This window comes from Streptomyces fagopyri (assembly GCF_009498275.1).
Lineage (GTDB): Bacteria > Actinomycetota > Actinomycetes > Streptomycetales > Streptomycetaceae > Streptomyces > Streptomyces fagopyri.
Genome location: NZ_CP045643.1, coordinates 7817438 through 7932780, shown reverse-complemented (window position 1 = coordinate 7932780; position 115343 = coordinate 7817438). Strand labels below are relative to the sequence as shown.

Annotated in this window: 98 protein-coding genes and 1 pseudogene (2 of these 99 running past the window's edge); 53 read left to right on the top strand and 46 right to left on the bottom strand. The window is 72.4% G+C overall.

The features are described 5' to 3' along the window. On the top strand, positions 1-831 hold the 3' portion of the coding sequence (locus GFH48_RS34365; protein ID WP_153291971.1) for a cytochrome P450. The gene continues 375 nt to the left of window position 1, outside the view; the window shows 831 of its 1206 coding nt (coding positions 376-1206); its start codon lies off the left edge, out of view; its stop codon occupies positions 829-831. 54 nt (positions 832-885) lie between these two features. On the opposite strand, the gene GFH48_RS34360 is transcribed toward GFH48_RS34365, so the two are convergent. Further along, complete coding sequence (locus GFH48_RS34360; protein WP_153291970.1) at positions 886-1716, bottom strand: arylamine N-acetyltransferase family protein; 831 nt, start codon at positions 1714-1716, stop codon at positions 886-888. 71 nt (positions 1717-1787) lie between these two features. Then, the gene (locus GFH48_RS34355) at positions 1788-3131 is read right to left on the bottom strand and encodes an amidohydrolase (protein ID WP_228121087.1); all 1344 of its coding nucleotides are present in this window, start codon (positions 3129-3131) and stop codon (positions 1788-1790) included. A gap of 379 nt (positions 3132-3510) precedes the next feature. On the opposite strand from GFH48_RS34355, the gene GFH48_RS34350 reads away from it, so the two are divergent. Beyond that, complete coding sequence (locus GFH48_RS34350) at positions 3511-3684, top strand: thiazolylpeptide-type bacteriocin (RefSeq protein WP_031179489.1); 174 nt, start codon at positions 3511-3513, stop codon at positions 3682-3684. A 148-nt stretch (positions 3685-3832) separates the two neighbouring features. On the opposite strand, the gene GFH48_RS34345 is transcribed toward GFH48_RS34350, so the two are convergent. The 9 genes from GFH48_RS34345 to GFH48_RS34305 all read right to left on the bottom strand — a co-directional run bounded on the left by GFH48_RS34345 (position 3833) and on the right by GFH48_RS34305 (position 20834). Beyond that, a complete protein-coding gene (locus tag GFH48_RS34345) occupies positions 3833-5920 on the bottom strand; it encodes a TOMM precursor leader peptide-binding protein (protein WP_153291969.1) in 2088 nt (695 codons plus the stop codon). Continuing rightward, positions 5917-6669 (bottom strand): ABC transporter permease, encoded by a 753-nt coding sequence (locus GFH48_RS34340; protein WP_153291968.1) that lies wholly within the window; start codon positions 6667-6669, stop codon positions 5917-5919. The genes GFH48_RS34345 and GFH48_RS34340 overlap by 4 nt, the downstream gene beginning before the upstream one ends. Further along, entirely contained in the window at positions 6666-9128 is a 2463-nt protein-coding gene (locus tag GFH48_RS40200; protein ID WP_407698680.1) for an ATP-binding cassette domain-containing protein, read from the bottom strand. Before GFH48_RS40200 ends, GFH48_RS34340 begins: the two co-directional genes overlap by 4 nt. Next, positions 9125-10324: a lantibiotic dehydratase C-terminal domain-containing protein gene (locus tag GFH48_RS34330; RefSeq protein ID WP_153291967.1), complete on the bottom strand. Its 1200-nt coding sequence runs from the start codon at positions 10322-10324 to the stop codon at positions 9125-9127. The genes GFH48_RS40200 and GFH48_RS34330 overlap by 4 nt, the downstream gene beginning before the upstream one ends. After that, positions 10321-13284, bottom strand: a complete 2964-nt coding sequence (locus tag GFH48_RS34325; RefSeq protein WP_153291966.1) for a lantibiotic dehydratase — start codon at positions 13282-13284, stop codon at positions 10321-10323. The genes GFH48_RS34330 and GFH48_RS34325 overlap by 4 nt, the downstream gene beginning before the upstream one ends. A 148-nt stretch (positions 13285-13432) precedes the next feature. Next, positions 13433-15022, bottom strand: coding sequence for a nitroreductase family protein (locus tag GFH48_RS34320; protein ID WP_194280752.1), 1590 nt, complete (start codon positions 15020-15022; stop codon positions 13433-13435). Between the two features lie 202 nt (positions 15023-15224). Next, entirely contained in the window at positions 15225-17180 is a 1956-nt protein-coding gene (locus GFH48_RS34315; RefSeq protein WP_228121086.1) for a TOMM precursor leader peptide-binding protein, read from the bottom strand. Beyond that, positions 17170-19710, bottom strand: a complete 2541-nt coding sequence (locus GFH48_RS34310; protein WP_153291965.1) for a TOMM precursor leader peptide-binding protein — start codon at positions 19708-19710, stop codon at positions 17170-17172. The genes GFH48_RS34315 and GFH48_RS34310 overlap by 11 nt, the downstream gene beginning before the upstream one ends. Positions 19711-19745: 35 nt before the next feature. Further along, the gene (locus GFH48_RS34305; RefSeq protein ID WP_153291964.1) at positions 19746-20834 is read right to left on the bottom strand and encodes an AfsR/SARP family transcriptional regulator; all 1089 of its coding nucleotides are present in this window, start codon (positions 20832-20834) and stop codon (positions 19746-19748) included. 281 nt (positions 20835-21115) lie between these two features. On the opposite strand from GFH48_RS34305, the gene GFH48_RS34300 reads away from it, so the two are divergent. Beyond that, on the top strand, positions 21116-21316 hold the full coding sequence (locus tag GFH48_RS34300; protein WP_153291963.1) for a hypothetical protein: 201 nt from the start codon (positions 21116-21118) through the stop codon (positions 21314-21316). A gap of 430 nt (positions 21317-21746) precedes the next feature. Here the strand turns inward: GFH48_RS34300 and GFH48_RS34295 are convergent, their stop codons facing one another. After that, positions 21747-22574: an SDR family NAD(P)-dependent oxidoreductase gene (locus GFH48_RS34295; RefSeq protein ID WP_153291962.1), complete on the bottom strand. Its 828-nt coding sequence runs from the start codon at positions 22572-22574 to the stop codon at positions 21747-21749. A gap of 100 nt (positions 22575-22674) precedes the next feature. Between GFH48_RS34295 and GFH48_RS34290 the strand changes: the two genes are divergently transcribed. Continuing rightward, positions 22675-23259: a CGNR zinc finger domain-containing protein gene (locus GFH48_RS34290; protein WP_228121084.1), complete on the top strand. Its 585-nt coding sequence runs from the start codon at positions 22675-22677 to the stop codon at positions 23257-23259. Positions 23260-23401: 142 nt separating this feature from the next. Here the strand turns inward: GFH48_RS34290 and GFH48_RS34285 are convergent, their stop codons facing one another. Beyond that, positions 23402-24295, bottom strand: a complete 894-nt coding sequence (locus GFH48_RS34285; RefSeq protein ID WP_153291961.1) for an NADP-dependent oxidoreductase — start codon at positions 24293-24295, stop codon at positions 23402-23404. Positions 24296-24626: 331 nt separating this feature from the next. Here GFH48_RS34285 and GFH48_RS34280 point away from each other — a divergent pair, with 331 nt between their 5' ends. Together GFH48_RS34280 and GFH48_RS34275 are read left to right on the top strand one after the other, a co-directional pair. Beyond that, the gene (locus tag GFH48_RS34280) at positions 24627-25040 is read left to right on the top strand and encodes a winged helix-turn-helix transcriptional regulator (RefSeq protein ID WP_228121083.1); all 414 of its coding nucleotides are present in this window, start codon (positions 24627-24629) and stop codon (positions 25038-25040) included. A 72-nt stretch (positions 25041-25112) separates the two neighbouring features. Further along, positions 25113-25652, top strand: a complete 540-nt coding sequence (locus GFH48_RS34275; protein WP_153291959.1) for a GNAT family N-acetyltransferase — start codon at positions 25113-25115, stop codon at positions 25650-25652. Positions 25653-25882: 230 nt separating this feature from the next. On the opposite strand, the gene GFH48_RS34270 is transcribed toward GFH48_RS34275, so the two are convergent. The 7 genes and pseudogenes from GFH48_RS34270 to GFH48_RS34240 all read right to left on the bottom strand — a co-directional run bounded on the left by GFH48_RS34270 (position 25883) and on the right by GFH48_RS34240 (position 35627). Further along, the gene (locus GFH48_RS34270) at positions 25883-26101 is read right to left on the bottom strand and encodes a helix-turn-helix domain-containing protein (RefSeq protein WP_153291958.1); all 219 of its coding nucleotides are present in this window, start codon (positions 26099-26101) and stop codon (positions 25883-25885) included. 91 nt (positions 26102-26192) lie between these two features. Then, positions 26193-27304: pseudogene (locus tag GFH48_RS34265) on the bottom strand (ABC transporter substrate-binding protein). Between the two features lie 229 nt (positions 27305-27533). Further along, on the bottom strand, positions 27534-29456 hold the full coding sequence (locus GFH48_RS34260) for an FHA domain-containing protein (RefSeq protein ID WP_153291957.1): 1923 nt from the start codon (positions 29454-29456) through the stop codon (positions 27534-27536). A 313-nt stretch (positions 29457-29769) separates the two neighbouring features. Continuing rightward, positions 29770-31647 (bottom strand): serine/threonine-protein kinase, encoded by a 1878-nt coding sequence (locus GFH48_RS39515; RefSeq protein WP_228121082.1) that lies wholly within the window; start codon positions 31645-31647, stop codon positions 29770-29772. Positions 31648-32019: 372 nt separating this feature from the next. Continuing rightward, complete coding sequence (locus tag GFH48_RS34250) at positions 32020-33423, bottom strand: dihydrolipoyl dehydrogenase family protein (protein ID WP_228121081.1); 1404 nt, start codon at positions 33421-33423, stop codon at positions 32020-32022. Between the two features lie 117 nt (positions 33424-33540). Next, positions 33541-34422, bottom strand: coding sequence for an alpha/beta fold hydrolase (locus GFH48_RS34245; RefSeq protein ID WP_153291956.1), 882 nt, complete (start codon positions 34420-34422; stop codon positions 33541-33543). Positions 34423-35048: 626 nt separating this feature from the next. Next, positions 35049-35627, bottom strand: coding sequence for a TetR/AcrR family transcriptional regulator (locus GFH48_RS34240; protein ID WP_194280751.1), 579 nt, complete (start codon positions 35625-35627; stop codon positions 35049-35051). A 120-nt stretch (positions 35628-35747) separates the two neighbouring features. On the opposite strand from GFH48_RS34240, the gene GFH48_RS34235 reads away from it, so the two are divergent. Together GFH48_RS34235 and GFH48_RS34230 are read left to right on the top strand one after the other, a co-directional pair. Then, positions 35748-37196, top strand: a complete 1449-nt coding sequence (locus GFH48_RS34235; protein WP_153291955.1) for an aldehyde dehydrogenase — start codon at positions 35748-35750, stop codon at positions 37194-37196. Between the two features lie 156 nt (positions 37197-37352). Further along, positions 37353-38846 carry an MDR family MFS transporter gene (locus GFH48_RS34230; protein ID WP_194280750.1) on the top strand — a complete coding sequence of 498 codons (1494 nt, stop codon included), beginning with the start codon at positions 37353-37355 and terminating at the stop codon, positions 38844-38846. A gap of 23 nt (positions 38847-38869) precedes the next feature. On the opposite strand, the gene GFH48_RS34225 is transcribed toward GFH48_RS34230, so the two are convergent. After that, positions 38870-39145: a helix-turn-helix domain-containing protein gene (locus GFH48_RS34225; RefSeq protein ID WP_153291954.1), complete on the bottom strand. Its 276-nt coding sequence runs from the start codon at positions 39143-39145 to the stop codon at positions 38870-38872. A gap of 62 nt (positions 39146-39207) precedes the next feature. Between GFH48_RS34225 and map the strand changes: the two genes are divergently transcribed. Continuing rightward, positions 39208-39975, top strand: a complete 768-nt coding sequence (map, locus tag GFH48_RS34220; RefSeq protein ID WP_153291953.1) for a type I methionyl aminopeptidase — start codon at positions 39208-39210, stop codon at positions 39973-39975. Positions 39976-40559: 584 nt separating this feature from the next. Beyond that, positions 40560-41300, top strand: a complete 741-nt coding sequence (locus GFH48_RS34215) for an SDR family NAD(P)-dependent oxidoreductase (protein WP_153291952.1) — start codon at positions 40560-40562, stop codon at positions 41298-41300. 578 nt (positions 41301-41878) lie between these two features. Here the strand turns inward: GFH48_RS34215 and GFH48_RS34210 are convergent. Next, on the bottom strand, positions 41879-43357 hold the full coding sequence (locus GFH48_RS34210; protein ID WP_153291951.1) for a dihydrolipoyl dehydrogenase family protein: 1479 nt from the start codon (positions 43355-43357) through the stop codon (positions 41879-41881). Between the two features lie 628 nt (positions 43358-43985). On the opposite strand from GFH48_RS34210, the gene GFH48_RS34205 reads away from it, so the two are divergent. The 7 genes from GFH48_RS34205 to GFH48_RS34175 all read left to right on the top strand — a co-directional run bounded on the left by GFH48_RS34205 (position 43986) and on the right by GFH48_RS34175 (position 50819). After that, complete coding sequence (locus GFH48_RS34205) at positions 43986-44528, top strand: hypothetical protein (protein ID WP_153291950.1); 543 nt, start codon at positions 43986-43988, stop codon at positions 44526-44528. Positions 44529-44655: 127 nt separating this feature from the next. Next, positions 44656-45201 carry a dihydrofolate reductase family protein gene (locus GFH48_RS34200; RefSeq protein ID WP_153291949.1) on the top strand — a complete coding sequence of 182 codons (546 nt, stop codon included), beginning with the start codon at positions 44656-44658 and terminating at the stop codon, positions 45199-45201. Between the two features lie 475 nt (positions 45202-45676). After that, positions 45677-46672, top strand: a complete 996-nt coding sequence (locus GFH48_RS34195; RefSeq protein WP_153291948.1) for a LysR family transcriptional regulator — start codon at positions 45677-45679, stop codon at positions 46670-46672. A gap of 131 nt (positions 46673-46803) precedes the next feature. Further along, positions 46804-47775 (top strand): DMT family transporter, encoded by a 972-nt coding sequence (locus GFH48_RS34190; RefSeq protein WP_228121080.1) that lies wholly within the window; start codon positions 46804-46806, stop codon positions 47773-47775. 131 nt (positions 47776-47906) lie between these two features. Beyond that, positions 47907-48950, top strand: coding sequence for a threonine aldolase family protein (locus tag GFH48_RS34185; protein WP_153291947.1), 1044 nt, complete (start codon positions 47907-47909; stop codon positions 48948-48950). Positions 48951-49205: 255 nt separating this feature from the next. After that, positions 49206-49511, top strand: coding sequence for a hypothetical protein (locus GFH48_RS34180; RefSeq protein WP_153291946.1), 306 nt, complete (start codon positions 49206-49208; stop codon positions 49509-49511). A gap of 369 nt (positions 49512-49880) precedes the next feature. Beyond that, complete coding sequence (locus tag GFH48_RS34175; RefSeq protein ID WP_153293239.1) at positions 49881-50819, top strand: L,D-transpeptidase; 939 nt, start codon at positions 49881-49883, stop codon at positions 50817-50819. A gap of 321 nt (positions 50820-51140) precedes the next feature. Here the strand turns inward: GFH48_RS34175 and GFH48_RS34170 are convergent, their stop codons facing one another. Next, on the bottom strand, positions 51141-51782 hold the full coding sequence (locus GFH48_RS34170; RefSeq protein WP_153291945.1) for a PadR family transcriptional regulator: 642 nt from the start codon (positions 51780-51782) through the stop codon (positions 51141-51143). A 69-nt stretch (positions 51783-51851) separates the two neighbouring features. On the opposite strand from GFH48_RS34170, the gene GFH48_RS34165 reads away from it, so the two are divergent. The 3 genes from GFH48_RS34165 to GFH48_RS34155 all read left to right on the top strand — a co-directional run bounded on the left by GFH48_RS34165 (position 51852) and on the right by GFH48_RS34155 (position 56219). Continuing rightward, the gene (locus tag GFH48_RS34165) at positions 51852-52556 is read left to right on the top strand and encodes an ABC transporter ATP-binding protein (RefSeq protein ID WP_153291944.1); all 705 of its coding nucleotides are present in this window, start codon (positions 51852-51854) and stop codon (positions 52554-52556) included. A 5-nt stretch (positions 52557-52561) separates the two neighbouring features. Next, positions 52562-55381: an FtsX-like permease family protein gene (locus tag GFH48_RS34160; protein ID WP_153293238.1), complete on the top strand. Its 2820-nt coding sequence runs from the start codon at positions 52562-52564 to the stop codon at positions 55379-55381. Positions 55382-55547: 166 nt separating this feature from the next. Next, positions 55548-56219, top strand: a complete 672-nt coding sequence (locus tag GFH48_RS34155; protein ID WP_153291943.1) for an alpha/beta fold hydrolase — start codon at positions 55548-55550, stop codon at positions 56217-56219. Between the two features lie 162 nt (positions 56220-56381). Here GFH48_RS34155 and GFH48_RS34150 read toward each other — a convergent pair whose 3' ends face one another. Beyond that, entirely contained in the window at positions 56382-57404 is a 1023-nt protein-coding gene (locus GFH48_RS34150; protein ID WP_153291942.1) for a M56 family metallopeptidase, read from the bottom strand. Between the two features lie 4 nt (positions 57405-57408). Then, complete coding sequence (locus tag GFH48_RS34145; RefSeq protein WP_228121079.1) at positions 57409-57834, bottom strand: BlaI/MecI/CopY family transcriptional regulator; 426 nt, start codon at positions 57832-57834, stop codon at positions 57409-57411. Between the two features lie 142 nt (positions 57835-57976). Between GFH48_RS34145 and GFH48_RS34140 the strand changes: the two genes are divergently transcribed. The 4 genes from GFH48_RS34140 to GFH48_RS34125 all read left to right on the top strand — a co-directional run bounded on the left by GFH48_RS34140 (position 57977) and on the right by GFH48_RS34125 (position 62048). Further along, the gene (locus tag GFH48_RS34140; protein WP_322747011.1) at positions 57977-59392 is read left to right on the top strand and encodes a glycosyltransferase; all 1416 of its coding nucleotides are present in this window, start codon (positions 57977-57979) and stop codon (positions 59390-59392) included. Continuing rightward, entirely contained in the window at positions 59389-60201 is an 813-nt protein-coding gene (locus GFH48_RS34135) for a polysaccharide deacetylase family protein (RefSeq protein WP_153291940.1), read from the top strand. Before GFH48_RS34140 ends, GFH48_RS34135 begins: the two co-directional genes overlap by 4 nt. A 130-nt stretch (positions 60202-60331) precedes the next feature. Continuing rightward, a complete protein-coding gene (locus tag GFH48_RS34130) occupies positions 60332-60943 on the top strand; it encodes a hypothetical protein (RefSeq protein WP_153291939.1) in 612 nt (203 codons plus the stop codon). A 286-nt stretch (positions 60944-61229) separates the two neighbouring features. Next, positions 61230-62048, top strand: a complete 819-nt coding sequence (locus tag GFH48_RS34125) for a COG4705 family protein (RefSeq protein ID WP_228121077.1) — start codon at positions 61230-61232, stop codon at positions 62046-62048. A 374-nt stretch (positions 62049-62422) separates the two neighbouring features. Here the strand turns inward: GFH48_RS34125 and GFH48_RS34120 are convergent, their stop codons facing one another. Beyond that, positions 62423-63370 carry a M56 family metallopeptidase gene (locus GFH48_RS34120; protein WP_153291938.1) on the bottom strand — a complete coding sequence of 316 codons (948 nt, stop codon included), beginning with the start codon at positions 63368-63370 and terminating at the stop codon, positions 62423-62425. Further along, positions 63367-63750 carry a BlaI/MecI/CopY family transcriptional regulator gene (locus GFH48_RS34115; RefSeq protein WP_153291937.1) on the bottom strand — a complete coding sequence of 128 codons (384 nt, stop codon included), beginning with the start codon at positions 63748-63750 and terminating at the stop codon, positions 63367-63369. The genes GFH48_RS34120 and GFH48_RS34115 overlap by 4 nt, the downstream gene beginning before the upstream one ends. Positions 63751-64407: 657 nt before the next feature. Between GFH48_RS34115 and GFH48_RS34110 the strand changes: the two genes are divergently transcribed. The 10 genes from GFH48_RS34110 (at position 64408) to GFH48_RS34065 (ending at position 78044) form a co-directional block, all read left to right on the top strand. Continuing rightward, positions 64408-65085 (top strand): FMN-binding negative transcriptional regulator, encoded by a 678-nt coding sequence (locus tag GFH48_RS34110; RefSeq protein ID WP_153291936.1) that lies wholly within the window; start codon positions 64408-64410, stop codon positions 65083-65085. 108 nt (positions 65086-65193) lie between these two features. Beyond that, entirely contained in the window at positions 65194-65739 is a 546-nt protein-coding gene (locus GFH48_RS34105; RefSeq protein ID WP_153291935.1) for a hypothetical protein, read from the top strand. A 419-nt stretch (positions 65740-66158) separates the two neighbouring features. After that, positions 66159-67907: a protein kinase domain-containing protein gene (locus GFH48_RS39510; protein ID WP_153291934.1), complete on the top strand. Its 1749-nt coding sequence runs from the start codon at positions 66159-66161 to the stop codon at positions 67905-67907. A gap of 582 nt (positions 67908-68489) precedes the next feature. Beyond that, positions 68490-68678 (top strand): bleomycin resistance protein, encoded by a 189-nt coding sequence (locus tag GFH48_RS34095; protein WP_153291933.1) that lies wholly within the window; start codon positions 68490-68492, stop codon positions 68676-68678. Between the two features lie 248 nt (positions 68679-68926). Then, on the top strand, positions 68927-71233 hold the full coding sequence (locus tag GFH48_RS34090) for a SpoIIE family protein phosphatase (RefSeq protein ID WP_153291932.1): 2307 nt from the start codon (positions 68927-68929) through the stop codon (positions 71231-71233). A gap of 127 nt (positions 71234-71360) precedes the next feature. Next, on the top strand, positions 71361-72716 hold the full coding sequence (locus GFH48_RS34085; RefSeq protein ID WP_153291931.1) for a mycothione reductase: 1356 nt from the start codon (positions 71361-71363) through the stop codon (positions 72714-72716). A gap of 349 nt (positions 72717-73065) precedes the next feature. Continuing rightward, positions 73066-74070 (top strand): D-cysteine desulfhydrase family protein, encoded by a 1005-nt coding sequence (locus GFH48_RS34080; RefSeq protein ID WP_153291930.1) that lies wholly within the window; start codon positions 73066-73068, stop codon positions 74068-74070. 548 nt (positions 74071-74618) lie between these two features. Further along, the gene (locus GFH48_RS34075) at positions 74619-75638 is read left to right on the top strand and encodes an alcohol dehydrogenase catalytic domain-containing protein (protein WP_153291929.1); all 1020 of its coding nucleotides are present in this window, start codon (positions 74619-74621) and stop codon (positions 75636-75638) included. 406 nt (positions 75639-76044) lie between these two features. Beyond that, on the top strand, positions 76045-76488 hold the full coding sequence (locus GFH48_RS34070; protein WP_153291928.1) for a VOC family protein: 444 nt from the start codon (positions 76045-76047) through the stop codon (positions 76486-76488). Positions 76489-76901: 413 nt separating this feature from the next. Then, positions 76902-78044 (top strand): acyltransferase family protein, encoded by a 1143-nt coding sequence (locus GFH48_RS34065; protein ID WP_228121076.1) that lies wholly within the window; start codon positions 76902-76904, stop codon positions 78042-78044. 60 nt (positions 78045-78104) lie between these two features. Here the strand turns inward: GFH48_RS34065 and GFH48_RS34060 are convergent, their stop codons facing one another. Both GFH48_RS34060 and GFH48_RS34055 read right to left on the bottom strand, forming a co-directional pair. Beyond that, complete coding sequence (locus GFH48_RS34060) at positions 78105-79340, bottom strand: YbfB/YjiJ family MFS transporter (RefSeq protein ID WP_194280749.1); 1236 nt, start codon at positions 79338-79340, stop codon at positions 78105-78107. A 176-nt stretch (positions 79341-79516) separates the two neighbouring features. Then, the gene (locus GFH48_RS34055) at positions 79517-80350 is read right to left on the bottom strand and encodes an MBL fold metallo-hydrolase (protein WP_153291927.1); all 834 of its coding nucleotides are present in this window, start codon (positions 80348-80350) and stop codon (positions 79517-79519) included. A gap of 287 nt (positions 80351-80637) precedes the next feature. Between GFH48_RS34055 and GFH48_RS34050 the strand changes: the two genes are divergently transcribed. Both GFH48_RS34050 and GFH48_RS34045 read left to right on the top strand, forming a co-directional pair. After that, positions 80638-81669 (top strand): nitronate monooxygenase, encoded by a 1032-nt coding sequence (locus GFH48_RS34050; protein ID WP_153291926.1) that lies wholly within the window; start codon positions 80638-80640, stop codon positions 81667-81669. A 167-nt stretch (positions 81670-81836) separates the two neighbouring features. Then, positions 81837-82478 (top strand): mycothiol-dependent nitroreductase Rv2466c family protein, encoded by a 642-nt coding sequence (locus tag GFH48_RS34045; protein ID WP_153291925.1) that lies wholly within the window; start codon positions 81837-81839, stop codon positions 82476-82478. A 167-nt stretch (positions 82479-82645) separates the two neighbouring features. On the opposite strand, the gene GFH48_RS34040 is transcribed toward GFH48_RS34045, so the two are convergent. Continuing rightward, entirely contained in the window at positions 82646-83218 is a 573-nt protein-coding gene (locus tag GFH48_RS34040; RefSeq protein WP_153291924.1) for a TetR/AcrR family transcriptional regulator, read from the bottom strand. A gap of 402 nt (positions 83219-83620) precedes the next feature. On the opposite strand from GFH48_RS34040, the gene GFH48_RS34035 reads away from it, so the two are divergent. Continuing rightward, the gene (locus GFH48_RS34035; RefSeq protein ID WP_153291923.1) at positions 83621-84541 is read left to right on the top strand and encodes a Bax inhibitor-1/YccA family protein; all 921 of its coding nucleotides are present in this window, start codon (positions 83621-83623) and stop codon (positions 84539-84541) included. Between the two features lie 334 nt (positions 84542-84875). Then, on the top strand, positions 84876-85439 hold the full coding sequence (locus tag GFH48_RS34030; protein WP_153291922.1) for a hypothetical protein: 564 nt from the start codon (positions 84876-84878) through the stop codon (positions 85437-85439). Positions 85440-85695: 256 nt separating this feature from the next. Here GFH48_RS34030 and GFH48_RS34025 read toward each other — a convergent pair whose 3' ends face one another. From GFH48_RS34025 to GFH48_RS34010, 4 genes are all read right to left on the bottom strand, one after another. Further along, positions 85696-86136, bottom strand: coding sequence for an OsmC family protein (locus tag GFH48_RS34025; protein WP_153291921.1), 441 nt, complete (start codon positions 86134-86136; stop codon positions 85696-85698). An 82-nt stretch (positions 86137-86218) separates the two neighbouring features. Further along, positions 86219-86659: a DUF7144 family membrane protein gene (locus tag GFH48_RS34020; RefSeq protein WP_153291920.1), complete on the bottom strand. Its 441-nt coding sequence runs from the start codon at positions 86657-86659 to the stop codon at positions 86219-86221. A gap of 64 nt (positions 86660-86723) precedes the next feature. Continuing rightward, positions 86724-87158 (bottom strand): SHOCT domain-containing protein, encoded by a 435-nt coding sequence (locus GFH48_RS34015; protein ID WP_153291919.1) that lies wholly within the window; start codon positions 87156-87158, stop codon positions 86724-86726. Between the two features lie 194 nt (positions 87159-87352). Further along, positions 87353-88015 carry an HdeD family acid-resistance protein gene (locus GFH48_RS34010; protein WP_153291918.1) on the bottom strand — a complete coding sequence of 221 codons (663 nt, stop codon included), beginning with the start codon at positions 88013-88015 and terminating at the stop codon, positions 87353-87355. A gap of 353 nt (positions 88016-88368) precedes the next feature. Here GFH48_RS34010 and GFH48_RS39505 point away from each other — a divergent pair, with 353 nt between their 5' ends. Further along, a complete protein-coding gene (locus tag GFH48_RS39505) occupies positions 88369-89016 on the top strand; it encodes a potassium channel family protein (RefSeq protein ID WP_322747010.1) in 648 nt (215 codons plus the stop codon). A gap of 120 nt (positions 89017-89136) precedes the next feature. Here GFH48_RS39505 and GFH48_RS34000 read toward each other — a convergent pair whose 3' ends face one another. Together GFH48_RS34000 and GFH48_RS33995 are read right to left on the bottom strand one after the other, a co-directional pair. Continuing rightward, entirely contained in the window at positions 89137-89334 is a 198-nt protein-coding gene (locus GFH48_RS34000) for a hypothetical protein (RefSeq protein WP_153291916.1), read from the bottom strand. A gap of 229 nt (positions 89335-89563) precedes the next feature. Continuing rightward, the gene (locus tag GFH48_RS33995) at positions 89564-92290 is read right to left on the bottom strand and encodes a LuxR C-terminal-related transcriptional regulator (protein WP_153291915.1); all 2727 of its coding nucleotides are present in this window, start codon (positions 92288-92290) and stop codon (positions 89564-89566) included. Positions 92291-92580: 290 nt separating this feature from the next. On the opposite strand from GFH48_RS33995, the gene GFH48_RS33990 reads away from it, so the two are divergent. Further along, positions 92581-92934: a DUF779 domain-containing protein gene (locus GFH48_RS33990; RefSeq protein WP_153291914.1), complete on the top strand. Its 354-nt coding sequence runs from the start codon at positions 92581-92583 to the stop codon at positions 92932-92934. Positions 92935-93207: 273 nt separating this feature from the next. On the opposite strand, the gene GFH48_RS33985 is transcribed toward GFH48_RS33990, so the two are convergent. The 6 genes from GFH48_RS33985 to GFH48_RS33960 form a co-directional block, all read right to left on the bottom strand. Then, positions 93208-93402 (bottom strand): hypothetical protein, encoded by a 195-nt coding sequence (locus GFH48_RS33985; RefSeq protein WP_148008049.1) that lies wholly within the window; start codon positions 93400-93402, stop codon positions 93208-93210. Positions 93403-93505: 103 nt separating this feature from the next. Further along, complete coding sequence (locus GFH48_RS33980) at positions 93506-94393, bottom strand: phosphatidylinositol-specific phospholipase C/glycerophosphodiester phosphodiesterase family protein (RefSeq protein ID WP_153291913.1); 888 nt, start codon at positions 94391-94393, stop codon at positions 93506-93508. Between the two features lie 175 nt (positions 94394-94568). Further along, on the bottom strand, positions 94569-95672 hold the full coding sequence (locus GFH48_RS33975; protein WP_153291912.1) for an acyl-CoA dehydrogenase family protein: 1104 nt from the start codon (positions 95670-95672) through the stop codon (positions 94569-94571). After that, positions 95669-96877: an acyl-CoA dehydrogenase family protein gene (locus tag GFH48_RS33970; protein WP_153291911.1), complete on the bottom strand. Its 1209-nt coding sequence runs from the start codon at positions 96875-96877 to the stop codon at positions 95669-95671. Before GFH48_RS33970 ends, GFH48_RS33975 begins: the two co-directional genes overlap by 4 nt. Beyond that, positions 96874-97851 (bottom strand): NADPH:quinone oxidoreductase family protein, encoded by a 978-nt coding sequence (locus tag GFH48_RS33965; protein ID WP_153291910.1) that lies wholly within the window; start codon positions 97849-97851, stop codon positions 96874-96876. Before GFH48_RS33965 ends, GFH48_RS33970 begins: the two co-directional genes overlap by 4 nt. Before the next feature lie 108 nt (positions 97852-97959). Continuing rightward, entirely contained in the window at positions 97960-98532 is a 573-nt protein-coding gene (locus tag GFH48_RS33960; protein WP_153291909.1) for a helix-turn-helix domain-containing protein, read from the bottom strand. A gap of 77 nt (positions 98533-98609) precedes the next feature. Here GFH48_RS33960 and GFH48_RS33955 point away from each other — a divergent pair, with 77 nt between their 5' ends. The 5 genes from GFH48_RS33955 (at position 98610) to GFH48_RS33935 (ending at position 103376) form a co-directional block, all read left to right on the top strand. Continuing rightward, positions 98610-99536, top strand: coding sequence for an NAD(P)/FAD-dependent oxidoreductase (locus GFH48_RS33955; RefSeq protein ID WP_153291908.1), 927 nt, complete (start codon positions 98610-98612; stop codon positions 99534-99536). A 106-nt stretch (positions 99537-99642) separates the two neighbouring features. Further along, entirely contained in the window at positions 99643-101181 is a 1539-nt protein-coding gene (locus GFH48_RS33950) for an ATP-dependent DNA ligase (RefSeq protein WP_153291907.1), read from the top strand. Further along, positions 101178-101642: an NUDIX domain-containing protein gene (locus GFH48_RS33945; protein WP_153291906.1), complete on the top strand. Its 465-nt coding sequence runs from the start codon at positions 101178-101180 to the stop codon at positions 101640-101642. The genes GFH48_RS33950 and GFH48_RS33945 overlap by 4 nt, the downstream gene beginning before the upstream one ends. Positions 101643-101716: 74 nt before the next feature. After that, positions 101717-103111 (top strand): NADP-dependent succinic semialdehyde dehydrogenase, encoded by a 1395-nt coding sequence (locus tag GFH48_RS33940; RefSeq protein WP_153291905.1) that lies wholly within the window; start codon positions 101717-101719, stop codon positions 103109-103111. Between the two features lie 25 nt (positions 103112-103136). After that, positions 103137-103376 (top strand): DUF6213 family protein, encoded by a 240-nt coding sequence (locus GFH48_RS33935; protein ID WP_153291904.1) that lies wholly within the window; start codon positions 103137-103139, stop codon positions 103374-103376. Positions 103377-103631: 255 nt separating this feature from the next. Here GFH48_RS33935 and GFH48_RS33930 read toward each other — a convergent pair whose 3' ends face one another. Beyond that, on the bottom strand, positions 103632-104309 hold the full coding sequence (locus GFH48_RS33930; protein WP_153291903.1) for a heme oxygenase-like domain-containing protein: 678 nt from the start codon (positions 104307-104309) through the stop codon (positions 103632-103634). Between the two features lie 144 nt (positions 104310-104453). Between GFH48_RS33930 and GFH48_RS33925 the strand changes: the two genes are divergently transcribed. From GFH48_RS33925 to GFH48_RS33915, 3 genes are read left to right on the top strand one after another with little or no spacing between them, the layout of a single operon-like run. Beyond that, a complete protein-coding gene (locus tag GFH48_RS33925; RefSeq protein ID WP_265590201.1) occupies positions 104454-105575 on the top strand; it encodes a type III polyketide synthase in 1122 nt (373 codons plus the stop codon). A 5-nt stretch (positions 105576-105580) separates the two neighbouring features. After that, positions 105581-106795, top strand: a complete 1215-nt coding sequence (locus GFH48_RS33920) for a cytochrome P450 (RefSeq protein WP_153293233.1) — start codon at positions 105581-105583, stop codon at positions 106793-106795. A 7-nt stretch (positions 106796-106802) separates the two neighbouring features. Beyond that, positions 106803-107324, top strand: a complete 522-nt coding sequence (locus GFH48_RS33915) for a cupin domain-containing protein (RefSeq protein WP_153291901.1) — start codon at positions 106803-106805, stop codon at positions 107322-107324. A gap of 203 nt (positions 107325-107527) precedes the next feature. Here GFH48_RS33915 and GFH48_RS33910 read toward each other — a convergent pair whose 3' ends face one another. Both GFH48_RS33910 and GFH48_RS33905 read right to left on the bottom strand, forming a co-directional pair. After that, positions 107528-107857, bottom strand: coding sequence for a hypothetical protein (locus tag GFH48_RS33910; protein ID WP_153291900.1), 330 nt, complete (start codon positions 107855-107857; stop codon positions 107528-107530). An 889-nt stretch (positions 107858-108746) separates the two neighbouring features. After that, the gene (locus tag GFH48_RS33905; RefSeq protein ID WP_153291899.1) at positions 108747-109976 is read right to left on the bottom strand and encodes an acyl-CoA dehydrogenase family protein; all 1230 of its coding nucleotides are present in this window, start codon (positions 109974-109976) and stop codon (positions 108747-108749) included. Between the two features lie 169 nt (positions 109977-110145). Between GFH48_RS33905 and GFH48_RS33900 the strand changes: the two genes are divergently transcribed. Next, positions 110146-110790: a TetR family transcriptional regulator gene (locus GFH48_RS33900; protein ID WP_148008033.1), complete on the top strand. Its 645-nt coding sequence runs from the start codon at positions 110146-110148 to the stop codon at positions 110788-110790. A gap of 130 nt (positions 110791-110920) precedes the next feature. On the opposite strand, the gene def is transcribed toward GFH48_RS33900, so the two are convergent. Continuing rightward, on the bottom strand, positions 110921-111460 hold the full coding sequence (def, locus tag GFH48_RS33895) for a peptide deformylase (RefSeq protein ID WP_153291898.1): 540 nt from the start codon (positions 111458-111460) through the stop codon (positions 110921-110923). Between the two features lie 154 nt (positions 111461-111614). Between def and GFH48_RS33890 the strand changes: the two genes are divergently transcribed. From GFH48_RS33890 to GFH48_RS33875, 4 genes are all read left to right on the top strand, one after another. Next, positions 111615-112853, top strand: coding sequence for a MurT ligase domain-containing protein (locus GFH48_RS33890; RefSeq protein ID WP_153291897.1), 1239 nt, complete (start codon positions 111615-111617; stop codon positions 112851-112853). Positions 112854-112872: 19 nt separating this feature from the next. Then, positions 112873-113601 carry a type 1 glutamine amidotransferase gene (locus tag GFH48_RS33885; RefSeq protein WP_153291896.1) on the top strand — a complete coding sequence of 243 codons (729 nt, stop codon included), beginning with the start codon at positions 112873-112875 and terminating at the stop codon, positions 113599-113601. 317 nt (positions 113602-113918) lie between these two features. Next, complete coding sequence (locus GFH48_RS33880) at positions 113919-114944, top strand: 6-phosphofructokinase (protein ID WP_153291895.1); 1026 nt, start codon at positions 113919-113921, stop codon at positions 114942-114944. Positions 114945-115114: 170 nt separating this feature from the next. After that, on the top strand, positions 115115-115343 hold the 5' portion of the coding sequence (locus GFH48_RS33875; protein ID WP_153291894.1) for a cytochrome c oxidase assembly protein. Its footprint extends 725 nt past the window's final position; only the first 229 of its 954 coding nucleotides appear in the window; its start codon is at positions 115115-115117; the stop codon falls past the right edge of the window.

Here is a 115343-nt window from a genome sequence, read left to right as displayed (position 1 = left end):
CTCGACGCCTTCGAGGGCAAGGACCAGGTCGACATCGTCGAGGACTTCTCCTACCCCCTGCCCGTCACGGCCATCTGCAGGGTCCTGGGCATACCCCGGGAGGACGAACCGCGCTTCCACGGCTGGGCCGACGTCCTGGCGTCGTCACTCGATCCCCACTCCGGCGACGACGGCCGGGAGAAGGCGCAGCGGGCACGCGACGAGATGGGCGCCTACCTCACCGATCTGATCGAGAGCAAGCGCCGCCACCCCGGCCCCGGGATGCTCAGCGCGCTCGCTCCCGACATGACACCAAAAGACCTGGAGGCCACCGCGGTGCTGCTCCTGGTCGCCGGCCACGAGACCACCGTCAACGCGATCACCAACACGACCCTCACACTGCTGCGTCACCCCGACACCCTTCAGCGGTTCCAGAGGAATCCGGATCTGGCCGTCCCGCTCATCGAGGAGGTGCTGCGGTACGAACCCCCGGTCCAGTTCGTCCCGTGGATCACCGCGCTGGCCGACATCGACGTCGCCGGCACCACGATCCCCAAGGGTTCGCCGGTCTGGCTCATGCTGGCCGCGGCCAACCGCGACCCCGGACGCTTCAAGGACCCCGACCGGTTCGATCCCGACCGTGAGGACAACCAGCACCTGGGCTTCTACACCGGCATCCACTACTGCTTCGGCGCCCCTCTCGCCCGTATGGAACTCCATGCGGCCGTGCCCGAACTGTTCCGCCGGGTCAAGGACTTCGGCCTGCTCGAGGATCCACCGCCGTACCGGGCCAACGCGGTGCTGCGTGGCCCGCGCCACCTCCCCGTGGCGATCGGAGGTCTGACGGCCTGAGTTCCGTCACCGGGGCGGGCGCAACCGGGATCGGCCGGAGTCCGTCGGCGGCGATCAGCCCAGCAGGGTGAGACCTTCGGGCACGGCGATCCCGAACTCCTCCTCCACCACGCGCCGCGCCCCGGCCTCGTCGGTGAGCCTGTGCTCGCTCACCGTTCCGTCGGCCCGGGTCTCGACGAGGAGGGCGCCGTCGAGAGCGAGGTGCCGTTCGGGTGTGGTCCGCTGCAGGTAGGGGCGTCGGGTGAAGGGTGAGCGGGGGGTGGTGCCGACGTGCCAGTTGAACACCTCGAAGTCCGGCGCGGCGAACGGCTCCAGGGTGAACGCGTACTGGCTCACCCAGTCCCCCGCGTCGCGGTCGTACGCCTGTAGCGCCCACAGTTCCAGGGGGCCGCCGTGCGGCAGATGTATGAACCGGTGCCGCCGCCCCGCGCCCTCGAACTCCTCGCCGACGACCAGCGCCACCGGCGCCAGCAGCGCCCCCTTCGCACCGAACCCGACGTCCGCCAGATACGACCGCGGATCGCCCGGCACCGTCACGCGCAGCATCATGTGCGTACGCGGCCTGCTCTCCACGCTCTGCGCTCCGAGCACGACCCGGCCCGCCAGGCCGGTCACCGTGAGGCCCAGCCCCTCGAGGGCCAGCCGCAGCAGCGTGTTGTGCTCGTAGCAGTAGCCGCCGCGCCGCCCGCGGACCAGCTTGGCCATCAGGTCGGCGGGGGCGAGGGAGGGGGCCGTGCCGGTGAGCGGCTCCAGGTTCTCGAAGGGCAGGGACAGGGCGTGGGCGAGATGCACTCCGCGCAGGGTCGCGAGATCCGCGCGCCTGCCCCCTTCCCATCCGACGCGTTCCAGATAGGCGTCCAGGTCGAACCGCTCGCTGTCGTCCATGCCATGAACCTACGCGAGCCCGGCGCGCCGGCACCTCGACCGTTCGCCGTCGCCCGGCTCGCCCCGACCGGTCACCGGGCCGGGCCGGCCAGCCGGGCCAGGCCGGCCGTCACGAGCGCGGTCGTCCCCGTCTCCAGGGTGAGGCGGACGCTCGGCAGGTAGTGGGGCGAGTGGTTGCCTGGCAGGGCACGGAGCTTCTCGGCGGCCCCGGTGCCGGGGGCGGCCGCCCACTGCGCGGGGCCGACGGTGCCCAGCATCCAGTAGCCGCCCCGGATGCCGGGGCGCCCGTGGAGATGGGCGCCCGCGCCGGTCAGGAGCGGGAAGTCCTCGGTGGCCGAGGTCGCGGGCCAGCCGGTGACGCGGGCGGCGCCGAAGGCGGCCACGTGGGCGGAGCGGACGGCGGCGGTGACGTCCGGGGTGGCGAGCGTGACCCCGGAGCGGGACGTCTGCGTGACGGTGACCCGCGGTGGCAGCGCCGCGGCACCCGCCTCGGCACGGGCCACCCGCTCCACGGCCGAGGCGGCACGGTCCAGGGCCGCCTCGGAGAAGGCACGGACCGTGACGCGCAGCACGGCCTGCGCGGCGATCACGTTGCCGGTGTGCCCCGCGTCCGTCGTCCGCAGCGAGGAGGCGGTGACGACCAGCCGCTCCGCGGGATCGGCCTCACGGGCCGCGACGACGGGGAGCCGCGTCACCACACCGGCCGCGGCGAGCAGCGGGTCGGCGCTGAGATGCGGGGTGGCGGCGTGGCCGCCGTCGCCCTCGAAGCGAAGTTCCAGCGTCAGACTGCCGGCCAGTACCGGGCCGTCGGCGTGGGCCACCATGCCCGCGGGAAAGGCTGCCGTGTGCTGCGCGAGGACCACGTCGGGCGGGGTGATCCGGTCGTACAGACCGTCCTCCAGCATGGCTCTGGCACCACTGAGGGTCTCCTCGGCGGGCTGGCCGACGACGAGAAGCGTGCCGCGCCAGCTGTCGCGCCGTGCGGCGAACCAGCGCGCGGCGGCCGCCGCGCAGGCCAGGTGGGCGTCATGGCCGCAGGCGTGCATCACGGGGACGGGCCGCCCGTCCGGTCCGGCGGCGGTCACGGTGCTCGCGTAGGCGGCACCGGTCCGCTCGGCCACGGGCAGGGCGTCGAGTTCGGCCCGCAGGAGGACGGCCGGGCCCTCGCCGTTGGCGAGTTCGGCCGCGACGCCGTGGCCGCCGAGGCCGCGCAGCACGCGGAAGCCGTCCGCCTCCAGTCGGTCCGCGAACCGGGCGGCGGTACGGCGTTCGGCGCCGGAGAGCTCGGGATGCCGGTGCAGGTCGAGGTACAGCTCGGTGGTGGCGGGCAGCAGGGTGTTCAGGCCGGGCAGGGCATGCCCGGAAGGGGCACCCGTGCCCGTGAGGGTGCCGGGTCGGTCGTGGTCGCTGTTCACGGGCGGGACTCCTCGGATGCGGGCCGGGGCGGAGGGGCTTACGGAGCGGGTGGAGGGCGCGTGGAGTGGGTTTCTGGGGTGGGGAGTTGGCGGTCGACGGCGGGCCGGTGCGGCGAAGTGCCCGCCGACGGGACCGCTTCGGCGAAGTCAGCCGCTTTGGGCCGTAGTTGGTGGCGCGGGTGCTGTCGGAACGCCGGTGGAGCCGCCGGGACGTACGGGGGCGAGGGTGTCAGCGGGGTGACAGCGGTGAGCCAGGGCGCTGACGCCGGCGCCGCGTAGAAAGGTGGAGCCGGAGGTCTTGGCCCCTGGCAGGTTCAGCGCGTCGCCGGCCGGGGCTGTCCCGGTCGGCGGTTGGTCCCCGGACTCACAAGGAGACACCATGGCTGACAACACCCTCGCCTCCCTCGCCCAGGAGATCCTGGACCTGGAGTCGGAGACCTTCGAGATCACCGACTACTCGGACGCCAGTGAGGTCATGCTCGGCTCCTCGACGAGCTGCTCCTCCACCAGCACCTGCTCCAGCACCACCAGCACCACCTCCTGCACCGCCTGACGTCCGCGTCGCGGTCGACGGTCCCCGGCGCGCGCCCGCGCGCCGGGGACCGTCCACGTCCGCGCCCAGTAGGGTGCGGTGCTCTCCTCCTGTCACCCGCCCGCACGGCTCATGCCGAACCCGGCCCGCCCCGGGCGGACTTCGGCGGTCACGGGAACGGGTGCGGCACCCGCCGCAGGTCCTCCTCCCGCAGCGGCGCCGGGACCAGACCGGCGCGGTGGGGCGCGGTCCGCAGGCGCGGCATGTCGAGGGCGCGCTGCCGCAGCCAGCCGAAGTCGATCGGCAGCAGTCCGGGGGCGAGGGTGGCCACCGTGCGCAGTCCCATCCGGCGCTGTTCCGGTGTGGTCTGGTCGACGGCGATGACGTCGCAGCCGGCTCCCGCCAGGAGGTCGCGCAGGAGCAGCAGGTCGTCGCGGAGGTCCCCGGTGCGCGGCCCGCGCTCCTCCCAGCCGGCGAACAGCCCGGTGAGGGAGCCGACACGGGGCGGCGCGAGATAGTTCGCGGCGTGCCGGCGCATCGCGGGCAGTCCGAACAGCGCCGCGTGGTCGGGCAGTCGCCTGACGAGGTCGAAGTCCTCCGTCATCGCGGCGAGTTCGGCGGGCCTTTCGGCGACCTGGCCGGGCAGGTGCGGGATGTAGGTGAGGATCTCGGAGACGGCGGACTCGACGGCCGTCTCCGGGTCGAAGGAGGCTCCGGCCGCGAACGCCAGTGTTCCCGGTCCTTCGTCGCTGCGGACGGCGAGGCCGGTGACGACGGGCACCGGCAGGTCCACGCGGTTGTCGAAGACATGGACGTCGTAGCCCTGGAGCGCGGCCCGCGCCACCATCGCGCGTACCTTCGGACCGCCTACCGAGGCCAGGTCGATCTCCGGCAGGGGCAGGCCGCCGTACCAGCCGAGCAGGAAGGCGTCCCGCTCGACGAGTTCGAGGAGGCCGAAGAACGCGGCCTCTTCCCATGACCCGCCGGTGGCACAGCCGTTGGAGCACTCGAAGACGAAGTTGTCCTCGCGGGTGCCGGCGCTGTAGTAGACGAGCCGGGCCGGCACCAGCACCGGCCGGTCCTCGCGCAGTGACCATCCGGTGACCCACGGCAGGGGCCGGGCCGGGTCGAAGGGTTCGACCATCGGGTCCTGCGCGTAGGTGCGCGGTCCGTAGAGTCCGCACACGCGCGGGTCGAGGGCCCGGTCGCCGAGTTCGTCGAGGGAGGCGGTGACGACCGGGGCACGGTGGCGGCGGTGGGTGCCCGCGTACCGTTCCAGACCCTCCAGGAACGCCAGGTCGCGGCTGCTCGCGTAGGAGTTGGCCTGGCCGCTCCAGGTGACGTCGGTGAGTCCGGCGTAGCCGCGCATGAAGACACTGCCGGCGACCGGCGCGGTCGTGGGCGAGGTGACGTCGATCCAGGTGCCTCCTCCGAGCACCCCGCACACCGGGTTGGCGAGGGCCTTGACCGGCAGGGGATAGTCGGCGGGGCGGCGCAGCCGGTACGCGTCCGGGCCGCCCGGTTTCCGGCGGGAGGCCGGCTTCCCCAACGTGGCCTCGGTGGCGGCCTGTCGGGCGGACTCCTCGGTGAACGGGCGGCAGTGCGGGCACATCGGCTCGGGCACCAGGGGGAAGGTGCGCACCTGAAGTGTCTCCAGGTCGAGTTCGGTGATCCGGGGCAGTGCGGTGTCCGCCCCCTCGGTGGTGTGCCGTGCGGCGCCGCTGGTGATGTGGCGGTGCAGGGACCATACGGCGTCCACCGTGTGGTCGGGCAGGACGGGCCAGGGGCCGGCCGCGGTGGTCTCCGTGCCGGTCTCCAGCGCCTCGCGTTCGGTGCGGGTGCGCAGCCGCTGACGGCGCATGGCGAGGCAGGTTCCACAGGCGGGCCCGGCGTCGGGGGCGCCGCCCCAGGGGCCGAGCAGTACGGCCTGGGCGGTGAGGTGGACGACGGCCGTGTGCGGGGGCACGGGCCGGGGCCCGTCCGAGGTCGTACCCCTGGTCGCGGCCTGCGTGTCCGGCTGGAGCGCGTCCGTTCCCGTGGGCACGGCCCGCGGGTCCGGCGGGGCCGTGTCCGTTGCCGTGGGCACGGGCCGGTCGGCCGGCTGCCCGAGGACGTTGGCGTCGCCGATGCGGGAGACGGCCGGTGCGGGCAGTCCCGCCGTCGTGGCACGGACCGCCAGGCGGGACTGGAGCTCCGCGCGGGCGGCCTCCAGGGGCGAGACGGTGGGCGCGGGGGCGGGGGCGGTGACGGTCGTCATGGCCGGTTGCTCCAACGGAAGATCCGGGTGGCGACCAGTCCGAAGACCAGGGCGAACACGGCGAGGCCCGCGCAGTCGACCGCGATGTCACCGAGGTCTCCGCGTCCGCCGAAGGCATCGGTGACCCCGTCGTTGAGGTAGTGCAGCGGCAGCACCTTGGCGACGGTGCGCAGCCAGCCCGGCATGAGGTCGTCGGGGAAGAACGAGCCGGACAGGAAGGCCATGGGCACCATCACGATGTTGGCGATGGCCGCGACCGCCTCCGGGCTGTCGGCGACGCTGCCGACGACCAGCCCCATGGCGAGGAAGGCGGTGACTCCCAGCACCAGCAGCGGAACGGCCGCCCACCAGGGCCCGTCGAGCCGGAGACCGAAGAACGGCAGCAGGGCGATGGCGGTGAAGAGCACGGTCTGTACGAGAGCGACGCCCAGCGCCACGGTCCAGCGCGAGGCGAGCAGGGTACGCAGCGGGGTCGGCGTCCGCCAGATGAGGCGGAGCAGGTCGTCCCGGCGCCACTGCATCAGGGCGAACCCGACCGAGAAGACCGCCGCGTTGCCCACGCCCCAGGAGAGCACGCCCGGGGCGATGTAGTTGATGGAGGACAGTCCGCCGTCGACGTGCTGGCCCTGGAAGATCAGACCGAACAGGACCAGGAAGGCGAGCGGGAAGGCGAAGGTGAAGAAGAGGGTCGTCCTGTCGCGCACGCTCGCGACGTAGGTGGCCCTGGTCAGTGCGGCGTAGGCGCTCAACGGTGGTGCTCCGATCCGGTGCCGGTCAGCGTCAGGTAGGCGTCTTCGAGGGTCGGGGTGCGGACGGTGACCGTGTCGATGTCCACGAGGTCCCCGAGGGCCGGCAGGACGCGGTTGGGGACGGTCGTCTCCAGGGCGAGGTCGTCACCCTCGACGGTGGCCCGGTCGACGCCCGCCAGCGCGAGCGCCGCGTCGGTGGAGAGCCCGGCGGCGGGGACGAGCAGGCGGGTCGGGGCGGCCAGGGAGCGGATGAGGTTGCGGGGCGTGTCCAGCGCGACAACCCGGCCGCCGGCGATGATCGCCACCCGGTCGCAGAGCGCCTCGGCCTCCTCCAGGTAGTGGGTGGTGTAGATGATCGTGCGCCCCTCCGCGCGCAACGAGCGCAGTACGACCCACAGTTCGCGCCGCGCCTCCGGGTCGAGGGCGGCCGTCGGCTCGTCCAGGAAGATCAGATCGGGTTCGTGGAGCAGCGCGGTGGCGACGGCGAGTCGCTGGCGCTGGCCGCCGGAGAGGTGGTCGACGCGTGCGTCCGCCTTCTCGGTCAGGCTGACCCGTTCCAGCGCGGTAGTCGCGGTGGCCGGGTCCATGCCGTAGAGCGCGGCGACCGTGCGCAGGTGTTCGCGCGCGGTGAGACGGGCGAAGAACGCCGACGCCTGCGTCTGTACGCCGATCCGGGCCAGCAGCGCGGTGTCGCGCGGCCAGGGGCTCTGCCCGAACACGGTCACGGTGCCGGCGTCGGCCTCGCGCATGCCCCCGACGATCTCCACGAGGGTGGTCTTGCCCGCGCCGTTGGGGCCGAGGACGCCGAAGAACTCGCCGCGCCGTACGTCGAGGCTCACGCCGTCGAGAGCCGTCACCTCCCCGTACCGCTTGGTGACGCCGTCCACGGCGACGACCGTCTCGATGGCGGCCCGGCCGGAGACGGTCTCGGTGGCGACCCCTCCGGAGACGGTCTCGGTGGCGGCCCGGCCGGGGACCGTCTCGGTGGCGGACTCGCCGGAGACGGTCTCGGTGGTCTCGGACTTGCTCTCGGGTGCGCTCATCGCCTCTTTCCTAGGGTGGTTCCGTGGGCTCGGGACGTCCGGGAGCGGTCCGGTGCCCGTAGCCGGGGCGGGGTGCCCCGACGTGGCGGTGGGGGGTGTGACGCCGGTGCCCTGGCGCCGGGCGGAGGACATGGGCGCGCGTCCGTCGGGTGTGGTCACCGGCGTGGGGCCGCCGGTCGCGGGAGGCGGGGTGCGCCGGGAACGGCCGAACGAGCCGAGGGCCCACAGGAGCAGTACGGCGGCCAGGAGTGCGACGGGCAGCCACCAGGCCAGGGCGGCGAGGCCGTCCGGCAGGGCGACGCGCAACCCGGCGCCGCACAGGGCGAGGAGCGCGGCGCTCTGTACGGCGGTCAGCAGGGCGAAGCCGCCGTACAGGACACGCAGTCGGGGTGGGTACGCGGCGAGGCCCGGCCCTCTGCGGAACGCGGCGCGGATCACGATGCCCGTGAAGTCACGGCTGCTCGTGGCGAGTTGGGTGACACCGAGGGCGTGGCCGAGGGCCCGGTAGCCGTCGAGGGGCGGCAGCGGCAGCAGATTCGCCAGGGCGGAGACCACCCCGAGGAGAAGCAGCGCGCCGAGCGCGGGGCGAGCCTGGGCCTGCGTGGGCAGCAGCGCCCACACGGCGTAGAAGGGCACCAGGAAGAGCAGGTTGGCGAAGACCCCGGCACAGGCGGTGGCGACCTTGCGGCCACGGCTGCCGAGGAACTGGACGTCCTCCACCGTGCAGTAGAGATAGGTGGCGCCGAGGATCCAGCGCAGCCCGACCTCGGTGACACGTCCGCCCCAGACCCGTGCGAACAGGCCGTGGGCGAGTTCGTGGAGGGCGAGGCTGCACCACAGGACGCAGCCGACGGCGAGCAGCAGCGCGGGCTGCCCTGCCGTCTCCCCGGTCTGCCTCCACAGGGTGCCGGCCTGGACGGCGACGGCGGCGAGCACCGCGCCGGCCAGCGCGATGAGCACGCTCAGTACGGCGGGCCGCCGGGCGGGCGCGGTGACCCGGTGCAGCCGGTCCATGAGCGCGGGCGCGTCGGCGACCAGCCGGGTCCGCCCGGCGAGGATGCCGCTCGGCGGATGCGGGGCCGCCGGCGCGGTGGGCGGCGCGGTGGGTGCGGCGGCCGGTGCGGGACCGCTGTCGAGGAGGTCACGTCCGTGCAGCAGCCGGAGCATCTGCCCCCACTGGGCGTCGCCCAGGCGCGCGCCGAACTCGCCCGCGTACGCGTGCCCGATCTCGTCGAGGCTGCGGCTGCCGTCGAGCCGCGCGATGATGAAGTGCTCCTTGGGGCCGACCTCCAGACGGCGCCCGGTGCGCGGGTCCATCAGCAGGTGGATGCGGTCGGTGCCACGCACCAGACCCGGTCCGAACACGATGTCGCCCCGCACCCGGGGCCGGGCGGCGAGGAACGCGGGGGTGCTCACCCCTCGCTCCCCGGCACCCGGACGGCGCCCGGCGCGCGCTCGGCGCCCGGCCCGTTCCCACCCGTTCCGCCCGCCTCCCCCACGTCCCCAGGGGCCTCCGCGTCCCCAGCGGTCCCCGTGTCCCCCGGCGCCTCGTCGCGCAGGGCGCGGGCCAGGACGTAGGAGAGGAAGGCCTCGTCACGGATGGTCATGCTCAGCCGATTGTTGGTCATGTGCATGTACGGCGAGAGCAGCATCGGCAGCGCGTGGGCGGGATCGGTCGGGTGGATGTCGCGGCTGTCGTCCCAGGCCCGGAAGGTGAGTTCGCCGCCCAGGGTCAGTTCCAGGGCCCGGTCGCGCAGTTCGGCGCAGTGCTCGGCCCAGCCCCGCAGGAACGCGGGGAGCCGCTCGGTCTCGCCCCGCGACACCGCGTCCCGGATGCGGCGGAAACGCTCGGGGAGGCTCGCGCCCATCGCGGTGTAGGCACGGTCGTAGCCCTGGTCCGCGGTGTAGTTGGTCCCGGTGAACGCCCGGTCCCAGAAGGCGTGGTAGCGGTCGAGGAAGGCGAGCAGCCCCTCGTCGTCCTGGAGGAAGGTGCCGGACATGACCATCATCAGCTGGGCGGAGAGACCGAGGAGCACGGTGCGCAGGTGGATGTTCATGCTGCGCGCCGCCTCGACGACCAGATCGCTGGAGTGCTGGAAGTGCCACTCCGCGAGCGAGATGCCGCTGGGGCCACCGTACTTGCCGTACTCGGGCTCGTAAGGCCGGTCCTCGAAGCTGTTGTTGGGGCGCAGCCGCATGCGTCCGTCGGAGCCGAGGAACTCCGCCCGCTGGTCCTCGGTGTACTCCAGGGTGAACAGGGTCTCGTAGAGCTCGGCGAGGAAGCCCGCCTTCACCTCGTACAGCGCGGGCCGTTCCCGCAGGAACGCGTCGAGCGCGGCGTGGGCCCGCTCCCGGACGACGGGGGCGTCGGCGGCCCGCCGGGGGCGCAGCCGCAGCCGCAGATGCGGGCCTTCCAGCCAGTAGTTGATGAAGAAGTACCCGGCGAGCAGCCCCTCCTCGGTGAGGTCGTCCACCAGCGGCTTGACGCATTGCAGAAGCAGCGGCCGGGGGCTGGCGGCGTAGAAGACGTGGACGGCGAGCCAGTCGCCGGGGACGTCGTCGGCCTGCCCGCCGGGGGTGGCGGGGGAAGCGGAAGCGGTGGGTGCGGTCATCGGGTTCGGTCCTCTCCGGGCAGGCCGGCCTGGCCGGGCAGCATCTCTACGGCGAGTTCGGCGACGTGCCGGCCGCGCGGTGAGGTGACGTGGAGTTCGCTCTCGCCGGGCAGCATCTCCTCGAAGACGGCGCGGGCGTGCTTCCCGGCCAGGAGGCCTTCGAGGGCGGTGAGGGAGAGCGGGCTCTCGAAGTCGACGTACTGGGGCTTGGAGCCGCCGAACCAGCCGCCGCCCTCGCCGGAGGTCTCCTCGTGGACGGTCGCGAAGGCCCGGGCGGGCAGCCCGTGCCGGACCCGCCAGCGGTGCCAGGCGAGGTACCACTCGCCGTCGGTGGCGTCCGGGGCGCGGAGCGGGAGGCTGCCGTCGGCCGCCGTCCAGGAGCGCCGCTGGAGCACGAGGGAGTGGTGGCGGACCCGGGGTCGCCGGGTGACTCCCCCGTCCTCGGGCCCGGTCGGCACCCCGCGCCACACGTCCGGCACCGACCGGGCGGTCGGCGAGAACAGCAGCAGGGTGCGGGGGATCTCGGGCAGCACCATGGGCACGAGGTAGCCGAGGTAGAGCGGGACCACCTCGCGGTCCAGGCGGCGTGAGCGCAGGGCGAGCCGGTCGGTGTCCGCGTCGTGCACGGCGTAGAGGTCGTCGAGGTGCAGGCGCGCCTCCTCCGGGGCGGTGCTGTGCTCACCGGGGCAGACGATCTCGTAGTCGGTGAGGCGGCCGTGGAGGTTGAGGTTGGTGGTGGCGGCACCGGCGGTGATCTCGGCGAAGACCGCGCCGGGCGGCAGCAGTCCACGCAGTTCCTCGCGCAGCTCGTCCGTCAGACCGGTGCCGTCCGTCGGGCCGGTGCCGTCCGTCAGACCGGTGCCGTCCGTCGGGCCGGTGCCATCGGCCGGTCCGGTGCCGTACGTCCGGCCGGAGTCACCCCTCCGGCCGGTGTCACCCGTCGGGCCGGAGTCCCCCGTCGGGCCGGGATCACCCGTCTCGCCGGGGTCACCCGTCTCGCCGGGGTCACCCGTCTCGCCGATGCCGTCCGCGCCGTCGAAGCAGTGGGTGAAGCGCGTGAAGGGGAAGCACAGGCCGCCGAAGGAGTCGTTGAGCACGACCAGCGGATCGCCTTCGCGCCGGGCGAGTTGGAGGAAGTGGCTGTGCGGCTGGAAGGCGGGCGCGGCGGCGCCCAGTGCCTCGGCCACCTCGTCCACGATGACATCACCGAGAACGAACTCCTCGCAGTCGTCCGGCAGTTCGTCCCAGGCGGTTCGCATCCGGGTGGTGAGCGCCGCGCGCGCCCGGTCGACGGCGTCGATCTCCGGCATGCCGAGCCAGTTCTCCTCCGGGGCGTGGCTGCCGTCCGGGAGCCGGTCGTCCTTGGCGGCGGTGAACTGGAGGTACTGCCGGAAGATGTCCTCGTGGAAGTCGTGGACCAGACGCAGCAGGTCCTCGCACCTTCCCCCGCGTCCGAAGCGGGCGAGGAAGAAGCCCTTGAGGGTGAGGCGTTGGGGCAGCGCCACGTCGAAGGCGGGCAGCAACCGGTCGATCGAGCGGAGCGGGGCGGCGGCGAGCGCGGTCCACTCGGAGAGGCCGGCGGTGGTGGTGCCGGCGGACACGTCCTCGTAGACCAACGTCTGCGGCAGCACCGGCCGTTCGGCGCCGAGGTCGGCCTGGAGGGCGAGGAGCCCCGCGCGAAGCGCCCTGAGCAGGGCGCGGCGGCCGGGGACATCCGCCTCCGGATACCGGTCGAGGATGCCGGCCGGGCCGTCCAGACGGGCGGCGAGTCCGTCGGCCCACGGCCGGGCCAGCGCGCGCAGCGACCGCTGGAAGGCGCGCAGCGGATCGCGGTCGTGAACTCCCGTCGCGAGGCTGGGAAGTTGAAGCATGCCGAGGTCGAGCAGGGCCGTGAGGTAGTGTCCGGCGGCCTCGTCCCCGGCGCCGGTGGTCGTGGCCAGCCAGCGGGCCAGGTCGCCGTGGCGGAGGGTGCCGTCGTGGTCCCGCAGCAGGGCGAGCATGCCGTCCAGGGTGCCCCGGCGGCGGAGGAAGAGGAGCCGGTCCTGGGCGGCGTCGAAGCTGACCGGGGCGCTGTCGTCGCCCGCGGTGACGGCCCGCTGGACGTAGCGGACCCGGTCGTCGTCCAGCTTCCAGCCCGAGGCGAGGGCCACCGGCAGGTCGGCGCGGCGCCGGGGGTCGGCGGCGACCAGTTCGGCGAGCCGGGTGAGGACGACGACGTTGAGCCGGCAGTGCCCCGTCCAGTCGTCGCCGACGCGGGTGACAACCCGCGTGCCGTCCTCGCCCTCCGTCTCGAACCCGCCGAGGGCGACGCCGGTGAGGGTGCTGAACGGGCTGGTCTTGCAGGCGGTGCGGTAGACGTACGAGAGCAGCGAACGCTCCATCTTGCGGGCCCGCTTGCCGGGTACGGGAGCGGGGTCGGCGGCGAACGCGTCGAGGCGTTCCTCCAGGGTGGGCGAGGCGAGCAGCAGGCCGCGGCGCAGCCGGTCGTCCAGGGCGAGTTCACGCAGGGCGGTGCGGGTGCGGGCGAGCCCGGCGGCGAGGACGGCCTCGCCCTCGGCGCGCAGTCCGGCCCAGCGGACGCGGGCGTCGAGCCAGGTCGCGAGGTCGGCTCCGGTGCCGCCGCCGATGCCGGCGGCCAGGGCGCGGGCCGCTTCGAGGTCGTTCGGGAGGCGGTTGTTGAAGACGCTTCGGCGCAGCGTCAGCAGACGGCGGCGCAGCGCGGCGTCCTCGGTGGCGCCGATCACGGCGGACAACGGGTCGCTGAGCGCGGCGCCGAGGGCGACGAGGCGGTCCTCCTCGGTGGCGGCCCGAACGGCCCAGTCGGCCGCTTCGGGGGTGCGCAGGGCCACGACGGTGTCGACCGGGAGACCCGCGACGCGCAGCATGAATCGACCGTGCAGGGCCGCGGACTCACCGGAGGTGGTGGTGTCCTGGGCCGGGCTGGTGGCGGTGGGGCTCACGCCCTCCCCCTTTCGTGTGGGGTGTGCTGCCGTCTGTCGTGCGGGGTGGGCCGCCGTCCGCGGTGGGCCCGGCGGGTCGACCGGTGGCGCGGGGGCGGGACGGGGCTTCGGGGCGGGACGGGACCGCGAGGCCGGACGCGGCTTCGGGTCACGGCGCGACGATGTCGTAGCGGTAGTCGGCGGAGCGGGGGCGTTCGTGGCCGATCATCATGATCAGCAGCGGGATCTCGTCCCGCTGAGCCAGCCCGAGTTCCTCCTCGAACGAGACGCTGTCGAAGCCGAGGGCGACACCGCAGCCGGTGTCCGCCGCGGAGGCGGTGGTGTAGACGGCCTGGGCGACGGCGCCGACGACCGCGTTGACCAGGCGGTAGCCACGGTCCCCGACGGCGTCCAGCACGGCGTGGGTGCGGGCCACGGGCACCAGGACGGCCGCCGCCTGCTCCACGTTGTAGTTGGCGAGGAAGTAGTTCCGCTGGAGGAACGGGCCGTGGTCGCCCGCCTTCAGCAGCACCAGTTCGCCGGCTTCCGGGTCGTACTCGTAGAGTCCGGCGGGCACGTCACGGACATGGTTGACGAAGACGCAGAGCCGGGTCAGGGGCGCGCCGCCCGGTGTTTCCGCGTCGCTGTCGAGGGTGCTCGCGGCGACCGCGGCCCGCAGCGTGGCGGAGAGCCGGGCGGCGTCGAGCGGCTCGACGGACGTGAACCGCCCGAAGCTGCTGCGGCGTTCACGCAGCGCCCTGCGTACGGGGACCTCCAGCGGCGGAGGTTCCGGCAGCGGGACGCGGTCGCCGCGTGTGGCGGGCAGGGCGAGGGAGCCGTCCAGGACTCCGGGGGCGGGCCGGTCGGCGGCGCCGTCCAGGGTGGCGGCGTGGATGCGGCGCAGGGTCGGGAAGGACAGCACCCGGCGGGACTTCTCGTCGGGCACCTGCCGGACGACGGCGCCGGGAGCCGGCGGTGCCGGTGTCGCCGGAGGGGTGCCGTCCCAGCGCAGGGGTACGACGGCGAACACGCCGTCCTCGTCGGGAGTCAGCCCGAGCAGGCGGCCGAGCCGGGGCTCGTCGAACCAGAGGGCGCTGCCGAGGTGGAGGCCGTGCGCGCGGGCCCACATGCGCCAGGTCTGCACGAGGGCGCCGATGTCCATCGTCACGGCGTGGTAGCAGAAGCTGTTGTACTTGAAGGAGTTCTGCCAGAACGTCACGCCGAGGACGAGGAACTGGTCGGTCCCGGCGGCTTCCTCCAGGTCGCCGAGGGCGGTGCGGACCTCCGCGCTCACGTCACCCGAAAGGAGCCGGGTCACGCGGTGGTGCGGAGTGTCGTAGTAGTAGACGCCCGGTGTCAGGGGCCCGCCCGCCCCGCTGATCCAGTGCACGCCGATGGGGTAGAGGCCGCCGCCGGAGGCGGTGCCGCGCGACCAGTTGGCGTGCGAGTAGAACGGCAGGGAACCCAGGTCGGTGTTGGCCTGGACGGCGAGGCGGCGCCCGGTCAGACCGTAGGAGTCGCGGAGCATCGCGCCGAGCAAGGGCAGCGTGAACGCTCCGGTGCCGGTCTTGCCGAACAGGCCCCGGCCGAGGGTCGCGTCCTCGGCGCAGCCGCCGTCGGGCAGCGGCACGGACGCGGCGCCCGGGAAGAACTTGCCCTTGCGGGGACGGTCGGACCAGTCGGGGACGAAGTCGGCCGGCTCCATGGGGACCCGGCCCCGCCGCATCACCGCGGTCGCGTACTCATGGGCGTATCCCACGGTCACTCCCTCTTCTGTTCGTGCTCGTCTGTGGTCGGTGCCGTCGGCTGAAGTGCCGTGCGCCGGACGGTGGTTGGTGTCCAGGTCGGGGGCTGGTGCGTCGGTCCCGTGGCGGGCGCGGAGGTCGGGGGCCGGCGTACCGGTGGCTCGGCGGGCGCCGATGCCGGGGACCGCTGTGTCGCTCACTCGACGGGGGCCGCGGTCAAGGGAACGGATGCGGGGCCGGGTTGAGGCCGTCCGGCGGCAGGTCGTCGTCCCGCAGTCCGGCCTCGCGCAGCGCGGTGCGGACACGGGGCATCAGAGGGCCGCGCTGCCGGCTCCAGCCGAAGTCGATCGGGACCAGGCCGGGCACCAGGACCTTGACCGTGTGGAAGCCGAGGGCCCGCTGTTCGGCGACGGTCTGGTCGACCACCACCACGTCGAACCCCCGCGCCGTCACCGCGCCGACGCACGCCTCCACGTCGTCCCGGAGATCGGTCGAGACGGGCAGGGCACCCGGCCCGGAGGCGAGCGAGGCGAGCCGCACCCGGTCCGCCGGATCCCGGCCGCGCAGCAGGAAGTCGGTGTACCGGCCCATCTCGGGCAGCCCGTACAGGAGGGGGTGGTCGTGGAGCACGCGCACCTCGTCGAAGTCGTCGGCCATGCGGCGCAGTCGGCGTTCCTCGCGGGCGGTACGGCGGCGGAGGTTGACGGAGTCGGTGGCGATCTCGCAGAGCCCGCCGGCGAGCGCGTCCTCCGGGTCGAGGGAGGCACCCGCGCCGAAGCAGAGCAACCCCGGTCCGCCGTCGACGCGTTCGGCGACCGCGGTCACCACGGGCACCGGGAAGGTGACGCGGGTGTCGAAGAACCTCGCCCGGTAGCCGTACATCGCCAGCCGGTCGACCATGGCGCGGGTCGCCGGCCGGACGCTGCTCGACGGGTCGATCTCGGGCAGCCGGGCCCGGCCGAACCAGGCCAGCAGGAACGCGTCGCGCTCGATGGTCTCCATCAGTCCGTGGTAGACGGCCTCGGCGAGACTGCCGCCGGAGGCACAGCCGTTGGAGCTCTCCTGGACGAAGCGCCGCCGGACGCCACCCGGCGCGTGGTAGTACGCCACGACCTCCGGTACGAGGACCGGCCGGTCCTCGCGCAGCGACCAGCCCCACACCCATCGCACGGGACGGTCCGGGGCGAAGCGCGGCGCGTCCGGCTCGGCGGCGTGGAAGGTGTCGGAGTAGAGACCGGTGACGCGCGGGTCGAGCGCCGTGTCGCCGAGGTCGTCGAAGGTCGCGGTCACCGCGGTGCGCTTGGCCCTCGCCCGCATCCCGGCGTACCGCTCAAGTCCTTCCAGCAGTCCGACCCGTACGCTCGCGCCGTACGTACCGGTGTGACCGCCCCAGTAGCACTCCCGCAGGTAGTCGCCCGAGCGGGTGGTGAACGCGCCGACCGTGGAGGAGGTCGAGGCGGACGTCAGATCGGGTACGACGGACGGGCCGAGCATCCCGGTGACGGGGTTGGCGAACGCCTCCGGCGCCAGGTCGTAGGCGCCGAGGGGGCGCAGCCGGAAGCTGTCCGGGGCGTGCTTGGGGCTGGGCTCCAGGGTGACGCGGGCGGCCTCGGCGCTGTCGTCGGGGCGTGCTCCGCAGGACGGGCACTCCCCGTCCGGCACCAGCGGGAACCGGGCGACGCGCAGCGTCTCCAGGTCCAGCAGCCGGACCCACGGATGGCGGGCGGCGCGGGGCCGCCGGGCCGCCGCCGCGACGAGGGCGGACAGGGCGTCCACCACGAAGTCGGTCCGCCAGGGCGGGGTGCCGGTGGCCCGGGTCTCCCCGCCGCTCTCGATGGCGTCCCGCAGGTATCCGGCCCGCACCGACTGCCAGCGGCGGGCCAGACACCCGGGACAGCCCGGACCGCCCTCCGCGGCCGGCGGGCCGACCACGGCATGGTGCCCGTACAGCCCGACCTGTACGACGTCGGGCGTGAACTCGGCTGCTCCGGCGTTCAGTTCGTCGCGACGGCCGAGCGGGGTCACCACGGCCGACGGCGTGCCGGGGTGGCGCCCCGCGCGCTCCGCGAGGGCGGCGGTCAGCGCGGCGCAGACCTCGTCCCACGACCGGTCGGCCGACGGTCCGAGGGGCGCGGCCCGTTCTCGCGGCGCGGCCTCGGTCTCAGTCGGCACAGGGCGCTCCGCGGGTGAGCAGGACGCGTGCCGTGTGGATGTGGCCGGCGGCGAGGTCGGGGGCGGGCACCGGCACCGCGAGGGCGTCCCGGCCCGCGGCGGCGAGGCCGTCGAGCACGGCGGCCCAGGTGGTGCCGCTGTCCGGCAGCGGTACGGTGCCCTCGGCGACGAGGGTTCCGGCGTCCAGGTCGGCCCACATCGGGTCGCCGGTGTCGGGGCCGTCCGCGGCACGGCGCACCTGCTCGGCGCCGAGCAGGTCGCGCAGGGCCTCCAGTACGGCATCGCGGTGCCGGAGACCGCCGCCGGTCGCCCAGCGGACCGCTCCGGTCGCCGGATCGGTGAGGCGGGCCAGAGTGACGGGCAGCAGACCGCCGCCGGCCGCGGTGAGGTCGAGGATCTCGACGGTGACGCCGAGGTTGTCCGCGGAACGCAGCAGGAAGAGCAGTTCGGGGTCGGCCGTGAGGGAGGCGTGGTCCACGGTCGGCACCGGGGCGGTGCGGCGGACGGCGCCGCGCGACGCGTCGAGGGCGAGCGCGGTCGTGAGGGCTCGGGCCAGCGCGGCGCGCGGGCTGCCGGCGGCGCCGGTGCCGGCCGAGCTGCGCTCGAACAGGCCCAGGTTGTTCCAGCCGCCCAGGGTGCGGACGGCGGCCGTCGGCACCAGCACGGTCCGTCCGTCGGTCAGGGAGACGGCCTCGCTCCAGTGCGCGACCCGGTCCGCCGGTACGTCGAGACCGCTGGAGAGGGCCAGTTCGGGCGGCGCGACGCGCGTCCACCTGCCGACGGCGGCCCGGAGGCCGGGCGCGTCGAACACCCGGGGCGGGACGACGTGTTCGGCGTAGACCTCCGCGGCCCGGAAGAGAGCCGTGAGACGGGCGCCGGCCACGGTGTGGACGTCGGCGGCGCAGACCCGGCGCACCCGCCCCGGGCCGACACCGAGGCGGACGGTGCTGAGCTTGAGGGGTGTCTGCTCCCAGTCGTCGTCGGCGAACGCGGTGAAGACACCGGCCCGCTCGTGGACGAGGACGTCGCGCTCCTCGAGTGCCGTGAGCAGGGTCCGGGCGGCGTCCTCGTCGGCGGCCCCGTCCCCGGGCGGCGCGGCGGGCTCGTCGTCCGGGTGGGGCGCGCGCAGGACGTCGCCGGGCGGGGCGGCGGGTTCGGCGGGGCCGGTGTTCCGCGCGACGGCCCTCCCGGCGGCGGGATTCTCGACGACGGCGTTCCCGACGGCGGTGCCGCCGCTGGCGGTTGTACCGACGGTCGCTTTGTCGCCGGTGGTTCTGTCCCCGGTGGTGATGTCGACCGCGCCGGGATCCTGGACCGCGGCGGTGTTCCCGGCTGCGCAGTACGGGCAGCGGGGGTGCGGCAGCAGCGGTTCGGTCAGTACGTCGAGCGAGTCGAGGTCCTGGACCACTATCTGGTTGCGGGTCTCGGCGGGCAGCGCCCCGGTGGCGAGGCGGAACACCTCGAAGGCGAGGAGGTTGCCGAGCATGCCCGCGAGCGGACCGGTGAGGTCGTGCGCGGGGGCGCCGAGCGGTGTGGCGGGGCCGACGGAGGCCCACAGTTCCGCGCTGTCCGCGGCGTCGGCGCCCGCACCGAGCCGCAGGGCCGCGCAGCACCAGCAGCCGACGGTACCGGTGGTCATCACGGGGCCGACGACGGCACGGTTGCCGAAGGTCCAGGCGCCCAGCAGACGGCGGCCCTCGGGCACGCCCTCGGCGAGCAGCCGGAGCAGCTGGCGGCGCCCGGCGGCACCGGTGACCAGGACGGTGTCCCAGCCGTCGAGGTCCTGCCAGCCGTACGTCCCGTCACCGGACCGGGCACCCGCGGTGCGGGGGTCTTCGGCGTCCGCGCCCGTCGAGACGGCGGGAGCCACCGGCGAGGTCTCCTCGACGAGTGTCGCCGCGCCGGGCGCGGGCAGGCGGACCAGCCGCGGCGCGCAACCCGCTCCGGCGAGGGCGGCGGCCTCCGCGTCGAGGTCGGACACGCCCTCGACGCCGTGGAGTTCGCGGGAGAGCACGTCGGACGGCTCATCGTGTTCGGTGACGGCCACCGCGGCGCAGCCGTTGCGGAGCAGGCCGAGCGCCGCCCAGCGCGCCAGGGCGTCGTCGCCCAGCACGGCGACCGGAGTGGAACGGAAGCGCAGGAAACGGCCGGGCGCGTCGTCCGCGTAGTGGTCGAGGTAGTCGAGCTGATGGGCGAAACGATTCTCCACCTGCGGCGACAGGGTCTCCGCCGGAATGGTGAGCGCGGCGTCCCGGGCGAAACCACGCGCGTAGAGTGCGCGCACGAGTTGGACCACCATGTCGCGCTGCTTGTCCCCCAGGCCGACGCAGAGTTCCTCGACCCGGCGCTCGCCGTCGAAGTGCGGCACGATCAGCGTGGCGAAGCGGTAGGCGGACTGTGTGACGACGTTGAACCCGCCGTGGGCGTTGTGGAAGAGCACCCCGGACGGAGTCCGGGTGAACAGGACGTCCCTGCGGATGCGGGGCCGCGACTGAGCGATCTCCTCGTAGGACGCGGGAGCGTTGGCCATGGGGTGCGGAAACCTCCATAGAGCGGGGGGGACGGTCAGCCGACGGTCGACGGGGGGAGGTCCGTCGGATCGGGTGGAGCGGCGGCCGGCAGACTGGCACCGGCCGCGCGGACGAAGAGCCGGAGCAGGTCGTGGACGCGGTACCGGCCGGACGGATCCTCTTCCAGCAGCCCGGCGTTGACGAGCGCGCGCAGGACCAGGGTGCCGGGGGCCGGCGGAGAGGCCCGTCCGAGACCGGCCGGCGCCTCGGCGGCCACCGACGGCGGTACGCCCGCGGCGGGCAACGCGCTGCGCCCGTCGGTCGGTTCGCCGCGCAGGACGGCGCCGTGCAGATCGCGCAGGGCCGGGCCGGGCTCCACGCCCAGCTCCGACGTGAGGTACGTGTGGATCCTGCGATACTCGGCGAGGGCCTCGGCACGTCGCCCGGAGCGGTACAGGGCCTCGATGAGCAGGGCGGACAGCCCCTCGTGGCCGGGACCGGTCCGGACCGCCTCGCGGGCCTCCGCGATCATCTCCCGGTGCCGTCCCAGGCGCAGTTCGCCGTCGAAGACACGCTCGACGGCGAGGAGCCGCTCCTCGACCAAGCGCGGCACGTGGTCGCGATGGAGCTCGTCGGAGTGGACGTTGCCGAGGAGAGGGCCCTTCCACAGACGCAGCGCGGCCCGCGCCAGGTCCAGCGCCGACTCCGGATCGTCACCGGCATCGGCCCGGGCCAGCAGTTCACGGAACCGCAGCAGGTCGAGGGTGTCGGCGTCGGCGTGCAGCCGGTAGCCGCCGGGAACGGCCTCGATGGCGTGGTCGGCGACGCCGTATTTCGCGAAGAGACGGCGCAGTCGCAGTACACAGGTGTGCAGAGCCGACCGGCCGCCGGCCGGGGGCCGGTTTCCCCAGACCACGCGCTGGAGCAGGTCGGCGGAGACGACAGCACCGGGATGCAGGAGTAACGCGGCGAGCAGCGAACTCGGTTTGGAGGGCTGGAGTACGACGGTCTCTCGGCCGTCGGTGATGGCAAGCAGCCCGAGCACCAGGAACCGGGGCCGGCTGGTGGCGGCCGCTGCGGCCGTCCGTTCGGGAAGTGCGCCGTCGGGCGCGGGGGCACCGGTCTTCACCACAGCCTTTCGCATCGCACGGTGGGTGGGGTGTTCCACCAAAGCACTTGCAGGGCAGCGCAGTTGCCCGCGCCAGGGATGTGTGGCGGGTACAACCGCGCTACCGAGTGGGGAACTTAGATTCGATCAGGCCACCACGTCCAGTGGTTGGCACGAAACAACTGGTTACATGTGTGATTGCCGAAGCCGTTGGTGCCCATGTGCGGGGATGTGGTTTTGGCAGGCGGTCTGCCAGGGCATACGCTCCGGGAGGAGTGCCGCGGGATCCCCCGTACGCCGCGCTCAGGGGAGGATCCATGCCGTGGTGGGCGTTGATCCCGGTGGTCTCGATGATCACCGGGCCCGTCGCTCTGTACCTCATGACCCGGCGCAAGCGCCGGTCCGAGGGGACCGATGAGCGCTACGAACAACTCTCGCGGAAGTACACCGCCCTGCTGGAGGACTCCACCGCGGGCGAACTGCCCAACGGCCGGGCGCGCTACCCGGATCAGCCCTGATCGACCGTCGGATGCGGGATTCCCGGGGCGGCCGTAGGGCTGCCCGGGCGAACGGTCCGCGCCACGGTCCGAGCGGTCAGCGCACCACCGGCCCGCGTCGACGACGTCTGCGGCGGTTCCCCGCTCCGACGACCGGGCCGGACACCACGGACGGCGCCGGCGGGCACGACTGAAGCCGGACATCTCCGCCGGGTTCCTGGTCCAGGAACCCGAGGGCTTCACCGATCGACCCTCGCGGCCGGACACACCGGGGTCGAATTCGGGCCGCCGCTCGGCCAGTTGGGCTTACCCCCGATGACCCGGCCCTCACCTCCACCGCAGGACGACGTCACGACCTCACGCCTGGCTACGACGTTCTCAGGACTCGTTGACACGCGACGCGCGAACAGCGCCGGTCACGCCCGCGCACCCGTCACTCTCAGGCGTCGACTCACTGTCGGGCGTCGACGCCCTCTGTGACGCTGCTCCAGGTGTCGAGGTCGGCGAGGCGCGCGTCGAGCGCGGCGCGCATGGCGGAGCCACTGACGACACCCAGGGCGAGGCGGCGGGGCGGGTCGATGTCGGCGACCGCGATGCGGATACCGGCGGCGACGCGCCCGGCGGCGGATGCGGCAGGGCCGTCGGGCAGCGGGGCGCGGACGGTCCGGTCGTAGTCGGCGTGGGTGGTGGCGGCCTGGTCGAGGTTGCCGCCGAAGGCGGTGTCGGTGGGGCCGGGCTGCACGAGGGTGACCTTGACGCCCAGCGGGGCGACCTCGGCCGCCAGGGCGTCGGACAGGCCCTCGACGGCGTACTTGGTCGCGGCGAGCAGGCCCAGGCCCGGGACCGCGGTCTGCCCGAAGATGGACGAGCCCTGCAGGATGTGCCCGGAGCCCTGGCGGCGCAGCACCGGCAGGACGGCACGCAGGACGTTCAGCACGCCGAAGACGTTCGTGTCGAAGATGGCTCGCGCCTGCGCGTCGTCTACCTCCTCGACAGCGCCGAACACGCCGTAGCCGGCGTTGTTGGCGACGACGTCGACGCGCCCGAACGCCGCGACCGCCCGGTCGACGGCCGCTCGGACCGCACCCTCGTCGGCGACGTCGGCGCTGATGGTCAGCAACCGGTCATGGCTGCCGAGATCCCGGAGAGTGACGCTGTCGCGGGCCACGGCCGCGACCGACTCCCCGGCGTCCAGAGCCTGGCGAACCAGTTCGCGGCCGATCCCGGAGGACGCGCCGGTGATGAACCAAACCTTTGAGGTGTTCTCTGCGATCGTCATGTTGCCACCATAGGATTTTAGATGGCAACAGGTCAAGCGTCGATGCCTCACAAGTTGCCACCTACTGGCTTACGCTTCCCTCTGCTTGTACTCTGAGTGCATGAAGGAGAGCCTGGAGGAGCCGATACGGAGCGGGGCGGACGCGGCCCAGTTGGTGCTGGGGTTCCTGAACACGCGAGCGAACGCGGCCGGGGACCCGGAGGTCTTCGCGTCGCCCGACGGCTTCGCCGACTGGGCGCGCGGGGAGAACCTGCCGACCGCCGGCACCGTGGTGACCGAATCCGACGCCGTCGCCGCCCGCGAACTGCGTGACGCCCTGGTCACGGTCCTGCTCGCCCACGCCGACGACCGGACGCTCAGCGACGAAGAGGTGGCCGACGCGGAAGCCCGACTCGTACAGGCATCGGTCCGGTATCCCCTGATCAGCCTGATCAGCACACGTGGGGCCCGCCTCACCGGGGCCTCGACCGGCACCCCCGGCATCCTGGGAACCGTCGTGGCCGCCGTGACCCAACTCGCCCTGCACGACGACTGGGCTCGCCTCAAAGCCTGCTGCAACCCTCCGTGCCACACCGCGTTCGTCGACCGCACCCGCAACCGCGCCGCCCGCTACTGCAGTCCCGCCTGCAATTCACAGGTCTCGATGCGGGCGCTGCGCGAACGCCGCAGGAACCCCCCCGCCTGAGGACGCGACCCCTCACCCATGCGTGGAGAGACGCGGCCGCCGCGAACGAAGTGGCGCGTCCGAGACCGTCCGGTGGGCGTTCCGGTGTTCCACGCGCACACCGCGTTCCTCTCCGTCCGGGTGCCCGGTCGTCCGCCCCGTTTCAGGGGATGAGCACGATCCGCCCGGGCAGGCCCCCTTCGGCCAGCCGCGCGTGGGCCGCGGCCGCGGAGCGCAGGGGGTAGGTCTCCGCGACCCGCGCCCGCAGCACCCCCTCGTCCGCGAGACACGACAGTTCGGTGAGCAGGGGCCCGTCGGCTCGCACGCTCAGCGCGCCGACCCGGATGCCGCGCTCGGGCCGGGGTTCCCGGCCGGGCCACAGACCGACGTGGATGCCGCCGTCGCGGACGGCGGCGAGCGCGTCGGGTCCCAGCCCCGCGGCATCGAGCACGCCGTCGAAGCCGGCCGCCGTGGGAGTCTGTCCGCGAGCCACGAAGTGGTCGGCGCCCCGGGAGACGACGTACTCCCCGGAGGCGGCCGAATCGAGTCCGGTGACCTTCAGTCCCCGCCGGTGGGCGAGTTCCACCGTGTGGGCGCCGACACCTCCCGCCGCTCCGGTGACCAGCAGGCTCTGCCCGGGAGTCAGGGAGAGCAGGCGCAGCGCCTGGGCGGCGGTGGTCGTGTTCAGGGGGAGTGTCGCGGCGTGGACGTCGTCGAGGGTCGTGGGCGCCGCTGCGAGGGTGTCGCCGTCCAGGACGACGTAGTCGGCGTGGGTGCCGAGCGGCTTGTGATGGCCTGTGACCAGGGCGATGACACGGTCGCCGGTCGACCAGGAGGTGCCGGGGCCGACGATGTCGACGGTTCCGGCGACGTCGAAGCCGAGCCCGATGCCTGCCTCACCTCCGAAGACGCCGGACCGCATGGCCGCGTCCACGGGATTCAAGGCGGCTGCGCTCACCTTGATCCGTACTTGTCCCGGGCCCGGCTCGGGTATCGGGTGTTCGGTGATCTCCACGGCATCGGGGCCACCGAAACGGGCGACGGTCGCGGCACGCATGAGCATGATCTTCCTCCAGAAAGGGGTGACGGCAGAAAGGGGTGACGGCAGAAGAGGGTGGCGGCGCACTGAACGCCGTCGGATCTTGGATCGCGGGCAGGTCCCACTCGACGGGCGACGGCGCCGGAACCCTCGTAGCGGCCCCTGCCTCCTGTCGGCGCGCACCGCGCGACCGGTCCGGGAGACCGCCCCCGACCGTTCTCTCGTACGCCTGTGACCTGGCTTCTTACTTTTGGTGCGCAGCCCCATGATGAGTCAGCATGGGAGGGCTTACAAAAGGCACACGCGTGTGCGGAACCCGCGTGCGCGGAACAGGAAGGGCAGGTGTGTCATGCACGACGGCGCGACGGAGGAGCGGGCTGCCGTCCCGGCGGGGCCCTGCGGTCGCTGGCCCCTGGAGAAGGGCGAGGGCATCCGGCACATCCTGGACCGGGCCGGCGACAAGTGGACCGTGCTGGTGATCGGCACGCTGGAACACGGACCGGTGCGCTACACCGACCTGCAACGCTCCGTCACGGGGATCTCCCAGCGGATGCTCACCCACACCCTCCACCGGCTGCAACGCGACGGTCTCGTCACACGCACCGCCTACCCCGAGGTGCCTCCGAGGGTGGAGTACGCGCTGACCGAGCTGGGCACCACCCTGCTCGGCGCCGTCACCGTGCTGATCGACTGGGCCGGCACCCACCACGACGAGATCTGCGCGCACCGTTCCGCCTTCGACGAGGCGGCGCCCACGGCCTGACGAACGCATCCCGGGCGGGCGTGCCGCGAAACCGGAGTGCGGTCGGAACCCGCTCCCGGGCAGGATGGCCGTATGGATCAGCCTCTTGACGTGCCCGAGCTCGCCGCCGATGGCGGGATCACGCTGCGGCCGTGGACCCTCTCGGACCTCGACCTCGTCCGTGAGGCGTCGGAAGACGACTACATCCCGTTGATCACGACGGTGCCTTCCCCTTTCTCCGACTCCGCGGGCGTCCCGTTCGTCGAGCGGCAATGGGGCCGAGCGACGGGCAGGACCGGCTACCCGTTCGTCATCGTGGACTCCGAGGGCCGGCCGGTCGGCACCGTGGGGCTGTGGCTGCGGGACGTGGGGCAGGGGCGTGCGTCACTGGGCTACTGGGTCGTCAAGTCGGCCCGTGGCCGGGGGACCGCCGCCACCGCGCTGAGCACGGTCGCCCATTGGGCCTTGCACACACTGCGGATTCCCCGGCTCGAACTGTGCGTGGAGCCGTGGAACGCGGCATCCGCGCGCACCGCGGAGCGCGTCGGGTTCCAGCGTGAGGGACTGCTGCGGGGGTGGCAGCAGATCGGGAGCGAGCGCCGGCACATGGTCATGTATGCGCTGCTGAGCTGATCACCGGCTTCGGCCGGACCCCGGAAGGGCGGCCCGCCCCGGCCCGTGACCCGCGCGACCCGAGACCGGCCATCACCGGTGCCATCGGCCCTCGGCAACCGCGGTGAACGTCCGCCGGAAATCCTTGCGGCCGTACAACGGCCGGCCCCGCCGCAGGCGTCGGGGCGCACCACGTCGATTCCTGCCCTCGGCCTGAGGGACCCTCTCGCGCGTTGGGCGTCGGACGCCGCCTAGCAAGCCAGCATCTTCTGGATCGCCTGGCGTGTCACCCCGAGTTCACGTGCGATGTAGGACTGCGAGACGCCCTGAGCGAGGAGGCTCTGCATCAGATCGCGCCGTTCGAGGGCGAACTGCCGGGCCAGGCGCGTGTGATGGATGGCCTGCGCTCGGGCCTCCTTGATCTGCTCGATGGTCGACTCGTACATGGAGAGTTCACCCTTGTCCGCCACGCACCCCATGATGACAACCCCTGGTTGTCGACGTCAACCACCCGTTGTCAATCCTCGCGTTGACCGAAGAGTGTCTCACCCGCCCCCTCACTCAGCCGGTGTGGCGGATCCTGAAGCCGCCGGATTGAACCGGATCCCGATCGGCGACCTGCACGGGCGCCCACTGCCATTGCCACACGCCGATGCCTTGAGTACGGGAGAACCGGATCGTCCCGCGAGTGCCTTCGACGGCGACACACGGCCAGGATTCGGCGATGCGCGCCCGGTCCGTCCCGTGGGAACGCAGCACTTCGGCGAGGACGGCGATCGTGTCGTAGCCCTCGAAGGCGACGAAGGAGGGCGCTTCGGCCAGTCGCTCTCGAAGAGCCGCCCCGACCCGCGCACCGAGCGGGCCGAGTCGCTCGGGCAGGTAGCGCAGGAACGGGATCGCGGTGCCGTCCACGCCCAGCGACTCCACCCAGCCGGCGAACTCCGGCTGCCCCGCCGGAGCACCGATCGTGATCTCGGCGAGGCGTGGGTCGCGCCGGACGGATCTGACGATGGACACCGCGGGCTCCGGGTGACCGACCAGGAGAAGGAGGGCTGTCGCGCGCAGGTCGACGAGTCGGTCGCAGACGTCCGCGGGCGAGAGGGCGCGCGGGTCGAGGTCGAGGACCGTGCCGCCGCGTGGAGCGAGGTGGTCCCGCAGAACGCGGGCCCCGGACGCCCAGTAGACACTCGGATCGGCCACCACCGCGATCCGGCTGTGGCCCGCGCCGAGAGGAAGTCCGCGTAGATCCGCCAGCCATGGGACTGCGCGGGTGCGAGGCGCGCGACCCATTCCGTCGGCTGGTCGGTGAGCGCGTCGAGAACGGCTGACGAACACAGGAACGGCAGGCCGAGGGCGTCGGCCCGGACGGCAGCGGCGCGAGCAACGACGCTGTGGTACTCCCCCACCACGGCGGCCATGCCCAGGCGGGCCCATTCTTCCACGGCCGCCGTGGCCTTCCGAGGGTCGGCCGCGGTGTCTCTGACCACCAGTTCGAGCGGCCTTCCGGCGATTCCGCCGGCCTCGTTGACCTCCAGAACGGCCAGTTCGAGCCCGGCGAGCAGGTGGTGGCCCGCCTCCACCCAGCCGGGCCGGGTCAGCGGGACGAGAGCGCCGATCCGGATGGACGATCCCCCGGTCCGCTCCGCTCCGGCTGACGGCGATGACGTATTCATGAGGTGCTGTGTCCCCCTGCGACGATTCGACTGCCGTCCTGCCGGTCACCGCGTGGCGAGGCCCGTCGGGTACGGCTTCCTCCCACCCCAGCATGACGGGGACACCCAGGTGGCCACATCCGACATTGCGTACGGTGCGATGCACGACAACTCCACCGACGGCCCACGGCAGTTGCCGTGAGCCGTCGTCACCGGAGAGAACCCGGCGGTGCTCGTCCTCAGCCGTGGTTCAGGAAGGCAGGTTCGCGGGCGCGAGACCCGCCGGGATGTTTCGCGGGTCGGCGGGGCGTGGGACGTAGACGGGAGCGTCCGACTGGTAGAAGAGGTCTATGTCGGCCTCTTCGCCGCCGACGATGAGGGTGTCCCATGCGCCGCTCTCCCAGAGGGTGCGCAGCGTGGCGGGCTCCAACGCCGAGAGGTGGGAGCGCAGTTCGTCGTCGGTGGGCAAGCCCGGCAGCCTGGGCGCGAGCCGCTCGCGGATGCCGCTCATCCTCTCCAGCAGGGCGTCCAGGTGCGTCTGCCCGGCCTCGGGGTCGTGGTCGGCCGCCGGTTCCATGCTGCGGGCGATGATGTCCTTGATCGCGCGGGTCGTGCCCTGCTCGTCGGTGGTCACCATGGCGTTCCAGGCCCGGCTCTTGTGCCGGTACTGGAGCATGGACATCGCCGCTTCGTGGCGGATGAAGTCGGCGTCACGCAGCGGCTTGCCCCGCCATGCGCGGCTGAGGGAGCGGGCCAGCGAAGTGGCGCTGGCCAGACCGCTGTTGAGGCCGCGTCCCGGCCAGAAGTGGATGGCGTTGGCCGCGTCGCCCAGCAGGAAGCCGTACGTACCGGGGCCGGACGGGGTCGGGCGGCTGAGCTGGGCGGTGAACCGGGGGCGCTGCACCATGTCCAGCCGGAACGACGTGACCGCGGTGAGATCGTCCTCGGCCATGCCGAACAGCTTCAGCCCCTCCCGGATCCGCTTCCACAGGGGCGAACCGCGCAGCAGCGCGGGGAGGAAGAGGGTTCCGTGCGTGGGGCAGCGGAACTCGTTGTCCTCCTCACGGCTCATGACACAGGGGCGGGCGGCGATGCACTCCTCGAAGACCTGGCGGACCGGGTCGATGCCGACGACGTTCCTGGCCTCCTCGCGGGTGAGGCGCATGTTGAGAAAGCCCTCGCCGCGCAGCGAGTTGAGGAGGAACCTGTTCTGCGAAACGGTCAGCAGGACGCTCATCGGGTCGGAGAGCGGGGACTTCACCCGCAGCCCCAGCACCACGTCCTGCAGGTGGTCGCCTTCGAGGGAGTAGATCGACGCGTCGGCCGCGCCGAAGCGGTCCTTGTAGTGCTCCCGGGTGCGGGACCGCCCGCCCTCGCAGACCACCAGCACATGTTCCTGCGAGAGCCTGCCCTGGTGTTCCGACGGGTCGAAGTGCTTCGGTATCAGGCGGATCGCGGAGCTCTTGTTCGCCAGTTCCAGAAGGCGGTCCTCGATGTAGGCGATCCGGATGTTGCGGGGCGGCCTGCCCTCCACGGAGTCCGGTCCGACGGGCCACATCTCCGCGTACTGACCCGAGTCGAACAGCGCCGACTGCATCTCCTCGGGCAGGGCGAGGTACTGCCGGCTCTGGATGGTCACGACCTGCTGGCGACGGGTGTTGCCGTGGGTCTCGTCCTTCCAGACGACGGAGGGACCGTCCTTGATCCACCGGCCCTCGTAGACCTTGATGGCGACCCGCCCGCGCAGCATGTTCTCCAGCGTCAGCGCGAAGGCGAGGCCGACCGGGCCGCCACCGGTGATCGTGACGCGGAGCTGCTCGGGGTCGTCGGAGGCCTGGGTCCGTGGCATGTCGAGGAGGGAGAGGTCCATGACCGTCTCCATGGCGTCCTGCGATTCGAAGAGGAAGGTCTCCTCGCCGATCCGGATGCGGTCGTTCGCACGCAGCGCGTGCCGCGTGATGCGCTGATCGTTGACGAAGGTGCCGTTCCGGCTGCGGTCGTACAGAACGAAGCCGGCGTCCTCCTCCAGGATTTCGGCATGCAGCCGTGACGCACTGACACTGACGATGACGACATCGTTGTCGCTCTTGCGGCCGAACGTCAGCGGAGCAGAGCTCAGAACCGCGCTTTGACCGGTGAAGGGACCCGTTTGCCCGACGATGACCGATGGCACTTGTACTCCTCGATGATGGCACTCAACAGATGGGGGGAGGCCGCGTGATGGGGCTCCCCCGCCAGAGGACGGAGCTGTCGCTCACGCGTGGGGGCCCGGCGCGGTTCGGTACTCCCGGGAGGGGATCCCCGTGCCTTCGCCGCGCGCCGGCCCCTGTCGTGGCCGGCCCGGTACGGCTGTCCGTCTCCGGCGGTGATGACGGCAGGGCCGCGGTCCGCGGTCCCGGAAACCTCCGCCTGCCGAGCGGACTTCGTGACCGGCCGGAGCCCCGTCACGAAGTCCGTCCGTCAGTGACGGCAGGACGCGCCTCGCGTCATCCCGACTCACACGTCAACGAGAGGGGCACCGTGTTGGACCTGCCCCGAAGAGGGGCGTTGAGCTCCACGCCGATCTCGCTCGTGAACGTTCCGGCCTTCGCCCACGTGGTCAGGCTGACCGAGACCTGTTTGGTGAGGCTTCCGCCGTTGGGGAACGACAGCGTCCTCCACTGGTCGTCGGTGACCGAACCGTCCTTGGACACCCACCGGTAGGAGAACTGTGCCGGGAGCCGGTCGACGGAGAACGTCGCGGTGAAGGTGGGCGCCTCGCCGCTCGAAGGCGGGCACGATCCCGAGTACGTCGTCCGGGATCCGGTCACCCGCATGCGCACCCCCTCGGACGTGGACGAGTCCTGCCCGTCGCCCCCGGAACCGGGAGCGGCGGCCTCGGCGCCCTGCGACCCGTCCTTCGGGCTGGAGGAAGCCGAACCGGCGCCCGCCGTCCGCTGCTTGCCCTCGTCGTCCCCGCCGTTCAGAAGGGCGTAGCCCGTCCCGGCCAGCGCCAGAGCGCACAGGGCCGCGCCCGCGGCCACGAGGGCGACGCCGCGCCGCGAGGCGGGGCGGGACGGGGCCTGCGCCGGTGTCGCTCCAGCGGTGGGGTCCGTCGGCACGGAATACGCGGCTGCCGGGGGCGCCGGGGGAAGCTCGGCGGCCGGCTGGGCCGAGACGTGCGTGGCGGGTTGCTGCGACACGGGCTGCGCGGCGGCGACCGGAGTCTCGGGCTGTGCGGCGGCGACCGGAGTCTCGGGCTGTGCGGCGGCGACCGGAGTCTCGGCCTGTGCGGCGGCGACCGGCGCCTCGGGCTGTGCGGGTGCCGGCCGGGTCGTGTCCCGGGTCTCGGGCTGAGCCGGAGACAGCCGTGTCGTGTCCCCGGTCTCGGCCTGGCCCTGGGACAGCCGTGTCGTGTCCTGCGTCCCGGACCGGTCCTGAGACACCTGCGTGGTGTCCTGCGTGGTGTCCTGCGTCGCGGGCTCCGTCACGACGGTCGGTGAGTACGCGGCCTCCCGCGCGGTTCCCGTCTCGGGGGTGCCGCCCTCACTGACCAACCGCAGGTCCCGCGCCGCCTGTTCGGCGCCGAGGCGTTCGTCCGGATCCTTGCGCAGCAGCCCTTCGATGACCGGGGCGAGGGCCCCGGCACGGCGCGTGGGCGGCAACTCCGCGTCCACGATGGCCCGCAGGGTGCTGAGGGGGGTGTTCTGACGGAAGGGGGAGCTTCCCTCGACCGCCGCGTAGAGCAGGACGCCGAGCGACCAGAGGTCCGACGCGAGCCCCGGGTTCTTGCCCAGAGCCCGCTCCGGGGCGAGGAACTCGGGCGATCCGACGACTTCACCGGTCATGGTGAGCGCCGTGCTGCCCTCGACCACGGCGATGCCGAAGTCGGTGAGGACCACACGACCGTCCTTGGCCATCAGCACGTTGGCCGGCTTGACGTCGCGGTGCAGCACGCCCGCCTCGTGGGCGGCCCGGAGAGCGGCGAGCACCTCACCGCCGATGGACGCGGCACGCTGCGCGGTGAGCGTGCCCTCGGCGCCGAGCAGGTCGGCGAGCGACTGGCCTCGTACCAGCTCCATGACGATCCACGGGCGGCCCTCCTCCATCGCCACGTCGTAGACGGTCACCACGTTGCGGTGCGACACCCGTGCCGCGGCCCACGCCTCACGCTCCAGGCGCGTGTACATCCGCTCGATGGCCGACTCGGCCAGCCCGGCGGGCGGGCGGACCTCCTTGATGGCGACCTCACGGTGCAACACCTCGTCGTGAGCGCGCCACACGGTGCCCATACCGCCCGCGCCGAGGCGTGACAGCAGGGAGTAGCGACCGGCGATCACACGTGCGGGGGCCGACTCTTCGGTCACGCCGTCCTCACTGGTCATCGGGGCGATTCTTCCTCTCTTGGTGCAAGCGGCTCGGTACGGCGTGGACGTCGCCTCCGGGGCTCCCCGTGCACGGCCGCGCGCGACGGCCGCTCGTCCACGTGGTCGCAACGCAGTTTCTTCGCCTCAAGACCGGGTACGGGGGATGAGCCCGCATCCGCTCCGCCCGCGGAGCAGGCCGCGGAGCATCGAGTTCGCGGCGAACGGATTCCGACGCGAACCTACGGGCACATCGAGTGTTGATCGTACTGCCGTGCGAGGGTGGAGTGCGCCGGAGTCCGCACGGTCGCGCCGGCGTTTGACCGGCCGTCAACCGCGCGCCGGATCCGCCGTCCGGTCGCCTTCCCCCACCGTCGTTCCGACCCGGCCCGGTTACTCGCTCCAGGAGTTGAAGAGGTTGTTCAGGCCCTCTGCCATGGTCGGGTGCGCGATGATCGCGTCACGCAACAGCGTGTAGGGGACGCCCGTGAGCATCGCGGTCTGCACCACCGCCAGCACTTCCGAGGCCTCCGCCCCGAACAGGGCGGCTCCCAGGATCCGGTCGCTGCCCCGCTCGACGACGGCCTTCCACAGACCGCGTGTCTCACGCAGGGTGCGGGCACGCGGGACGGCCTTCACCGGCATCCTGGCGACGCGTACGTCGTGGCCGGCGGCGCGTGCCTGGGTCTCGGTCATCCCGACGCGGGCCAGTTCGGGGGTGATGAACATGCTCCACGGAATGAGACGTCCGGTGGTGCGCCTGTCCCCGCCGGTGAGGTTGGCCTTGACGACGCGGTAGTCGTCGAGTGAGACATGTGTGTACTGGGGGCTGCCCGCCACGTCGCCCACGGCCCAGGTGTGGTCGGCGGAGGTGCGCAGGCGGTCGTCGACCTTCACGAACCCGCGGGCGTCGGTCTCGACACCCGCGGTCTCCAGGCCGAGATCACGGGTGACGGGTTCCCGTCCGACCGCGGCCAGGATGTCCGTGCCCGTCACCCGGGTGCCGTCCGCGCCATGGACGGTGACGTCGCCGTTCGGCCCACGGGTCACCTCCCGCACGTCCGCACCCGGATGGAACTCGACTCCGGAGTCCCGCAGCACCTCGGTCACGGCCTGCGCGATGTCCGGGTCCTCGTGCGGCAGGAGCCGTTCCCCCCGGTGCACGACGCTGACTCTGCTGCCGAACACCGCGAACATCTGGGCGAACTCAAGACCCACGTACCCGCCCCCCATCACGACCAGGTGCTCCGGGATGCGGTCCAGGTGCAGCAGCGTCTCGCTCGTCAGCGGTTCCGCCTCGGCCAGCCCGGGAATGGCCGGGACACGCGGCACCGTCCCCGTGTTGATCACCACGTCGTCGCCGCGGACGATGCGCGTCCCGCCGTCGTTGAGCTTGATCCGTACCGTGCGCTCGGCGACGAACTCGGCGACGCCCAGGACGAAGTCCATGCCACTCGACAGGAACTGCTGGTGGTTGAGGTCCACCATCCCCGCCACGACACCTTCCTTGTGGGCGCGCAGGAGCCCGAGGTCCACCGCGGCCTTCGTGCCGCGCACCCCCATCTCCTCCGCCCGGGAGATTCGTTCGAGAAGGCGGGCGCTGGTCACCAGGGTCTTCGTGGGAATGCACGCGACGTTGATGCAGCCTCCGCCGATCATGCCGCGCTCCACCATGACGACGCGCTGTCCGCCGCGTGCCATGTCGGTCGCGAGTGTCTTGCCGCCCTTGCCTCCCCCGAACACGAGGAGATCCACCGTCTCCATGTCCATGTCCATGTCCGTGTCCGTCCGCACCATGCTCGGGTCCTCCTCGGTCAGGTCCGACCGCTCCGGTCGGTCAGGGACGTGGCGCCTTCACGGGCGGCCACGACTCCGGTTCCGCGTCCTCCCCCGCACCCCTCGGCGGGACGGCTGTCAGGCCGGCACCCTGCCGAGGAAGTCGCGGATCAGGGCCGCGATCTCGGGTCCGTGCGACTCGAGGGCGAAGTGCCCCGTGTCCAGAAGGTGGATCTCCGCTCCGGGCAGGTCACGCGCGTAGGCGCGCGCTCCGTCCGCGCCGAAGATCTCGTCGTGTTCTCCCCACGTGATCAGCGTCGGCGGCTGGTGCCGGCGGAAGTACTCCTGGAAGTCGGGGTAGGCGGGGAGATTGAACTGGTAGTCCCAGAACAGCTGGAGCTGCGCCTCCTTGTTGCCGGGCCGATCCATCAGGGCCTGGTCGAGTGCCCACGTGTCCGGGGCGACCCGGTCGAGACGGTCCTCGGGAACGCCGTGGGTGTACTGCCAGCGCGTCTTGTCCGCCTCCAGGTACGTCCGGACCTCTTCCTCGTTGCCGGGGCGGTCCTTCGCGTGGGCGAAGAGCACGTCCCAGAAGGGGGTGAAGCCCTCCATGTACGCGTTGCCCGACTGGACGAGCAGCGCGGTGACACGCTCGGGGTCACGGCTGGCGATACGCAGCCCGATGGGTGCCCCGTAGTCGTGGATGTAGAGGGCGAACCTCCCGATACCGATCCGGTCGAGGAGTTCGAGAGTGATGGCGGTCAGGTTCTCGAACGAGTACGTGAACTCGTCGACCGGCGGCGCGTCGGAGAAGCCGTAGCCGATGTGGTCGGGAGCGATGACGTGGTACCGGTCCGAGAGTTCCGGGATGAGATTGCGGAACATGTGGGAGGACGCGGGGAAGCCGTGCAGGAGAACCACCGCAGGGGCCGCCGGATCGCCCGCCTCGCGGTAGAACACGGTACGTCCGCCCACGGTGGCGGTGCGGTGGTGCACTACGGCCTTGTCTGCGTCGTTCATGACGCTTCCTCAGGGGTCGTGGGCCCTGTCCCGCGCACGGGTACGTGCCGCCCTGGGCCCGGCGGTGACCGGCCGGCGGGGATGCGGGCCAGCGGGGGGACGCCGTCTGCGGCGGCGGCTGCGAAGGGGAAGTGGGGGACATGACCGGCCGTCGCGTCCCGGGGCGCTCCGCCGATGTGGACTCGCCGGCCCGCCACACCTTGCCGCAGGAGCCGCACGGGGCCCATCAGCCGTCCGGGACTCTCCGGCTTTCGGTCTGCCGACAGTAGCCCGGCCGTCACCGGGATGACCGGGAACGACACAGGCCGAGGAGAACCGCGGAGCCGGACGGCCCGGGCCCGTCCGTGAGCGGCGCCGCTTCCGCAGGCGTCGGCGCACCACCGGGAGCGCGGGACCACCGGGAGTGTGGGGTGCCCGGGCCGCCGGACGGGACCACGGAGCGCGGTCCCGGCGGATCCGTGCGGCCCTCCGGGCGCGCCGGGGTCGTCGAAGTCTTCGGCCGGGCCCCGCGTCATCCCGATGCGGCGATGCGGCGATGCGGCACATCACCACTTGTGAGCGGAGAAATCGCCAGGGCCACGGCCTGTTCATGGGCTGCCCGCTCCCCTGCGTGGTACCCGTGACGGTCACCCGGACCGGGGCTGTGGGAGCGGGGACCGGGCGGGCGCGGCCCCGATGCCGTTGAGCAGGGCGTCGACCGCCACGTCAGCCGCCTGCGCGGCGGTGAGCCCCGGCAGGTTCCGCGCCACCTGGTGCACGAGCAGCGGGATGAAGGAGGCCGCGAAGCCCGGCGGGAGGCCCTGGCGGAGCAGTCCTTCGTCGGTCGCACGCGTCAGGAAGGTCTCGACCTCGCGCACGACGTGATCGCGCCGCTCGCGGGAGGGCGCGTCAGCCAGCATCCGCGCGAGGTCGACGGGCCAGGTGCGGTTGACCTCGATGATGCCCTCGACGTAGCGGTGCAGGGCGACCTGGACCGGGGCCTCCCGCAGGCGGGCCCTTCCGAGCGCCGCCTCGATCGCGTCGAGGCGGGCCCCGTGCACCGCGGCCAGGAGCGCCTCCCGGCTGCTGAAGCGCCGGTAGACGGTGCGCCGGTCGACACCCGCCTCCGCGGCGATGTCGGCGATGCCCGCCCCCGGATCCGCGGCGAGCACGCGCGCTCCAGCCGCCAGAACGGCCTCCAGGTTGCGTACGGCATCGGCCCTCATCCCGGAAGAGTACCTCAACGGTGTCGTATCCAACACTTACAACCACACCCTTGCGATCACTTTCTCCTTAAGTGCTACATTGACGTAGCACTTAAGAACGCCACTGGAAGGAACGACGTCATGACGACGACCTATGACCGACTCTTCATCGGCGGCTCCTGGAGCGAGCCGAGCGACCCGGAGCTGCTCGACATCCGCTCACCTCACGACCAGTCCGTGGTCGCCCGTGCCGCCCAGGCCCGGCCCGCCGACATCGACCGCGCCGTGGCCGCCGCCCGCGCCTCGTTCGGAGCGGGCGCGTGGAGCAGCACCCCGCCCGCCGAGCGCCTGGCGCTGCTGCGCCGTTTCAACGGGCTGCGCGAGGAGAACGCCGAGAAGATCGCCGCGCTGATCACGGCCGAGAACGGCTCGGCCGGCTGGTTCACCCTCGCCGGACAGGGCGGTCTCACCCGGCAGGCCAACGCCTACTTCAAGGCGGCCGAGGAGTTCGCCTGGGAGGCGACCCTGGTGCCGTCCGACCCGGCCAACCCGTTCCGCAGTGTCGTGCGGCGCGAGGCGGTCGGCGTGGTCGCCGCCGTCATCCCGTGGAACTCACCGTTCTCCTCCGCCACCGCGAAGATCATCCCGGCGCTGCTCGCCGGCAACAGCGTGATCCTGAAGGTCTCCCCGGAGAACTCCCTCAGCATGGGTTTCCTCGCCGAACTGCTGGACCGCACCGGCTTCCCCGAGGGCGTGATCAGCGTCGTACCCGCCGACCGGGACACCAGCGAGTACCTGATCTCGCACCCGGACGTCGACAAGATCGCCTTCACCGGCTCCACCGGCGCGGGCCGCGCCATCGCCGCCATCGCCGGCCGGCAGCTCAAGCGCGTCAGCCTGGAGCTGGGAGGCAAGTCGGCCGCCCTGATCCTCCCGGACGCCGACGTCCAGAAGGCCGTCCAGGGCCTGAAGTTCGGCTCGCTGCTCAACAACGGCGAGGCATGTATCGCCCAGACCCGCGTACTGGCGCCCAGCTCCCGCTACGAGGAGGTCGTCGAGGCGCTGAAGGAACTGGTCGACTCACTGAAGGTGGGCGACCCGCTCGACCAGGACACCTTCATAGGCCCGATGATCCGCCGCGACCAGCAGCAGCGCGTCGTCGACTACATCAGGACCGGCATCGAGGAGGGCGCCCGCCTCGTCACCGGTGGCCCGCAGGTCCCCGAGGGCCTGGAGGCGGGCAACTACGTCACGCCGACGGTCTTCGCCGACGTGGACAACTCCATGCGCGTCGCGCGGGAGGAGATCTTCGGCCCGGTCATCGTCGTCATCCCGTACAAGGACGAGGACGACGCCGTCCGCATCGCCAACGAGTCGGAGTACGGCCTGTCCGGCGGCGTCTGGTCGGCCGACCAGGAGCACGCGTTCGCCGTCGCCCGTCGCCTGCGTACCGGCACCGTCACCGTCAACGGCGCCCCGATCGGCTTCGACGGCCCCTTCGGCGGCTTCAAGAACAGCGGCATCGGCCGCGAGTACGGCGCGGTCGGTCTCGGCACGTACACCGAGTACAAGACCATCACCAGCGCCTGAGCCGGAACTCCCCGGCAGGGCACGCACCACCGGCACACCGACCTCCTCAGCACACCTTCGCCGCGCCCGGCCGGAAGACGGCCCGCACCCGCCAGGAATCCCTGGCCCGTCTCCCCGGCCGCGCGCGGCGTGCCCGTTCCCGAAGGGCTTCTCCCCATGTCACACACCCAGGTACCCGCGCGGTCACCCGCGGTGACCGCCCCCAACATCGCGGCGGCCATGACCGCCCTGGTCCTGGCGGTCCTGCTCTCCGCCCTCGACCAGACCATCGTCTCCACCGCCCTGCCCCGCATAGCCGAGGACCTCGACGGTTTCGACGCCATCGCCTGGGTCAGCGCGGCCTACCTGCTGGCCTCCACCGCGGCCACCCCCCTGTGGGGCAAGCTCGGCGACATGTTCGGGCGCAAGCGCCTCTACCTCGCCTCCACGGGCGTCTTCCTCATCGCCTCGGCCGCCTGCGGTCTCGCCCAGAACCTGCCCGAACTCATCGGAGCGCGCGCACTGCAGGGCATCGGCGGTGGCGGCATGATCGTGCTCACCTTCGCCCTCGTCGGTGACGTGGTCGCCCCCGGCGAACGAGGCCGCTACCAGGGCATGTTCGGCTCCGTCTACGGCGTCGCCAGCATCGTCGGACCGCTGCTGGGCGGCATCTTCACCGACCAGCTCTCCTGGCGGTGGGCCTTCTTGATCAATCTTCCCGTGGGCGTGGTCACGCTCGTCATCGCCGCCCGTGTGCTGCCCGCCGGTGTCCGCAGAGCCACCGCGCGCGTCGACCACGCGGGTGCCCTGCTGCTCGCCGCGATGGCCACGGGCATCGTGCTCGTCACCTCTTTCGGCCGGAACTGGGGCTGGACCTCGCCCCGCATCATCGGCCTGATCGTCGCCACCGTCGCCGTGGCGGCGCTGCTGCCCCTCGTGGAGCGCCGGGCCGCCGCCCCCGTCCTGCCGCTGACCATGCTCGCGTCCCGCACCGTCGTCCTCGGCTCGCTGATCGGGTTCGTCGCCAACGCCGCGATGTTCAGCGTGCTGGTCTACCTCCCCACATATCTGCAGATCGTCCACGGCGTGTCGGCCACCCTGTCCGGTGTGCATCTGCTGCCCCTGGTCATCGGTCTGGTCGTCAGCCAGTCCCTCGCCGGACGGTGGGCGGCACACGTCGAGCGGCTCCGTCCGATCCTGGTCACCGGCCTCGCGCTCAACGTCGCCGGCCTCTTCCTGCTGGGCACCGTCGGCGGCGGCACCTCGACGGCCACCCTCAGCTGCTACTTCCTCGTCACCGGCGTCGGCATGGGCATGGTTCCCATGGTCGTGCTCACGGCGGTGCAGAACGCCGTCCCGGGCGAGGACATCGGTGCGGCCAGCGCGGTCGTCACGTTCGCCCGCTCCATCGGCGCCGCGTTCGGCGTCGCCGTCTTCGGGACCCTCCTCACGTCCGGCTTCACCAGCCGCCTCCGCCGGCTGCGCCTGCCCGCCGCGTTCGACCCCTCCCGCCCGGAGACGATCCGAACACTGCCCGCCCCGGTACGCCCCGGCGCCCTCGACGCCTTCGCCCACGCCACCGGCGGCGGGTTCCTGTGGATCACACCCCTCGTCGTCGCCGGCACCGTCCTCGCCCTCTTCCTCCGCCCGGGACGTGCCGCCGCCTCCTGACCGGCGCGGCGCCGCTCCGGTGATCACGCCGACATGGCTTGCCCGTCACAGTCGGCGTCTTCCGCGCAGGCGGCGGCCAGGACGTCCAGCGACAGGTCCAGCGTGTGGGCCAAGGCGGCCACGGTGAAGAAGGCGGGGGTCGGGGCCCGGCCGGTCTCGATCTTGCGGAGTGTCTCCGCGGACACCCCGGCCGCCGCCGCCACGTCCACCATGCTGCGGTCACCGCGGGCCTGACGGAGCAGGGCGCCGAAGCGCTCTCCGCGTTGCCGCTCTTCCGGGGTCAAAGGAACTCTCACCATGCCCGTGATACTAATACCGGTATAAGTATTGGGCAACGGCGCATCGCGAGGAGTCACGGAACATGGTGGAGATCAAAACCGACACGGCACTGGAGGCGATGCGTGAAGCCGGACGGGTCGTGGCCCAGGCACTCGCGGCCGCCCGCACAGCCGCGGCCGTGGGAGTGCGCCTGCGCGAACTGGACGAGGCCGCCCGCGCCGTTCTGACCACGGCCGGCGCGCGCTCCCCGTTCCTCGGCTACCAGCCTTCCTTCGCTCCCGTCCCCTTCCCGGCCGTGATCTGCGCCTCCGTCAACGACGCCGTCTCGCACGGCATCCCCGACGACCACCGGCTGCGCGACGGCGACCTGGTCAGCATCGACTGCGGAGCCGAACTCGACGGCTGGACCGGCGACGCCGCCATCAGTTTCACCGTCGGCACCCCTCGTCCCGCCGACCTGGAACTCATCGCGGCCACTCAACAAGCCCTGGACGCCGGCATCGCCGCCGCCACCGTCGGCCACCGCATCGGAGACATCTCCCATGCCATCAGCACGGTCGCCCGGCGGAAGAACTGCGGCATGCCCTCCGACTTCGGCGGCCACGGCATCGGCCGCCAGATGCACGAGGACCCCCACGTCCCCAACCACGGTCGGCCCGGCCGCGGTTTCCCCCTGCGCCACGGTCTCGCCCTCGCCATCGAGCCCATGTTCATGGCCGGAGGACGCGACGACTACCGCACCGACCCCGACGGCTGGACCCTGCGCACGATCGACGGCAGCCGAGCCGCCCACATCGAGCACACCATCGCCATCACCGAGGACGGCCCCCGCATCCTGACCCTGCTCTGATCTCGACCACCGTCGCATATCGAGCGGTTGGAGGGCTTCGGCCACGCAGTAGCCGACGGCCGTCCCCGCGCGGCGGGTTCGCGGAGTCGCCAGTTCGTCGGCGAAGGCGAACGCCAAGGCGATGGCGACGGCGATGGCGTAGTCGGCCACGCCGAGGAGCGAGCGGGCCCTGTTCGTTCACGGCCAGGGCGGTGTCGCTCGTCCGGTGGGCCCCGGTACGGGTACCGGGGTCGAAGGGGCTGAACTCCGCAGCGGAGGGCGCCGTCCACGTAACCGGTGCCGAGGACGACGATCTTCGTCGTCGGACTCCTGGCAGGGTGCTGTGTGTCTCTTCCGGGTCGAGCCGCGCGATCTGGACAGGGGCGCCGATCGGCAACCGCGCGGGGCCCCTGCACGCGTCAGGTGTTCCTACCTGCGGCACCGCCCATCCCTCGGGGCCGCATGCCTCGGCGTCCGTCGCGGCGGCCACCTGCTTCATCCCGCCGGCCCAACCCCTACCCAGATCCGTGCCCCCGGACAGGCCCTGACAGTTGTCCGGGGACAGCGGACCGCACGTCGCACGTCTCGTCCCCGAGGAGCCTCGCATGACCGCGGAACTGACCGGATCCACCGCTCTCGTCACCGGTGCCACCGCCGGAATCGGCCGGGCCACCGCCCTGCGCCTGGCCGCTCTGGGGGCCTCGGTCGTCGTCCACGGCCGGGACGGGACGCGCGGCGCCGAGACGGTCGACGAGATCGCCGCCGCGGGCGGACGCGCCCGGTACGTCGCCGCGGATCTGAGCCGGCCCGAGGAGGTGTTGCGCCTCGCGGCCGAAGCGGGCGAGGTGGACGTACTGATCAACAACGCCGGCATCTACCGGTTCGCCGGAACCCCGGACAGCACAGCCGAGATGTTCGACGCCCACATGGCCGTCAACACGCGTGCGCCGATGCTCCTGGTCGGCGCGCTCGCACCGGCGATGGCCGCACGGGGACACGGCTCCATCGTGAATCTGAGTACAGGGGCGGCCACCACCCTGTTCCGGGGCGCGGCGGTCTACGGAGCCTCCAAAGCCGCGCTCGAACTCCTCACCCGTGCGTGGGCCGACGAGTTCGGTGCCCGGGGCGTCCGCGTGAACGCCGTGGCCCCCGGCCCTGTCCACACCCCGGGGACCGACGACATGGGCGGCGAAACCCTCCGGATGATTGCGCGAAACACCGTACTGCAAAGGGTCGCCGAGCCCGAGGAGATCGCGGAGGCGATCGTGTTCCTCGCTTCCTCCCGCGCCAGCTACATCACGGGCGCCGTCCTCGAGGCCACCGGCGGACGCCTCGCGATCGGCTGACCCCGCGGCAGGCGCTGCGCATGTCCGACGCCACCCACCACCCTGGAGTGGACCTGACCGGACACGGCCGACGGAGAGACTCTCGGGGTGAGAACGCCCCCGGGCGGAGCCCGCGGGCACTCCGGCGGACGAGCCCTCCCGTCACTCCGGCACCTGCCGTTCCGCCGGGCGGCGATGTCGTTCACGCGCCGGCAGGTGCGGCGGGGCGTGCCGCGGCCGGCCCGCGACGACCGGCCCGGCAGTCCGTGGTGGCGTGCGGTGAACGAGCGCATCCTGCGTGACGGCTGCGAGGCGGTGGGCCTGAGCGGGAGACTTCCCGGTCCGGCCTCGTCGCGCGCGGTCGGGCACTGCCGCTCCTTCGCGGATCATCCCACCGCCCGCGCCTGGTACCGGGCGCACGAGGGGAGTGTGGTCGCCGCCTGTCTCGAACACCGCGAAGTCCCTCGCCCTCCAGCTGATCCGCCGGGCACCCCCACCCGACCGGGGCTGACACGGGTCGTCTTCCGCGGTCTCCCCGGACGGAACGCCCCCTCGGCGGGGGACGCTCTTCGTGGGCCCCTCGGTCCGGGGTGGCGGCATCACGCGGAAGCGGCGTGCGGCGTCTCCTTGTCCCGCTGGTAGGCGGCCAGGAGGAAGAGCCAGATCTCGCTGACGGTGGGGAAGCAGGCGATCGCGTGCCTGAGCCGCTTGAGCGGGACCTCCCCCGCGACCGCGACGGTCGCCGAGTGCAGCAGCTCGCTGACACCGGGACCGACGAAGGTGGCGCCGAGCAGGATCTCCCGGTCGAGGTCGACGACCAGCCGGGCGTGCCCCTGGTAGCCGTCGGCGTAGAGGTTGGCGCCCTGGGCTGCGTTGAGATCGAGGTCGACGGTCCTGATCCGGTGGCCGGCGTCGACGGCCTGCCCGGCGGTCAGGCCCACCGCGGCCGCCTCGGGATCGGTGAAGAAGACCTGGGGTACGGCGTGCTGGTCGGCGGTGGTGGCGTGGTCTCCCCAGGGAGCGTCGTCCACCGGGCGGCCGGCGGCCCGCGCGCCGATCGCGTCCCCCGCGGTCCGGGCCTGGTACTTGCCCTGGTGGGTGAGCAGAGCGCGGTGGTTGACGTCGCCGAGGGCGTACAGCCACTCTCCGTCGACACCGTCGACCAGGCAGGTGGTGTCCACGTCCAGCCACGAGCCGGGGGTGAGACCGATCCTGTCGAGGCCGATGTCGCCGGTCGCGGGGGTACGTCCGGTGGCGAACAGCACCTCGTCGGCCTCCAACTCGCCGCCGTCGTCCAGGGTCAGGAAGACCGGCCCCTCGGGGTCCGGGCGGCGCAGGGCGGTCACCCGCACACCGATCCGCACGTCCACACCCGCGTCGCCCAGCCCCTGGGCGACCAACTCACCGGCGAACGGCTCCAGTCGGGGAAGCAGGCTGCGGCGGGCGAGCAAGGTGACCCGGGAGCCGAGGCCCTGCCAGAGGGTGGCCATCTCGACGCCGACACCGCCGCCGCCGATGACGGCGAGACGGGCGGGCACGGTACTGGAGTCGGTGCCGTGCCGGTTCGTCCAGGGCCGGGCCTCTTCGATGCCCGGAATGTCGGGCAGCACCGGCAGGCTGCCGGTGGCGACGGCCACCGCGTGCCGGGCCGTGAGGGTCTGCTGTGCGCCGTCGTCCCGGGTGACGGTGACCCTGCCCGGCCCCTCGAAGCGACCGTGGCCGCGGAAGAGGTCGGCGCCGAGGGACTTGATCCCCAGCGCCTGCCGGCTGTCGTCCCAGTCGGCGACATAGTGATTACGGCGGGCGAAGACGCCGTCGGTGTCGAGCGAGCCGGTGACGGCCTGCCGGGCACCGTCCACACGGCGGACGTCGGCGACCGCGATGACCGGCCGCAGCAGCGCCTTACTGGGCACGCACGCCCAGTAGGAGCATTCGCCTCCGACGAGTTCCCGCTCCACGACGGCCACGGACAGCCCGGCGGCGTGGGCGCGGTCGGCGACGTTCTGGCCCACCGGCCCGGCCCCCAGCACAATCACGTCGTAGGTGGTGGTTCCCTGGTTCTCGCGTGGTGCGCTCATTTGCTTCCTCGATGGGATCGACCTGACGTACGTCCCTGGGCAGGCGTGGGCGGACAGGCGGTACTCGCAATTGTTGTACCGCGCGGTGGCGATCGCCACCGCGCGCGGACGCGGCGGGGACCACGCCCCCGCCCGGCGCGCCGGACAGCCTCGGGCCGGAATCTCACCGGCGCCGGACCGATCGAGGACTTCGAAGGCTCGGAAGCGAGCCTCCACGAGGACCACACCGTGGACGCCGAGCCGCTCACACGTGCCGAGGAGGCCCGCGCCCCCTCGGCCTGACGCGGGAAGCGGCTCAGCGCTGAGGAAGTTCACAGCACTTCCCGTGCCGCTGCCGCTGCCGCTGCTGCGGCGGCGGCTCAGTGCCGTGCACGACGGCGGACCTCGCACCCTCACCGCGCGACCGGTCCCCCACCACGAGCACCGGGACACGGACCGCCGAGGGCCGGCTCATGGCACTCCGGGCCGGACGGCACGCAGCCTCGCACCGCCCGCGCGAGCCGCCGACCGCCGTACCGCACCGCACCGTGCGACCTGGCCGGGCCGCCACGGCCCGCCGGTCCAGGAGTTGTCCGCGAAGCGCCGCGTGTGATGATCGACGAGAAGGGGGACCTGCGATGCTGGGGTCATGCTGAGAGGTCAACTGCCGCCCCTGACGACGGTGGTGGGGCAGGTCGTCGTGTGCGAGGTCGACATGCCCGCTTTTCCCCCGCACACCCACGTCTACGTAGCCGTCGTCACCAGACCCGAACCGCACTACGCCGGTGCGCGGCTGGCGATGATCGTCACCGTCAACGATCCTCGTGAGGCCCCGCCGGAGATGCGTGAGAACCCGCTGCCGGACGCGGTCTGGCTGCGTGATCCTCCGGAGCCCACGGTCACGAACATCTACGCGCGCCCCGCCTTCCGGATGAGAGACGTCCCGGCCAGGAGACCCGCGGTGCAGGTCGGTCGCCAACTCCGTCTGGAGGCACTGCTGTTGCGGCACTCCGCGTTTCGCTCCGCCGACGGCAGCGGGTGGGCCGAGGCCGTCGGCGGGACCATCCCGTCCCTCGAGGAGGAAACCGCCGGTTCGGGCTTCAGCTCCTGGGCCGAGCGTGAACTCGACCGGATGGAGCGGCAGTCGTGGTGGCACCACCTGAAGGAGCAGCACCTCGGACCGGCCGTCTGAGGCGGCCACCGGATCAGAGCGAACCGGTCGTCTCCGGGACCGCCCCGCGCGCCGACCCGGTCGCTCACCGATGAGTTTCGGGGCTCCGGGCGGTCATTCCGTCACATCAGGACGACGGGAGAGTGCGATGGGCAAGGTGTTGTGGCACCTGACGATGTCGTTGGACGGGTTCGCGGCGGGTCCGGACCATTCGATGGACTGGATGTCCGGGGTGAAGGCCGCACCGGGCGCCCTCCAGGAATCCGTCGCCGGCCTGGGCGCCGTTCTGGGTGGTCGTCGTGGATACGACGCGATCGCCGCGCGGCATCCCGGCGAGGCGAGCAAGCAGCCCTACGGCGGAGCGTGGAGTGGCCCGGTCTTCGTGCTGACACACCATCCCGAGGACGCGGTCCCGGATCCCGGTGTGACCTTCCTCGACTGCGACGTGGCCGAGGCCGTAGAGATCGGGCTGGCCGCGGCGGACGGCGGGGACCTGGAGATCCACGGCCAGGACATCGCCCGGCAGTGCGTCGAACGCGACCTGATCGACGAGTTCTCCGTGCATCTGGCGCCCGTCATGCTCGGGTCCGGGGTGCGGCTGTTCGACTGCCCCGGGATCGAACCGGTCCGGTGGGCCCGGATCCACGACGGCCACCCCGCGCAGGCGGTGGACCTGCGATACCGGCGGGCCTGACGGCAGAAGCCGGCCGTACGGACCGGCCGTCGGCAACGCGTCGGCGTCCACCGCCCGATGCCCCACAGCGCCTCCAAGACGGCACCGGACAGGGAGAGTTCAAGGCCGACGCCGTGCGTCGACGGGAGCCGACCTGGAGGAATTCGTCACGGCGCTCACCGAGGCCGGGGAGGGGGGAGGATCGGCGGGCCGCACGCGACACGGCGTCCTGAGACGCGAGAGAGATCAGCGGAGGTTATGACCGCGGGCCGGGCCGGGCTGCTCCTCGCTCGCGACACGGGCACGGGGCACGTCGCGCGGCGGTCGCGGTCACTGCGACGTGATCGTGGCGGTGGCGGTGGCTCGCGACGGTCTCTGTCCTGCCGGGCGTACGCGGGCCCGACGGCGGGTGCGACCCCACGGCGTCACTCGGCGCGCCCTCCGAACCGGCGGAGCTAGACTTGACTGTTCAGCCGCGTTGCGTAAGGAATCCTTCATGCTCGACGTGAGACGACTCCGAGTCCTGCAGTACCTGGCCACCCACGGCACGGTCGCGGCCGCGGCTCAGGCGCTGTACCTGACCGCTCCCGCCATTTCCCAGCAACTGGCGGCGTTGGAAAGGGAAGTCGGGCTGCCCGTCGTGGAGAAGCGCGGGCGCACGCTGCATCTGACCCCCGTCGGTGAGCTGCTGGTGTCCCATGCCGAGATCGTGCTGAGCGATCTGGCCGCCGCCGAGTCCGATCTGGAAGCCATTCGCGGCGGCGGTCACGGCAGCGTCCGTGTCGCCGCCTTCTCCTCGGCGGCGCGGCGACTGATCGCCCCGGTGTGGGGGCGCGTTCTCGGTGCGGGGGAAGACGCGGATGTCTCCTTGACGCTGGAGCTCGTGGAGCAGGAACCCGACGAGGCCCTGGAGACGCTGCGCCGCCGGGACGTCGATCTGGCGGTCGTGCACGGCTATACGGTGCTTCCGCGCGACTTTCCCTCCGGCAGCGAGCAGACCAGACTCATGGAGGAACCCGTCCTGCTCGCGCTGCACCCCGATCACGCGGCCCGCCTGGGAGTCGGGTCCGGAGACGTCGTGGACCTGGCAAGGCTCTCCGACAGCCCCTGGCTCACGCCGGGTCCGGAGACGTCCTGTCACGAGATGATCCAACGAGCCTGTGGCGCGGCCGGGTTCGTTCCGGCCGTCCGGTCCCGCAGCAGCGATTTCTCCCTGCTGGCGGCGCTGGTCGCCGCCGGGGCGGGAGCGGCCCTCCTGCCCCGCATGACGGTTCCGGACTCGACACGGGGGACGATCAGTCTGCATCCGCTGCTTCACCCCGTGACCCGCACCGTCTACACCGTCAGCCGGAGCGGCACGTCCCGGCGTCCCGACATCCGCCACCTCACCGAACTGCTCCTGGCACAGGCCGCCGAAACAGCGGGTGCGCAACAGGACCATGAGGCCGAGGAAGCCGCCGCGGCTGCTCCCGGGCCGGGCGCTGACGCCTGAGCGCCCCCACCGGAGGGTGTCTCCCCCCGGTGGGTGTCTACCGGACGTCGCGCGTTATTTAAGCACGCCTTTCCGATTCACCAAGAACAACTAACTGTATCTTTTCCTTTGCGTGGCGCACCGTAGCAGGTGTGAACACACGAACGGGTTCCCGCAGCATGCTCGCCCTGACGGCCGTCGTGGTGCTCTGGGCCTCGGCTTTTCCGGCCATTCGCGTCGGGGTCGACGGCCTGGGTGTGGCGGCGCTGTCCTTCCTTCGGCCGGCCATCGCCGCTGTCGCCCTCCTGGCGGTCGCCCCGCTCCTCGGAGTCCGGCGTCCCCGGTCGCGGGATCTGCCGTTGATCAGCCTCGCCGGCGCGACCGGTATGACGGCCTACCAGATACTGCTCAACTGGGGAGAGGTCCATGTCTCCGCGGGCACCGCCGGCATGCTGATCGCCATCGCTCCCGTCTTCAGTCTCCTGCTGGGCAGGGCGTTCCTGTCCGAGGTGGTGACCCGCCGGGTGGCCGTCGGCAGCGGCATCGCCATCGGCGGCTGCGTGATCGTCGCGCTCGGCGGTGGCTCCACCGGGTTCTCGACCGGCGCGCTCGTGGTGCCGGCCGCCGCCGTCGTGCAGGGCGCGTACCACTGCGTGTCCAAGCCGCTCCTGCGCCGCTACAGCGGCCTGGAGGTGGCGACGTACGCGATGGTGGCGGGCACCGTCCTGGCCCTGCCGCTTCTTCCGGCGGCCGTGCGCGCCCTCGCCACCGCCCCACCGCGGGCGCTCATCTCGGTGGCCTCTCTCGGCCTCCTGCCCTCCGCCGTGGGATTCGTCATCTGGGGCTACGCCGTCGCCCGGCTGCCGATCACCGTCTCCACGGCCGCCCTGTACCTGGTGCCGCCCGTCGCGCTCGTCGTCTCCTTCGTGTGGCTGTCGGAGACTCCCCGTCTCCTCGAGGTGGCGGGGGGCCTCGTCATCGTCGGCGGTGTCGTGCTGATCAACCGCCGCTCGCCCGCGGCCTCCCGTGACGTACACACTCCGGCAGACGCGCGGCACCCGGTGGATCCGGTGCCGACGCCCGCCGTCCGGCCGCCCCGGACCGTCGGTTCCGGCCGGTCCTGACCGGAGACGGCCGGGACTCGGCGAACCGTACGGCCACGTCCCCCGCGGGGGCGGGCGTCGTCCGGTTGGTCGCGTCCTTCCCGCGCAACGCCCGCGGCACCCCGGACCCGCTGCCCCCGAGGAAGGAAATCATGATCGATCTTCGCAGTGACACCTGTAGCCGTCCCAGTTCCGCCATGCGCGAGGCCATGGCATGGGCGGAGGTGGGTGACGACGTGTACGGGGACGATCCCACCGTGAGGGCACTGGAGGACAGGACGGCACGACTGCTGGGCAAGGAGGACGCCGTCTTCATGCCCTCGGGCACGATGACCAACCAGGTCGGCATCCGTGTGCACACCGAGCCGGGGGACGCGGTGCTGTTCGAGCAGAGCGCCCATGTCTACCTGCTGGAGGGCGGCGCCCCGTCGGCCTACTCCGGTGTACTGCCCCGGCTGCTTCCCGGAACCAGGGGGATCTTCACCGCCGAGGCCGTCCACGCCGCCGTGGGTTCCCCGCACCCTTTCTTCCCCTCCACCGTCCCGGCGCCGGTGCGTCTGTTGTGCGTGGAGAACACCCACAACAACGGCGGCGGCACCGTCTGGCCGTTGGAGGACATCGAAGCCGTTGCCGCCGCAGGTCGTGAGCGAAGCCTCGCCCTCCACCTGGACGGTGCACGGCTGTGGCACGCGAGCGCCTTCTCGGGGGTCGACGAAGCCGCGTACGCCGCGCCCTTCGACACCGTCAGTGTCTGCTTCTCCAAAGCGCTCGGCGCCCCGGTCGGCTCCTGCCTGGCCGGGCCGGCCGATCTGATCGCCCGCGCACGGCGTTTCAAGCAACAGATCGGGGGCGGCTTCCGTCAGGCGGGCATAGTGGCGGCCGGCGCGCTGCACGCACTGGAGCACCACCGCGAACGCCTCAACGAGACGCATGCGCACGCCCGGTGGTTCGCCGAGGGGGTGGCGGCCTTCGAGGGGATCGATCTGGACCCGCTCGCGGTGCAGACCAACATCGTGCGATTTCGTCTGACGAACGGCAGGGCCGCCGCCTTCGTCGAGGAGATGCACCGCCGGGGTGTCCACGCCCTGCCTGCCGGCCCGCACGAGGTCAGGGCCGTGTTCTGTCTGGACATCGGCGAGGAGGAGACTCGCGGGGCGATCGACGTCGTCGCGCGAACCCTGGCGGAACCGAACTGAGGTGAGGGCGCGCGCGCTCGCACTTCATCGGGGGCGGGTGTCCAGACCTCCACGGGACGCGACGCGCGCCCACGGACAGGCCCGCCCCCCATCGCTTCCGGCGGGCTTTTCGACCGGGTGGCGGAGGCCGTCGCCGGCGTTCTCCTAGCCGGGATCGACCAGAGCCGGCGAACATGGAAAGCCCCCGCCCGCCGCAGTATGATCCCCACCCGGCTGCGGCATACGCAGAGAGGTCTCGACGCTCAAGAGGGCACCATGTTGCAGGTCCAGGACTGGTTTCTTGTCGGACTCGGCGGAGTATTCGTGATCTTCGGTCTTGCCCTCCGCCTGACGTCCCGCGGCAAGACGGAGCTGGCAAACGCGGCTTCCACACACCGTTTCGGCGGTGCCATCCAGTGGGTGTACCCCCTGTGCACTGGGCTCTGTCTCCTGTTCGGTCAGCTTCCGCGACTTCTCGGCGCGCCTTACGCGGCGGTCGGATTCTTCGACGCCGTGGGCCTCTTGCTGGCGATCGCCTTGGCCGTCCTCATGATCCGGCACCTGCGACTCAGGGTGCGCTGACGGACCTGGGATCAGGCCTGAAGCGACCTGCTCCGCCTGCGGATTACTGGACGGCAACGGATGGGTGTCGCAGGAGATCACGAAGCGATGTCCCGGCCGCTGACGCCGACGCGCTGACCTCGGCGACGGTCGGGCCGGAGCCGACGGAGGTCTCGGCCGGGATGCGGCGGTCGGCGCGCCCCGGCCCCTCGTCAATCCGACGGTGTGCACCGAGTCTTGAGACAGCTTTTACGTGGCACACGAAACTGGGGGCCATGCGAACGTTGTCTCATCAATGAGTCGGGCCCGTCAGGGTCGTGGGGCGAGAGAGCGGGGCAGGTCGTGGGACGGCGCAAGAGTGGCATAGGGATCGCACTTGTCACGGGTCTGATGCTGGTGGGCGCGAGCGCCTGCGGCGGGAGCGGCAGTGACAAGGCGGGCGGGGACGACGCGAAGGCGTCGGGCAAGCCGAGCGCGACCGCCTCACCGTCACCGACGAAGCCGGCGGGTCCGCCGATGCTGCTGGACACGATCACGCCCCAGACGGGGACCACGGTCGGTGTGGCCATGCCGATCTCCGTGATCTTCACCAACCCGGTGGCGGCCAAGGCGCGGGCCACGGTCGAGAAGCATCTGAAGGTGAGCGCCTCGCAGCCGGTGGCCGGTGCCTGGCACTGGTTCGGCGACAAGCGCGCCGACTGGCGCCCGAAGGCGTACTGGCCCTCCGGCACGACGGTGAAGATCGACGCCGACATGAAGGGCGTCAGCAACGGCAACGGCCGCTACGGTGTGCACGGTTACACGCACACCTTCAAGATCGGCGACGACGTGCGCGCCGATGTCTCGGTCACCAGCCATGTCATGAAGGTGAGCCGGAACGGCACGGTGGTGCGTTCCCTGTCGATCAACGCGGGCAGCGCCCAGTACCCGACGTGGAACGGCACGATGGCCGTCATCGACAAGCAGGAGAAGGTCCACATGACCTCCTGCAGCGTCGGCATCAGCTGCGACAAGGGCAGTCCCAACTACTACGACCTGACGCTGCCTTGGGACGTCCACCTCACCCAGTCCGGCACGTACGTGCACTACTCGACCGGTGACCCGAATCCGGGCAGTGGCAGCGCCCGCGGCTCGCACGGCTGCGTCCACCTGTCCATGGCGGACGCCAAGTGGTTCTACGGACAGGTGAAGCAGGGCGACCCCGTCACCATCACCGGCTCGCCCCGCGCCAAGGCGCCGGCCGACAACGGCTACGCCGCGTTCAACCTGGGCTGGGACCAGTGGCTCGCGGGCAGCGCCTCCGGGGAAGGGTCGGCCGCGACACTGTGACGCGCCGCGGTGGCGGTGGCGACACCGGCCGACATTCGATGATGTCGGCCGCGAAGCCACCGCCGCTCCTACGGCACCGTGCCCGGACGGCCCCGGTGCTTCCGGAGGCCGCGACCGAGACCGAGACCGCACAGGCGGAACGCCGCCGCGTCGAGAGGCGTCCGGCGACCTGAGCCGTATCCCGTTGCGTGTGCCGGACGCCAACCTCTCCGGACTCCCGTCGGGATCCTGAGCGCAGGGTCCATCGAGCCACCGCGACACCGTACCCCCGCACTCGCGTCCTCCCCGGCCGAGCCGGAAGGCGACCTGCGAGACGTGGCCCTACGCGGAATCCGACCAGGGCCTTCTTCTCAGGTCGTGGCCGTCGTCGTCGGCCACGACACCAGCATCCTGCCCGTGGTCCGGCGCCGGCGGCTGTCGCGGCTTTCCCGCGCTCTGCGCCGCGGCGAGCGGGCTCAGGTGCCGCTCGGCGCTGTCCAGCAACCCGAGATCCGCCTTGGTGTGCGCGAGGGCCGCGTCGATCAGCAGGGCGACCAGCGGCTCTCCGGCGTGCGCCCTGCGCTGCCGTGCGAGACCCGCGAGCTCCGACAGGTACGTCTGCCGCTGGGTCTCGATCAGAGTGACCAGCGCTTCCGTGCCCAGGGCGACGGCGCCGAGGAGCTTCAGGAAGATCTCGTCGCGAAAGCCGCCGGTGCGTACCCAGGCGGTGGTCGCCCAGGTCTCCAACTCGGCGCTGCCGGCAGGGGTCAGTGTGTACAGGTTCTTGTCGGGCCGGTCGGCCTGCGTGACCTGAGAGCGCGTCACATAGCCGTCCCGGACCAGCCGTTCGAGGATCTGGTAGAGATGACCGATGTTGAGGCCTCCCCACTGTGGCCCGATGGTCTCCTCGAACTGGACCTTGAGTTCGTAGCCGTGACTCGGTCGCTCCGTCAGGAGCGCCAGCACTGCGTGATGAAGCGGCATGTCCCTCCCTCCTGCATTGTGACAATGTACCTTTGGATTGTGACAATGCAGGGAGTGGGGGCTTCTTCTATGGCTGTGAACGTGGCGCTGCGAGGGGTGAGTCGGCGCTACCCCGGGCTGATCGCCCTGGACAAGGTCGACCTGGAGGTCGCGCCCGGGGAGGCGGTGGTACTGACGGGGCCGTCCGGGTCCGGCAAGTCCACGGTGCTGCACGTGACGGGCGGGATGGACCGGCCCGACGAAGGCAGCGTGGAGATCGACGGGAAGGAACTGCTTCCCCGGGACCTGGACGGCCACCGGCGGCGCATCGGGTTCGTCTTCCAGCGCTTCCACCTGCTGCCCGCACTCACCGTGCTGGACAACGTGCTGGCGCCCGTGCTTCCCCGCCGGGTCGACTTCGACCGGCGCGAGCGCGGCATGGAACTGCTGGAGGCGGTCGGCCTGGGCGGCCGGGCCGACGCCCTGCCCGCGGAGTTGTCGGGCGGCCAGCAGCAACGCGTCGCCGTGGCACGCGCGTTGATCAACCGGCCGGGACTGCTGCTGGCCGACGAGCCGACCGGCAACCTCGACAGTGTCATCGGCCGGGAGATCATCGACCTGCTGATGTCCCTGCGTGAGCAGTACGGCATGACGATGATCATCGCGACCCACGACCCCGAGGTCGCCGCGAACGGCGACCGCGTGGTGCGCCTGCAGGACGGCAGGATCACCTCGAACCAGCGGATCACCGCCTCCGCCGACGTGCTCGACCGGCTCGGAGGACTGCGCCCGTGATAGCGATGATCATCGGGCAGCTGCTGCGGCGTCGTGGACGCGCGCTGGCGCTGGCCGCCGGAATCCTGGTGGCCGCGACCAGTTTCACCCTGCTGACCTCCACCGTGCACACGAGCCAGGCGAGCACCACGGGCACGGTACGGAAGAACGCCCGGTCCGCGTACGACGTCCTGGTGCGGCCGCCGGACTCGCAGACCGGCGTCGAGCGGTCGAGCGGTCTGGTCGCGCCCAACTTCCTGTCCGGCACCTTCGGCGGCATCACCCTGGAGCAGTACCGGCACATCCGGGGACTGACCGGGGTCGATGTGGCGGCGCCGGTGGCCAACATCGGCTACCTGATGGTGTCCAACACGGTCTCCGTCGACGTGTCCCGTTTCCTCGACAGCGAGGCGACCCGGCAGATCCTGCGGTTCACGCCCCGGCTCACCACGGGCCTGAGCACCTATCGCGCCGCCGACCAGTACGTCTACCTCACGCGCTCCCCCCTCACCTCGGGGAAGTCCGACGACGTGTTCGAGTCCGACACCCTGGAAAAGGGGTCGGTCGACAAGAGCACGCGGCGGTACCTGATGAACGAGAAGTACGACGTGTGCTTCTACTTCAACGGGGACAAGACGGAAAAGACCAACTGGAGCCTCGAACTGCCGATGAAGGAGAGCATCATCGGCGAGGACCTCAGCGACAGGTCCGCGTTCGACCCCGATCTCCACTCGCGGATGAACTGCCGGTCGGGGCGGGGCAAGGCGACCATCGACATCCCGGTCGCGTACCCGGTCCTGCTGTCCGCCGTCGACCCCGAGGCGGAGGAGCGGCTGGTGGGCCTGCGCCGCACCGTCACCTCGGGCCGCATGCTCACCGAACAGGACAAGCCGTACGTGGTGCCGCCCTCGGAGAGCCCCGAGGGCCAGCGGGACATGTACGTGCCGGTGGCGCTCAGCAGCCGCCCGCTGACCGCGGGGAGGATCAGCGCCACCGTCGAGCGACTCGACGTCGGTGATCCGGCCAAGCTGCCGTCGAGGCTGGGCAATCCGACCGCCAACAGCTTCGTCAAGGGTTTGCACGGCACACCCGTGGGCCGGGTCGGCGTCGACCTCGGCCAGGGCTACCGAAAGGCGGTGACCCGGTTCGGGGTCGACGCCACCAGCTACTGGACGGTCGGCCCGGTGACCTACCGCCGGACATCGGACGGCGGCCTCGCCGTGCAGCCGCGGCCGCCGCAGAAGCCCGGCCTGTGGGTGACCAACCTGAACGCGCAACCGGTGGCGAACGTCCCCGAGGAGAACACGGGCCCGCAGTACCGGAAGGTGACCAGTCACGCCTCCACCTTCTGCGACGGCATGGGCAGGTGTGAACAGGCCGACTTCGGGCGCCTGCAGGAGCCGTACTTCCACGTCGTCGGCCGCTTCGACACCGACAGACTGCCCGGCTTCTCACCGCTGTCCGAGGCCCCGCTGGAGACCTACCAGTCCCCCCAGGTCACGGGCGCGGACCAAGCCACCCGCGCGGCACTGAACGGGCAACCACTACGGCCCGACCGCAACCTGGGCGGATACCTGACCCCGCCCCCCACCATGCTCACGACGATGGACTCGATCACCGCGCTGACCGGGAGCCGTCGCACCCCGAGCCTCCAGGACAAGGCACCGGTCAGCGCGATCAGACTCAAGGTGGCGGGAGTGACCGGCGTCGACGCGGCCTCCCGCGCCCGGGTCAACGCCGTGGCCGGCCAGATCCGTACCGCCTACCCCCGGCTCCAGGTCGATGTGACCGTGGGCAGTTCGCCCCGCCCCCAGACCGTCGCGCTGAGCGACACGGCGCGGGTGACGGAGCGCTGGGTGGAGAAGGGCGTGGCGCTGCGGATCCTCAGGGCGGTCGACACCAAGAGCGCCATCCTCTTCACCCTGGTCCTGGTGGTCTGCGCGCTGTTCCTCGGTCAGGCGGCACTGGCCTCGGTCCGCTCCCGCCGCACCGAGATCGGCACGCTGCGCTGTGTCGGCTGGAGCGGCGGGGAAGTGCTGCGACTGGTCCTCGGTGAACTGGCCCTGATCGGCGTCGCGGCGGGAGTCGTCGGGGCGGCGCTCGCGTACGGGCTCGGCAGGCTGCTGGGCCAGCCGGACGCCGGTGCCAAGTCGCTCCTGGTTCTCCCGGTGGCGCTGCTGCTGGCGACCGTCGCGGGCCTGATCCCGGCCTGGCTCGCGACCCGGCTCGGTCCCATGCAGGCCGTCCGGGCTCCGGTGACGGCGGTGCGCAGGGCCCGCCCGGTGCGCTCGGTGGCCGGGCTGGCCCTGCTCAACCTCGTGCGGGTGCGCGGGCGCACCCTGCTCGGCGCGGCGGGCCTGGCGCTCGGAGTGGCCGCCTTCACGGTGCTCCTCGCGCTCACGCTGGCCTTCCGGGGCGAGGTGGCGGGCTCGCTGCTCGGCAACGCCGTCGTGGCGCACGCGCGCGGCGCCGACTACCTGAGCGTCGCGCTGTCCCTGGTGCTCGGCGCCGCGGGAGCGGTGGACGTCCTGGTGCTCTCGCAGCGGGAACGCGCGGCCGATCTCGCGGTACTGAGGGCAACCGGCTGGACCAACCGGGAACTCGCGCAACTGACGCTGTACGAGGGGATCGGACTGGCGCTGCTGGGCAGTCTGTCGGGTGCCGCGATCGGTCTGGTGGCGGTGGCGGCGCTCGGGAACGGCGTACTGCACGGACATCTGTCCGCGATCAGCGGCGCCGCGCTGCTGGCCACCCTGGCCGCCACCGCGCTGGTCAGCGCCGCCCTGACCGTGCCGATCCGTAGGCTGTCCCAGATCGCACCCGCCCACCTGCTGGCCGCCGACTGAACCTCTCGCCGACGGGCACCCGGCCCGACACCTCTTCACGGACCGTGTCGATTTCCGCCGCGAGGCACCACCGGGAGGGGTATCGAGAGGGGGCGAACCGGTGGGTGGGACCGGTCGTCGCCCGGAACCGGGTCCCCTGGCCCGACGCCGACCTGAGGAGAGGCGATTGACCGCTGTCGTGCTCGTTCACGGTCTCTATCACCGTCCCGCGCACTTCGCCGCGGTGGCCGAGCGGTTGCGGACCGCGGGAAGCGAGGTCGTCGTTCCCGAGCTCCACCGGGGCTCGTTGGCCGCTGACACGGCCGCGGTCCAGGCCGCGATCGACGCGCTGGGGGAACCTCCGATCGTGCTCGGTCACTCCTACGGCGGGTCGGTGATCACCGGGGTGAGCGGAGCGGGGCACTTGGTCTACCTGGCGGCCTTCGTGCCGGATGTCGGCGAGAGCGCGGCCGGTCTGGGCGGGGCTTCCCCGCAACTCCAGGACGCGATCGGCCCAGGGCCCCACGGCTCGACAATTCTGCGCCCCGACCGGGCTGCCGCCAGCCTGTACCACGACTGTCCCGCACCTCTTGCCGCCCGGGCGGTGGACCTGCTGCGTGCTCAGGCTCCCGGCTGCGGGCGAGGAGTTCCGGTACGCCACGGCTGGAAACACACGCCCTCCACCTACGTGGTCTGCGCACGGGACCGGGCCATCGACCCTGGCCTGCAGCGGAGAATGGCCTCGCGCTGCACCGACGTGCGCGAGTGGCGCACGGGCCACTCCCCGTTCGTGGGACGACCCGATCTCATCGTGGACCTCGTGCGGGAACCGCTCGCCGCCATCACCTCGCCAGGGTGAGGTGGTTCGGCGCGCGAGGGGGGCACGCCGAGGGCGCCGGGGGTGCCCGAACTCCTCCGGTGGTTCCCGGTCGCGGCCGCGACGGGGCGGGGATGCCCGTACGCGAACTGCTCGGGCGGGTGCGCGTCCTGGGCCGGTCGCGCGGTCGCCCGTGCCGCTCGGCTACGCGTGAGGGCCCTGGTGCTCGTCACGGTCCCGGTAGCCGCGGCAGAAGTCGTGCCTGCGGTGCCGGTGGTCCGTCGTGACGGCTGTCGGGCCGGTCGCAGCGTCGTGCGCGGCACACCGTACACGCTTGGCGCTGTCGACCATCTCGTCGCTGTCGGACGCGGCGTCGACCAGGCTCACGGAGCACAGAGTGAGCAGCAGCGCGCCCGCCACGAAGGGCAGCGTCCGGCGCGTGGGAGGCGGAGCCAGCAGAGCCCGGACCCGCTGGGGGACGACCCCACCCGTCGCCGCCAGGACGCTGGGGCGTGACACACCGGCGGCTGCCAGGGCGGCCCGTCCGACGGCGCGAGCGACGACCGTGCGGTCACCGACCCGGGCGGCGGCCTCCTCGTCCGCCCAGCGTTCCAGCACGAACGCACCGGCGTCGGCCAGCGGCCGCAGCAGCGGGTTCACCGCCGCAGTGAGCCGCCAGAGGGTCTGGAAGTGGTGGTGGCCCGCGTGCAGATGCGCTCGCTCGTGGGCCAGCAGAGCGCCGCGTTCGTCGTCGTCCAGGCACCGCAGCATGCCTCGGGACACCACGATCCGTCCGGGCGCGCCCGCCAGCGCGAACGCCAGCGGGGCGTCGTCGTCGAGCACGGCCAGCTCGGTGTCACCGGGCAGCCGCGCGCACTCCCGGCGGGCCCCGGCGACCTGGCGTACGTGCCGGACGGCGGTCACGGCCAGCAGCACGAGGCTCACGGCCAGGAGGAGCGCGCCGCCCGCCGCCACGGTGAGGTGCACCGGGTCCTCCGCTCGCAGCGCCCGCACCGACCAGTGGCCCTCGGCGGCGACCTGGGGGATCTGCGCGACGCCGGTGAAGGCCAGGAGCGCCAGCGATCCCGTCCAGCCGGCCGCCGTGACGAGCGCGACGCAGGCCAGGGCCCAGGCGGCGGGGCGCGGGGCCAGCCGCCGCGCCAGACGCGGCGCCGGCAGTGTGAGCAGGGCGGATACGAGGAACGGAACGTAGACGCTGATCCGCACCGGCTCAGGGCCTTCCGGTGGGGGTCTCGTCGCCACCGCGTGCGTCGTGGTCGGACAGCAGGTTGTGCAGCAGTTCCTCGTCCTGCTCGGACAGTTCCGAGACGAAGCGGGTCAGCACCGCCTCACGGTCCGCTCCCCCCTCCAGGAGCGACCGCATGCGCCGGGCGGTGTACGAGGCCTCGTCCCGGACCGGTGTGTAGGCGTATCCCCGGCCCTCTCGGTGCCGGACCAGCATGCCCTTGCCGTGGAGACGGGTCAGGATCGTCAGAACCGTGGTGTAGGCCAGGCCGGCGGCCAGTCGCTCCCGCACCTGACGCGCGGTCATCGGGCCGTCCGCGGCCCAGAGCGCGGCGAGCACGTCGCTCTCCAGTTCGCCGCGGGCCCGCCTGCCGGATCCGCCAGGGGGTTCCTGTCCGCTCGGTTCGCTCACAGTCCGTCTCCCCTGCTCCCGCGTTCCGGACAGCGTACCCGGCGATCTCCTACTAATTGTAGGAGGTATGCTCCGGACTTCGGAGCGCGAACTACTACATGTTGTAGATCCCGCATGCCCTCTGACGGTGGAGGAACAGCCCATGCCCCACGCCGAACGCATGCTCGCCGGGCCCGTGAGCGCGAGTGCGCTACCGGGTCCTCGTCCGGCCATGACGCCGCACGCGGGCCGGATCGCGATCTTCTCCGCGAGCGTTGGCGCCGGTCACGACGGCGCGGCGGCCGAACTGACCCGCCGCCTCACGGCGGACGGGTTCGCCGTGGACCGTCACGACCTGCTGGACCTGCTGCCCGCCGGGCTCGGCCGGGCGGTCCGCACGGGCTACCACCGGATGCTCGTCCGTGCCCCGTGGGCCTATCAGCGGATCTACTCCAGCAGCGAGCGCGCCGGAGGCGGCGGCCCCGCCGCACGGGCCCTGTTGCGCGCGGCCGAACACCGGGTGCTCCACGCCCTGCACCCGGACACGGGCGCGGTCGTCTCCACCTACCCCGGGTCCAGCCAGGTGCTGGGCGGTCTGTGCCAGAGCGGCCGGCTGGCCGCGCCCGTGCTGACGTACCTGACCGACTTCTCCGTACACCCGCTGTGGGTGGCCGAGGGCGTGGACGTTCATCTGGCCGCCCATCCGGTGACCGCGGCCCAGGCGCGCGCGGCCGGAGCCCGGACCGTGCGGATGTGCGGGCCGGTCACCGACCCGCGTTTCCGGCCCCGCGCGGGAACGGAACGCGAACGGGCGCGGGACAGGTTCGGTCTGCCCGAGAAGGCCCCGCTGGCGCTGCTGGTCGCCGGATCGTGGGGCGTCGGGCCCGTCCGGCAGGTGGCCCTGGAGCTGCGTGACTCGGGCGCGGTCGTACCGGTGGTCGTCTGCGGGCGCAACGAGGCACTGGCCGCGCGATTGCGCGCCGACGGCATCGAGTACGCCTACGGATGGGTCGACGACATGCCCGCCCTGATGCACGCCGCCGATGTCCTCGTGCAGAACGCGGGCGGACTGACCTCGCTGGAGGCGTTCGCGGCGGGGCTGCCGGTCGCGAGCTACCGCTGCATACCGGGCCACGGCCTGACCAACGCCGCCGCTCTCCACGAGGCCGGCGTGGCGGTGTGGATCCGTGACCCGGCGGAGCTGAAGACCGTACTCACCGATCTGGTCGACGGCTCGCTCGGAGCGCGGCAGCGCGAGGCCGCCCTCGGCCTCTTCACCCGGACCCCCGGCCAGGGCCCGGCAGCCGAGATCGCGCGCCGGCACCGGTACGGCCCCGCACGGGCGGGCTCCCGTCCGGCCGCCCAGGCCCGTTCGATCGCCCGGGCCCGTTCCGCGCCCCGCCGGCTCGCCGCCACGGCCGCGGTCGCGTGCGCCGTGTGGGCGTGCGCCGTGGTCACGGGCGGCGCCACGGCGCTCGACGGCCCCGGCCTGGTGCGGACCGTCGGCCACAGCCTCGACCTCGACGACTTCCGCCATGGGGACAGCCACGGCAACGGAACCGAAGGGCACCATTCGTGACCGCCCGCCACATCCTCCGTACGGCCGCTCTGGCCGCTCTGCCGGTGCTCGTAGCGGCCCACGCCGCACCCGTGGTCTCCACCCTCGGGCCGCTGCGCAACCGCGCCATGCCCCGCCTGTCGGGCCGCGGCCGTCCCGATCACGTCGCCCTGACCTTCGACGACGGACCCGACGCGCGGTCCACCCCGCGCTTCCTGCGACTGCTCGCGGAACGCGAGGTCCGGGCCACCTTCTTCCTGCTCGGCGACGAGGCCCGGCGCTGTCCGGACCTCGTCCGGGAGATCGCCGCCGCCGGCCACGAGATCGGCGTCCACGGCTGGCTGCACCGCCCGCTCCTCCTGCGCGGCCCGCGTGTCACGTACGACGATCTCGCCCGGGCCCGCGACACCGTCGCCGCCGTCACCGGGCGACCGCCCACCCTCTTCCGGCCCCCGTACGGCGTCATGTCGACCTCGGCCCACCTCGCGGCACACCGCCTCGGCCTCACCCCGGTGCTGTGGACCTGCTGGGGGGAGGACTGGACGGCGCGCGCCACCCCCGAGTCCATCCACCGGGTCGTCGCCGCCGACCTGGACGGCGGCGGCACCATCCTGCTCCACGACTCCGACCGCACCTCGGCGCCCGAGTCCTGGCGCGCGACCCTGGGCGCCCTTCCCCGGATACTCGACACCTGCGCGAGTCGGGGCTACCAGGTGGGCCGGCTGTGCGACCACGGATGGCGGGACGACACCGCCCGGCCTCCCCGGACTCGGGAACACCCCGGACCCCCCGATCGTCTACAGTTCGGTAGACCGTCTACTTTGTCGTAGTCGCTCGTCGTCGGTCACTCACGCACTTCGGGGCACGCGCGGGACGACGGTTCCGATCTCATGAAGGCACCGATGCGCCTGGCTTCACGGCCGGAGCCCACACGGGCCGGGTAGCGGGCAGGGGCGGGCGGTGTACGAACCAAGGGACACGGACAGCGGTCGGCGCGCGGCCCACGTCGTGGCATGGCTCAGCGCGCGCGACGAGGTCGAGAACGCGTTGCGCGAGCCTCTGGGCGGCCTGCCGAGCCAGCACGACGAGACGGCGTCGCGGATGGCCGCCGTACTGCAGGCCACGGCCCTGGGACTCGGCCCCGACGCGGCCGCGACATGGGCCGGTGTGCCCGACCGGGTGCTCCACAACTGGCTGGAGAAGGACGCCGTTTTCGCCGCGGCCGTGACGTCGGCCGGTGAGCTGGCGGCCACCCATGGAGCGCACCTGCCCGGCAAGGTCACGGCCGCGCAGCTCAGGGTGGTCGTCATCGCCATCAGCCGGGGTGAGACCTGGCCGGTGGCCGCCCGGCTCGCCGGCCTCTCGACGCACCAGTACCGCAAGTTGTGGGGCGCCTCCCCGGCCATGGTCGCCCTGGTGAACGCCGCGCGCAGCGTACGGCCACGGAAGTTGAAGCACCTCGCCGTCCCCGCGCGCCGCCGGCTGTGGCCGGCTTACTCCGACCGGAAGAGCTACCGCCTCGTCCGGCGCGACGATCCACCGGTGGCGCCCGGCACATCAGAGGCCGACTGACCCGGTTCTCGGGCCCACTCGTGCGCGAGGTCCGCCCGTCGGGTTGGGTCCGCGGCGTCGGCGGAGTGCGTGCGGCCGACTCCCCTTCGCCTCCCGGCACCCGTACGCCATCGCCCTGTCGGGTGGATCCATGGGATCGAGCGGGACGGGACGCCTTCCGAGGGGGACCTGTGGAGTGGCGGACGGTGCGCACCGTCCGCCACGAGGGGCCGGTTCGGACGAGTCCAGCCTGACGTTGTCGGGGTCCGGCGAAGGCCGAATCCCCAGGCACGACGGGAGCACTCTCTTGACGTCGACGACATCGGTGATGAAGAAGCTGCCCGAGGTCACTCTGGCCTTCTGGATCATGAAAGTCGCCGCGACGACCCTGGGTGAGACGGCGGGCGACCTGTTCGCCCAGACCCTCGGACTCGGCTACTTCGTGACCACGATCGCGCTGTTCCTGGTGTTCGTGGTGACCCTGACGGTGCAGCTCAGGTCCCGTCACTACAACCCGTTCTTCTACTGGACCGTGATCCTCTCGACCAGCATGGCCGGCACCACGATGTCCGACTTCATGAACCGCGACGCCGGCGCCAAGTACCTCTCGGGCGGGGCGACGTCGCTCGGAAGGGGCCCGCAGGGCCTCGGGCTGGGCTACCCCGAAGGCGCCGCCATCCTGGTCTCGGTCCTTCTCGCGATCTTCCTGGCCTGGAAACTGAGCGGGATGACGTTCCAGATCCGCGACATCGTGACCTTCCGCGGTGAGGCTCTGTTCTGGTCGGCGATCCTCGTCTCGAACACGCTCGGTACCTCGATGGGCGACTTCCTCTCCGACAGCTCCGGCCTCGGCTACCTCGGCGGGGCACTGTTCGTCGCCGGGCTGCTCGCGGTGCTCGTCGCGCTGATGAAGGTCCCGGCGGTGCCCAACGTCCTGCTGTTCTGGATCGCCTTCGTCCTCACCCGGCCGCTCGGCGCCACCGCGGGTGACTTCCTCACCAAACCGCACGCCAAGGGCGGCCTCGACCTCGGCACCGCCGGCTCGTCCGCGGTACTGCTCGCCGCCCTGTTCGGCCTCATGGCCCACGCCCAGATCCAGGAACGCCGCTCGGCCCTGCCGGCCTGACGGGGCCGAGGACCGCACCGGTCCGCGCCCTCGCCGGCGCCCCGCCGACCGAGCGGGCTCTCACGGTCGTCCTCGTCACCCACGGCCGTCCCCCTGATCTCCGGCCGCGCCGACTGCGTCCTCGACCGCACCGCGTCCCGCCGTCACGCGCCGGCCGCGGGGCGAAGGACGGACTCGTCCACGGCGGGGCGAGGGCACGGACTCATCCACGGCCGAACGCCGTCACCCCTCCCCCGGCCGTCGGCCCGGCGGTCCGTCCGGGCCGTTCCGCCGGCCGCGAAGCGCAGGTCCCGGCGTCGGACGGCAAGTCCCGGCGCGGGGCGGACGGTTCCGGCGCCGGACCGATGGTTCCGGCGCCGGACGATGGTTCCGGTTCAGCTTCCCCGTACGGCCACGGCCGCGTGTTCCACGTACTCGTGGAGCCCGTAGGCCAGGGTGAGCGCCGCCAGTGCCAGAACGGCCACCGTCGTCGCGAGGCCCAGGGCACCCGCCTGCCGGGCGCCCCCCTGCGGAACGGCGGGCGCCGGCAGGAGCAGCGCCTCGACCCGCTGGGGCACCGGCCCGCTGGTCACCGACAGCAGCGGATATCCGTCACCGGTACGGCGTTTCCGCGACGCTCCGGCCAAGGCCGCCCGGGCGATGGCCGCCGCCGCCACCTTCCGGTCGCCGACGGCGGCGGCCGCCGCCTCGTCCGCCCATCGCTCGAGATGGAAGCCCAGCGACTCCCGCAGACTCCGCGCCGCGGGGTGAACGGTCGTGGCGAGGTCGACCACGGCCGACAGCAGGTGATGGCGGCCGGACAGGTGGGCGCGCTCGTGGGCCAGCAGCACCTCGCGCTCGGCAGCCTTCAGGGCCCGCACCATGCCCGAGGTCACCACGATCCGGCCGCCGCGTCCCCGGTGGCCGGGCAGCGCGAAGGCGTCCACCTCGCTCCCCGGCACCACGAGCAGGTCCCCCGCGCCCGTCCCCTCGGCGGCCGACCGCCAGGCGCGGGCGAGCAGCGAACGGTGCCACAACCAGCGCCGCACCAGCAGCACGAGCTGGACGAGCAGGACCGCACCGGCCACGCAGGCCATCGGAACCGCGGCGGGCCACACCTCCACGACGCGTGCGAGCGGCACCTGTTCCAGTACCGCGAGGAACGGCACGTGGAACAGGCCGACCAGCGCCGCGATCGTGCCGCCGGCCATCAGGACCGCCGCGGCCGTCAGCGTCCAGCACGCCTCCCGGGGCGGGAGGACACCGGCCAGGCGCCGGGCTGCCACCGAGGCGCCCCACGGAAACGCGAGGGCCAGCGCGACCAGGAACAGCGCGTAGGTCACTCGGAGTCGTCCTCGGCTTCGAGAAGCAGGCGCCGCAACGTGTCCTCGTCGTTCTCCGACAGGGAGGACACGAACCGCCGCAGCACCAGGTCACGACGCGGCTCGCTCTCCAGTTCGCGGCGCATGCGCCCGGCGACGAGCCCGGCCGCGTCCTGCACCGGCTCATAGGCGAAGCCCCGGCCCGACGGGGTGCGGCGCAGTGTGCCCTTCTCGTGGAGCCGGGTCAGGATGGTGGCCGTAGTCGTCCGCGCCAGCCCTCTGTCCAGCGCCGTGTTGACCTGCTGCGCGGTCATCGGCCGGCCGGCCTCCCACAGCACGGCCAGCACATCCGCGACGAGCTCGCCGTGCGGACGTCTGCCGTCCTGGCGTTTGTCCGACATGCCTCTCCCGTTCTCCGGCGTCGTCGACCGGCGCGGCTCGCGCACCGCACCCACCCCACCGTGCCCACTCGAACGTGGACATCAGCACTTCCGGGGACCGCCCAATCTACTGGTCGCGGGGTGAAGCCGTCCCGGCCGACGGTGCCGCCCCCGCCTCCGTGCCGGGGCCCCGTGAGCGCCAACGCGACGCCCGCCGCGACGAGTTCACCGAACTGGGGCGTGTCCATGACGTGTGGCACGGAGTCGTTGCCGCGGCGGCCGCAGCGGGTGGGGTCCTCGGCCGGTCGTGCCCGGTGTACGGAAAAGCGTCGGGCGGGCGGGGAGAACCGGGCCCCTGACGCCCACTTGAGCGACGACACGAACGGGGCACGCACCTGCGCGCCGGCTCGCGCCTGCGGCGGGGTCCGTCTCGGCGGTCCGGCCTGCGGGCCGGAGGCCGGACCGGTCTCCGGACAGGCCCCCGGACCGCCCGACCGAGACGCACGCCTGCGGCGCACGCCGTGTCCTCGCCGCCCCGCCGCTCCATTCCGCGGCCCTTTCGCGACAGGCGACCGTTTGCTACGTTTACGCTAATTCAAATGACATATTGCACTAGTGCGATATCAACCGGTGGGCAGGCCACAGACCGGGCCACCCCCTGCCCGTGAAAGGCCGACCGTGTACGTTCCGCGACACTTCGCCCCCACCGACGAGAACGTCCGGCGGCTGCTGCACCACCATGGCGCCGCCGACCTGATCACCGTGACCGAGGACGGTCTCCAGGCCACCCTGCTGCCCTTCGTCTACGATCCCGGGGCCGGGGCACACGGCTCCCTGATCGGGCACATGGCCCGCAACAACGAGCAGTGGACGCTTCCCCCGGACCGCCGGGCCATGGTCATCGTGCGCGGCCCCGACGCCTACGTCACACCCACCTGGTACCCCTCCAAGGCCGAGCACCACCGGCAGGTTCCGACCTGGAACTACATCACCGCGCATGTCCACGGGAACCTGCTCGTCCACGACGACCCCGAGTGGGTCGAGGACCAGGTACGCCGGCTCACCGACAAGCACGAAGCCGCGGCCGCCACCCCCTGGTCCGTCGACGACGCTCCGGTCCCCTACATCCAGGGCCAGTTGCGCGCGATCGTCGGCATCGAACTCTCCATCACCCGCGTCGAGGCCAAGTTCAAGCTCAGCCAGAACCGCTCCCCGGCCGACATCAGGGGCGTCGTCGACGGGCTCCGGACCCGCGACCAGGGCCAGGACGACGCCATGGCCGACGCCGTCCAGGCCCACCGTCCCCGCCGCGGTGGCGAGGGCGGGCTCCCCGTCCAGGACGGCTCCGGCGGGTAGCCGCGGGCCGGCGCCCGACCCCGCGCTCTCGCTCATTGACCTCGCTCTCCGCGCGTAGTTGGATCTCCCCTGTCCGTACGGGTGTCCGGCGACGAGAGAGGTACGACGGTGACAGGTGACGCCCGCGACAAGCTGATACGCGTGGTGCGTCTGGGGCGGATGTCCGCCCTGATGATGGCCGCGGGCACGGTGCTCTCCGAAGTCGCGCTGCTCGCCCTCGTCGACACGGCCCAGCGCTTCGAGACACTGATGGTGGGATCCGTCGCCGTCGCTGTCGTGTCCGTGGTCCTGCTGCCGCTCAGCATCCGCCTCCCGGGACGGCTGCGCCGTACGTACGACACCGCCGTGCCCGTCCCGAGCGTGGACCAACCGCTCGCCGCGCAGGCCGCGGTACGGCGGCTGTCACTGTGGCGCACGGCGGGATTCGTGGGTGTCACGGGCTGCTGGCTGGTGTTCATCGGCGTGGTGTCCGATCAGGTGCTGCCGCCGGTCATGCTGTGCGTACTGGCCGTGACGCAGTGGGGCCGGTCCCGGGCGACCGCGCGCTGGGAACGCGAGAACGGAGCCGTGCTGTGGCAGGGCGTACCCGGACTGCTGCGCCCCGGAGCACCCGTGTTCCGCGTGCCGTTGGATGCCCCTGACCCCGCCCGCTGACCGACGCCCGCGCCGTCTGCCACGTCTTCTCCTCCGGCACGCGGGGCAGTTGAACCCGTACAGCACGGTGTCCGTCGTCCCTGCCGAACGGCCACCGCCGCGCGGCGCATCCCGGCGGGCTCCCCGTCCGCGCGGTCCGTCCCCGGCCTGTCTCAGAACTCCCGTACGGAGTTGCCGAGTTGGGGCTCTTTGGTGTGTACCGAGCCTCTTGGTGAAGGGCCGCCCGCGTGTACGGGACGGCACCACCGCGGCGCGTGGGGCGAGGGTGCCGTCTCCCTCTACTATGTCGGTGTCCGGTCCAGACGTGGCGTCGAGGGACTGGTACGCGCACCCCACTGGGCAACGGAGTTGGAGCCCGGCCGAGCCGGCCTCACGGCGGATCCGGTGACTGTGGGTTCCACTTCAGGAGGACAGGTCCCGTGCATTCGCTCGATGGCTCCGATCCGTCGCACATAGGCCGCTACCGTCTGGTCGGCAGGCTCGGCGAGGGCGGGATGGGGACGGTGTATCTCGCACGATCACCGGGTGGCCGTCCGGTCGCCGTCAAAGTGATCAACGACCACCTCCGCCACGACGAACACGCCCTCAGCCGGTTCCGGCGCGAGGTGGAGACCCTGGGCACGGTCCGCAGCGCGTACACGGCGTCACTCATCGACGCGGAGCTGGCCGCGCCCCCGTACTGGCTGGCCACCGAGTACGTGCCGGGGCCCACGCTGCACGCGGCGGTCATGAACCATGGACCGCTCCCCGCCGACCTGGCCCGGATCATGCTGGCCGCGCTGGCCGAGGGCCTGGACGCCATCCACGTCCGCGGTGTGTGGCACCGGGACCTCAAGCCGCACAACGTCATTCTCTCCGCCACCGGCCCGCAACTGATCGACTTCGGCATCGCCCGGAACAGCGGTCCTTCCGACCTGACCCAGGTCGGCAGCGCGATGGGCAGTCCCGGATACATCGCCCCCGAGACGATCACGGGCAGCGAGGCCGGTCCGGGAGCGGACGTCTTCGCCCTGGGCGCCACTCTGGCGTTCGCCGTCACCGGCCGACCGCCCTACGGGGACGGGTCGTTCGCGGCCGTGTCCTACCGTTCGGTGCACGGGGAGATCGACCTGCGCGGCGTGGAGTCCGGAGTCGCCGGACTCATCTCGGCCTGTGTGCACGGTGATCCGGCCCGGCGTCCCAGCCTCCAGCGGATCGTGGAGCTCTGCCAGGCCGAGGCCGATCTGGTCCACCACCCCGCCTATCAGCGGGCATTGGCCGTGACCCCCTCGGCGGACCGGGAACGTGCCGCGACCTTCGCCGGACCGGGCAGCGGCACGGGCAGCGGCATGAGGAGCGGCGTGTCGGCCGACCTCTCGGACGCGACGGCGCCGCTCGCCCCGATCATGACGGCCACCGCGGTCGGCACCCGGGAGGCCGACGCGGTCACCCTCCTCGCGCCGGAGGCGGGCCCCGGCCCACTGGCGCGCCCGCACGCGGCGGACACCCATGACGCCCACCCGGGCCTCACCCACCCGGGCCCCGTTCCGAGTCCGCGGCCGGACGGCGACGGACCTCGAAACGGTCGGCGCGGGCGGACGGCCGCCATCGGCGCGGGTGCGGTGGTCGCCGTCGCCGCCGGCGCGCTGCTCCTGGTCCACGCCTTCGGCGACGAAGGCTCCGGGTCCGCGCGGGCCACGCCGTCCGCACGGACCCACCAGGCCGCCGACGGATCGGCCGCGCCCTCCGGATCCGGGGCGAAGACGTCTCCCCCACCCTCCCCCTCACCCTCCGCCACCGGCGCAACCCCCGGTGCGGGCACGGGCGACGGCGGTTCTGCGGACGGGAGCAACCTGCCCGACGCCCTGGTGTTGAAGCCGCCGTTCACGTTCGGGGTCGGGAAGTCCGTGAAGACCGTGCGCTCGCAGCTGATCATGCAGACGGACGGCAACCTGGTGCTCTACGACGAGTCCGGAAAGGCCCGTTGGGCGAGCCGGACCCAGGGCGCGGGCAACACGGCCGTGTTCCAGGAGGACGGCAACCTGGTGGTCTACAGCGCCCAGGCCAAGCCGTTGTGGGCCAGCAACACCCAGGGCGCCGCCGGGACGGCGCTCAAGGTACTGGAGGACGGGAACATGGTCATCGCGACGGACGACCACGTCGCCTGGCAGACCGGCACCGCCCACTGAGGGACGGTGTCCGCAGTTCGGGCGGGCGGTCAGGGCGTGTCCATCCGCCAGGCGATCATGCCTGCCGAGCCGGGCCTCCCGCGCACGTCGAGACGGAGCGAGCCAGTGGCACGCGACGCACGGCACGCGGGCGGAGCGTCGGCGGGGGTGGGCAGGGGGCACGCCCAGGGCCTGCCGGTCTCGCGGGATCCGGTCCACGCGCGGCGTCCGGCACCGTCCATGACGGCGGGGTGACGATCTCGCCTCGCCGGACCTTGTCCATTAAGCGACAATTGCTACGTGAGCCGGTCCGTGGACGACCCGGAGCCGGCGCTCGGGTGGCCGCAGACGGCGCCCACCAGGGGTCGTGAGCGCACCGGGCGTCCGACACGGGAGATCGCCGTGACCAGCCTGGAAGCGAATGGTCCACGCCGTCCATGACCCCGGCGCCCGGGAGCGGGCGGCCGGCCCGGATCCGGAAGGCCGCGGTCACGCCCCGTACGCGTCGTTCGGAGACCTGGACGGCGTCGGGTGGGTGCCGCGGGAGGTCCGGGCGCGGCCTCACGGACGGTGACGGGATCCCGTACGACGGAGGAGGTTGTCATGGACGTCGCCGCACTGGCAGCGCTCCTGCGGGAGACGGAGGAGCACCACGGGTTCTACGAGGCGACCGCCCCGGCGCACGACTGGTGGGAGTGGTACGCCGCGTACATGACCGCCCGCGAGCAGGGCCGGGCTCCCGACGAGGCGGCCGCCGACGCCGCACTCCACATGGACGCGCTGCGGCGGTAGACCGGCCATGACGCGGCGGTTCCTCCCTCTCGTCCCGACCGGGGCCGTGCGCCCCGGCCGCGTGCGCGGCGGCGCCTTCCCGACGCCGCGTTCCCGCCCGGTCCCCGGCCTCCGTACACGCCGCCCTCCCGGCACGGCCGGGCGGCGCCGGCTCCGCCGATCCGGAGACCCAAGTCACCAGGGACACCAGCCCGTTCAGCCGTGCGGGCGGGACGGGCACGAACCGATGGAAGCGGAGGTGCTGCCGCATGCCCAGCGGTGACGTGCTCGTGCTCATCGACGAGGACGGCCTGATCGTCGAGTGGCGACGCCAGGCCGAGCAGCTGTTCGGGTGGTCCGCCGAGGAGGCCGTCGGTCAGGCGGTGACCGCGCTCGTGCGCGAGTTCTCCGCGGGCGGGGAAGGGCGCCGCGAGGGGTTCGCGGCCACGACGCCGGTACTGGTCAAGCCGGTGCTGCGCGGCACCTCCCTGATGTGGCAGGTCCTCACGGCGCGGGACGCGGTGTCGGGGCAGGACGTGGCGATCCTGGAGGCGATGTTCGCCCACTCCCCGGCACGGCTGCACGTCCTCGACCATCAGCTGCGGGTGGCCCACGTGCCCGGCGCCACCCATGGACTGTCCGGCACGCCGGTGGAAGACCTGGCCGGCAAACGTTTCGTCCAGGCCTATGAGCTGGAGGACCCCGAAAAAGAGGCCGCGGTGGCGCAGCAGGTCCTGGACGGGGGTGAGCCGGTGGTCAGCCGGCTCGTACGGGCCGTCGTCGACGCGCCGGACGGACTCGGCCGACGCATCTACTCCGTCTCCTACGTCCGGCTGGAGAACGCCGACGGCGATGTGCTCGGACTGGTGGCGTCCGCGCTCGACGTCACCGAGCGGGAGAACACGCATCGCCGCCTGGCCCTGCTGGAGGCGGTGCGCGCCCACGTGGGGCAGGGGCTGAACGTCGGCGCGGTGTGCGAGGAACTGGTGGAGGCGGTCGTACCGGCGTTCGCGGGCATCACCGTGGTCGAGGTGATCGAGGACGTCGTCCACGGAGAGGAGCCTCCGCAGGTGCCCGTCCGCGAGGACATCGTCCTGCGCCGGGCCGCGTTCCGGGGCCCGGTCGCGGCCTACCCGGTCGGAGACGTACGCCCCCTGCCGCGAGGCACCCCGTTCGCGCGCGTGCTGACCGACCTCCGGCCACGCCTTCTCTCCATCGGGCAGGACACCGACTGGCTCACCGCCGACCCGGCCCGTGCCGACGCCATCGAGCGATCCGGCGCCCACTCCCTGATCGTGGCCCCGCTGGCGTTGCGCGGCCAGGTGCTGGGCGTGGTCAGCTTCTACCGTCACCGGCAGGAGGACCCCTTCAAGGAGGAGGACGTCGCGGTGGCCTCCGCGGTGTGCGCGCACACGGCGCTCTGCGTCGAGACCGCCCGCGCGTACATGCGCGAGTGGATCATCGCCGCAACCGTCCAGCGCAGGCTTCTCCCCCAGCACGCGGCCACACCGACCACGATGGAGATCTCGCGGCTGTTCCTTCCCGACCCGGACGGCGGAGGAGCGTGGTCCGACACGATCGCACTGCCCGGCGCACGGACCGCGCTGATCGTCGGCGACCTGGCGCAGCAGGGCATCGCCGCGGCCGTCACGGTGGGAATCCTGCGCACGGCCGTCCACACACTCGCGGCCCTGGACCTGGAACCCGACGAACTGCTCGCACGCCTGAGCGACACCGCCGGACGTCTCTCGCAGGCCTGTGCCGCGCTGCCGCCCGGGGATCCCATGCGCGGCGAGTCGCTCACCGCCGGCTGCGCCGTCGCGATCTACGACCCGATCGAGCTCACCTGCACCCTCGCCCGCGCCGGTCTCCCGCGGCCCGTCGCCGTCCTCCCCGACGGCACCTCCACCGAACTGCCCGTCCCACCAGGCCCCCTTCTCGCCGACACGAGCAGCGCCCCCTTCCCCGCGACCACGGTCGACCTCCCCGAAGGCAGCATCCTGGCGATGGGCACGGTGACGGCGGCGGACACCGTCCTGGCGCCCTCCGGTCCGCTGCGCCCGCTCCTCGACTCCGCCGGCGCCAGGCCCCTGGCGGAACTCTGCGGTGACCTCGCGGCCGCGCTCCCGGACGACCGGCCCACCGGCGACACGCTGGTGCTGCTCGCCCGTACGCGCGCGCTGCCCGCGGACCGGGTCCTGTCCTTCCCCCTGCCGGCCGGCGCCGAGGCCGCGCCCCTCGCCCGGCGCGCGGCGCGCCGCCAGTTGAAGACCTGGGGGGTGGACGAGGAGGCGGCGTTCACCACCGAACTCATCGTCAGCGAACTCGTGGGCAACGCCATCCGGCACGGCGCTCCGCCCCTGCGCCTACGGCTGATCCTCGACCGGGCGCTGACCTGTGAGGTCAGCGACGGCGCGACCAGCGCGCCGCACGTCAAGCACGCCCGCACGGTGGACGAGACGGGCCGTGGGCTGTTCATCGTGGCCAGCCTCGCCGACCAGTGGGGCGCCCGCCATCACAAGCACGGCAAGACCGTCTGGGCGGAGCAACCCCTGCCCTCCCCGGGGTCCCCCTGATGACCCGGGACTCCTCCGACAGGTCGAAGTGCCCGCGCGTGCGGGAAGCAGGGTGGCGCGGACCACGCCCTCACGGCCGGCCCGTGGATCGCCGGACCGTGCCGTTCGTCGACGGAAGGTGAACGACGTGCGCCATTACGATCTCGTGGTTCTGGGAGCGGGCAGCGGCAACATGCTGCTGAACGAAGAACTCGCCCATCTCCGCGCCGCTGTCGTCGAACCCGGCCGTTTCGGCGGCACGTGCCTCAACCGGGGCTGCATTCCGAGCAAGATGTTCGTGGTCGCCGCCGACGCCGCCGAGGACGCGCGGGCGGCGGCACGACTCGGTGTCCACGCCACCGTCGAGCACGTCGACTGGAAGGCCATCCGCGACCGGGTGTTCCACCGCATCGATCCGCTGCACGAGAGCGCGCTGAACCACCGCAGGGACAACGGCGTCGACGTGTACACCGAGGAGGGGCGGTTCGTCGCGCCGAAGGTGTTGCGGGTGGGAGCCGAGCGGATCACCGCCGACACGTTCGTCGTCGCGGTCGGGTCACGCCCCGTGGTGCCGGACATCCCCGGCCTCGACACCGTCGCCTACCACACCTCGGACACCATCATGCGGATCGACGAGGTGCCGGCGTCCATGGTCGTCCTCGGGGGCGGGTTCATCGCGGCCGAGTTCGGTCATGTCCTCGGCGCGTTCGGCTGCGACATCACGATCGTGCAGCGGGGGCCGCGCCTGCTGATGGGCGAGGACGAACAGGTGTCGGCGCGCTTCACCGACCTGGCGTCGCGGCGTCATCGCGTGCTCCTCGACACCGCCGTCACCTCCGTCGCAGGGCACGCCGACGGCGTCGCGGTCACCGTGTCCCGTCCGGACGGCGACCAAGTCGTCCGGGCCGCGGCGCTGTTCGTGTGTGTCGGCCGCCGGCCCAACACGGACCGGCTGGACGCCGTCGCGGGCGGTCTGGACCTCGACGGACACGGCCACATCGTGACCGACGGCGCGTACCGCACGTCGGTGCCGGGGGTCTGGGCCCTCGGCGACACGGCGAACCACTTCCAGCTCAAGCACATGGCGAACGCCGAGGTCCGGCTCGTGCGGCACAACCTGCTCCATCCCGAGGACGTGCGCACACTGCCCCACAAGGTCGCGCCGCACGCGGTCTTCACCAGCCCGCAGATCGCGAGTGTCGGGCTGACCGAGCAGGAGGCCCGCCGCCGCGGCATCGACCACCTCGTGAGTGTCCGCGACTACGGGGATGCCGCGTACGGATGGGCGTTGGAGGACACCACCAGTTTCGTGAAGATCCTGGCCGATCCTGCCGACCGGACGATCCTCGGCGCGCACATCATCGGCCCGCAGGCCGCGACACTCGTCCAGCAGTTGATCCAGGCCATGGAGCTGGGGCTGACGGTGGACCGGATCGCCCGGGACGTGCTGTACATCCACCCGGCGCTGACCGAGGTGGTCGAACAGGCCCTGCTGGACCTGTAGTCCACCCCCGCGACCGCCGCCGTCGCCCGTCGCCCGCCGCCCGCCGCCCGTCGCCCGTCGCCCGTCGCCCGTCGCCCGTCGCCCGTCGCCCGTCGCCCGTCGCAGGATCCCCCGGCGCCGGGCAGGCCATCGAGGCGGTCGCGACATCGGCGCGGGAGGGCAGGGGGGCAGGGGGCACGGGTAGGGGCGGGCTGTCGACGGAAGTGGAAGAGGCCCGGCATACGGTGGCATTCGTGCACCACCGGAACACGCACCACCAGAGCGTGCACCACCGGAACACGCACCACCGGAACAGAACCTCTCCGCATCCGCCGTCAGCGGTGCGCGTACCGCCCCAGCTGGAGTTCTCATGAGTGACAAGATCGCCCTCTCGACCTGGCCCACCCCGCTGGAGCGTGTGCCGCGGCTGGCGGCGGCACTGGGGCTGGGCGAGGACGACCTCTGGATCAAGCGGGACGACCTGATCGGTCTGGGGGGCGGCGGCAACAAGGTCCGCAAGCTGGAGTGGACCGTCGGCGCCGCTCTCGCCGCCGGCGCGGACACCCTGGTCACCACCGGCGCCGCGCAGAGCAACCACGCGCGTCTCACCGCGGCCGCCGGCGCCCGCCTCGGGCTCGACGTCGTGCTCGTCTTCCCCGGCACCCCCGACAGCGCCGTGAACGGCTCCGGCAACCTCGTCCTCGACGGTCTCTTCGGAGCCAGGGTCTTCTGGGCCGGCGACAGCGATCCGAGCACGATGGCCGACGTCACCGACGAGGTCTGCCGCCGGTTGCGCCACGACGGAGCGCGTCCCTTCGCCATCCCCTTCGGCGGGTCAAGTCCCCTCGGCGCACGGGGATATGTGGACGGCGGTGCGGAGTTGCTCTCCCAACTGCCCGACGTGGAGCACGTCGTGGTCGCCCTGGGTTCGGGCGGCACCATGGCGGGACTGATCGGCGCGCTCGGGGAGCGGCGTGTCCTCGGGGTTCACTGCGGGGCGGTGGCGGAGCCCGCCGTCACCGTCGCCGATCTCACGACCGCGCTGACCGGCCGCGACATCGCCCCCGGGTCCCTGCGGATCCGCACCGACCAGGTGGGCGCGGGGTACGGGGTGCTGCACGAACCGGTCCTGGCGGCGATGCGAACCGCCGCGCTCACCGAGGGTCTCGTCCTGGACCCGGTCTACAGCGGGCGTGCCATGGCCGGCCTGATCGCCGCGGTCCGCGACGGTGACATCCGCCCGGCGCAACGCAGCGTCCTTCTCCACACCGGCGGACTGCCGGGCCTGTTCGGGCACACGGAGACCGTGCACCGCACCGTCGACAGCCTGCGCTCCTACGGGTCCGAGCGGACGCCGCCGCACACCAGCGCCTGAACCGCGGGGCGCCGCGGGCACCTTCGGCGATACGCTCGTCCGCCGGACGACGACCTCGCCGAAGGCCCCGCGGCCCCGCCGGCCCGACGACCCTCCCGCCGACACGACTACGCCGAGGGATTTCGAGCGGACGCGACGCACGCCGAGCGGCCTCCCACCGACGCGACGCACACCGGACGGCCTCCCCCGGACGCGACGCACGGCATCGCGCCATACCGCTCCGGCCCCCAACTCCCGGGGCGGTCGCTCCACAGGAGTAAAATCACCAGTTGGAGCGGTGACGAATCTCTCGCGCGCGAGCGCCGCCCGCCCATACGGCGGCGCGAACGGGCGGCCGACCCGGCGGTGCGGCCCGGCGGCACGGCCCGGCGGCGCGAGCGAGTCCCGGGGTGCGCATTGACGGCTAAGACGACCGGTCATATTGTCGTCGTAGCGCCTCCGCGGATCGTCCGCGGCCCGGCTCCGCCACCCGCGACCGCGAGGACAGGCAGGCCGAAGGGAGTCCCCACGCGGGGCTCGGACGGGGCGCCGCACCCCTCAGGAGAAACGTGTCGACGTACCAGGCATTCGAAGTCACCGGAGCACGGCAGTTCGCATGGACCACCCGTGAACTCGTCGCGCCCCGCCCGGGCCACGTACGCATCAAGGTGGAGAGCTGCGGTGTGTGCCACTCCGACGTGCTCGCCGTCGAAGGACTCAGGGCCGATCCGTCGCGGCCCGTAGTCCCGGGTCACGAGGTCGTCGGCACCATCGACGCCGTGGGCGAGGGAGTGCGGGCGTGGCAGGTCGGCGAGCGGGTGGGCGTCGGTTTCCTGGCCGGTCACTGCGGTGAGTGCGACCCGTGCCGGCGCGGCGACTTCGTCAACTGCGCCGACCAGGAGCAGACGGGGACGACCGTCGACGGCGGATACGCCGAGGTGATGTACGCCAGGTCCAACGCGCTGGCCCGGATCCCGGAGGGCATCTCGCCGGCCGAGGCGGCTCCCCTGCTGTGCGCCGGCCTGACGAGCCTCAGCGCCCTGCGGCAGCTGGACAACCGGCCCGGGTCGCTCGTGGCCGTACAGGGCATCGGAGGTCTCGGACATCTCGCGGTGCAGTACGCGGCCCGGCTCGGACACCGGGTCGTGGCGATCGCCCGCGGGACGGAGAAGGCGTCGCTGGCGGCCTCCCTCGGCGCGGACGAGTACATCGACAGCGCCGCCGAGCACCCCGGCGAGGCGCTGGCGCGGCTGGGCGGCGCCGACGGCATCGTCGCGACGGCGGCCAGCGGCGGTTCGATGACCCCCCTTCTCACCGGGCTCGCCCCGCGCGGCCGCATGATCGTGGTGGGGGTCGGCACCGACCCGATATCGGTCTCCACACCGGACCTCGTGCTCAGCACGCGGACCATCACCGGGAGCCTGACGGGAACACCGATCGAGAACGAGGACAACCTGGCCTTCAGCGTGCGGCACGGGGTCCTTCCGCTGATCGAGCGGATGCCCCTGGCCGACGCGCCGAAGGCCTACGAGCACATGATGTCCGGCGAGGCGCGGTTCCGCGTCGTGCTCGATGCCGTACGGGCCTGACCGCGCCCCCTCGAAGCCGCGGCCCGCGCCTCCGGCCGCCGGAAGCACGCCTCACCACCCTGGACGACGAGCGCCGTGCCGTCCCCGACGACACCCTCACGGCCCGCGTCGCCGGTTCGACCGGTGACGCGGGCCGTGCGAGGGGCGGTGCCGCGCGAGCACGGGCCGTGGACCGGCCGCCCCGCGTCAGGGCGCCCGTCAGAACCACCCGGCCCGGCGGCCTGGGCCCGTCCGCGCCGCGGGCCCGCGCCCCGCACGGGTTGCGATCCGCCACCCCCGGCCCAACCGTGGACGTGGAGGAGAGTGCCGAAGCGCTCGGGGACATGAGCGGTGGCCACCGCGACGGGCCGACTCCGGCCGGCGTCGATCGTCGGCAGCGGACGCCTACGGACAGGAGCAAGCCATCATGGACATGAAACTCGAGGTCGTGGTGGTGCCGGTCGCCGACGTCGACCGGGCCAGAGCCTTCTACGAGAAGCTCGGATGGCGGCTCGACGCCGACTTCACCGACGGGGAGGACTTCCGGGTGGTGCAGTTCACGCCGCCCGGCTCGCCCTGTTCGATCATCTTCGGCACCAGGATCAGCGCGGCCACGCCCGGCTCCTCGGAGGGCCTGCACCTCGTCGTCCCCGACATCGAGGCGGCCCGCGCCGAGCTCGCGGACCGTGGCGTCGAGGTGAGCGAGGTGTTCCACGACGCGGGCGGAGTGTTCCACCGCGCCGGAACCGAGGGCCGGGTCACGGGCCCGGATCCGGAACGCCGGAGCTACTCCTCGTTCCTGTCGTTCAGCGATCCGGACGGCAACGGGTGGGTGCTCCAGGAGATCACGACGCGACTTCCGGGGCGGTGACCGAAGTCCCGGCGACCTCGGACCGGGCCACCGGGACTCCCACGGCATCCGGGGGTCCCGGTCCCCTCGGATCCCCGTACGGCACGGAACGTCACGCGCTCTCCCCCGTGCCTCCGACCCTTTGAACGCTCCGGCCGTGCGCGACGTACCAGTCACCACGGGTAGCCCTGCGCTGCCCGGATACGGAAGGCCGAGTCGGTACGCGGGCGCCCGCCTCGGAGCATCGCGCGCGGATCACCGTGGCGGTGACCACGTGCCACGAGCAGGGAACCCGGGGAGAGGGCCGAACGATTTCATCAGGATCGAGCCGACCAGCCAGCACTGATCTCCACCTGCTCTCCCCCGAGAGGAAAGAGCCGCCCTCCCCCGACGGGAAAAGGGAGGAGGCCGACGCGGCGCCCGGCCGCGCCCAGGTGCCGGGCCTCGACGGAATCCGCGGCCTGGCCGCGTTGTACGTCGTCCTCTTTCACTGCTGGCTGCTGACCTTCCCGGGTTTCCCCCGCGACTCGGGCCCCTCCTGGCTCGGCTGGTTGATGTACGGACGTCTCGCCGTCGTCCTCTTTCTGGCACTGTCCGGTTTCTCCCTGGCCATCTCGGCAGCGCGCAAAGGATGGCGGCTGGGAAGCCTCTCCGGGTTCCTCCGTCGGCGCGCCTGGCGCATCCTGCCTCCCTACTGGGCGGCACTGGTGTTCAGCCTGGTGGTCGCCCGGGCGGTGGTGCCCGCGTCGCACTTCGGACCACCGACCGGCGGATCGATCCTGGTCTACGGTCTCGTGGCCCAGGACATGTACACGGCCCCGACACCGAACGGGGCGTTCTGGTCGATCGGCGTGGAGGCGGAGCTCTATCTCGTCTTCCCGCTTCTCCTGCTGATCCGCAGACGCCTCGGGGCGGTGGTCCTGCTCGGGGGCGTCACTCTCCTGGTCGTCGCGCGCGGGCTGACGGCGAACGGCGCGTTGCCGGTGGAAGGCCCGAACGGGCTGACCCCGAATCTCGCTCCCGTGTTCGTCGCCGGCCTGGTCGGCGCGGGAGTGGTGGTCGCGTCGGAGAGGGTCCGGAGTCTGCCCTGGCACTGGCTGGCCGCCCTGGCCGCTCTGCCGGTCCTGGCCCTCGTAGTCGCCAAGGGGTCGGTCTGGACCGTGGCCCACTACTTCTGGGTGGACCTCGCGGTGGTCCCCGCCATGACGCTGCTCCTGGTGGCGGTCTCCACGGGGAAGCCCCGAGCACTCACCAAGCTCCTCAGTACGCGCCCGGTGCGCAGCCTCGGCAACTTCTCGTACAGCCTGTACCTCATCCATCTGCCGATCGTCATGGTCGTCGTTCGCAAGGTCGCCCCGCATTACGTGTCACCGGGACTGCCCACGTTCTGGTTCACCCTCGCGCTGGGACTGCCGGCCTCGGTGCTGGGAGCGTGGCTCTTCTCCGAGGTCTTCGAGATGCCCTTCAAGCGCAACCGCTCCTGGAGGTTCATGCTCGCGGAGGGACGTGCTCGCTGGAACGCGACCCGTCCGGGTCTCCGCCGGCCGGTTCGCCCCGGACGGCCTGAGGAGAACTGAGAGCCGGCGGACACACCGGGCGCGCGCCGGGCCCGCGAAGTCGGGACCGCGAAGTCGGGGCTACGCAGTCGGGTGGGCGCGTCGTTCGCCGGCCGGCTCGTCGGCCATGCGGTGGGGGAATCCGATCCGGAGGACGACCGCGGCGAGAGCGGCGACGAGGACGACGGCCGCGGCCAGGATCAAGGCCTGGTGGTAACCGTGGTGGAGCAGGGGCGTGACGGCCAGCGGCCCGATGATCTGACCGACGGAGTATCCCGCGGTCAGCAGGGCCACCGAGCGGGGGAACCGCAGATGGGCCCCGGTGGCCAGCGCGATGGTACCGATCCCGAGGAACGTCGCGCCGAACAGGAACGCGGAGATCAGCGCCGCCGCCACTCCACCGACCAGAGCGGGCAGCGCGATACCGGCGGCCTGGATCACGAGCGCGGCGAACAGCAGGTCCGGGCGGGACCAGCGGCGCCCCAGCCAGGCCCACAGGGCCGAGGAGGGCACGGCCGCCAGGCCGACCAGCACCCAGGCGCCGCTGCCGATCCAGCCCGGGGACGCCTGGTCGATCGCGGCGACCAGGAAGGTTCCGGCCACGATGTAGCCGACACCCTCCAGGGTGTAGCCGACGAACAGCGCGGTGAACCAGCGGTGCGTGCGCGCCGACCGCGCCGGAGTGACGGCCCCGGGGTCCGTGACCTCGGCGGGCGGCAGTTCGACCCGCAGGTTCCACGACAGGGCGGTGAAGACCACCGCGAGGCCGGCGGAACCCCACCACGCGGCCTGCCAGTCGGCGACCGAGCGCAGGGCGAGGACCAGCAGACCGGACAGGGCGATCCCCGCGCCGACGCCGCCGAAGGCCCAGCCGGGCAGGTGCGCGGGGTGGTCGCGCAGGTGACTGAGCAGGGAACTGACGGCGATGACGAACACGAGGGCGCTGGCCACGCCGGCCGTCAGTCGCAGGGCGATCCACACGGCGGTGCTGTGGGTGAGGGGCATCGCCGCCAGCGTGCCGGTCAGCACGATCAGGGAGCCGCGCAGGACCTGGGGTGAACGCACCAGCGCGGGGCGCAGGATGCCGACGAGCGCGCCCAGCAGATAGCCGACGTAGTTCGCGGTGGCGAGGTTCGCGCCGCCCCCGGCGGACAGACCCGCCTGAGCGTGCATCAGGGGAAGGATCGGTGTGTAGACGAAGCGCCCGACGCCCATGCCGACCGCCAGGGCCGCCGCCGCCTGACCGACGTGGACCCAGGGAGAGGCGAGCAGGCCCTCCGACCGGTCCGCGGAGCGTCGCGGGAGGGTTGCGCTCATGAAGAAGTCCCGGGGACCGTGGTGGTGGTCGGTTCGACCAGGAACTCTCGCATGATGTCTTCTCCGTCGGATGTGTGCGCGGGGTGCGGGCCGGAGCACCACCGGGCCGGTCGGGTCCGTCCGGGCCGGGTCGCGCCGTGGCGCGTCGGGTGCGGGAGGGCGGTCGGCCGCCCAGGTCAGAGGGTGGCGGGCGTGCCTGGGGCCAGCAGGAGCAGCCGGTCCAGGAGGCCGTGCCGGGCGACCGCCTCGCGCTGGGTGCCGGGTGCCGTCGCGCAGTGCTCCCAGGCCTCGGGGCGGACCGGAATGACCGTGCGTGCGCCGAGGATCTCGGCGGCACGGGCCGCTCGCAGGGCGACGGGCATCGGCAGAGGGTCCGACGGGACGTGGCGGGCGTCCCCCAGCAAGGCCAGCTCGACGGGCCCGAAGCGGTCGGCGACCTCGCTCGCGATGTCCAACGACGGCGCGTCGTCTCCGCTGACGTAGATCGTCGGAACGTCCGGCCCGGTCAGTACGAAGCCGATCACAGGTCCGGCACCGGGGCCGCGCTCGCGCTCGTCCCCCGCGCGTCCCTGCCGGCCGCCGTCACGGGCCGCGGTCGCGGTGACCTTGAGGCAACCGCCGTCCGGCCGGGCCAGCGTCAGGTGGTACCAGGGCCGCAGGCCGACGGCGGTGCCGCCGAGGCGGTCCGCGGTACAGGTCGTGGTGAACGTCACCGGGACCGTCGCGAGCAGGCGCTCACCGGCGGCGCCGAGGCTGTCGGCGTACCGGCCGTGCGACAGGAGTACGGCGTGGAGCGGGCCCATCGCCTCGACGTCAGCCGCGGAACAGCGGGGCCCGGCCGCCGTGCGGGTGCCGTCGGCGGCCCGGCCGGGAGGCTCGAAGGCGGGGTCGGTGAGCAGCCGCAGCCCCCCGATCTCGATGAGCGCGGTCGGTCCGCCGAGCAGCCGCACCGTGACCGGCCGCCGGCCTTCGGCGGCTGCCGCACCGGTGGCGTGCTGTCGGGTGTCCATGTCCTCATCGTGCGGCGGCGGCCGGGGCGTACGCCACGACCGGCTTCCTCCCCGGTGGTAGACGCGGGCTCCCAACGGGTGCGGGCGGGATTCGTCGGTATCCGTACGCGATCCGCACGGACGTACCCGCGGGTGGCACCGCCACCACCACCGCCGCCGCTGCGAGGCCACACCTACCAGGAGGGAGGAAGCCGGTCGTGGCGTCGACCCCGTCGGCGGACGCACGGTGGACACGTGGAGGTCCGCCGCACCCCGGTGCCCGGCGTCAGGAAGAAGGACACAGCACCATGAACAGTCTGCTCGACGCCCTCGGCGTCACGACGCCGGTTCTGGCCGCGCCCATGGCGGGTGGTGCCACGACCACCGCGCTGGTCGCGGCCGCGGCCCGCGCCGGAGGTCTCGGCTTCGTCCCGGCCGGTTACGCCTCCGCGCGGACGCTGGCCGAGCGCGTCGCCGCGGCGCGCGCCGAGCGGGTCCCGTTCGGCGTCAACGTGTTCGCGCCGAATCCGCTGCCGGTGGACCGCGCCGCGTTCGACCGCTACGCCACGCTCGTCCAGGCGACGGCCGACCGGCACCACGTCGACCTGAGCGGGCAGGTCCCGGTCGAGGACGACGACGCCTTCGCCGAGAAGGTCGGTCTGCTCGCCGAGGACCCCGTGCCGGTGGTCAGCTTCACGTTCGGGATCCCCGGACGGGCCGTGGTGGCCAGGCTGCGCGCGGCGGGAAGCCTGGTGGCCCAGACGGTCACCGGGGTGGCGGAGGCACGCGCCGCGGCCGAAGCCGGTGTGGACGTCCTCGTGGTGCAGGCCGCGGCGGCGGGCGGCCACTCCGGCACCCTGACACCGAGGCTGTCGCCGCCCGACGTACCGGTGACCGACCTGATCGCCATGGTCCGCCACGCCGTCGGTCTGCCGTTGATCGCCGCGGGCGGCCTCGGCACGCCCGAGGACGTCGCGCTCGTCATGGCCGCCGGCGCCCAGGCCGCCATGGTCGGTACGGTCCTCCTGCGCACCGAGGAGAGCGGGGCCTCCGCTGTCCACCAGGCCGCTCTCGCCGACCCCGCTGGCCGAGGCACCGTGCTGACCCGGGCCTTCACCGGCCGCCCGGCCCGTGCACTGCGCAACCGCTTCACCGACCTGTACGGCGACCACGCACCGTACGGGTATCCGGCGCTGCATCACCTCACCGGCCCGCTCCGCAAGCAGGCCGCCGCGGCGGGCGACGCCGGCACGCTGCACCTGTGGGCGGGCACCGGCCACCGCCGGGCACGTCGCGAAGGGGCCGGGCAGACCTTGACCCGCCTGGCCGCGGCGCTGTGACGCGGTCGCCCCCACCTGCCACCGTCCGATCGGAAGTCACTCCGCCGACTCCGAGGCCTCGGCCGGCTCAGTCACCTCAACCGCCTTCCCAGCCGGCTTTTCTCCGCCGACCGTCGACCGCCGACCAGGCCCTCGACCCGCCCCCACCCCAGCGTTTGGAACCTCTCATGAACGACGACTCCCTCTCCCGCACTCCCGTCGACTTCTGGTTCGACCCGGTGTGCCCCTGGACCTGGCTGACCTCCCGCTGGCTGCTGGAGGTGCGCGAGGCCCGGCCCGTCACCGTCAACTGGCACGTCATGAGCCTGGCCGTCCTCAACGAGGGCCGCCTCGACGAACTGCCCGAGCACAACCGGGTCCTGATGGGCCAGGCATGGGCACCGGTACGAGTCCTGATCGCCGCCGCCCGGGACCACGGCCCCGCCGTACTGGAGCCCCTCTACACCGCCCTCGGAACCCGCTTCCATCTGCGGGCGGAGCCGAGGACGCGCCCGACCGTCGAGGCCGCGCTGCGCGACGCCGGACTGCCCGTGAGCCTCGCCGACGCGGGTGACACCGACGCCTACGACCTGGAGCTGCGCGCCTCCCACCGCGAGGCCATCGACCTCGTCGGGTCCGACGTGGGCAGCCCCGTCATCGCGGTCCCCGGAGCCGGCACGGACAAGGTCGCGTTCTTCGGTCCCGTCGTCACCCCGGCGCCTCGGGGCGAGGAGGCCGCGCGGCTGTGGGACGCGACGCTGACCGTCGCCTCCACACCCGGCTTCTACGAGATCAAGCGGACCAGGACGGTCGGCCCGCTGTTCGACTAGACAGCTGCATCCGGCGTGCCGGCAGCCGGCCTGACGAGACGGCCGTTCCCGGATCGTCCGCCGGAACGGCCGAGGCCGCGCGCCGGGTACCGCGCGCCGGGTACCGCGCGTCGGGTACCGCGCGCCGGAACGACCGAGGCCACACGCCGGACGCCGGGCGCCGCACGTCAGCGCAGGACCACTTCGAAGACCATGCTGAAGAACGTGTCGAAAGCGGCGGCGGACTTGGTGGCGCGGGCCTCGATCAGGGTTCCCTCCCAGGTGTTGACGAGGAAGCGAGCCGTGGAGTCCGGGTCGAGGTCCGCCCGTACCGCGCCGTCGCGGCGGGCCTCCGTCAGCGCCACCGCGAGCGCGCCGCTCCATGTCTGAAGGCTGTCCGCGACCGCCGAGCGGATCTCCTCGCTGTGGTCGACCACGCCCGTGGCGAAGTTGCCGAACATGCAGCCCCGCGTGAAGTCCCGGTCGACGGTCTCGTCCCGCAGGAACTCGAAGTGCCGGCGGATCCTCTCCAGCGGGGGCGACGTGGTGTCGGCGAGCATGTCCAGGCGCCGCTCGGCCCCGAAGAGCCTCAGGGCCTCGATGGCACACTCCTCCTTGCTGGAGAAGTGGTTGTAGAACGACCCCTTCGGCGCTCCGGCGGCGTCCGCGATCTCCTTGATGCCGGTCCCGTGGAAGCCGCGGGCGTGGAACGTCTCCATGGCGGACACCAGCAGGTCTTCACGCTTGGACGGCTTGGGCACGGCGCCACACCTCTTCTGTCCTGCGGGCTCCCCGGGGACGCCCGGGCAGTCAATACGACCGGACGCTTTATCTGGAGAGTACACCTCGGACGGGATTCCGATCCGCGACGCCGTGACCGCCGTACCGCGTCAGAAGACCTGCGCGAAGCACCCGACCGAAATGACGACCACGGCCGCGATCGCCGTCAGGCCCTTGAGAATCCTCGACGCCTTCATGGGGCACCTCCTTCCGTTCTCCCACCCCGGCCACCGGGGCGGCCCCGCACTTCGCGACCGTCACCGGTTCGCCTGGTGAGCATGCTTGCCGTTCGCCGCGTCACCTGTCAAGGTGGTGACGAATCACGGTTCGACGGTTCGGTGCGACCACGGCGAAGCCGCGCGGTGCGGCTGCGGAGGAGTGACATGAAGAGCAGCAATCCGGTCTTCGCCCGACGGGGGTTCGCGCGCGACGGCGGCCGGGCCGCGCGAGGCTCCCGGCACCCGCAGGCTGTCGGCGCGTCGGTCGGGTCCCCGGCCGGCGCCGAGGCGTACGGGCCCCACACGGTGAACCCGTACGCCGAGGACGGCCCCCGAGGCCCGCGGGTGTCGAAGGACGCTCCGCCACAGGACCGTTCCCAGGCCGCACCGATCGACGGCGCGATGACGATCGACGACGTAGTGGCGCGTTCGGCCCTGACACTCGGCACGGTCGCGCTCACCGCGGTGCTCTCCTGGGTCCTGCTGCCCGTCCACGACGCGGGCACCGGCCGGTCGTACGGCATAGCGGCGGGCGCGGCCCTGGTCGCGTTCGCCCTCTCGCTCGTCCAGTCCTTCAGACGCGAGCCGTCACCTGCCCTGATCCTGGCGTACGCGGCGTTCGAGGGCGTGTTCCTCGGCGTGATCTCCCACACGACCTCGGAGTACGTCGCACCCGGCGCGGTCGTCCAGGCGGTCCTGGGCACCCTGACGGTCTTCGCCGGCGTACTGATCGCCTACAGGTTGCGCTGGATCCGCGTCACCCACCGCTTCCACGGCTTCGTCCTGGCCTCCGCCACCGGCTTCCTGCTCCTGATGGTGGTCGACCTGTGCGCTTCCGCGTTCGGCGGCGGCGGTGGCCTCGGCTTCGACAGCGGGGCCCTCGGCATCCTCTTCGGCGCCGTCGGCATCCTCCTCGGTGCCTGCTTCCTGGCGCTGGACTTCAGGCAGGTCGAGGACGGCATCGCGTACGGCGCCCCCAGGAAGGAGTCGTGGCTCGCGGCGTTCGGGCTCACGGTGACCTTGGTGTGGATCTACCTGGAGGCACTGCGCGTGCTGTCGATCCTGATCCAGCAGAACGACGACTGATCCCACCCCGCGGCCCGAGAGCCCCTCCGCTCACGGCATCCGCGACACCGGGCGACTCGGCGGCCCGGCCACTCGGCGCCCCGTGACCCGGGGACCCGGCACCCCCGGGGACCCGGCTCCTCGGCGACTGCGGGAACCGGCGACCCGGCAACCCGTGGCAACCCGTCGCTCGGGCCCGGCCGGGAACGGTCACCCGGCCGTACGGGAGCCTCGTACATGTGCGCGCAGCCCCCGTGGAGGTCCGGCGCCCGGCCGGCCGGACGCCCTGGCACGGCCACGACCGGCGTGACAGGGTCAGCGGTGATCGTGCAAGTCCGAGGGTGAAGGGGAGTCCGTGGAGACCCAGATGTGGAACGCGCTGGCCGACTCGATGAAGGGGGCGTACGCGGCGGGGCTGGCCGAAGGCGCCGTGCCGCGGCCGGTCATCATGCCCCTGGTGCGGGGCCGGCTGGTCGGGCTGATCTGGGTCCGTCCGACCAAGTCCGGCGAGGACGCGCTCACCGGTATCGCGCAGCTGTCGAACATCGCGGCGGCGGCCGGCGCGGACGAGGTCGTCCTCGCCTGGGAGACCCACGACGTCGCCACCGCGTGCGAGCTGCCCCTCAGCGGCCCGGCCCCCTGCCTGAACATGGTCCACGCCACTCGGGACGGCCATGTGCTGCACCAGTTCCCCTACGAGGAACGGGTCTTGGCGCCCGGCCCCGAAGGCGTGACCTCGATCGATCCCGACTGGCTGGCCTCCCCCGCGCCGCAGCCCGGCGGCGCGCTCGTGCCCCCCGTCCAGGCCGCGGTCGACTTCTCCTTCGTCCCGATGGAGATGGACCATCCCAACCCGTTCGGTGTCACGGTGGTCCTCATGGAGGAGGACGGCTACAAGGTGCGCCTGACCGACGCGTGATCCGCACCCCATCGAGCCGGCCGTGCCGCGTGACCGGGTCCGCGCGGTCACCGTCGCGGTGACCGTCCAGGAGCCAGGGCACGTCGCTCGTGCCGCCCCCGGCCGTTGACCGCTGAGCCGCCGACCGCAGTCGCAGTCGCAGTCGCAGTCGCAGTCGCAGTCGAACCTCCCGTGCGGGTGCGGTGACCGCGACGCAAGGGACGAGCGTGCGTGCGTAGGACTCGACGCGGTCAGACGTCCGCGACGCTCGACGCGGTCAGACGTCCGCGACCGTCGTGGTGACCGGGGTGCCGATCTCGACCGTGCGGCTGACCGTGCAGAGCCGCTCGTGGGAGGTCCTGACCGCCCTCGGGAGAATCGTCCGGGCGCGGTCGCCGGGGCCGCCGTCGGGGAACGCGACGGTGAAGGTGACCGTGAGGCCGGTCATCCGGTTGCCGAGCCCGTCACTGATCTTGTCGCCCGTCACCTCGACGGTGAACTCGGTGGGCTCCGCGTGGCGGGCGGTGGCGACATCGACATCGGCCGCGGTGCATCCTCCGATCGCGGCGAGCAGCAACTCGACCGGGGTGAAACCGGTCCCGTCCTCGGGGTCGGACCCGGTGCCGAAGCTGATCGTGCCGCCGCGCACGTTCGTCGCGGTGAAGTGGCCGGTACGCGTCCGCTCGATGCTGACGGAACGCAGGCTGTCGTCGGTCATGCCGTCGACAGTAGTGTCGGGTGCCGCCGATTCCCGTGAGGAGGGTCGGCCCGCGTCCTCGCAGGGGATCCCGCCCCGTCCTTCACCCGTCGCGGGGCACGTCGTACGACGACTCCGGCCGTGCCACGCACAGTGCCCAGATGATCAGCGCGGAGAAGGCCATCATCACGACCGACCAGACCGGGTAGTACGGCAGGGACAGGAAGTTGGCGACGATGATGAGCCCGGCGATGACGACGCCGAGGACCCGCGCCCAGAACGCCGCCTGGAACAGTCCGAGACTGACGACCACGGCGACCGCGCCCAGGACGAGGTGGATCCAGCCCCAGCCGGTGAGGTCGAAGCGGAAGACGTAGCTCGGGGTCGAGACGAAGACGTCGTCCTCGGCGATCGCCATGACGCCCCGGAAGAGGTCGAGCAGCCCGGCGATCATGAGCATCACGCCCGCGAAGACCGTCAGGCCACCGGCCCATTGCTGCCTCGTCGAGCGCGTGTGTCCGTGCCCGGTGTGTGTCGCGGCCATCGTGTTCCCTCGTCTCCTGAAGCCGGGTCGTTCGGTGACGTCCGGTGGATGTGCCGCCGGTGTCTCAGCGGCCCGACGGGTGGCCGCTCAGGACCAGTTCCTTCGCCCTGCGGAACTCCTCGTCCGTGATGTCGCCGCGGGCCCGGATCTCGGACAGTCTGGCGAGTTCGTCGACGCTGCCGGACCGCGATGCGCCGGCCGCGGTCTCCCGGATGTAGGAGTCGAAGGACTCCTGCTGCGCGCGTGCCTGCTTGATCTCCCGCGCGCCCATGTTCCTGCCGCGCGCGATCACGTAGACGAGGACGCCCAGGAACGGCAGCACGATGACGAACACCAGCCAGCCCGCCTTGGCCCATCCGCCCAGCGTGTCGTCACGGAAGATGTCCACGATGACCCGGAAGAGCAGGACGAACCACATGATCCACAGGAAGAACCAGAGCATCGTCCAGAAGATGCTCAGCAGCGGATAGTCGTACGCGAGGTACATCGGCTCGCTCATGTCTCACTCCCTCCCGGGCATGCGCCCGGCAGTCGTTGCCGTCCCCAGCATGCGCACGGCCCGGACCGGGCGGCCTCACCCGAGGCGGGTGATCGGGGGCGCGTACTCGGAGCGGCGCGGCGCCCAGCTGCTCGTACTCGGAGCAGCACGGCGGTCCCCGTGCCCGGAGCGGCGTCGCGCGGCGATGCCCGTGCTCAGAGCGGCGCGGCGATCCCGCCCTGGTGCGCGGCGGCCGCCCTGCGCAGGGCGGCCCTCCAGGCGAACGCGACGCCGAGTTCGACCAGACCGAGCAGCACGAGCCACAGGCCCAGCAGCCGGGTCAGCGCACGGGCCGACTCGGTCGGCAGCGCCAGCACCACGACGCCCGCGACGATGCCGAGCGCGGCGGCGGCCAGCACGACGCCGCGGTGCGGCAGGTCCCGGGTCGCGAGGGCCGTGTAGGCGGTCAGCATGCCGGACACCAGCCAGACGACCCCGACGATCAGCGACAGCGCGGCGATGGTCTGCATCGGGTTGCGCAGACAGAGCACGCCGGCCAGGACGAACAGCAGGGCGAGGAGCAGCCCGGGGAGCCGTTCGCCCTGTTCGCGCCGGGAGAAGGCCGCGACGAAGCGGAAGACGCCGATGACGAGCAGGTACAGCCCGATGAGGACCGCCAGGACGTGCAGGCTCTCGTTCGGCCAGACCAGCACCAGGACCCCCGGCACCAGCGTCGCGACCGCCGAACCCAGGATCCAGGTCCATGAGCCGCCCAGTGCCGCCAGCAGCTCCGCGGGGTCGCCCGCCGGAGTGGGGGCCGGTCCGTCGGGCCGGTGTCCCGGTCCGGTGGGCGGCGCCGAACCACGCGGTACGGTCATGGCTCCTCCTCGCACGTTCGAGCAGGTCACCGCCGGACCGCCGGCAGGCGGGCGCGCGGGGACCCCACCGGCCAGCGTGCCGCGCGCCGGCGTCCGCCGGGTCACCCGCGGCGGGTGATCCCTTCCGGCCGCCAGGGCGATGAGGTGGGGGCTGGACGGGCCGACCGCCCGGCTCCCGGCGAACCCCGACGAAGAGACACGCGATGAGCGATCCAGCGGACGACCGGGCCGACCACACCCGGCCGCGGCGGGGCCCGTACCGACGGGGTCCGTACCAGAGGAATCCGTACCGGACCGGTCCGCACCGGCGGTGCCGGCAAGGGCGCGGCACCCGGTGGACGACGGTCGTGGTGATGGGCCGGGCCTTCCTGATCGCGGCCGGGCTCGTCACCGCCTACTACCTGCTGCCCCTCGACAGGTACAGCGCCCGCGGAACGTCGGTGCTGCTGCTGTCCGGCCTGCTCGCGGTGATCCTGGTGTTCGTGTGGGAGGTGCGGACCATCATCCGCTCGCCCTACCCCCGTCTGAAGGCCGTCGAGGCCCTGGCCGCCACGCTGGTGCTGTTTCTGGTGCTCTTCGCCAGCGCCTACTACCTGCTCGACCGCTCGGCCCCGGGCTCGTTCACCGAGCCGCTGTCCAGGACGGACGCCCTGTACTTCACGCTGACCACGTTCAGCACCGTCGGTTTCGGCGACATCGCCGCCCGCTCCGAGACAGGACGGGTGATGACGATGCTGCAGATGGCCGGAGGGCTGGTCCTCGTGGGCTTCGCCGCGCGCGTGCTGGCGAGCGCGGTCCAGGCGGGGTTGCGGCGCAGGGGGCCCATCCAGCCGGAGACGGACGCCGGAGAAGTCGGTGACGCCGTCCTCTCCGAAGACGGCAGGGTCGTCGAATGCGCCGAGGAGTCCGCGGACTCCGGGCACTCCGAAGCGGGGCCGGAGCGGCGGACGAGCCCGAGGCCGGAACCGGGATCGCAGTCAAGGCCGGAACCGGGGCCGTAGACGGGGCCGGAACCGGGGCCGTAGACGGTTCACCGGGCGGGAGCTTCGGACAAGCGCCGAGCCGGCGACCACGGCCCGGTCACCGGAGCGGTGCGCAGGGCCACAGCCCCGCCGGCGGCGTCACTCCGGGAGTTGGCGCATCTCCAGGACGCGCAGTCCCAGCGACTGGCAGCGCGCCAGCAGACCGTACAGATGGGCCTCGTCGAGCACCGGCCCGAACAGGACGGTCTGACCGGACATCACCACGTGCTCCATGTCCGGGAAGGCCTGGGCCAGCGTCTCCGACATGTGTCCGTCGACACGGATCTCGTAGCGCATCAGCTGCTCTCCCGCGGGCGGTCCGGGGCGGACGGACGACGCCCTACCCGTGATCCTCCGCCCCCGCGTGCCGCCCGCCCTCACCCTCAGCAGGTGACCCGCCGTCCGGCCCGCCGTCCACCGTGGTCCTGGCACCGGCATCACACCGGCCACGCCACTGCACCCGCATCACACAGATCACCTCACCGCACCGGCATCACACCGGCCACGGCACCGGTGTCGCCGCGGGTCACAGCAGCCGCAGCTCGCGCGCGCGGCGCACCGCTTCGTTGCGCCGGTTCACCGCGAGCTTCCGGTAGACGCTCTTGAGATGGGTCTTGACCGTGTTCACGGACACGTAGAGGTCGGCCGCGATCTCCTCCGTGGACATCATCTCGGCCAGCCGCCGCAGGACGTCGAGTTCGCGCCCGCTCAGCTCCTCCACGACGAGCGCCGGAGACAGCGACGGAAGCCCGCCGGGATCGCCCCCCTGCTCCCGGGCCGGACCGGCCTGGAGCCAGCCCGCGGCCAGCGCCCGGAGCGGCGCCTCGCCCAGCGGGCGCCTGATCCAGGGGCCCGCGTCGAGAAAGGGCCGCCGCAGTCGCTCGCGGCGGGCCTCGACGAGCGCCCGGGCGACCAGCCCGCGGGCCGTGACGGGGTCCCCGGCCTCTTCGGCGGCCTGCGCCCGTACCAGCGTGGCCCGCACGGTCAGGGCCGGACCGCACCGGCCGTCCAGGTGGAGACGGTCCAGCATGCCGATCGCCTCGCCGCGGTGGCCCGCCGCGAGCTGGACACGCGCGGCCCGCACCACGCAGGCCGTCTGGTCGTCCGGCACCCGGCGCAGCGCCTCGGCGGCTCGCTCCGTACGCCCCTCGGTCAGATGGACGGCGGCGGCGACCAGCGCCGCGTGACCGTTCGCCCACGGTGAGGCCACGGCGGCGGGGATCACGGCGGACGCCGCCGTCAGCGCCGCTCCCGTCCTCCCGCGGGCCAGCAGCAGACCCGCCGCCGCGATGGACCGGGCCGCCGCCGTCACCGGGTCCCGCGGCATCCGCCCGGCGTCGGCCCTCTCGTCGAGGAGGGCTTGGGCCCGGTCGAGCTCGTCGCGGTCGACGGCCACGGCCGCCAGCACCAGCCGCGCGAGACCGGAGCCGGACGACCGGTGCGGACCGAGGCGCTCCGTTCCGGTCGTCGCCGCCAGGGCCCGGCTCTCCGCCCGGTCGAGCCAGCCGTCCAGGTAGTCCAGCAGGGCCAGGTGCGCCAGGGATTCCTCTCGGGGCAGTCCGGTCGCCTCCTCGCCGCACGAGTCGGCCACCGTGGACAGGGCGGCGCGCGCGTCGTCGAAGCGTCCCGCCCACAGAAGTGCCGAACCCAGATGCGTCAGGAGCAGGGTGGAGACCTCGGGATGCCGCTCCAGGAGGTGGGCGGGGACCGTCTGCCGCAGCTCCTCTGCGGCGGACGCCGCCGCCTCCGCGTCGTCCGGGGAGCCGGCCAGCCGGGCCGCCAGGGCCTCCAGCAGGGCGCGGCCGAGCCGGGCAGGACCGGGACCGGGCTCCCCGTTCCCGGCCGGACCCTCCTGTGCCAGGTCTTCGCGGGCCAGGCCCTGCCGGGCGTTTCGCAGGTGGGCCAGGCCTCGGTCGAGGTCGTACCGGGAGAGGTCGCGGGCCGCGCGGACGAGGTCCGTCGCCGGGCTCGTGACCTCGGGATCCATACCGGAGAACAGTTCGGTCAGGTCCTCGCAGCGCAGGCCGGTGAAGAGCTGTCCGATGGCCAGGTCGTCGACCAGGGCACCGGCGGTGAACTCCCAGTCGCCCGCCGCGGCACCGTGCGCGAGTGTCTCCGGGAGGGAGCCGGACCGCCGCAGCCAGTGCGCGGCACGCCGGTGGAGTTCGGGTTCGAGTCCGGGTGAGCGGACCCGGAGATGGGCGCGGAGGATCTCCCCGAACAACGGGTGGAGGCGGTACCAGGAATGTCCGAGGCTCTCGACGAACGCGTTCTCCCGATGCAGTCCGGCCAGGATGGGTTCGGCGTCGGTGCGCTCCGTCAGCGCGTTCGCCAGTTCCGGGCAGAAGCGCTCCAGGACGCAGACGCGCAGCAGGAGGTCCTGGGTCTCGGGCGTGCGCCGCTTCAGCACCTCGGCCAGGAGGTAGTCGGCGACCGTGCTCCGCCCTGCCTCGAACTCCTTCAGATAGGTCTCCGGGTCCGGGGTCTCCCGCGCGGCCAGGGCGCACAGGCGCAGGCCGGCCGCCCATCCCCGGGTGCGGTCCACGAGCGCGCGCACGCCGGGCGCGGGCAGGTGCAGACCGTGTGTGGCCAGGAGGGCGGACGCCTCGTCGGGGGTGAAGGCGAGCTCCGCGTCCCGTATCTCCGTCAGGTCCCCGGCCGCGCGGTAGCGGTGCAGCGGCAGCAGCGGTTCGGTGCGGGTGACGAGGACCAGCCGCAGACCCGGTCCGGCGTGGTGGAGCACGAACTCCAGTTGCTCGGCGATCTCGGGCGCCGTCACCCGGTCGTACTCGTCCAGTACGACGATGGCGGGGTGGTCACGGCCGCTCAGTCCCGCGGCCAGGCGGGCCGGCAGTTCGCGGTCCACCCCGTGCGCGTCCGCGGGACGGCGGATCTCGCGGGGTACGGGTACTCCGGAGGCGTCCAGGGCCTGGAGGAGGTACGCCCAGAACATCCCGGGGCCCTGGCCGGCCGCGTCGGTGGTGAGCCAGGTGACCGGCCGACCCAGGCCGGCGGCCCAGTCGGCGACCAGCAGGGTCTTGCCCGCCCCGGCAGCGCCGTTGACCATCGTCAGGGGTGTCAGGAGAGCCTGGTCGAGGTGCTCGGTCAGCCGCTCCCGGCGCAGGAAGGTGGCGGGCCTGGTGGGCAGGGCGAACCGCGTGCGCAGAAAGGGGTCTCCCAGGGGATCGACGTGCGCCGGGGCCGGTCCCGTACCGTTCTCGTCGTCGAGGGCAGCCACGGCGCTCACCACCACTTTCCGTCAGGTCCCGGGCAGCGTCCCCTCCCTCATGTCCCTCACGATCCCAGCTTTTCCGCGGGTGCGCGGTTCGGGCGCGGCCCGGCGGTCCCTTCGTGGGACCGACCCGACGCCCTCTGCGCGAGGCCGGCCGGCAGCCCCTCGCGGGGCCGTGCCTCCCCTCCGCGAGCCGTGCAACCCTCTCGCAACCTGCCGCATGGTCAAGTGTGGGGTGGCCTGTCGCGGTCCCCGGCACGGCAGGCTCCCGGCCCTGTCACCGTTCGCCCCCGACCCGACGGAGAACCCCGATGGACGTCGTCCCGCGCGTCACGCTCACTCCGGCGGCCGCCGATCTGGTGCGGCTGTTGCGGGCGGCCCACGGCCCGCTGATGTTCCACCAGTCCGGCGGCTGCTGCGACGGCAGTGCGCCCATGTGCTACCCGGCGGGTGAGTTCCGTACCGGCGGCTCGGACGTCCTGCTCGCGGAGCTGGAGGTGGAGGGGGTCGACGAACCGGTGACGTTCTGGATGTCGAAGAGCCAGTACGAGCTGTGGAGTCACACCCGGCTGACCGTCGACGTCGTCCCGGGTCGGGGCAGCGGCTTCTCGCTGGAAGCACCCGAAGGAGTGCGCTTCCTGATTCGTTCCCACCTCGTCGGCTGACCCCCGCCGGGCCCGCGACCCCGACCGGCACGCCGACGTGCGGCCGAGACGCGGGCCGTCCGGGACCGCGGATCCCGCGGGCGTGACCGCCGTCGGTGGCGGGGCCCGGCGGCGACGGCAGGCTCCGCGGACGCGTCGGGTGGACGACGGTCGCTCCACCACGCCGACGGCCCGGCGGCCGGGAACGGCCGCCTCGGACACCGTCGGTCACCCCCGGCGACGGCGCCGAACGCCGGTCCCCGACCGCGTCGGGGTCCTCTCACCCACCTGACCTCACGGGTGCAGACTGCTCACGATGTCCGCCGTGGCCGTGAGCCCGTTCTGGATGGTCGGCGCCATGCTGCTGCCCGACAGGAAGAAGCCGAGCAGGACGCACACCACCGCGTGCGAGGGCTTCAGCGCGCCGTTGCGCAGGAACACCACCGCGAGGATCAGCAGCAGTACCACCACAGAGATGGAAATGGCCATCGTCAACCTCCTCCGCCACGTCGACACCGCGGCTTTCGGCCGCAAGTGTCGCGTAGCGGAGGGTTCGTCCGGGCGGCTGACGTGTCCTCCGAACGTGTGATGTCTATGCCCGCTCGTGTGGCTGTTCGTGTGTCCGTTCGTGCGTGTCGAGGAACGTCTCCAGTCCCGCGAGGTCATCGGTGTTGAAGTGGTCGACGCCGGCGGCCAGCAGTTCGCCCCACAGCGCGTCCCTGGCCGGCCCCGCGAGATCGGGCGTGGCCCAGAACCGCACCTTCTGGTGACGCGCGTGCGCCACCGCGATGATCTCGCGCAGCTTCGCGCGTTCCGCTTCGGGGAACGGACCGTCCCCGAGCCAGGTGAAGTTGAGTGTCCAGTTGTCGCTGATGAGCGGGATGAAGGACGCGGTCGCCGCGCTGCCGAGGTCCGTGAGCCGGCCGTCGTAGAAGGCCCGCCGCAGGCTCTGCGCCTCCATGGGGGTGCGGGCGGCACGGTCGCCGGAGATGACGGCGGTGACCGGGCCGGGGCGCACCCTGCCGTGCGCGTAGGTCGTGAAGAGGTGCGGGTATCGGCGCAGATGACGGTCGAGTTCGAGGTACGTCGAGGAGCCCTCGGTCTTGATGTCGATCAGGAGTTGCAGTGGTCTGCGGTAACCCCGGTACACCGAGCCGTGGTTGGCCCTGACCCGGGACACGAGCGGGTCGAGGTAGAGCGCTTCGAGCGTGCGGGTCGGGTCGAGATCGACCGGGTCGTGTGCGACGAGGAGCTGGTCGCCGACGAGGTGGATGTCGGCCTCCACGCTCCCGAAACGGTGGGCGAGGGCGTCGAACAGGGGGCGCGGGTGGTCGTAGTCGTTGTGGGCGTGGGCGCGCCACAGCGGGCGCCCGCCGTGCCCCCGCTCGTCGGCTCGCGCGTGTACGGCGGGCAGTGCGACGGCGCCCGCGAGAGCGGCGCCGAGGGTGGTGAGGGCTCTGCGACGGGTGGTGTGGGCCATGCTCTGCCTCCCTGGAACTGCCGTACCGGATACCGGCGAGTATGAGGCGCGCGCGAGTCAAGTAGCGGTGATGTATGGGGAGTTGGCTGGACCGCCGTCATGGGTTCACTTCGTCGCGGCGGCGCGCGCCGTGAAGCCCGCCCCGGGCGGGACGGGCTTCGGGTGGGCCGTGCGGTCAGGGTGCCTGGAGGTCGACCAGGCGCGCGAGCGCCTCGCGGTGGGCGCCCGCCGTGCCGTACGCGATCGAGTCGGCCTTCGCGCGCTTCAGATACAGGTGGACCGGGTGCTCCCAGGTCATGCCGATGCCGCCGTGCAGCTGGAGCGCCTCCTCGGCCGCGTGGACGGCGACCGGGGCCGCGTACGCCTGGGCGACGGCGACGGCCACCTCGGTGTCCGCGCCGCCTGCCGCGAGCGCGTCGGCGGCGTGGCGGGCGGCGGCGCGGGTGTTGACGGTCTCCAGCCACAGCTGCGCGAGCCGGTGCTTGAGCGCCTGGAAGCCGCCGACCGGCCGGTTGAACTGCTTGCGTTCCTTGAGGTGACGGACCGTCTCCGTCAGGCACCAGTCGGCGAGGCCGAGCTGTTCGGAGGCGAGCAGTCCTGCGCCGGCCACGAGGGCCCGCCGTACGGCGGGTCCGGCGTCGCCCAGCCGACGGCCCCGCACTCCGTCGAGGGTGACCGCGGCGAGCGGCCGGGTGAGGTCGAGAGAGATCTGCGGTGCGATGGTGACCGCGTTCGTCTCCACGGCGTACAGGCCGCCGTCCGCCGCCGGGACGAGCAGCACGTCGGCCACCGCGGCGTCCGCGATCCCCGTCAACTCGCCGTACAGCAGCCCGTCTTCGACGCGTACGGTCCGGTGGGCACCGCCCGGTGCCGTGGAGAGGGCGACGGCGAGCGCGCCGACGGTCCGCCCGGACGCCAGCTCCGTCAGCAGCGCGGCGGCGTCCTCCCCCGTGCAGGCCAGCAGTGCCTCGGTCGCCACGACGGCGCTCGTGAGGTAGGGCGTGGGCGCGACGGCGCGGCCCAATTCCTCCAGGACGACGGCGACTTCGCGGTGGGTGGCGCCCTGGCCGCCCTGCGCCTCGGGCACCAGCAGACCGGCCAGGCCCATCCCGTCCGAGAGCGCCTTCCACAGCGCGGGGTCGTAGGGCGTGTCCGACTCCGTGCGGGTGATGACACGGGTGGCGTCGCAGTGATCGGTGAGGAGGTCGCGCACCGCGGCGCGCAGTGCCTCTTCCTCCTCCGAGTACAGCAGATCGGGTTGCGTGCCCTGGGTTGTCATCGGGCGAGGTCCTTCCACGCGACGTCCTTGTCGGTGCGCGGCTCGGACGGCAGTCCCAGCACGCGTTCGGCGACGATGTTCAGCAGGACCTCGCTGGTCCCGCCCTCGATGCTGTTGCCCTTGGAGCGCAGGTAGCGGTAGCCCGCGTCGCGGCCGGTGAAGTCGACCAGCTCGGGGCGGCGCATCGTCCAGTCCTCGTACAACAGGCCTTCCTCGCCGAGGAGTTCAACTTCCAGGCCGCTGATCTCCTGGTTGAGCCGGGCGAAGCCGAGCTTCAGACCGGAGCCCTCGGGGCCGGGCTGACCCGCGACGAGCTGCTGACGCAGCCGTTCGCCGGTGAGCCGGGCCACCTCGGCCTCCACCCAGAGCTTCAGCAGCCGCTGGTGCAGGTCGTGGGTGCGCAGTTCCGGCCGTTCGCGCCAGGTCTTCGCGACCGGGCCGATCATGCCGCCCTCGCGTGGGATGCGCATGCCGCCGATGGACACGCGCTCGTTCATGAGCGTGGTCTGCGCGACCCGCCAGCCGTCGCCCACCTCGCCGAGGCGGTGGCTGTCGGGGATGCGTACGCCGGTGAGGAAGACCTCGTTGAACTCGGCCTCGCCGGTGATCTGGCGCAGTGGCCGTACCTCGACGCCCGGGTCGGTCATGTCGCAGACGAAGTAGGTGATGCCGCGGTGCTTGGGGACGTCCGGGTCGGTGCGGGCGATGAGGATGGCCCAGCGGGCCAGATGGGCACTGGACGTCCAGACCTTCTGGCCGTCGACCACCCAGTCGTCGCCCTCCCTGACCGCGCGCGTTCCGAGCGCGGCCAGGTCGGATCCGGCGCCGGGCTCGCTGAAGAGCTGGCACCAGACCTCCTCGCCGACCCACAGGGGCCGCAGGAAGCGCTCCTTCTGTTCCTGGGTGCCGAAGCCGAGGATCGTCGGCGCGGCCATGCCGAGGCCGATGCCGATGCGCCGGGGGTCGTTGTCGGGTGCGCCCGCGGCCTCCAGTTCGCCGTCCACGACGGCCTGGAGGGTGCGCGGGGCGCCGAGGCCGCCGAGCCCCTCGGGGTAGTGCACCCACGCGAGTCCGGCGTCGAAGCGGGCCTCCAGGAAGGCCGTCCGCCCCGTCTCCAGGGGCGGGTGCGCGGCCAGCAACTCCTTTGTGCGGCGGCGCAGTTCTGTGGCGTCGGGCGCACCGCCCCGGTGTGCGGCGTCGGTCATGCCGAGGCTCCGTTCGCGAGTGAGGGCAGGACGGCCACCCGGCCCGTGGTGACTCCGTCGGCGACCCGCTGCACGGCCGCGGCCGCTCCGGCCAGCGGTACGCGCTCGCTGACGAGGGGCTTGATCGAACCGCGCGCGGCGAGTTCGGTGAGCTGCTCGTGGCAGTGCTGGATGAGCTTGGGGTTCTTGGTGCCGTACAGGCCCCAGTGCAGACCGAGGATCGAGTAGTTCTTCACGAGGGCGTGGTTGAGCGCGGGGCTGGGGATGGATCCGCTTGCGAATCCGACGACGACGATCCGGCCCTCGAAGGCGACGACCTTGGTGGACTGGGTGTAGGCCTCACCGCCGACGGGGTCGTAGATCACGTCGGCGCCCCGTCCGCCGGTGGCCTCCTTCACGGCGGCGATGACGTCCTGGCCGTGCCGGTCGATGACCACGTCGCAGCCCAGCTCCCGGGCGACGGCGGCCTTGCCTGCTCCGCCGACGACACCGATGACGGTGGCCCCGGCCGCCTTGCCGAGCTGTACGGCGGCGCTGCCGACCCCGCCGGCGGCGGCGTGCACGAGCAGCGTCTCGCCCGCTTCCAGGCCGGCCCGCCGGTGCAGACCGAACCACCCCGTCTGGTACCCGATGTGCAGGGCGGCCGCCTCGGCGTCGTCCAGGGAGTCGGGGGCGGGCAGCAGGGCGGCGGCGTCCGCGACGGCGTACTCGGCGAATCCGCCGTACGGCAGCGAGGGGTTCGCGAGCACGCGGCGCCCCTCCTCGGTCTCGCCGCAGATCTCCACTCCGGGCGTGAACGGCAGCGGCGGCCTGACCTGGTAGTGCCCGCGGCACATCAGCGCGTCCGGGAAGTTGATGTTCGCCGCGCGCACCTTGAGCAGTACCTGCCCGTCACCGGGGACCGGCCGCTCCACGTTCTCCAGCCGCATCACCTCGCTCGGTTCGCCGAGCTGGTGCACTTGCCATGCCTGCATGCGGGGCCTCCACGGGACTGCTTCGTCTGACCGGGGTCGATCGCATACTAAGCGGTCGCTTGCCGATCAGGGAACAGTCGCGTCCGTCACGCGCGTGAACGGCCCGGGTCACCGGCGGGTCGGCCGGGCCCGTACGTGCATCCGCTCCCCCTGCGGCCCGAACAGGCTCAGGAACTCCACCGGCCCCTCCCCCGTCGACCCGAACCAGTGCGGGACACGCGTGTCGAACTCGGCGGCCTCTCCGGCCCCCACCACCACGTCGTGCTCGGCCAGCACGAGCCGCAGCCGCCCGGAGAGCACGTACAGCCACTCGTAGCCCTCGTGGGTACGCGGGTCCGGGTCGAGCCTGCGCTGCGGTTCGAACACCTTGTACGCCTGGAGTCCGCCGGGCTGCCGTGTCAGGGGCCAGTGCGTGCGCCCGTTGCGGACGATCGGTTCGGACCGGACGCGCGGGTCGCCGACCGGCGGCGCGCCGACCAGTTCGTCGAGCGGTACCTGGTGGGCCCGGGCGATCGGCAGCAGCAGCTCCAGGCTGGGCTTGCGCAGTCCCGACTCCAGGCGGGAGAGCGTGCTGACGGAGATCCCGGTCACCTCCGACAGCCCGGCCAGCGTCGCACCGCGTTCCTTCCTGATGCGGCGCAGCCGGGGGCCGACGTCGGCGAGTACCTCATCCGTGGTCATACGGGTATTGCAGTTTCGGCAAAGCTGTTTGTCAATCCTCGGGTGCCCGGGCGACGGTCTCCTCGGAGGTGGTCACCATGACCGACAAGTACGAGGCCGTCGTGGTCGGAGGCGGCGCGGCCGGACTGTCCGCGGCTCTGGTGCTGGGGCGGGCACGGCGCCGGACGCTCGTCGTCGACGCGGGCGGACCGCGCAACGCGCCCGCCGCGCACATGCAGGGCTATCTGACCCGGGACGGCGTACCGCCGGCCGAGTTCCTCGTCCTGGGCCGCGAGGAGATCGCGCGCTACGGGGTCGAACTGGTCCGGGACCGGGCCGTCGACGTGACGCGGCACGGCTCGGGGGAGTTCTGTCTGACGCTCGCGTCCGGGCGGACGGCGCACGCGCGGCGGCTGGTCCTGGCCACCGGCCTGGCCGACGAGCTGCCGGCGGTGCCGGGTGTCGCCGAGCGCTTCGGGCGCGATGTGCTGCACTGCCCGTACTGCCACGGCTGGGAGGTCCGCGACCAGGCGTTCGGGGTGCTGGCCAGTACCCCGCTGGGTGTCCACCAGGCACTGATGGTCTCCCAGTGGTCGAAGGACGTCACCCTCTTCCTGCACGAGGTCGCCGAGGAGGAGCTGTCGCCCGACGACCGGCGCCGGCTGGCCGCCGCCGGGGTCGCCGTGGTCCCGGGCGAGGTCGCCGCGCTCGTCGTCGAGGAGGACCGGCTCACCGGGGTCCGGCTCGGGGACGGCTCGGTCCACGGCCGCTCCGTGCTGTTCGTGGCTCCGCGCGCGGTCCCCCGCAACGACCTCTTCGAGCGCCTGGGCGCCGAACTGCGCGAGACCCCGTTCGGCACGTATCCCGTGGTCGACGAGACCGGGCTGACGACCGTGCCGGGTGTCTGGGCGGCGGGCAACGCGGTGGGCTTCGCCGAGCAGGTGGTGAACGCCGCCGGCGCCGGATACAGGGCCGCCGCCACCCTCAACGGAGAACTGCTCTTCGCCGACCTCGACGCCCGCTGAAGCGGCGGCAGGCGCCGTTCGCCCCGCCGGGGCCGCCCGGCGGGGCACCCGGGACGGGCCTGAACTCCGGGGTGTGCGCCGCCCGTCCGCGTTGCACCATGGCTGCATGCTGCTGAGCCGGCTCGCCCATGTGTCCCAGGAGGTCGCCGCCACCTCGGCGCGGTCCCGGAAGATCGCTCTGCTCGCCGAGCTGTTCCGGGACGCCGACGCCGACGACGTGCCGATCGTGATCCCGTACCTGGCGGGGCACCTGCCCCAGGGGCGGCTCGGTATCGGCTGGAAACTGCTGAGCCGTCCGGTCCCGCCCGCCGCCGAGGCCACGCTCACCGTGCGGGACGTGGACGCCCGGCTGACGGAGATCGGCGCGGTGACGGGCACCGGCTCGCAGGCCGCGCGGGGACGGCTGATGGACGCGTTGCGGGCGGCGGCCACCGAGAGCGAGCAGCGCTTCCTGCTGGGGCTGCTCACCGGCGAGGTGCGCCAGGGCGCCCTGGACGCGGTCGCGGCGGAGGGGCTCGCCGTGGCGACCGGCGCGCCCGCCGCCGGCGTACGCCGGGCGGTGATGCTCGCCGGTTCGCTGCGGACGGTGGCGGGGGCGCTGCTCGCCGAAGGCCCCGGTGCGCTGGAGGGGTTCCGGCTCACCGTCGGCCGTCCGGTGCTGCCGATGCTCGCGCACAGCGCCCCGACCGTGTCCGAGGCCGTGGACAAGCTGGGAGCGTGTGCCGTCGAGGAGAAGCTCGACGGCATCCGCGTACAGCTCCACCGCGACGGCGACGACGTACGGGTCTACACCCGCACACTCGACGACATCACCGACCGGCTGCCCGAACTCACCTCCGCCGCGCTGGGGTTGAAGGGCAGCCGGTTCATCCTGGACGGCGAGGTCATCGCGTTGGACGCGGACGGGCGACCGCGTTCCTTCCAGGAGACCGCCGGGCGTGTGGGCTCACGGGTGGACGTGGCCACGGCCGCGCGCGGCGTGCCCGTCTCCCCCGTCTTCTTCGACGCCCTCTCCGCGGACGGCCGGGATCTGCTGGACCTGCCCTTCGCCGAACGGCACGCCGAGCTGGCGCGGCTGGTGCCCGAGCCGATGCGGGTGCGGCGCGTACTCGTCGACGGCCCCCCGGGCCTCGCCGCGGCGCAGGAGTTCCTCGCCGACACCCTGCGCCGCGGCCACGAGGGAGTCGTCGTCAAGGCCCTGGACGCCTCCTACAGCGCGGGCCGCCGCGGCGCCTCCTGGCTGAAGGTCAAACCCGTGCACACCCTCGACCTGGTGGTCCTGGCCGCCGAGTGGGGGCATGGGCGGCGTACCGGGAAGCTCTCCAACCTGCACCTCGGCGCACGCGCCGAGGACGGGTCGTTCGTGATGCTCGGCAAGACCTTCAAGGGCATGACGGACGCGGTGCTGAACTGGCAGACCGGGCGGCTGCGGGAGCTGGCCGTGGGGGACGACGGCCATGTCGTGGCCGTACGCCCCGAACTCGTCGTGGAGATCGCCTACGACGGTCTGCAGAGGTCGACCCGCTATCCGGCCGGTGTCACCCTCCGCTTCGCCCGCGTGGTGCGCTATCGCGAGGACAAGACCCCCGCCGAGGCGGACACCGTCGAAACCCTGCTCGCCGTGCATCCGGAGGTGACCCCGTGACGGAGAAGCGCAGCGCGGGACTGCTGCTGTACCGACGCACCGAGGACGGTCTGGAGGTGCTCCTCGGCCACATGGGCGGCCCGTTCTTCGCGCGCCGCGAAGCCGGCGCGTGGACCGTGCCCAAGGGCGAGTACCAGGGGGACGAGACGGCCTGGGACGCCGCGCGCCGTGAGTTCCGGGAGGAGCTGGGGCTGCCCCCGCCCGACGGGGAGGCGGTCCCGCTCGGCGAGGTCCGGCAGGCGGGCGGCAAGGTCGTCACGGCCTGGGCGATCGAGGCGGACCTCGACCCGGCGACCGTGGTCCCGGGCACCTTCGAGATGGAGTGGCCGCCGAGATCGGGGCGCCGCCAGGAGTTCCCCGAGCTGGACCGGGTGGAGTGGTTCGGCCTGGACCGGGCGCGGGCGATCGTGGTTCCGGCACAGGCGGTGTTCGTCGACCGGCTGGCGGGGCACCAGGACTGAGCAGCCCCCTTCGCGTTGCGCCGTGTCCCGGCGCGCGGGAGGGTCGGGGAACAGCCCGCTTCAGGAGGTCGGCCATGCCCATCGCGACGGTGAACCCGGCGAACGGCGAGACGCTCAGGACGTACGACGCGCTCGGCGCCGAGGAGATCGAGCGCAGGCTCGCGACGGCCGAGGCCACGTTCCGCACGTATCGCACCACGTCCTTCGCCGAGCGGGCCCGGCTGATGCACCGGGCCGCCGACCTCCTCGACGCCGACCAGGACGCCATCGGCCGGGTGATGACCACGGAGATGGGCAAGCCGGTCAAGCAGGCCCGCGCCGAGGCCGCCAAGTGCGCGAAGTCGATGCGCTGGTACGCCGACCACGCGGCCGGACTGCTCGCCGACGAACTGCCCGCCGACTCCGACGTCAAGGACTCCGGCGCCTCCCGCGTCCTGGTGCGCTACCGTCCGCTGGGCCCGGTGCTGGCCGTGATGCCGTGGAACTTCCCGCTCTGGCAGGTGATCCGGTTCGCCGCGCCCGCGCTGATGGCGGGCAACGTCGGCCTGCTCAAACACGCCTCCAACGTGCCGCAGACCGCCCTCTATCTGGAGGACCTGTTCCGCCGGGCGGGCTTCCCCGAGGGCTGCTTCCAGACGCTGCTGATCGGCTCGGGGGCCGTCGAGGACGTCCTGCGCGACCCACGGGTCAGGGCGGCGACGCTCACCGGGAGTGAACCGGCCGGGCGTGCCGTGGCGTCGGTGGCCGGGGACGAGATCAAGAAGACGGTCCTGGAACTCGGCGGCAGCGACCCGTACGTCGTGATGCCGTCCGCCGACGTCGACCGGGCGGCACGGACCGCCGTGACCGCCCGGGTGCAGAACAACGGGCAGTCGTGCATCGCCGCCAAGCGGTTCATCGTCCACACCGACGTGTTCGACGCCTTCGCCGAGCGCTTCACGGCGGGCATGGCGGCCCTGAAGGTCGGCGACCCGATGGACGAGGACACGGACGTCGGCCCGCTCTCCAGCGAGCAGGGCCGCCGCGATCTCGAGGAACTCGTCGACGACGCGGTGGAGAACGGTGCGAACGTCCTGTGCGGCGGCGAGCGCCCCGAGGGGCTCGGCGAGCGCGGCTGGTACTACGCGCCGACCGTCCTCGCCGACATCACTCCCGAGATGCGCGTCCACCAGGAGGAGACCTTCGGCCCCGTCGCCACGCTGTACCGCGCCGCCGACCTGGACGAGGCGCTGGCTCTCGCGAACGACACGCCGTTCGGGCTGAGTTCGAACGTCTGGACGTGTGACGAGAGCGAGATCGACCGGTTCGTACGGGATCTCGAGGCGGGTGCCGTCTACGTCAACGGGATGACGGCCTCGCACGCTGCGTTCCCGTTCGGCGGGGTCAAGCGATCCGGCTACGGGCGCGAGCTGGCCGAGCACGGGATCCGCGAGTTCTGCAACATCACCACCGTATGGCACGGAGCGTGAGCGTTCCGCGGCTACGATCCCTCGTGTGAACCGCGAAGTTACCCTGCCTCTGATCGTCGACGACCGCGGCACGTTGCAGGTGGCGGCCGCCGACGTCAGCAAACTGCTGCGCACGCTGGGCGGCCGGTGGCTGCGTCTGGTGGAGGCCGGCGAGGGCGAGCTCGACGAGGACACGGTGGCGGCGCTGACCATCGAACTCGCCAAGCTCGCGGACCGGATCGACGTGGCCTGCATCGCCCACAGCAGCGGGACCGCCTCCGGATAGGGTCGGCCGGGCGGGGCGCGGGGGTGGGTGACGAGGGCGGTTCCGGACGCGGGTTCGTCGTGGCCGGACGCGCGGCTCCCTGCACCCGCGAGAGAACTGCCCGACCCGGTACGCCGGACGCCCCGGACGACTGTGCGCGACGAAAGACCCGCCCGCCGGCCGGACCCCGGGTCCCGGGAACCATGCCCTGACCCGACCACCGGGGCCGAACCCCCGTCCCCCAGGAAGCGCGCCGGCCGTCCTCCCCCGAAAACCCTACGGAACGCGCTGGTCCTGCTCCCACAGGGCGTGCCAGAAGGACGTCTCACAGGTCTGCAGGACCCGGCCCTGGCGGTGGGCGCGGTCCGCGTCGAGGCGGTCGGTCTCCAGCCCCTCCCGCACGGCGGCCAGTGCCAGCCGGCGCAGCTCGGGTGCGGGCTCGGCGAACAGGTCGAAGAAGCCGCAGGCCTCGTCGGCGAAGCCGTAGTGGTGGCGCAGGCCCTCCGCGATCGTCGTGCAGTAGCCGCCCCAGGCGGCGAGGTCGGCGGTCAGGGCGAGCACCACCTCGGCGGGCGAACCGTTCATGGCGAGCCAGGCGACGTACGCGGGATAGCTCTGGCACCCGGCGAGGGGCTCGTACGCCGCGCGTGCCGCGCCCGTCCCGCACCCGCAGGCGTCGGCATAGGCGGCGAGCCGGTCCAGGGCCAGGGCCTCACCCTCCGCGAGCGCGGTGAAGAACGCCGCGCAGTCGGGTCCGGTGTCCGGCCGTTCGGCCAGATGCAGGAACGCCCGGCGGTCCGCGGGAATCACATGGCCCTGCTCCAGGGCGAGCGCGGCCAGGGTGGAGCGCTGTGCCGCGCCCCGGGCGATCAACGGCAGCAGCCGGTTGGCATGGGGGTCCGGGGCCGGCTTCCCGGTCGTGCCTTCCAGCAGCTCCCTGGCCGTGCGCGCCATGACGTACTCCTTCGATTCGGCTGTCCGGGGGACCTTCCGCCAGCATCCCACTTCATCCCGAAATTCCCCGCAATGGAGTAGTCCGACGCGATATCCCCACGCTTCCGGGTGATCGTGGGTGGACCACCCCTCGCAACGTGGGTGATCCATCCTTCCGCCGGAGGACGCGAGTTCTCCGGAAGGCGAAAGAAGGCGCGCTCAATGGCGACTTTGTGCAAACCCTCGGTCTCCGTCCCGGAACACGTGATCACGATGGAGGAGACGCTGGAACTGGCGAGCTCCCGCCACCCGGACCACCCTCAACTGCCGCTGGCACTGCGACTGATCGAGAACACCGGTGTCAAGACCCGGCACATCGTGCAGCCCATCGAAGAGACGCTCAAGCACCCCGGCTTCGAGGACCGCAACAAGGTCTACGAGAGTGAGGCGAAGGCCCGCGTCCCCGCGGTGGTGCAGCGTGCGCTGGACGACGCCGAACTCCTCACCACCGACATCGACATGATCATCTACGTGTCGTGCACCGGGTTCATGATGCCCTCGCTCACGGCCTGGCTGATCAACACGATGGACTTCAACAGCGACACCCGGCAGATACCCATAGCCCAGCTGGGCTGTGCCGCGGGCGGGGCCGCGATCAACCGGGCGCACGACTTCTGCACCGCCTACCCCGAGGGCAACGCCCTCATCGTGGCCTGCGAGTTCTGCTCGCTCTGCTACCAGCCGACCGACCTCGGAGTCGGCTCCCTGCTGTCCAACGGGCTGTTCGGTGACGGCATCGCCGCGGCCGTCGTCCGGGGCCGCGGCGGCACCGGGATCAAACTCGAACGCAACGGCTCGTACCTGATCCCCAAGACCGAAGAGTGGATCATGTACGACGTCCGGGCCACCGGTTTCCACTTCCTGCTGGACAAGCGGGTGCCCGGAACGATGGAGCCGCTCGCGCCCGCCCTCCACTCGCTCGCCCGACAGCACGGCTGGGACGCCTCCGACCTGGACTTCTACATCATCCACGCCGGAGGCCCGCGGATCCTCGACGACCTCAGCAAGTTCCTCGAAGTCCCGCCGGACGCCTTCCGGTTCAGCCGGGCCACGCTCACCGAGTACGGCAACATCGCCAGCGCCGTCGTCCTGGACGCCGCGCGCCGGATGTTCGAAGAGGGCGGCGCCGAGCACGCCTCACGCGGACTGCTCGCGGGCTTCGGCCCCGGCATCACCGCGGAGATGTCCCTGGGCCGCTGGCAGAACGACGACGGGGAGCCGGCATGAGCGGCATGACCGAAGAGACGATCGCCGGGGCGGTCCCGGCCGTGCGCGACTGGCCCGCCCTCGACCTGAGCGGTGTGGACTTCGACCCCGTGCTGGCCGAGCTGATGCGCGAGGGCCCGGTCACCCGGGTCAAGCTGCCCAACGGCGAGGGCTGGGCCTGGCTGGTGACCCGCCACGACGACGTGCGCATGGTCGCCAACGACCCCCGGTTCAGCCGTGAGGCCGTCATGGACCATCCGGTGACCCGGCTCGCCCCGCACTTCATCCCGGCCCGTGGCGCGGTGGGCTTCCTCGACCCGCCCGACCACACCCGGCTGCGCCGCTCGGTGGCCGCCGCCTTCACCGCGGGCGGGGTGGAGCGGGTCCGCGAGAAGTCCCGGCGGATGCTCGACGAGCTGGTCGACGAGCTGCTCCAGGAGGGTCCGCCCACCGATCTCACCGAGAGGGTCCTCGGCCCCTTCCCCATCGCGGTCATCTGCGAGCTGATGGGTGTGCCGGCCATGGACCGGGCGAACATGCACACCTGGACCCAGTTCATCCTGTCCTCCTCGCACGGCGCCGACGTCAGCGAGAAGGCCAAGAACGAGATGGGCGCCTACTTCGCGAAACTCATCGGCGACCGCGGGGGCAGTACCGGCGAGGACGTCACCTCCCTGCTCGGCGCGGCCGTCGGCCGGGACGAGGTCACCCTGGAGGAGGCCGTCGGACTCGCCGTCCTGCTCCAGATCGGCGGCGAGGCGGTCACCAACAACTGCGGGCAGCTGTTCTTCCTCCTCCTGACCCGCCCGGACCTGGCCGGACGGCTGCGGGCCGAGCCGGACATCCGCCCCAGGGCCATCGACGAACTGCTGCGCTACATCCCGCACCGCAGCGCGGTGGGCCTCTCCCGCATCGCGACCGAGGACGTGGACATCAAGGGCGTACGGATCCGGGCGGGCGAGGCGATCTACGTGTCGTACCTGGCCGCGAACCGCGACCCGGAGGTCTTCACCGACCCGGAGACCATCGACTTCTCCCGCAGCCCCAACCCGCACGTGGCGTTCGGCTTCGGCCCGCACTACTGCCCGGGCGGAATGCTGGCGAGGCTGGAGTCGGAGCTCCTGGTCGACGCGCTCCTCGACCGGATGCCGGGCCTGCGGCTCGCCGTGGCACCGGAACAGGTCCCGTTCAGAAAGGGAGCGTTGATCCGCGGCCCCGAGGCCCTGCCCGTCAGGTGGTGAGCGGACGATGACCGTGCCCGAAGGGCTCCTCGTACCGCCGGGTCACGGCCGGGTCGTGCGGACACCCGCCCAGCACGTGACGTTCAAGGTGACCGGCTCGCACTCCCGCATGGCGTCCACCTTCGAGGTGGTGGTGCCGCCCGGGTTCGACGTGGGCGCCCATGTGCACACGCGCAGCGAGGAACTGTTCTACGTGCTCGAGGGCGAACTCGACGTGCTCGCCTTCGAACCCCGGATCCGCACCCCCGACAACTGGCAGAAGTGGGAGTCGCGTTCGGGCAGCCGGGTGGTCCGGGCGACACCCGGCACGGTCATCGTCGTCCCGCCGGGCTGCCCGCACGCCTTCTCCAACCCCACCGAGACGCCGGCCAAGATGTTCTTCCAGGCGTCACCACCCCCGGACCACGAGCGCTACTTCGAGGAACTGCTCGAGATCCTGGGCAGCGGGGGCCCACCGGATCACGCGGCGATCGAGCAACTGCGCTCGCGCTACGACATCGAGCAACTCACTCCGCTGAAGCACCGGTGAGGGTGTCGCCCTGTCAGGTCGATCAGTTCAGCGGCGCGGCTGTGGAGCGAGGAAGACGCATCGAGACAACGGGCGATCGTGGGCGGCGGGGCGCCCCAGCCCTCCATCCGCCGTCGCCAGGTGCGGATTCGGGCGGACGCGGAGCTGCCCAGCGCGAGCCCGTCGTGCGGTCGTGCGGCACGGGTGCGGGGGCGCCGTTCGTCTCAGGCCCGGGATTCGATGTGGATCCGCCGGCCGTCCCAGCGGAGCGTGTCGCCCAGCCGGGCGAGTCGCGCCGGTTCCCCGTCACGCTCGATGGTGAAGCCGTCCGTGCCGAAGCCGGCCTGGTAGCCGTGCTGCCGGCACCACCGCTCCGGGACGTCCAAGCGGATGTCGGGACGGAGTTGGAGGGCGGTCGGGTCGGCTCCGGCCCGATTGCCCGCGATGTGCCGGAGTGATGCCGCCATGGCGCGCAGGTGGCGGCTCTTCCGTCTGCCGAGCGTCCGCATCGCCTCGTACTCGTACTCGAAGGCCACTTCACGCAGATCACTCACGACATCCCCTTGCTGCGGAGGCCCGTTGCCTGTCGGCTCCGGCCTCCCTGTCCACCAGCCGCACTCGCGTGTCGGACGGTGGATACGTCCGGCCCGCGGGCTTCTCAGGCCGGCGGCTTCTTCCAGGGTATGGCGAAGCGCCCACGCCCTTCGGGTAGTTGACGGCGTCGGCGCGAGCTCCGGTTGCGCACAGGCGTGCAGGCGTCGCTCTGGACCCTCGCCGATGGAAGCGACGGAGCGACGGCAAGTGTCCGGGGCTGTTCGGGCTCTTCGTTCGCGGCCCCGCGTTGCCCCGTTCGGCGGCATTTGGGTTACGGCCCGTCGTCCCGCTCGTTTGTGGCACATGAGCAGAAGTCGCAGGCTTCGGGACCTATCAGGGGCGCCGGCGTTCGAGCAGCTGACAGCCGAGCTGGCTCGTGCGGCCATGGTGGCGAAGGGCCGTAGACCCCCGCGACGGCAAACTACCGAGAAGGCGCTGCGCCCGGCGGCCGCGGAACCGGACGACAGCGGTGAGGCAGCGGCCGACTCCAGCTGACGTCCCGCCTCCTGCCCCGTATCCCACCCGCCGGCAGGCGCGCCCTGCCATGGCTGGTGTCCGGTGGGGCTGACAGGGATGGTGGTCCGGTAGCCGGATGACGGGGCCACCTCCGAGCCGCGGGAAGGGGCGCAGGCGGGCGAGGACTTCGGCGAGGGCCTGGCGGAGGCTGCCGTCGACCGGCGCGAGTCCGGCCCGGTTCCCCAGGAGACTTCCCCTGTGGGGCAGTTGAACTGCCAACCGTCTCCCAAACGGTTTTTGATCCACCGTCTCCGACGACACGGTGGCCCTCCCGATCCCGCAGGAGGACCACTTCCCCGGTAACGATTACGCGTGTCCCACTGGCCGGACCCGCTAACGGATCGGCATCCCGGACAGCGTCCGGGCGATCACCAGTCGCTGGATCTCGCTGGTGCCCTCGAAGATGGTGTAGATGGCCGCGTCCCGGTGCATCCGCTCGACGGGGTACTCGCGGGTGTAGCCGTTGCCGCCCAGGATCTGGATCGCCTGTCCGGTGACCTTCTTCGCCGTCTCGCTGGCGAACAGCTTGGACATCGACCCCTCGGCCGCCGTGAACGGCCTGCCGTTGACCGCCATCCACGAAGCACGCCACACCAGCAGGCGCGCCGCGTCGATGGAGGTACGCATATCGGCGAGCTGGAAGGCGACACCCTGATTGTCGATGATCGGCCGCCCGAACTGCTCACGGGTCCTCGCATAGTCGAGGGCGACCTCGTACGCGGCACGGGCGGTGCCCACCGCCATCGCGCCGACGGCCGGACGGGACGCCTCGAACGTGGCCATCGCTGCGTTCTTCACGCGCTCGCCGCCACCCGCCCTGACCCGCTCACGGGCGCGGGCGAGCCGCTCGTCCAGCTTCTCCTTGCCGCCGAGCAGACAGGAGCCGGGGACACGGACGTCCTCCAGGACCACCTCGGCGGTGTGCGAGGCGCGGATCCCGTGCTTCTTGAACTTCTGGCCCTGCGAGAGGCCGGGTGTGTTCGGCGGCACGATGAAGGAGGCGTGGCCCTTGGAGCCGAGGTCCGCGTCGACGACCGCGACGACGACGTGGACGTTGGCGATCCCACCGTTGGTCGCCCAGGTCTTGGTGCCGTTCAGCACCCATTCGTCCTTGGCCTGGTCGTACACCGCCCGGGTGCGCATGGAGGAGACGTCGGATCCGGCGTCGGGCTCGGACGAGCAGAAGGCCGCGACCTTGACGTCGCCCGGGTCCCCGTACATCTGGGGGATCCAGGTACCGATCTGTTCCTCGGTGCCGTTGGCGAGGACACCCACGGCGGCGAGGCCGGTGCCGACGATGGAGAGGGCGATGCCCGCGTCACCCCAGAACAGTTCCTCCATGGCCATCGGAATTCCGAGGCCGGTGGAGTCGAAGTACTGCTGGGCGTAGAAGTCCAGGGAATAGATGCCGACCTTCGCGGCTTCCTGGATGACCGGCCAGGGAGTCTCCTCGCGCTCGTCCCACTCGGCGGCCGCGGGACGGATCACATCGGCGGCGAACCCGTGGAGCCAGTCGCGGACCTCCCTCTGTTCGTCGTTGAGCTCCATGGTGAACTCGGCCATGTCCCCTCCAGCGGTGCACTAAAATGTTACTTGCGGTAACTGGAGTCTGTTACCGCCCAGTAGAGAAAGTCAACTCCCGCAGCGCGCTCGGCAGCCCGTTCGATGTACCTGGGCTGATGAGTGTTAGTTTGCGCAGGCGTCACCGAATCAGCACGGGTGGGGAGAGATCATGGACACCACACAGCGGACCGATCAGCAGAGGTCCGCCGACCGCCGCCGGCGAGAGCTGCTGGAGGCCGCGGACAGAGTGGTGCTCCGCGACGGTCCCGGCGCCTCGATGAACGCCATCGCCGCCGAGGCGGGCATCACCAAGCCGATCCTGTACCGGCACTTCGGCGACAAGGGCGGTCTTTACGCGGCGCTCGCCAAACGGCACACCGACGCCCTCCTCGGAGCGTTGCGGGCCGCGCTGGACGCGCCCGCCGAGCGCCGGGAGCGGGTGGAGGCGACCCTCGACACGTATCTCGCGGCCATCGAGGCACGCCCGCAGGTCTACCGCTTCCTGATGCACCCCTCCGAGGGCGGACAGCCGGGTGACCCGGGCTTCGACGTGGGCAAGCACTCCGCGCCCCTGCTGCGGCGCATGGGCGAGGAACTGGCCGAGGTCATCGAGGAGCGGGTCGATCTCGGCCCGGGAAGCCAGCAGCTGGCGCGGGTGTGGGGCCACGGGATCGTCGGCATGATGCACGCCGCCGGGGACTGGTGGCTGGGCGAGCGGCCGTGCACGCGCGCCGAGTTGGTACGGAGCCTGGCCGATCTGCTGTGGGGCCGGCTGGCCGCCGCGGGGGACCGTGTCGGGGGGCCCGGGTTCTGAGACCGGCCACCGGCAGCGTGGTTCCGGCTGGTCCCGCCGCCCCCGCGGCTCCTGAGGGGCGTGCGGGCCGGTGCCTCCTGCGGCACGGAACCGCGCGGCCGGCCACGCGCCCGCTACCGAACGGCCGTGATCAACGTCCCCAGGACGCCCGCGCCGCCTGCCGCATCACGCGGTGCCGGCGCCACCCGCTCAGCCGGTCCACGTACAGGCCGCCCTCCAGGTGGTCGTGCTCGTGCTGGAGACACCGGGCGAACCACCCCGTCCCGTGCACACGCACCGGCTCCCCGTCCGCGGTGAACCCCTCCACGACAGCGTGGTCGTACCGTTCCGTACCCGCTTCCAGGCCCGGCAGCGAGAGACAGCCCTCCGGACCCCGCAGGACCACACCGTCCGCCTCGACGAGACGCGGGTTCACCACATGTCCCAGATGACGGACCTCGTCGTCGTCCGGGCAGTCGTACACGAACACCCGCAGCGCCACACCGACCTGGTTCGCGGCGAGGCCTACGCCACGCGCCGCGTACATCGTCGCGAACATGTCCTCGACGAGCCGGGCGAGTTCGGGACCGAACTCGGTGACCTCCTCGCACGCCGTGTGCAGGACGGGGTCGCCGAGCAGAGTCACCGGGCGGACGTGCCCTCGGGAGCCGGGGATGGAGCCGTGTCGCATGGCGGCAAGGGTACGGTCCTTACTGGCGCGCGAACGTCGCGCGGGCACCGTCGTGGTGCCGCGATTCGGGCACGTGAGTGGATCTCGATAGGCTGAGGCCCACACGGTGCCGGGGGCAGAGGCGCGGCGCGTACGCAAGGAGGATCGAGAAACGATGTCAGGCAACTCGGACCCGCTGTCGCCGCGGGCCAAGCTGGCCGTGACGGCGGGCAAGGCGGCGGCTGCCGTCTCGCGGGCCGCCGGACGCGGCAGCGGATCGGTGATCGGCGGCCGGGTGGCTCTCAAGCTCGATCCCGACCTGCTGGCACGGCTCGCCACCCACCTGGACGTGATCCTGGTGTCGGCGACCAACGGCAAGACCACGACGACCCGGCTGATCGCGGAGGCGCTCGGCGCCGCCGGACCGGTCGTGTCCAACGCGCTCGGCGCCAACATGCCCGCGGGCATCACCTCGGCGCTGGCCGGTGGCTCGGACGCGAAGTTCGCGGTCATCGAGGTCGACGAGAAGTACCTCTCCGGTGTGGCGCGCGACACCGACCCGAAGTGCATCGCGCTGCTCAACCTCTCCCGCGACCAGCTCGACCGGGCCGCCGAGACCCGGATGATGGCCGAGCACTGGCGCGAGGGGCTGGCCGGCTCCAAGGCCGTCGTGGTCGCCAACGCCGACGACCCCCTGGTCGTGTGGGCCGCGTCCTCCTCCCCGAACGTCATGTGGGTGGCGGCCGGACAGATGTGGAAGGACGACGCCTGGTCCTGCCCGTCCTGCGGCGGTGTGATGCAGCGCCCCGGCGACGACTGGTTCTGCGGGGACTGCGGATTCCGCCGTCCGACGCCGACCTGGGCGCTCTCCGGCGACCACGTCCTCGACCCGCACGGCTCCGCCTGGCCGATCCACCTCCAGCTGCCCGGCCGCGCCAACAAGGCGAACGCCGCCTCGTCGGCCGCCGTCGCCGCCGTCTTCGGAGTGCCCCCGCAGGTCGCCCTGGAACGCATGTACCAGGTGCAGGCGGTGGCCGGACGCTACGACGTGGTGCAGTTCATGCAGCGCGACCTGCGTCTGCTGCTCGCCAAGAACCCCGCGGGCTGGCTGGAGACGTTCTCCCTCATCGACCCGCCGCCCACCCCGGTCATCCTGTCCGTGAACGCGCGGGGCGCCGACGGCACCGACACCTCCTGGCTGTGGGACGTCGACTACACCCGGCTGACCGGGCACCCGATCTTCGTCCTCGGCGATCGAAAGCTCGACCTCGCGGTGCGCCTCGAGGTCGCGAACCAGTCCTTCCAGGTCTGCGAGACCCTCGACCAGGCCGTGCAGCTCGCACCGCCCGGCCGTATCGAGGTCATCGCGAACTACACCGCGTTCCAGGATTTGAGGCGTCGTGTCGGCAACTGAGCCACGGAGGACGAAGAGAATGAGTGACAACAGCCTGCGTCTGGTGTGGATCTACCCGGACCTGCTGAGCACCTACGGTGACCAGGGCAACGCGCTCGTCGTGGAGCGCCGGGCCCGCCAGCGCGGACTCGACGTCGCCCGTCTCGACGTGCGCAGCGACCAGCCGATCCCCACCTCCGGCGACATCTATCTGATCGGCGGCGGCGAGGACCGGCCGCAGCGCCTCGCCGCGGAGCGGCTGCGCCGCGACGGGGGCCTGCACCGCGCGGTCGGCAACGGCGCGATCGTCTTCTCGGTGTGCGCCGGCTACCAGATCCTCGGCCACGAGTTCATCAACGACCTGGGGCAGCGCGAGCCGGGCCTCGGCCTGCTCGACGTGGTCTCGACCCGCGGCGAGGGCGAGCGGTGCGTCGGTGACGTGCTCGGGGACATCGACCCGCGCCTGGGCCTGCCGCAGCTGACCGGTTTCGAGAACCACCAGGGCGTCACCCACCTCGGCCCCACCGCGCGCCCGTTCGCGCAGGTGCGGCTCGGCAAGGGCAACGGCACGGGCGACGGCACCGAGGGCGCGTACAACGACACGGTCTTCGGTACGTACATGCACGGTCCCGTGCTCGCCCGCAACCCGCAGATCGCCGACCTGCTGCTGAAGCTGGCACTCGACGTGAACGCGCTGCCTCCGATCGACGACAGGTGGTACGAGGCGCTCCGGGGCGAGCGCATCGCCTCCGCCCAGCAGCCGGCCTGAGCCGACCGGCCACCACCGGGACGCGCGAGCGGGCATCCGGCGGTCCGGCGGTCCGGCGGTCCGGCGGTCCGGCGGTCCGGCGGTCCGGGCACGATGTCCACAGGGCGCGCTTGAGGGATACCTCAAGCGCGCCCAAGGTGTGTGCGGCACGGTGGGCGAGAGAGCCCGCCTGACAGCTGGTCCGCTCACTTGTGCGGCCGCGTCCACCAGGCGGACGCCTGCTACGGCACCACCCCGTCCCGCCGGTAGGGTGATCGGGATTCCAGCCGGACAACGTGGTCCGGTCCCCGGCCCACGTTGAGAAGGTATTTCGGGCTATGCGCATTGGTGTCCTCACGTCCGGCGGCGACTGCCCCGGCCTGAACGCGGTCATCCGGTCCGTCGTGCACCGTGCCGTCGTCGACCACGGCGACGAGGTCATCGGCTTCCGGGACGGCTGGAAGGGTCTTCTGGAGTGCGACTACCTGAAGCTCGACCTCGACGCGGTGAGCGGCATCCTGGCCCGCGGCGGCACGATGCTCGGCTCCTCCCGGGTCCAGCCCGCGCATCTGCGTGACGGTGTGGAGCGGGCCAGGGGACATGTCGAGGAGCTCGGCCTCGACGCGATCATCCCGATCGGCGGCGAGGGCACCCTGAAGGCGGCCCGGCTGCTCTCGGACAGCGGTCTGCCGATCGTCGGCGTGCCGAAGACCATCGACAACGACATCGCCGTCACGGACGTGACCTTCGGCTTCGACACGGCCGTCGGCGTCGCGACCGAGGCCCTGGACCGGCTGAAGACCACCGCCGAGTCCCACCAGCGGGTGCTGATCGTGGAGGTCATGGGCCGCCACACCGGCTGGATCGCGCTGCACTCCGGCATGGCGGCCGGCGCCCACGCCATCGTCGTACCGGAACGCCCCTTCGACATCGAGGAGCTGGCGGCCAAGGTGGGCGAGCGCTTCGAGGCGGGCAAGCGGTTCGCGATCGTCGTGGCCGCCGAGGGCGCCAAGCCGCGCGCGGGCACGATGGCCTTCGACGAGGGCGTGAAGGACGTCTACGGGCACGAGCGGTTCGCCGGCATCGCCCGGCAGCTCTCCCTCGAACTGGAGGAACGCCTCGGCAAGGAGGCGCGTCCGGTGATCCTCGGACACGTTCAGCGCGGCGGCACACCGACCGCGTACGACCGGGTGCTCGCGACGCGGTTCGGCTGGCACGCCGTGGAGGCCGTGCACCGGGGCGAGTTCGGCATGATGACCGCGCTGCGCGGGACCGACATCGTGATGGTGTCCCTCGCGGAGGCGGTGGAGACGCTGAAGACGGTGCCCGAGGAGCGGTACGCCGAAGCGGAGTGCGTGCTCTGAGGGCCTGAGGCGGCCCGCCGGCCACGCCACGGGTTCGTGGCGGCTTGTCCCGTGGTTCCCCGCGCCCCTCGCCGCGGCGCGGACGCCTACCCCGGTCATGGCGGTGACCGGGGCCGGTTCTACTCTGGTGCGGACAGACAGCACAACCCGTACTAATCAGGAGCCGGCGGATGGAACACAGCGGGCACGGCATGACCATGGATCTGCCGCCGTTCACGCTGGGGAGGGGGCTCGCGTGGTCCGCGGACCCGTTCTTCCTCGTCGCCTGTCTGGTGGGGCTCGGGCTGTACGGCTGGGGGGTCGTGCGGCTCGCCCGTCGCGGCGACGCGTGGTCGGCGGGACGGACCGTCTCGTTCGTCGTCGGCGTGCTGACCGTGATGCTGATGATGTGCACGAGTC

Excerpts from the sequence above, each read along its gene's own strand:
- GFH48_RS33950 (WP_153291907.1), top strand. The coding sequence starts at position 99,643 with ATGCTGCTGAGCCGGCTCGCCCATGTGTCCCAGGAGGTCGCCGCCACC.
- GFH48_RS34055 (WP_153291927.1), bottom strand. The coding sequence starts at position 80,350 with ATGGACACCCGACAGCACGCCACCGGTGCGGCAGCCGCCGAAGGCCGG.
- GFH48_RS34225 (WP_153291954.1), bottom strand. The coding sequence starts at position 39,145 with ATGGTGAGAGTTCCTTTGACCCCGGAAGAGCGGCAACGCGGAGAGCGC.
- GFH48_RS34230 (WP_194280750.1), top strand. The coding sequence starts at position 37,353 with ATGTCACACACCCAGGTACCCGCGCGGTCACCCGCGGTGACCGCCCCC.
- GFH48_RS33930 (WP_153291903.1), bottom strand. The coding sequence starts at position 104,309 with ATGGCGCGCACGGCCAGGGAGCTGCTGGAAGGCACGACCGGGAAGCCG.
- GFH48_RS34175 (WP_153293239.1), top strand. The coding sequence starts at position 49,881 with ATGCTGGTGGGCGCGAGCGCCTGCGGCGGGAGCGGCAGTGACAAGGCG.
- GFH48_RS34015 (WP_153291919.1), bottom strand. The coding sequence starts at position 87,158 with ATGAGCGAGCCGATGTACCTCGCGTACGACTATCCGCTGCTGAGCATC.
- GFH48_RS34050 (WP_153291926.1), top strand. The coding sequence starts at position 80,638 with ATGAACAGTCTGCTCGACGCCCTCGGCGTCACGACGCCGGTTCTGGCC.
- GFH48_RS34140 (WP_322747011.1), top strand. The coding sequence starts at position 57,977 with ATGCCCCACGCCGAACGCATGCTCGCCGGGCCCGTGAGCGCGAGTGCG.
- GFH48_RS34020 (WP_153291920.1), bottom strand. The coding sequence starts at position 86,659 with ATGGCCGCGACACACACCGGGCACGGACACACGCGCTCGACGAGGCAG.
- GFH48_RS34285 (WP_153291961.1), bottom strand. The coding sequence starts at position 24,295 with ATGCGTGCCGCGACCGTCGCCCGTTTCGGTGGCCCCGATGCCGTGGAG.
- GFH48_RS34345 (WP_153291969.1), bottom strand. The coding sequence starts at position 5,920 with ATGACGACCGTCACCGCCCCCGCCCCCGCGCCCACCGTCTCGCCCCTG.
- GFH48_RS34350 (WP_031179489.1), top strand. The coding sequence starts at position 3,511 with ATGGCTGACAACACCCTCGCCTCCCTCGCCCAGGAGATCCTGGACCTG.
- GFH48_RS34200 (WP_153291949.1), top strand. The coding sequence starts at position 44,656 with ATGGGCAAGGTGTTGTGGCACCTGACGATGTCGTTGGACGGGTTCGCG.
- GFH48_RS34170 (WP_153291945.1), bottom strand. The coding sequence starts at position 51,782 with ATGCCGCTTCATCACGCAGTGCTGGCGCTCCTGACGGAGCGACCGAGT.
- GFH48_RS34080 (WP_153291930.1), top strand. The coding sequence starts at position 73,066 with ATGAGTGACAAGATCGCCCTCTCGACCTGGCCCACCCCGCTGGAGCGT.
- GFH48_RS34215 (WP_153291952.1), top strand. The coding sequence starts at position 40,560 with ATGACCGCGGAACTGACCGGATCCACCGCTCTCGTCACCGGTGCCACC.
- GFH48_RS34185 (WP_153291947.1), top strand. The coding sequence starts at position 47,907 with ATGATCGATCTTCGCAGTGACACCTGTAGCCGTCCCAGTTCCGCCATG.
- GFH48_RS33955 (WP_153291908.1), top strand. The coding sequence starts at position 98,610 with ATGACCGACAAGTACGAGGCCGTCGTGGTCGGAGGCGGCGCGGCCGGA.
- GFH48_RS34305 (WP_153291964.1), bottom strand. The coding sequence starts at position 20,834 with ATGCGAAAGGCTGTGGTGAAGACCGGTGCCCCCGCGCCCGACGGCGCA.
- map (WP_153291953.1), top strand. The coding sequence starts at position 39,208 with ATGGTGGAGATCAAAACCGACACGGCACTGGAGGCGATGCGTGAAGCC.
- GFH48_RS33985 (WP_148008049.1), bottom strand. The coding sequence starts at position 93,402 with ATGGCCATTTCCATCTCTGTGGTGGTACTGCTGCTGATCCTCGCGGTG.
- GFH48_RS34010 (WP_153291918.1), bottom strand. The coding sequence starts at position 88,015 with ATGACCGTACCGCGTGGTTCGGCGCCGCCCACCGGACCGGGACACCGG.
- GFH48_RS33915 (WP_153291901.1), top strand. The coding sequence starts at position 106,803 with ATGACCGTGCCCGAAGGGCTCCTCGTACCGCCGGGTCACGGCCGGGTC.
- GFH48_RS34310 (WP_153291965.1), bottom strand. The coding sequence starts at position 19,710 with ATGGCCAACGCTCCCGCGTCCTACGAGGAGATCGCTCAGTCGCGGCCC.
- GFH48_RS34195 (WP_153291948.1), top strand. The coding sequence starts at position 45,677 with ATGCTCGACGTGAGACGACTCCGAGTCCTGCAGTACCTGGCCACCCAC.
- def (WP_153291898.1), bottom strand. The coding sequence starts at position 111,460 with ATGCGACACGGCTCCATCCCCGGCTCCCGAGGGCACGTCCGCCCGGTG.
- GFH48_RS33900 (WP_148008033.1), top strand. The coding sequence starts at position 110,146 with ATGGACACCACACAGCGGACCGATCAGCAGAGGTCCGCCGACCGCCGC.
- GFH48_RS34095 (WP_153291933.1), top strand. The coding sequence starts at position 68,490 with ATGGACGTCGCCGCACTGGCAGCGCTCCTGCGGGAGACGGAGGAGCAC.
- GFH48_RS33980 (WP_153291913.1), bottom strand. The coding sequence starts at position 94,393 with ATGGCCCACACCACCCGTCGCAGAGCCCTCACCACCCTCGGCGCCGCT.
- GFH48_RS34045 (WP_153291925.1), top strand. The coding sequence starts at position 81,837 with ATGAACGACGACTCCCTCTCCCGCACTCCCGTCGACTTCTGGTTCGAC.
- GFH48_RS34360 (WP_153291970.1), bottom strand. The coding sequence starts at position 1,716 with ATGGACGACAGCGAGCGGTTCGACCTGGACGCCTATCTGGAACGCGTC.
- GFH48_RS34275 (WP_153291959.1), top strand. The coding sequence starts at position 25,113 with ATGGATCAGCCTCTTGACGTGCCCGAGCTCGCCGCCGATGGCGGGATC.
- GFH48_RS34240 (WP_194280751.1), bottom strand. The coding sequence starts at position 35,627 with ATGAGGGCCGATGCCGTACGCAACCTGGAGGCCGTTCTGGCGGCTGGA.
- GFH48_RS34300 (WP_153291963.1), top strand. The coding sequence starts at position 21,116 with ATGCCGTGGTGGGCGTTGATCCCGGTGGTCTCGATGATCACCGGGCCC.
- GFH48_RS33920 (WP_153293233.1), top strand. The coding sequence starts at position 105,581 with ATGACCGAAGAGACGATCGCCGGGGCGGTCCCGGCCGTGCGCGACTGG.
- GFH48_RS34070 (WP_153291928.1), top strand. The coding sequence starts at position 76,045 with ATGGACATGAAACTCGAGGTCGTGGTGGTGCCGGTCGCCGACGTCGAC.
- GFH48_RS34245 (WP_153291956.1), bottom strand. The coding sequence starts at position 34,422 with ATGAACGACGCAGACAAGGCCGTAGTGCACCACCGCACCGCCACCGTG.
- GFH48_RS34295 (WP_153291962.1), bottom strand. The coding sequence starts at position 22,574 with ATGACGATCGCAGAGAACACCTCAAAGGTTTGGTTCATCACCGGCGCG.
- GFH48_RS33880 (WP_153291895.1), top strand. The coding sequence starts at position 113,919 with ATGCGCATTGGTGTCCTCACGTCCGGCGGCGACTGCCCCGGCCTGAAC.
- GFH48_RS34090 (WP_153291932.1), top strand. The coding sequence starts at position 68,927 with ATGCCCAGCGGTGACGTGCTCGTGCTCATCGACGAGGACGGCCTGATC.
- GFH48_RS33940 (WP_153291905.1), top strand. The coding sequence starts at position 101,717 with ATGCCCATCGCGACGGTGAACCCGGCGAACGGCGAGACGCTCAGGACG.
- GFH48_RS33885 (WP_153291896.1), top strand. The coding sequence starts at position 112,873 with ATGAGTGACAACAGCCTGCGTCTGGTGTGGATCTACCCGGACCTGCTG.
- GFH48_RS34330 (WP_153291967.1), bottom strand. The coding sequence starts at position 10,324 with ATGACCGCACCCACCGCTTCCGCTTCCCCCGCCACCCCCGGCGGGCAG.
- GFH48_RS39515 (WP_228121082.1), bottom strand. The coding sequence starts at position 31,647 with ATGACCAGTGAGGACGGCGTGACCGAAGAGTCGGCCCCCGCACGTGTG.
- GFH48_RS34025 (WP_153291921.1), bottom strand. The coding sequence starts at position 86,136 with ATGACCGACGACAGCCTGCGTTCCGTCAGCATCGAGCGGACGCGTACC.
- GFH48_RS33970 (WP_153291911.1), bottom strand. The coding sequence starts at position 96,877 with ATGACCGACGCCGCACACCGGGGCGGTGCGCCCGACGCCACAGAACTG.
- GFH48_RS33990 (WP_153291914.1), top strand. The coding sequence starts at position 92,581 with ATGGACGTCGTCCCGCGCGTCACGCTCACTCCGGCGGCCGCCGATCTG.
- GFH48_RS33905 (WP_153291899.1), bottom strand. The coding sequence starts at position 109,976 with ATGGCCGAGTTCACCATGGAGCTCAACGACGAACAGAGGGAGGTCCGC.
- GFH48_RS33975 (WP_153291912.1), bottom strand. The coding sequence starts at position 95,672 with ATGACAACCCAGGGCACGCAACCCGATCTGCTGTACTCGGAGGAGGAA.
- GFH48_RS34235 (WP_153291955.1), top strand. The coding sequence starts at position 35,748 with ATGACGACGACCTATGACCGACTCTTCATCGGCGGCTCCTGGAGCGAG.
- GFH48_RS34210 (WP_153291951.1), bottom strand. The coding sequence starts at position 43,357 with ATGAGCGCACCACGCGAGAACCAGGGAACCACCACCTACGACGTGATT.
- GFH48_RS33965 (WP_153291910.1), bottom strand. The coding sequence starts at position 97,851 with ATGCAGGCATGGCAAGTGCACCAGCTCGGCGAACCGAGCGAGGTGATG.
- GFH48_RS34060 (WP_194280749.1), bottom strand. The coding sequence starts at position 79,340 with ATGAGCGCAACCCTCCCGCGACGCTCCGCGGACCGGTCGGAGGGCCTG.
- GFH48_RS39505 (WP_322747010.1), top strand. The coding sequence starts at position 88,369 with ATGGGCCGGGCCTTCCTGATCGCGGCCGGGCTCGTCACCGCCTACTAC.
- GFH48_RS34160 (WP_153293238.1), top strand. The coding sequence starts at position 52,562 with ATGATCATCGGGCAGCTGCTGCGGCGTCGTGGACGCGCGCTGGCGCTG.
- GFH48_RS33960 (WP_153291909.1), bottom strand. The coding sequence starts at position 98,532 with ATGACCACGGATGAGGTACTCGCCGACGTCGGCCCCCGGCTGCGCCGC.
- GFH48_RS34205 (WP_153291950.1), top strand. The coding sequence starts at position 43,986 with ATGCTGAGAGGTCAACTGCCGCCCCTGACGACGGTGGTGGGGCAGGTC.
- GFH48_RS34290 (WP_228121084.1), top strand. The coding sequence starts at position 22,675 with ATGAAGGAGAGCCTGGAGGAGCCGATACGGAGCGGGGCGGACGCGGCC.
- GFH48_RS34280 (WP_228121083.1), top strand. The coding sequence starts at position 24,627 with ATGCACGACGGCGCGACGGAGGAGCGGGCTGCCGTCCCGGCGGGGCCC.
- GFH48_RS34115 (WP_153291937.1), bottom strand. The coding sequence starts at position 63,750 with ATGTCGGACAAACGCCAGGACGGCAGACGTCCGCACGGCGAGCTCGTC.
- GFH48_RS34035 (WP_153291923.1), top strand. The coding sequence starts at position 83,621 with ATGAAGAGCAGCAATCCGGTCTTCGCCCGACGGGGGTTCGCGCGCGAC.
- GFH48_RS34250 (WP_228121081.1), bottom strand. The coding sequence starts at position 33,423 with ATGGTGCGGACGGACACGGACATGGACATGGACATGGAGACGGTGGAT.
- GFH48_RS34165 (WP_153291944.1), top strand. The coding sequence starts at position 51,852 with ATGGCTGTGAACGTGGCGCTGCGAGGGGTGAGTCGGCGCTACCCCGGG.
- GFH48_RS33890 (WP_153291897.1), top strand. The coding sequence starts at position 111,615 with ATGTCAGGCAACTCGGACCCGCTGTCGCCGCGGGCCAAGCTGGCCGTG.
- GFH48_RS34180 (WP_153291946.1), top strand. The coding sequence starts at position 49,206 with ATGTTGCAGGTCCAGGACTGGTTTCTTGTCGGACTCGGCGGAGTATTC.
- GFH48_RS34000 (WP_153291916.1), bottom strand. The coding sequence starts at position 89,334 with ATGCGCTACGAGATCCGTGTCGACGGACACATGTCGGAGACGCTGGCC.